Annotated in this window: 95 protein-coding genes (2 of these 95 running past the window's edge); 51 read left to right on the forward strand and 44 right to left on the reverse strand. The window is 71.9% G+C overall.

Annotated features, from left to right (window positions below; genetic code table 11):
- The 3 genes from ACF073_RS05610 to ACF073_RS05620 form a co-directional block, all read right to left on the reverse strand.
- Window positions 1–159, reverse strand: the start of a protein-coding gene (locus ACF073_RS05610) for a tyrosine-type recombinase/integrase (RefSeq protein ID WP_392067059.1). The gene continues 681 nt to the left of window position 1, outside the view; only the first 159 of its 840 coding nucleotides appear in the window; it begins with the start codon at window positions 157–159; the stop codon falls past the left edge of the window.
- Entirely contained in the window at window positions 160–531 is a 372-nt protein-coding gene (locus tag ACF073_RS05615) for a site-specific integrase (RefSeq protein WP_392067060.1), read from the reverse strand.
- A gap of 566 nt (window positions 532–1,097) precedes the next feature.
- Entirely contained in the window at window positions 1,098–2,789 is a 1,692-nt protein-coding gene (locus tag ACF073_RS05620; protein ID WP_392067061.1) for a DUF6119 family protein, read from the reverse strand.
- 215 nt (window positions 2,790–3,004) lie between these two features.
- Between ACF073_RS05620 and ACF073_RS05625 the strand changes: the two genes are divergently transcribed.
- The 7 genes from ACF073_RS05625 (at window position 3,005) to ACF073_RS05655 (ending at window position 14,576) form a co-directional block, all read left to right on the forward strand.
- A complete protein-coding gene (locus ACF073_RS05625; protein ID WP_392067062.1) occupies window positions 3,005–4,738 on the forward strand; it encodes an N-6 DNA methylase in 1,734 nt (577 codons plus the stop codon).
- A complete protein-coding gene (locus ACF073_RS05630; protein WP_392067063.1) occupies window positions 4,735–6,765 on the forward strand; it encodes an N-6 DNA methylase in 2,031 nt (676 codons plus the stop codon). Before ACF073_RS05625 ends, ACF073_RS05630 begins: the two co-directional genes overlap by 4 nt.
- Complete coding sequence (locus ACF073_RS05635) at window positions 6,762–8,030, forward strand: hypothetical protein (RefSeq protein WP_392067064.1); 1,269 nt, start codon at window positions 6,762–6,764, stop codon at window positions 8,028–8,030. Before ACF073_RS05630 ends, ACF073_RS05635 begins: the two co-directional genes overlap by 4 nt.
- Before the next feature lie 11 nt (window positions 8,031–8,041).
- Complete coding sequence (locus ACF073_RS05640) at window positions 8,042–11,263, forward strand: type I restriction endonuclease subunit R (RefSeq protein WP_392067065.1); 3,222 nt, start codon at window positions 8,042–8,044, stop codon at window positions 11,261–11,263.
- Window positions 11,264–11,339: 76 nt separating this feature from the next.
- Window positions 11,340–12,980, forward strand: coding sequence for a protein kinase (locus tag ACF073_RS05645; protein ID WP_392067066.1), 1,641 nt, complete (start codon window positions 11,340–11,342; stop codon window positions 12,978–12,980).
- Window positions 12,981–13,257: 277 nt separating this feature from the next.
- Window positions 13,258–13,911 (forward strand): hypothetical protein, encoded by a 654-nt coding sequence (locus ACF073_RS05650; RefSeq protein WP_392067067.1) that lies wholly within the window; start codon window positions 13,258–13,260, stop codon window positions 13,909–13,911.
- A gap of 83 nt (window positions 13,912–13,994) precedes the next feature.
- Window positions 13,995–14,576: a hypothetical protein gene (locus ACF073_RS05655; protein WP_392067068.1), complete on the forward strand. Its 582-nt coding sequence runs from the start codon at window positions 13,995–13,997 to the stop codon at window positions 14,574–14,576.
- A 709-nt stretch (window positions 14,577–15,285) separates the two neighbouring features.
- Here ACF073_RS05655 and ACF073_RS05660 read toward each other — a convergent pair.
- Window positions 15,286–16,815 carry a helix-turn-helix domain-containing protein gene (locus ACF073_RS05660; protein WP_392067069.1) on the reverse strand — a complete coding sequence of 510 codons (1,530 nt, stop codon included), beginning with the start codon at window positions 16,813–16,815 and terminating at the stop codon, window positions 15,286–15,288.
- Between the two features lie 232 nt (window positions 16,816–17,047).
- Here ACF073_RS05660 and ACF073_RS05665 point away from each other — a divergent pair, with 232 nt between their 5' ends.
- Complete coding sequence (locus tag ACF073_RS05665) at window positions 17,048–17,668, forward strand: hypothetical protein (RefSeq protein WP_392067070.1); 621 nt, start codon at window positions 17,048–17,050, stop codon at window positions 17,666–17,668.
- A 127-nt stretch (window positions 17,669–17,795) separates the two neighbouring features.
- On the opposite strand, the gene ACF073_RS05670 is transcribed toward ACF073_RS05665, so the two are convergent.
- On the reverse strand, window positions 17,796–18,530 hold the full coding sequence (locus tag ACF073_RS05670; protein ID WP_392067071.1) for a dienelactone hydrolase family protein: 735 nt from the start codon (window positions 18,528–18,530) through the stop codon (window positions 17,796–17,798).
- Window positions 18,531–19,091: 561 nt separating this feature from the next.
- Between ACF073_RS05670 and acnA the strand changes: the two genes are divergently transcribed.
- Window positions 19,092–21,806 (forward strand): aconitate hydratase AcnA, encoded by a 2,715-nt coding sequence (gene acnA, locus ACF073_RS05675; RefSeq protein ID WP_392067072.1) that lies wholly within the window; start codon window positions 19,092–19,094, stop codon window positions 21,804–21,806.
- Between the two features lie 66 nt (window positions 21,807–21,872).
- Here acnA and ACF073_RS05680 read toward each other — a convergent pair whose 3' ends face one another.
- The gene (locus ACF073_RS05680; protein WP_392067073.1) at window positions 21,873–24,590 is read right to left on the reverse strand and encodes a SpoIIE family protein phosphatase; all 2,718 of its coding nucleotides are present in this window, start codon (window positions 24,588–24,590) and stop codon (window positions 21,873–21,875) included.
- A gap of 628 nt (window positions 24,591–25,218) precedes the next feature.
- Between ACF073_RS05680 and ACF073_RS05685 the strand changes: the two genes are divergently transcribed.
- Complete coding sequence (locus ACF073_RS05685) at window positions 25,219–28,485, forward strand: GH92 family glycosyl hydrolase (RefSeq protein WP_392067074.1); 3,267 nt, start codon at window positions 25,219–25,221, stop codon at window positions 28,483–28,485.
- A 472-nt stretch (window positions 28,486–28,957) separates the two neighbouring features.
- Here ACF073_RS05685 and ACF073_RS05690 read toward each other — a convergent pair whose 3' ends face one another.
- Both ACF073_RS05690 and ACF073_RS05695 read right to left on the reverse strand, forming a co-directional pair.
- Window positions 28,958–29,833 carry an alpha/beta hydrolase gene (locus ACF073_RS05690; protein WP_392067701.1) on the reverse strand — a complete coding sequence of 292 codons (876 nt, stop codon included), beginning with the start codon at window positions 29,831–29,833 and terminating at the stop codon, window positions 28,958–28,960.
- A gap of 417 nt (window positions 29,834–30,250) precedes the next feature.
- Window positions 30,251–34,054: a GH92 family glycosyl hydrolase gene (locus ACF073_RS05695; protein WP_392067075.1), complete on the reverse strand. Its 3,804-nt coding sequence runs from the start codon at window positions 34,052–34,054 to the stop codon at window positions 30,251–30,253.
- Window positions 34,055–34,393: 339 nt separating this feature from the next.
- Here ACF073_RS05695 and ngcE point away from each other — a divergent pair, with 339 nt between their 5' ends.
- The 10 genes from ngcE (at window position 34,394) to ACF073_RS05745 (ending at window position 47,946) form a co-directional block, all read left to right on the forward strand.
- On the forward strand, window positions 34,394–35,839 hold the full coding sequence (gene ngcE / locus ACF073_RS05700; protein ID WP_392067076.1) for an N-acetylglucosamine/diacetylchitobiose ABC transporter substrate-binding protein: 1,446 nt from the start codon (window positions 34,394–34,396) through the stop codon (window positions 35,837–35,839).
- Window positions 35,840–35,868: 29 nt separating this feature from the next.
- A complete protein-coding gene (locus ACF073_RS05705) occupies window positions 35,869–36,795 on the forward strand; it encodes a carbohydrate ABC transporter permease (protein WP_392067703.1) in 927 nt (308 codons plus the stop codon).
- A gap of 4 nt (window positions 36,796–36,799) precedes the next feature.
- Window positions 36,800–37,726, forward strand: a complete 927-nt coding sequence (locus tag ACF073_RS05710; RefSeq protein WP_392067077.1) for a carbohydrate ABC transporter permease — start codon at window positions 36,800–36,802, stop codon at window positions 37,724–37,726.
- Window positions 37,727–37,974: 248 nt separating this feature from the next.
- On the forward strand, window positions 37,975–39,174 hold the full coding sequence (locus tag ACF073_RS05715) for an ROK family transcriptional regulator (protein ID WP_392067078.1): 1,200 nt from the start codon (window positions 37,975–37,977) through the stop codon (window positions 39,172–39,174).
- A gap of 133 nt (window positions 39,175–39,307) precedes the next feature.
- Window positions 39,308–40,411 (forward strand): substrate-binding domain-containing protein, encoded by a 1,104-nt coding sequence (locus ACF073_RS05720; RefSeq protein WP_392067704.1) that lies wholly within the window; start codon window positions 39,308–39,310, stop codon window positions 40,409–40,411.
- 179 nt (window positions 40,412–40,590) lie between these two features.
- Window positions 40,591–41,379, forward strand: coding sequence for an ATP-binding cassette domain-containing protein (locus ACF073_RS05725; protein ID WP_392067079.1), 789 nt, complete (start codon window positions 40,591–40,593; stop codon window positions 41,377–41,379).
- Complete coding sequence (locus ACF073_RS05730) at window positions 41,376–42,668, forward strand: sugar ABC transporter permease (protein ID WP_392067080.1); 1,293 nt, start codon at window positions 41,376–41,378, stop codon at window positions 42,666–42,668. The genes ACF073_RS05725 and ACF073_RS05730 overlap by 4 nt, the downstream gene beginning before the upstream one ends.
- Before the next feature lie 142 nt (window positions 42,669–42,810).
- The gene (dxs, locus tag ACF073_RS05735) at window positions 42,811–44,727 is read left to right on the forward strand and encodes a 1-deoxy-D-xylulose-5-phosphate synthase (protein ID WP_392067081.1); all 1,917 of its coding nucleotides are present in this window, start codon (window positions 42,811–42,813) and stop codon (window positions 44,725–44,727) included.
- Window positions 44,728–44,880: 153 nt separating this feature from the next.
- On the forward strand, window positions 44,881–46,404 hold the full coding sequence (locus ACF073_RS05740; RefSeq protein WP_392067082.1) for an amino acid permease: 1,524 nt from the start codon (window positions 44,881–44,883) through the stop codon (window positions 46,402–46,404).
- 87 nt (window positions 46,405–46,491) lie between these two features.
- On the forward strand, window positions 46,492–47,946 hold the full coding sequence (locus ACF073_RS05745) for a glycosyltransferase family 39 protein (RefSeq protein ID WP_392067083.1): 1,455 nt from the start codon (window positions 46,492–46,494) through the stop codon (window positions 47,944–47,946).
- An 18-nt stretch (window positions 47,947–47,964) separates the two neighbouring features.
- Here ACF073_RS05745 and ACF073_RS05750 read toward each other — a convergent pair whose 3' ends face one another.
- Window positions 47,965–48,366: an NTP pyrophosphohydrolase gene (locus ACF073_RS05750; RefSeq protein WP_392067084.1), complete on the reverse strand. Its 402-nt coding sequence runs from the start codon at window positions 48,364–48,366 to the stop codon at window positions 47,965–47,967.
- 73 nt (window positions 48,367–48,439) lie between these two features.
- Here ACF073_RS05750 and ACF073_RS05755 point away from each other — a divergent pair, with 73 nt between their 5' ends.
- The gene (locus ACF073_RS05755) at window positions 48,440–49,456 is read left to right on the forward strand and encodes a hypothetical protein (RefSeq protein ID WP_392067085.1); all 1,017 of its coding nucleotides are present in this window, start codon (window positions 48,440–48,442) and stop codon (window positions 49,454–49,456) included.
- A 50-nt stretch (window positions 49,457–49,506) separates the two neighbouring features.
- Here the strand turns inward: ACF073_RS05755 and ACF073_RS05760 are convergent, their stop codons facing one another.
- From ACF073_RS05760 to ACF073_RS05780, 5 genes are all read right to left on the reverse strand, one after another.
- Entirely contained in the window at window positions 49,507–51,636 is a 2,130-nt protein-coding gene (locus ACF073_RS05760) for a 3-hydroxyacyl-CoA dehydrogenase NAD-binding domain-containing protein (RefSeq protein WP_392067086.1), read from the reverse strand.
- The gene (locus tag ACF073_RS05765; RefSeq protein WP_392067087.1) at window positions 51,633–52,850 is read right to left on the reverse strand and encodes a thiolase family protein; all 1,218 of its coding nucleotides are present in this window, start codon (window positions 52,848–52,850) and stop codon (window positions 51,633–51,635) included. The genes ACF073_RS05760 and ACF073_RS05765 overlap by 4 nt, the downstream gene beginning before the upstream one ends.
- An 875-nt stretch (window positions 52,851–53,725) precedes the next feature.
- Window positions 53,726–55,021 (reverse strand): HRDC domain-containing protein, encoded by a 1,296-nt coding sequence (locus tag ACF073_RS05770; protein ID WP_392067088.1) that lies wholly within the window; start codon window positions 55,019–55,021, stop codon window positions 53,726–53,728.
- A 147-nt stretch (window positions 55,022–55,168) separates the two neighbouring features.
- Window positions 55,169–55,828, reverse strand: a complete 660-nt coding sequence (locus ACF073_RS05775; RefSeq protein ID WP_161290719.1) for a response regulator transcription factor — start codon at window positions 55,826–55,828, stop codon at window positions 55,169–55,171.
- A 283-nt stretch (window positions 55,829–56,111) separates the two neighbouring features.
- On the reverse strand, window positions 56,112–56,789 hold the full coding sequence (locus ACF073_RS05780; RefSeq protein WP_392067089.1) for a DUF3000 domain-containing protein: 678 nt from the start codon (window positions 56,787–56,789) through the stop codon (window positions 56,112–56,114).
- 103 nt (window positions 56,790–56,892) lie between these two features.
- On the opposite strand from ACF073_RS05780, the gene hemE reads away from it, so the two are divergent.
- A complete protein-coding gene (gene hemE, locus ACF073_RS05785) occupies window positions 56,893–57,951 on the forward strand; it encodes a uroporphyrinogen decarboxylase (protein ID WP_392067090.1) in 1,059 nt (352 codons plus the stop codon).
- Window position 57,952: 1 nt separating this feature from the next.
- Here the strand turns inward: hemE and ACF073_RS05790 are convergent, their stop codons facing one another.
- Window positions 57,953–58,771: a rhomboid family intramembrane serine protease gene (locus ACF073_RS05790; protein ID WP_392067091.1), complete on the reverse strand. Its 819-nt coding sequence runs from the start codon at window positions 58,769–58,771 to the stop codon at window positions 57,953–57,955.
- A gap of 92 nt (window positions 58,772–58,863) precedes the next feature.
- Between ACF073_RS05790 and ACF073_RS05795 the strand changes: the two genes are divergently transcribed.
- The gene (locus tag ACF073_RS05795; protein ID WP_392067092.1) at window positions 58,864–59,136 is read left to right on the forward strand and encodes a hypothetical protein; all 273 of its coding nucleotides are present in this window, start codon (window positions 58,864–58,866) and stop codon (window positions 59,134–59,136) included.
- 95 nt (window positions 59,137–59,231) lie between these two features.
- On the opposite strand, the gene ACF073_RS05800 is transcribed toward ACF073_RS05795, so the two are convergent.
- Window positions 59,232–60,641 (reverse strand): FAD-dependent oxidoreductase, encoded by a 1,410-nt coding sequence (locus ACF073_RS05800; protein ID WP_392067093.1) that lies wholly within the window; start codon window positions 60,639–60,641, stop codon window positions 59,232–59,234.
- Window positions 60,642–60,668: 27 nt separating this feature from the next.
- Complete coding sequence (locus tag ACF073_RS05805) at window positions 60,669–61,637, reverse strand: DUF4349 domain-containing protein (protein ID WP_392067094.1); 969 nt, start codon at window positions 61,635–61,637, stop codon at window positions 60,669–60,671.
- 158 nt (window positions 61,638–61,795) lie between these two features.
- Between ACF073_RS05805 and hemG the strand changes: the two genes are divergently transcribed.
- Together hemG and hemQ are read left to right on the forward strand one after the other, a co-directional pair.
- The gene (gene hemG, locus ACF073_RS05810) at window positions 61,796–63,250 is read left to right on the forward strand and encodes a protoporphyrinogen oxidase (RefSeq protein ID WP_392067095.1); all 1,455 of its coding nucleotides are present in this window, start codon (window positions 61,796–61,798) and stop codon (window positions 63,248–63,250) included.
- Between the two features lie 5 nt (window positions 63,251–63,255).
- Window positions 63,256–63,987, forward strand: coding sequence for a hydrogen peroxide-dependent heme synthase (gene hemQ / locus ACF073_RS05815; protein ID WP_392067096.1), 732 nt, complete (start codon window positions 63,256–63,258; stop codon window positions 63,985–63,987).
- A gap of 46 nt (window positions 63,988–64,033) precedes the next feature.
- Here the strand turns inward: hemQ and ACF073_RS05820 are convergent, their stop codons facing one another.
- From ACF073_RS05820 to ACF073_RS05845, 6 genes are all read right to left on the reverse strand, one after another.
- A complete protein-coding gene (locus ACF073_RS05820) occupies window positions 64,034–65,695 on the reverse strand; it encodes an alpha/beta hydrolase (protein WP_392067097.1) in 1,662 nt (553 codons plus the stop codon).
- 180 nt (window positions 65,696–65,875) lie between these two features.
- A complete protein-coding gene (locus tag ACF073_RS05825) occupies window positions 65,876–66,655 on the reverse strand; it encodes a TIGR04222 domain-containing membrane protein (protein WP_392067098.1) in 780 nt (259 codons plus the stop codon).
- A 110-nt stretch (window positions 66,656–66,765) separates the two neighbouring features.
- The gene (locus ACF073_RS05830) at window positions 66,766–67,536 is read right to left on the reverse strand and encodes a DUF4142 domain-containing protein (RefSeq protein ID WP_392067099.1); all 771 of its coding nucleotides are present in this window, start codon (window positions 67,534–67,536) and stop codon (window positions 66,766–66,768) included.
- A gap of 619 nt (window positions 67,537–68,155) precedes the next feature.
- Complete coding sequence (locus tag ACF073_RS05835; protein ID WP_392067100.1) at window positions 68,156–69,520, reverse strand: DUF692 domain-containing protein; 1,365 nt, start codon at window positions 69,518–69,520, stop codon at window positions 68,156–68,158.
- Window positions 69,521–69,628: 108 nt separating this feature from the next.
- The gene (locus ACF073_RS05840) at window positions 69,629–70,237 is read right to left on the reverse strand and encodes a TIGR03086 family metal-binding protein (RefSeq protein WP_392067101.1); all 609 of its coding nucleotides are present in this window, start codon (window positions 70,235–70,237) and stop codon (window positions 69,629–69,631) included.
- Window positions 70,238–70,328: 91 nt separating this feature from the next.
- Window positions 70,329–70,967, reverse strand: a complete 639-nt coding sequence (locus tag ACF073_RS05845; protein ID WP_392067102.1) for a TetR/AcrR family transcriptional regulator — start codon at window positions 70,965–70,967, stop codon at window positions 70,329–70,331.
- Window positions 70,968–71,946: 979 nt separating this feature from the next.
- Here ACF073_RS05845 and ACF073_RS05850 point away from each other — a divergent pair.
- The 9 genes from ACF073_RS05850 to ACF073_RS05890 all read left to right on the forward strand — a co-directional run bounded on the left by ACF073_RS05850 (window position 71,947) and on the right by ACF073_RS05890 (window position 77,990).
- Window positions 71,947–72,585 carry an HAD family hydrolase gene (locus ACF073_RS05850; RefSeq protein ID WP_392067103.1) on the forward strand — a complete coding sequence of 213 codons (639 nt, stop codon included), beginning with the start codon at window positions 71,947–71,949 and terminating at the stop codon, window positions 72,583–72,585.
- A 104-nt stretch (window positions 72,586–72,689) separates the two neighbouring features.
- The gene (locus ACF073_RS05855) at window positions 72,690–73,877 is read left to right on the forward strand and encodes a helix-turn-helix domain-containing protein (protein WP_392067104.1); all 1,188 of its coding nucleotides are present in this window, start codon (window positions 72,690–72,692) and stop codon (window positions 73,875–73,877) included.
- A gap of 385 nt (window positions 73,878–74,262) precedes the next feature.
- Entirely contained in the window at window positions 74,263–74,472 is a 210-nt protein-coding gene (locus ACF073_RS05860; RefSeq protein WP_392067105.1) for a hypothetical protein, read from the forward strand.
- Complete coding sequence (locus ACF073_RS05865) at window positions 74,469–74,969, forward strand: DUF6415 family natural product biosynthesis protein (protein WP_392067106.1); 501 nt, start codon at window positions 74,469–74,471, stop codon at window positions 74,967–74,969. Before ACF073_RS05860 ends, ACF073_RS05865 begins: the two co-directional genes overlap by 4 nt.
- A gap of 190 nt (window positions 74,970–75,159) precedes the next feature.
- Complete coding sequence (locus tag ACF073_RS05870; RefSeq protein ID WP_392067107.1) at window positions 75,160–75,309, forward strand: hypothetical protein; 150 nt, start codon at window positions 75,160–75,162, stop codon at window positions 75,307–75,309.
- A 244-nt stretch (window positions 75,310–75,553) separates the two neighbouring features.
- Window positions 75,554–75,847 carry a putative ATP-grasp-modified RiPP gene (gene tgmA / locus ACF073_RS05875; RefSeq protein ID WP_392067108.1) on the forward strand — a complete coding sequence of 98 codons (294 nt, stop codon included), beginning with the start codon at window positions 75,554–75,556 and terminating at the stop codon, window positions 75,845–75,847.
- Window positions 75,848–75,852: 5 nt separating this feature from the next.
- Window positions 75,853–76,188 carry an MvdC/MvdD family ATP grasp protein gene (locus ACF073_RS05880; RefSeq protein WP_392067109.1) on the forward strand — a complete coding sequence of 112 codons (336 nt, stop codon included), beginning with the start codon at window positions 75,853–75,855 and terminating at the stop codon, window positions 76,186–76,188.
- 21 nt (window positions 76,189–76,209) lie between these two features.
- Window positions 76,210–76,818 carry a hypothetical protein gene (locus ACF073_RS05885; RefSeq protein WP_392067110.1) on the forward strand — a complete coding sequence of 203 codons (609 nt, stop codon included), beginning with the start codon at window positions 76,210–76,212 and terminating at the stop codon, window positions 76,816–76,818.
- Window positions 76,815–77,990, forward strand: a complete 1,176-nt coding sequence (locus ACF073_RS05890; protein ID WP_392067111.1) for a methyltransferase domain-containing protein — start codon at window positions 76,815–76,817, stop codon at window positions 77,988–77,990. Before ACF073_RS05885 ends, ACF073_RS05890 begins: the two co-directional genes overlap by 4 nt.
- A gap of 71 nt (window positions 77,991–78,061) precedes the next feature.
- On the opposite strand, the gene ACF073_RS05895 is transcribed toward ACF073_RS05890, so the two are convergent.
- Both ACF073_RS05895 and ACF073_RS05900 read right to left on the reverse strand, forming a co-directional pair.
- Entirely contained in the window at window positions 78,062–78,265 is a 204-nt protein-coding gene (locus ACF073_RS05895) for a helix-turn-helix transcriptional regulator (protein ID WP_392067112.1), read from the reverse strand.
- Window positions 78,266–78,493: 228 nt separating this feature from the next.
- On the reverse strand, window positions 78,494–79,234 hold the full coding sequence (locus ACF073_RS05900; protein WP_392067113.1) for a peptidyl-tRNA hydrolase: 741 nt from the start codon (window positions 79,232–79,234) through the stop codon (window positions 78,494–78,496).
- Window positions 79,235–79,365: 131 nt separating this feature from the next.
- On the opposite strand from ACF073_RS05900, the gene ACF073_RS05905 reads away from it, so the two are divergent.
- The gene (locus tag ACF073_RS05905) at window positions 79,366–79,803 is read left to right on the forward strand and encodes a DUF6086 family protein (RefSeq protein WP_392067114.1); all 438 of its coding nucleotides are present in this window, start codon (window positions 79,366–79,368) and stop codon (window positions 79,801–79,803) included.
- Between the two features lie 45 nt (window positions 79,804–79,848).
- Here the strand turns inward: ACF073_RS05905 and ACF073_RS05910 are convergent, their stop codons facing one another.
- The 7 genes from ACF073_RS05910 to zapE form a co-directional block, all read right to left on the reverse strand.
- Window positions 79,849–80,031 carry a hypothetical protein gene (locus ACF073_RS05910; protein WP_392067115.1) on the reverse strand — a complete coding sequence of 61 codons (183 nt, stop codon included), beginning with the start codon at window positions 80,029–80,031 and terminating at the stop codon, window positions 79,849–79,851.
- A gap of 45 nt (window positions 80,032–80,076) precedes the next feature.
- Window positions 80,077–80,913, reverse strand: a complete 837-nt coding sequence (locus tag ACF073_RS05915) for a polysaccharide deacetylase family protein (RefSeq protein ID WP_392067116.1) — start codon at window positions 80,911–80,913, stop codon at window positions 80,077–80,079.
- A gap of 413 nt (window positions 80,914–81,326) precedes the next feature.
- Window positions 81,327–82,508: an SPFH domain-containing protein gene (locus ACF073_RS05920; RefSeq protein WP_392067117.1), complete on the reverse strand. Its 1,182-nt coding sequence runs from the start codon at window positions 82,506–82,508 to the stop codon at window positions 81,327–81,329.
- A gap of 104 nt (window positions 82,509–82,612) precedes the next feature.
- On the reverse strand, window positions 82,613–84,100 hold the full coding sequence (locus tag ACF073_RS05925) for a SulP family inorganic anion transporter (protein WP_392067118.1): 1,488 nt from the start codon (window positions 84,098–84,100) through the stop codon (window positions 82,613–82,615).
- Window positions 84,101–84,108: 8 nt separating this feature from the next.
- The gene (locus tag ACF073_RS05930) at window positions 84,109–84,687 is read right to left on the reverse strand and encodes a carbonic anhydrase (RefSeq protein ID WP_392067119.1); all 579 of its coding nucleotides are present in this window, start codon (window positions 84,685–84,687) and stop codon (window positions 84,109–84,111) included.
- Between the two features lie 86 nt (window positions 84,688–84,773).
- Window positions 84,774–85,166, reverse strand: coding sequence for a hypothetical protein (locus tag ACF073_RS05935; RefSeq protein WP_392067120.1), 393 nt, complete (start codon window positions 85,164–85,166; stop codon window positions 84,774–84,776).
- A 206-nt stretch (window positions 85,167–85,372) separates the two neighbouring features.
- Window positions 85,373–86,476, reverse strand: a complete 1,104-nt coding sequence (gene zapE, locus ACF073_RS05940) for a cell division protein ZapE (RefSeq protein WP_392067121.1) — start codon at window positions 86,474–86,476, stop codon at window positions 85,373–85,375.
- Between the two features lie 36 nt (window positions 86,477–86,512).
- On the opposite strand from zapE, the gene ACF073_RS05945 reads away from it, so the two are divergent.
- The 5 genes from ACF073_RS05945 (at window position 86,513) to ACF073_RS05965 (ending at window position 91,624) form a co-directional block, all read left to right on the forward strand.
- A complete protein-coding gene (locus tag ACF073_RS05945) occupies window positions 86,513–87,484 on the forward strand; it encodes a pyrimidine reductase family protein (protein WP_392067122.1) in 972 nt (323 codons plus the stop codon).
- A gap of 129 nt (window positions 87,485–87,613) precedes the next feature.
- Entirely contained in the window at window positions 87,614–88,087 is a 474-nt protein-coding gene (locus ACF073_RS05950; RefSeq protein ID WP_392067123.1) for an indole-3-glycerol phosphate synthase, read from the forward strand.
- 152 nt (window positions 88,088–88,239) lie between these two features.
- The gene (gene murC / locus ACF073_RS05955; RefSeq protein WP_392067124.1) at window positions 88,240–89,634 is read left to right on the forward strand and encodes a UDP-N-acetylmuramate--L-alanine ligase; all 1,395 of its coding nucleotides are present in this window, start codon (window positions 88,240–88,242) and stop codon (window positions 89,632–89,634) included.
- Between the two features lie 17 nt (window positions 89,635–89,651).
- Window positions 89,652–90,059: a peptide-methionine (R)-S-oxide reductase MsrB gene (gene msrB / locus ACF073_RS05960; RefSeq protein ID WP_392067125.1), complete on the forward strand. Its 408-nt coding sequence runs from the start codon at window positions 89,652–89,654 to the stop codon at window positions 90,057–90,059.
- 257 nt (window positions 90,060–90,316) lie between these two features.
- Window positions 90,317–91,624 carry a PP2C family protein-serine/threonine phosphatase gene (locus ACF073_RS05965; protein WP_392067126.1) on the forward strand — a complete coding sequence of 436 codons (1,308 nt, stop codon included), beginning with the start codon at window positions 90,317–90,319 and terminating at the stop codon, window positions 91,622–91,624.
- Between the two features lie 10 nt (window positions 91,625–91,634).
- On the opposite strand, the gene ACF073_RS05970 is transcribed toward ACF073_RS05965, so the two are convergent.
- From ACF073_RS05970 to ACF073_RS05980, 3 genes are read right to left on the reverse strand one after another with little or no spacing between them, the layout of a single operon-like run.
- Window positions 91,635–95,441 carry a CHAT domain-containing protein gene (locus ACF073_RS05970; RefSeq protein WP_392067127.1) on the reverse strand — a complete coding sequence of 1,269 codons (3,807 nt, stop codon included), beginning with the start codon at window positions 95,439–95,441 and terminating at the stop codon, window positions 91,635–91,637.
- A gap of 51 nt (window positions 95,442–95,492) precedes the next feature.
- Window positions 95,493–96,371, reverse strand: coding sequence for a hypothetical protein (locus tag ACF073_RS05975; protein WP_392067128.1), 879 nt, complete (start codon window positions 96,369–96,371; stop codon window positions 95,493–95,495).
- 12 nt (window positions 96,372–96,383) lie between these two features.
- Window positions 96,384–96,782: a hypothetical protein gene (locus ACF073_RS05980; protein ID WP_392067129.1), complete on the reverse strand. Its 399-nt coding sequence runs from the start codon at window positions 96,780–96,782 to the stop codon at window positions 96,384–96,386.
- 257 nt (window positions 96,783–97,039) lie between these two features.
- Between ACF073_RS05980 and ACF073_RS05985 the strand changes: the two genes are divergently transcribed.
- Genes ACF073_RS05985 through ACF073_RS05995 form a run of 3 tightly spaced genes read left to right on the forward strand, consistent with a single transcriptional unit; the run spans window position 97,040 to window position 99,485 of the window.
- Window positions 97,040–98,170: an ABC transporter ATP-binding protein gene (locus tag ACF073_RS05985; RefSeq protein ID WP_392067130.1), complete on the forward strand. Its 1,131-nt coding sequence runs from the start codon at window positions 97,040–97,042 to the stop codon at window positions 98,168–98,170.
- Window positions 98,167–98,820 carry an ABC transporter permease gene (locus ACF073_RS05990; RefSeq protein WP_392067131.1) on the forward strand — a complete coding sequence of 218 codons (654 nt, stop codon included), beginning with the start codon at window positions 98,167–98,169 and terminating at the stop codon, window positions 98,818–98,820. The genes ACF073_RS05985 and ACF073_RS05990 overlap by 4 nt, the downstream gene beginning before the upstream one ends.
- Window positions 98,817–99,485, forward strand: a complete 669-nt coding sequence (locus tag ACF073_RS05995; protein ID WP_392067132.1) for an ABC transporter permease — start codon at window positions 98,817–98,819, stop codon at window positions 99,483–99,485. The genes ACF073_RS05990 and ACF073_RS05995 overlap by 4 nt, the downstream gene beginning before the upstream one ends.
- Before the next feature lie 3 nt (window positions 99,486–99,488).
- Here ACF073_RS05995 and ACF073_RS06000 read toward each other — a convergent pair whose 3' ends face one another.
- From ACF073_RS06000 to ACF073_RS06015, 4 genes are read right to left on the reverse strand one after another with little or no spacing between them, the layout of a single operon-like run.
- Window positions 99,489–100,091: an ATP/GTP-binding protein gene (locus ACF073_RS06000; RefSeq protein ID WP_392067133.1), complete on the reverse strand. Its 603-nt coding sequence runs from the start codon at window positions 100,089–100,091 to the stop codon at window positions 99,489–99,491.
- Complete coding sequence (locus tag ACF073_RS06005; RefSeq protein ID WP_392067134.1) at window positions 100,078–100,488, reverse strand: DUF742 domain-containing protein; 411 nt, start codon at window positions 100,486–100,488, stop codon at window positions 100,078–100,080. Before ACF073_RS06005 ends, ACF073_RS06000 begins: the two co-directional genes overlap by 14 nt.
- 16 nt (window positions 100,489–100,504) lie before the next feature.
- A complete protein-coding gene (locus ACF073_RS06010) occupies window positions 100,505–100,981 on the reverse strand; it encodes a roadblock/LC7 domain-containing protein (RefSeq protein ID WP_392067135.1) in 477 nt (158 codons plus the stop codon).
- A complete protein-coding gene (locus tag ACF073_RS06015) occupies window positions 100,978–103,557 on the reverse strand; it encodes an ATP-binding protein (RefSeq protein ID WP_392067136.1) in 2,580 nt (859 codons plus the stop codon). Before ACF073_RS06015 ends, ACF073_RS06010 begins: the two co-directional genes overlap by 4 nt.
- 311 nt (window positions 103,558–103,868) lie before the next feature.
- On the opposite strand from ACF073_RS06015, the gene ACF073_RS06020 reads away from it, so the two are divergent.
- Window positions 103,869–104,828, forward strand: coding sequence for an ABC transporter substrate-binding protein (locus tag ACF073_RS06020; RefSeq protein ID WP_392067137.1), 960 nt, complete (start codon window positions 103,869–103,871; stop codon window positions 104,826–104,828).
- Between the two features lie 22 nt (window positions 104,829–104,850).
- Window positions 104,851–106,611: an aromatic amino acid lyase gene (locus ACF073_RS06025; RefSeq protein ID WP_392067138.1), complete on the forward strand. Its 1,761-nt coding sequence runs from the start codon at window positions 104,851–104,853 to the stop codon at window positions 106,609–106,611.
- A gap of 88 nt (window positions 106,612–106,699) precedes the next feature.
- Here ACF073_RS06025 and ACF073_RS06030 read toward each other — a convergent pair whose 3' ends face one another.
- Window positions 106,700–107,155, reverse strand: coding sequence for a tellurite resistance TerB family protein (locus ACF073_RS06030; protein WP_392067139.1), 456 nt, complete (start codon window positions 107,153–107,155; stop codon window positions 106,700–106,702).
- Between the two features lie 178 nt (window positions 107,156–107,333).
- Here ACF073_RS06030 and ACF073_RS06035 point away from each other — a divergent pair, with 178 nt between their 5' ends.
- The 3 genes from ACF073_RS06035 to tatA are packed head-to-tail and all read left to right on the forward strand — an operon-like array spanning window position 107,334 to window position 110,532.
- Window positions 107,334–107,702 (forward strand): ArsR/SmtB family transcription factor, encoded by a 369-nt coding sequence (locus ACF073_RS06035; protein WP_392067140.1) that lies wholly within the window; start codon window positions 107,334–107,336, stop codon window positions 107,700–107,702.
- Window positions 107,692–110,250, forward strand: a complete 2,559-nt coding sequence (locus tag ACF073_RS06040; protein ID WP_392067141.1) for an HAD-IC family P-type ATPase — start codon at window positions 107,692–107,694, stop codon at window positions 110,248–110,250. The genes ACF073_RS06035 and ACF073_RS06040 overlap by 11 nt, the downstream gene beginning before the upstream one ends.
- 54 nt (window positions 110,251–110,304) lie before the next feature.
- On the forward strand, window positions 110,305–110,532 hold the full coding sequence (gene tatA / locus ACF073_RS06045) for a Sec-independent protein translocase subunit TatA (RefSeq protein ID WP_392067142.1): 228 nt from the start codon (window positions 110,305–110,307) through the stop codon (window positions 110,530–110,532).
- Between the two features lie 4 nt (window positions 110,533–110,536).
- Here the strand turns inward: tatA and ACF073_RS06050 are convergent, their stop codons facing one another.
- From ACF073_RS06050 to ACF073_RS06060, 3 genes are all read right to left on the reverse strand, one after another.
- The gene (locus ACF073_RS06050; RefSeq protein ID WP_392067143.1) at window positions 110,537–110,677 is read right to left on the reverse strand and encodes a hypothetical protein; all 141 of its coding nucleotides are present in this window, start codon (window positions 110,675–110,677) and stop codon (window positions 110,537–110,539) included.
- Between the two features lie 82 nt (window positions 110,678–110,759).
- On the reverse strand, window positions 110,760–111,212 hold the full coding sequence (locus ACF073_RS06055) for a DUF6114 domain-containing protein (RefSeq protein WP_392067144.1): 453 nt from the start codon (window positions 111,210–111,212) through the stop codon (window positions 110,760–110,762).
- Window positions 111,213–111,217: 5 nt separating this feature from the next.
- On the reverse strand, window positions 111,218–111,916 hold the full coding sequence (locus ACF073_RS06060) for a DUF6230 family protein (protein ID WP_392067145.1): 699 nt from the start codon (window positions 111,914–111,916) through the stop codon (window positions 111,218–111,220).
- Window positions 111,917–112,561: 645 nt separating this feature from the next.
- Between ACF073_RS06060 and ACF073_RS06065 the strand changes: the two genes are divergently transcribed.
- Window positions 112,562–113,212 (forward strand): Tat pathway signal sequence domain protein, encoded by a 651-nt coding sequence (locus ACF073_RS06065; RefSeq protein ID WP_392067146.1) that lies wholly within the window; start codon window positions 112,562–112,564, stop codon window positions 113,210–113,212.
- A gap of 43 nt (window positions 113,213–113,255) precedes the next feature.
- Here ACF073_RS06065 and ACF073_RS06070 read toward each other — a convergent pair whose 3' ends face one another.
- Window positions 113,256–114,212, reverse strand: a complete 957-nt coding sequence (locus ACF073_RS06070) for a lytic polysaccharide monooxygenase (protein ID WP_392067147.1) — start codon at window positions 114,210–114,212, stop codon at window positions 113,256–113,258.
- A gap of 430 nt (window positions 114,213–114,642) precedes the next feature.
- On the opposite strand from ACF073_RS06070, the gene ACF073_RS06075 reads away from it, so the two are divergent.
- Window positions 114,643–115,308, forward strand: a complete 666-nt coding sequence (locus ACF073_RS06075; protein ID WP_392067148.1) for a ScbR family autoregulator-binding transcription factor — start codon at window positions 114,643–114,645, stop codon at window positions 115,306–115,308.
- A 5-nt stretch (window positions 115,309–115,313) separates the two neighbouring features.
- On the forward strand, window positions 115,314–115,343 hold the 5' portion of the coding sequence (locus ACF073_RS06080) for a damage-control phosphatase ARMT1 family protein (protein ID WP_392067149.1). 1,170 nt of this gene lie beyond the right edge of the window; the window shows 30 of its 1,200 coding nt (coding positions 1–30); its start codon is at window positions 115,314–115,316; its stop codon lies off the right edge, out of view.

The raw sequence follows: 115,343 nt of genomic DNA on the forward strand, positions 1-115,343 counted from the left end.
GCGTTCGTCCCGGGCCGGATCCATCGGGTTGCGATGGGCGTGAGCCCGCTGGCCGCGACGTGCTCGGTCCAAAGGGAACGGGTTGAGGACCGGCCCGGTACCGATGTCGCGGTGGAAGTCGTAGAAACCCCGCAGCACCGTCTCGCTGTGCGCTCGCACCTACGGTGCGTACGGCTTGCCACCTGCGGCCCACCCGCCCGCTTCGCTCGGGCGTCGCCAGTGCGGACGCCTCGGCTGCCCGGCGACCTGAAGCCAACGGGAGAAGTCCCTCGCCTCGATCCGGCTTGCTCGATCCCACGGCACCTCGACAGCCCAGAGGAAGCGGAACCAGCGCAGCATGTCCATCCCATAGGAACGGGCCGTCGCCGCCGAACGACCGGCTCCCTGCAGGTCCCGTAGGAAGGCGCGAGCCCCCTCGACCGGTTCTCCGGACGGATCGATGAGCCGGTAGGGCTCCCAAGGATCATCCATGGCCACCAGTTCCCCAACCAGGGGGATGGACAGGGCCGCCAGGTCACGAGACGTCTCCATGGCCGACTCAACGACGCACCCTTCACAAGGTCACTGACCTGCGGAAACTCCGCCTTCAGTTCAGTCAACAGGTCGCTGTCCGAGCCCTTCTTGAACTCGATCACCACCGGGCTGCCGTTCTCGTCCAACCCCAAAGTGTCGATCCGCCCTCGGTGCCACGGCCCGGTCGGGTACTCGGACGCGAGGAAGCGGATGCCAAGCATGGCCTCCATGCTGGCCTCAATCCGGCGCTGCAGCTCGACCTCCAACGCCACCGTCGAACCGTGTAGCTCGACATCCCGGCCGGCGGCGTCGAGCCGGAACAGCTTCAGGTCGCTCACCAGCGTCCCCCTCCGTGATCACTACAGGAGAAGCAATCGAAACCGGCCTGCAGGTATTCCAGTGGATACCCGCGCGATATGCCGCGTCGGGGTCCTCTGGCCTCTCGCTGTTCTCGGCCAACGTGGACGGCTCGGGGTCGTTCGGTGTGAAATTGATCAGCAGCGTGGGGCTTGTCTGACTTGGCCTGGCGCCGGACGGCGTCAGGGCGGAAGTGGAGGGGGCGTCCCTCCCGGGGCGTCGTGTGCTCAGCGTCGGACTGCGACGACCTCGACCTCTGCGTTCATCGCGCGCAAGCGACGTGCCGACTGGAGGAGGGAGACCTGCGCGAAGGCGAAGAGGGAGTCGACGGTGATCTCCTTTCCGTCCTTGAGGAGGATGGCGAGCACGACCTTCAGCGTGCCGAAGTCGCTCAGGAGGCGGTGGTCGGGAGTACGGTCCGCAACCTGTTTCAGGAAGGCGCTGCGGATGGCTTCGTCGCTGCGCAGGGTTTCGACGGCGGTGACCGCCTGGGCGAAGAGGTGGTTCAGCGGTGCGGTGCCGTCGCTGCTGGTGGCCTTCTTGACGCAGATCAGCTGGTTGTCCGGGCCGAGGACGTCGCAGACTTCCAGTCCGCCACCGTTGAACTTGTCCGTGACGATGTTCTTCTTGTCGAAGAGGAGGTAGCCCTCCTGGCCTGCTGCCTGCTTGTTGTACCAGTCCTCATCGTGAGAGTCCCGCCCCTTGGCGTTTGGTACTCCCTTCGGCCAGGCGGGCAGTTGGACACTGGACGGCTTGCCCAGTAGCTCCCGGAGCTCTTCCTCCAACGTCTCGAGGAATCCAGCTCCCACCTCGTACCACTTGCCGTGGCCGTAGAAGTACCGCGCCGTTCCCACGGGGACGTCCGCGATGAGCCACTCCTTGCCGGTGGTCGCGGCGCTGGCCGGCGTTTTCAGGTCGTCGTCGCTGAACATGACGACTCGTACCTGGGCGAGCGCCTTGAGGCACTCGCCCTCGGTCTTGTCCGAGACGAACTCGAGGAGGACAGGAAGGGCCAGGTCGGTGACGTCGATGCTGCGGCTACCAGAGCTGATCCGGAACGCCTGGGCGGAGCCGAAGCCCTCCTGACAGCTCTCCGGAACTCCCAGCGTGAGCCGCGGGTGACTCGGGTCGGCGAGCATGCCCTCGAGAACTGCCTGAGCATCTACAGCCTTGCGGCTGCGGTTGTCCAGCGTGCGGAGCCGATCGACGAAGCCCAGTTCGGGCAGCGGATCCGGGCGCGAGCAGACCTCCTCTATCGCACGCAGGTCGCTGAGGAATTCCTCGGGGGTAGTGGCCAGCGGCAGCTTGATGGTCGACTCGGAACACTCGACTCGAACATGCTTGGAGGTACCGGAGGGCAGTGAAGTCAACGGGATGCCGCTGACCGTTCCACAGATGCGGCGGACGACCGCGCCGAACCGGTCGAGCCCGAAGCCGTCGATACGCTCCCCCCTGGCGACGGAGTACTCGTCGACACGCCCTCGTCCGTCCATGATCTGGTTGCGCACCTTGATGATGCCGTCCTCGTCGAGGCAGCGGGTGGCGAACTCCAGGCCGAACTCATCATCACGGTAGTACGGGTCCAGCATGTGCTGGCCGACCCCGTAACTCAGGGCGTACAGGCCGCGCTCGGTGCGCATGAGCACCAGGCCCGCAGCGGAGTGATTCCGCTCGTTGACCTCCAGGCCGGTGATCCGCTCGACGGCCGGGCACCAGTCGGCGCGGTCTCGGGGGATTCCCCCGTTCACCAGCAGGCCTGTGACGCCCTCCCAGGCGAACTCGCGGACCTGGTAACCGGGTCTGTCGAGATAGTGGGGGCGCACAAGAGTGCGGAGTTCCACCTCGCCACCGTTGGGAACAGCGAGCCGGTGCAACGTGGACTTTCGGGTGCCGGTACTGCTCTTCTCCTTGGCGGCCACGTCATGCTCCTTTGAGTCGAGGTGCCGGAGGTCAGTGCCGCGGGATCGTTCTCCTCGATCCGCGTGACTTCGTGCTCACGCTCGGTTCTCCTCCGGTGGGGTGTGCTGTGTGCGGCGGAGTCCTGGGGGCGTGACACCCAGTGAACAGGAGCTAGTTAACGCCGTCAACTGAATGTAACTTGGATACCCGGGCGCGAACGGTGTACGGTCGCGTCATGACCGGAGGAAACGAGGCGCCTGATGCCACGGCGACCGCTGCGGAGATCGCACGGTTGGCGGGCGTGACGCGTGCTGCGGTGTCCAACTGGCGCAGGCGTCGTTCGGACTTCCCCGCGCCCGTAGGCGGCACCCCGGCGAGTCCCCTGTTCTCGCTCGCCGAGGTACGGCAGTGGCTGGACGGGCAGCGCGACGGGCGAGAGGTCAGCGGGGAGGTCCGGCTCTGGCAGGCTCTGCGCGGTGCCTACGGCGAGGAAATGGCCGGGGCGCTGGCTGCTCTCGGGGAATATCTCCGGGGCGATGCGGAAGACCTCGCCGACCAGGCCGCCCGAGAGGCGGTGGACGGGCTGGTCGCCGATCGGACGCCCGCCGAGGTGATGGATGCTCTGGTCGCCCGACTGCTGGAGTCCACCGCGCGCGCCGCGTTGGACGGGGCCTCGACATTGCGACTGGCTCGCGCGGTCCGAGAATTCGCTGGTGAGATCTCAGGCACCGTCTTTGACCCTGCGTGCGGCATCGGCTCGCTCCTCGTTGCGGTGGGCGGCGGTGCGGTCCAGAGCAGGCTGGGGCAGGACACGCAGGCGGATGCGGCACGCGTAGCCCAGGTGCGTGCGGCCTTGGCCGCCGCTGGGACAGCGGTGCCGGTTCAGGTGGTGGCAGGCGACTCGCTGCGGGCCGACGCGTTCCCTGACCTCCGCGCAGACCTGGTCGTGTGCGAGCCGCCAACCGCCGTGGCCGACTGGGGCCGCGAGCAGTTGCTTGTTGATCCGCGCTGGGAGGCGGGCGTGCCCTCGCGTGGGGAGAGCGAACTCGCCTGGCTTCAGCATTGCTACCACCACACGGCACCCGGCGGGCGAGCCGTGGTGGTTCTGCCGGCGTCGGTCGCCCATCGCCGCTCCGGTCGCAGGATCCGGGCGGAGTTGGTGCGTCGTGGCTGCGTCGCCGCGGTGGTGGCTCTCCCGCCGGGCCTCGCTGCCAGCCATGCCCTCCCGCTACACCTGTGGTTGCTGAGCCGTCCTTCCGCCCCTGGGCGGGTAATGGGGACTGTACGCATGGTGGATCTCAGCGCCAACAGCCCGGACGGACCGTGGGAGCCGCAGCCGCACCAGGAGGCGGAGGTGCCGCTGATCGATCTGCTGGACAGCGAGGTGGACCTCACGCCCGGCCGCTACGTACGCGAGCCGGAGCCCGACTACGTGGTGGAGTACGCAAAGGTGCGTGAGGATCTGGACACGCGCCTGCGCCGCCTTCGGGCGCTGCTTCCCGAGCTGCCACCACGTGGCCGGGCCGACGCTCTGGACGACGGCGTCCCGGTGGCGGTGAGCGACCTGCTGGCCGCCGGCCTGGTCAGCCTGGACGGTGACGAGCTCATCTCCGTCAGCGACCAGTTGGACCCCGACTACGTGCGTGGATTCGCCAGCAGCGCGGCGAACGTCCGTCGTAGCACGTCCTCCTCGGGTACGTTCCGAGCGGACCTGCAGGCGGCGCGCCTACCCCGCATGGACGTTGAGCGACAGCGCCGCTACGGCGACGCCTTCCGCTCGTTGGGTGCGTTCGAGCGCGAACTCGCCGAACTCACCAGCATAGGCGACCGGGCTGCGCGGCTCGCTCGCGACGGCCTCACCGGCGGCGCACTCGATCCGCCGCCGGCTCGTAACGACGGCAACGCTGAACACCAAGGCATGACGAACGACGGAGACGCCGCAGTGGGGCGAGAGGACAGGACGCTTTGAGCAAGAACCAGGAACTGGCCGACTTCATCTGGTCGGTGGCCGATCTGCTGCGCGGTGACTACAAGCGTTCCGAGTACGGAAAGGTCATCCTGCCGCTGACGGTGCTGCGCCGACTGGACTGTGTCATGGCCCCGACCCGCCAGGCGGTGTGGGACCGGGCGGCCTCCTACACGGGTGAGAACAAGGATGGGCTGCTGCTGGCAGCGTCCAAGCTCAAGTTCTACAACCTGTCCGAGCAGACCTTCGACACGATCAGCAGTGACGCGGCCAACGTGGCGAAGAACCTCAAGGACTACATCCGGGGATTCTCCTCCGAGGCCACCGAGATCATCAACCGCTACGAATTCCACCTCCAGATCGACCGACTGGACAACGCCGACCTGCTCTACCAGGTGGTGCGGAAGTTCGCCGGCCTGGACCTGAGCTTCGAGGCCGTGGACAACCACGACATGGGCTACGTCTTCGAGGAGCTGATCCGCAAGTTCGCCGATGCCTCCAACGAGACCGCCGGTGAGCACTTCACTCCGCGCGAGGTCATCGAGCTGATGGTCGAGCTGCTGCTCGCCCCGGACGACGACCGGCTGAACGGAGAGGGCCAGGTCGTCAAGATCCTCGACCCGGCCTGCGGCACCGGCGGCATGCTCTCGGCGGCCGAAGAGCACATCCGCAAGCTGAACCCGCGCGTGCGCGTCAACCTGTTTGGACAGGAGCTGAATGCCGAGTCGTACGCGATCTGCCGCTCCGACATGCTTCTGAAGGGCCACACGGCCAAGAACATCCGTTTCGGCAACTCCTTCAGCCAGGACGGCCACGACGGCGAGACCTTCAACTACATGCTCGCCAACCCGCCTTTCGGTGTGGAGTGGAAGAAGGTCGAGAAGGTCGTACGCCAGGAGCACGAGGACCGCGGTTACGACGGCCGCTTCGGAGCTGGCCTGCCTCGGATCAACGACGGCTCGCTGCTGTTCCTGCAGCACATGATGAGCAAGATGCAGCCGCTCAAGAAGGACGACGCGGGCGACGAGGTCGGCGGCACCCGCCTGGCCATCGTCTTCAACGGCTCCCCGCTGTTCAGCGGCGGCGCGGGGTCGGGCGAATCGGAGATCCGCCGGTGGATCATCGAGCACGACTACCTGGAGGCGATCGTCGCCCTCCCGGACCAGCTCTTCTACAACACGGGCATCTCGACGTACTTCTGGATCGTCACCAACCGCAAGCCCGCCGACCGCAAGGGCCGTGTGATCCTGCTCGATGCCCGCGACCAGTGGTCCAAGATGCGCAAGTCTCTCGGTGAGAAGCGCAAGGAAATCACACGGGCGCAGATCGGAAATATCTGTGCGATCTACCGCGATGCGCTGAGCATCGCCAGCGACGAAGCCCATCCGGATCACGGGCGGGTGAAGGTCTTCGCCAACCGAGATTTCGGCTATCAGCGCATCACCGTGGACCGGCCGCTCAAGCTCCGCTTCGAGCTGACCGATGACGGCCTTGCTCAGCTCGGCGCGTCTGCCGCAGTGAAGAAGGCGGTCGGGGGCGAGGCAGTGGTCGAGCTGTTGCTGGCCGCGCTCAAGCCGCTGCTCGGGTCGCAGTGGTCGACCAAGGCTGAGGCGTGGGACGCCCTGCGCACGGCGATGGTGGCCGGCGGCGTGCTGTGGCCCTCCGTTGCGCCGTTCCAAAAGGCCCTGCGTGATGCCGTGGGAGTGACCGACCCGGATGGCGAGGTTCAGCTCGCCAAGGGCAAGCCCGAGCCTGACCCCGACCTGCGCGACAACGAGAACGTCCCGCTGAGCGAGGACATCGACGAGTACTTCGCTCGTGAGGTATTTCCCCACGTTCCGGACGCCTGGATCGCCGAGACCCGCAATCCGAGGACCAAGGAGGTGGAGCGATTCAAGCTGGGGTACGAGATCCCCTTCACCCGCCACTTCTACGTCTACACGCCGCCGAGGCCGCTCACGGAGATCGACGCGGAGCTGAAGTCGCTGGAGGCAGAGATTCAAGTGCTGCTGAGTGAGGTGGCGCGGTGATCAACCCAGCCGGAATCAAGATTCGATACGTACTGCGGCCTCGCGAGGTAACTGATCGCACGCATCTGCAGGTCCTGTCGGTATATCGAGACTTTGGTGTCATTCCGAAGAGTTCGCGGGGTGACAACAATAATAAGACGCCGCTCGATCTCTCCAGGTATCAGGAAGTGCGCCCAGGGGATCTTGTCATCAATAAGATGAAAGCCTGGCAGGGGTCCCTGGGTGTTTCTCGGCATCATGGGATCGTGAGTCCGGACTACCTTGTCTGCTCAATTGATCGATCCGTGCATCCAGGATTCTTGCATCATTTGCTCAGGTCAGGACCCCTCATTTCGGAGTTTGGGCGTCGTTCCAAAGGGATTAGGCCCGCACAATGGCGCCTGTACTGGGAAGATTTGGCCGAAATTTCCATCCCGCTTCCTCCTGTGGGCGACCAGCGTCGCATTGCCGAGTTTCTTGATACCGAGACGGCTCGGATCGACCGACTGGTGTCGGTGCGCGAGAAGCAAACTGAAGCCCTTGCCGAGCGTTACATGACGGCTGTGTCTGAGATGGTCACGCCCGGTATCTCGCGCGACGGTGAACGCAGTCAGCTGTGGCCGTGGCTACCCCTTGCCGTGCCCACTGTGCGCCTTGGCTACCTTGCCCGGGTGCAGACTGGCGTGACTGTTCATGGGGCGCGCGAAGGGACCGGTGAAGACGTTGAGCATCCGTACCTGCGTGTGGCTAATGTGCAAGGTGAGCAGATCGATCTCGACGAAGTGAAGACGATCATCGTCCCTGCCTCCATGGCTCGCCGATCTTCCCTGCGCGATGGTGATGTCGTCATGACGGAGGCAAACGGAAATCCGGACAATCTAGGTCGTGGGGCTGTATGGCGTGACCAGATTCCCGGAATGATTCACCAGAATCACATCTTTGCGATCCGGGCGAGTCGCGGCAGGCTTCTACCCGAATATCTCGCCGCATTGCTCGCCTCGAAGCATGGACGGTACTATTTCCGATATACGGCATCTCAAGTCGGAATTGCGACGACAAGCGCATCAAAGGTGCTGGATTTTCCTATTCCGATCGCCAGCCGTGAGCAGCAGGACGCTGTCGTGCGGGACTACGTGGCCATGCGAGATTCCGCAAGCCGGGTTAAGGGAGTCTTGGAGCGCCAACTCCTCCTCCTCGCCGAACGTCGCCGAGCGCTGATCGCTGCTGCCGTTACCGGCCAGCTCGATGTCACCACCGCCCGCCCCACGCACGACCGCGACCTCTGAGGGGGAATCAGATGAACGACGCCCGCGTGTACACCGAGAAAGCATTCGAGAACGCTGTGGAAGCGGCGCTGTTGTGCAGCGGCTGGCAGCGCGGGCTGTCGAACACCTACAACCCCACGCTCGGCGTTGACACCTCCGAGCTGGCCGCGTTCCTCGGTGCGTCGCAGAACGACGCGTGGCTGGCGCTCCAGGCCGCCTACGGCGAGGATGAAGATCAGGCCATCGGCCGGTTCGCCAAGCGGGTGGCGCGGGAGATCGACTCCCGCGGCCTGCTGGACGTACTGCGTCGAGGCGTGAATGACCGGAACGTGAAGATCCAGCTTGCGTACTTCCGTCCCGCGCACACTCTCGCCGCCGACGCTTTGGCCGAGTACGACGCCAACCGGCTCACCTTCGTGCGCCAGTTCCACTACTCCGCGGCGCGTCCGGCCGACAGCCTCGACATGGCGTTCCTCCTCAACGGACTGCCGGTCGCCTCGGTGGAGTTGAAGAACGGGCTGACTGGCCAGACCGTCGAGGACGCCAAGCGGCAGTACCGACGCGACCGTGACCCGAAGGAACTGTTCTTCGCCAAGCGCAGCCTGGTCCATTTCGCGGTCGATCCGACGCTGGCTTTCCTGACGACCCGCCTTGCCGGCGACCCTACCCGTTTCCTCCCCTTCAACACTGGCTCCGGTGGACCCGGCCAGATGGGGGGCGCGGGCAACGTCCCGGCCTCGACCGATGGGAAGTATCCCACCTCGTACCTCTTCGACGAGGTATGGGCTCGGGACAACTGGCTGGAGCTGTTGCAGCGGTTCCTACACGTGGAGGACGCTGCTGCGAAGGCCGGGCGAGCGCCGTCGCACAAGCCGGGCAGCGCGCACACGCAGCCGTTGATCTTCCCGCGGTTCCACCAGTGGGACGCGGTGCGCAAGCTCATCGCGCACGCGGCCCGCCACGGGGCGGGGGAGAACTACCTGATCCAGCACTCCGCCGGCTCGGGCAAGTCCAACACCATCGCCTGGCTCGCGCACCACCTGTCCAGCCTGCACACCTCCCACGACCTTGGGCAGATCGCACCCGCCGCCCTTGCCTCCGGGCTGGGGCCGAACAAGCTGGTCTTCGACAAGGTCATCGTCATCACCGACCGGCGGGTACTGGACAAGCAGCTCCAGGACACCATCTACCAGTTCGACCACAAGGCCGGCGTGGTCGTGCGGATCGATGAGAACTCCCAGCAGCTCGCGGACGCGCTGACCGGGCCGACGGCCCGGATCGTGATCACCACAGTGCAGAAGTTCCCCTTCGTCCTGGACAAGGTCGCGGGGCTGGGAACTCAGCGCTACGCGGTGATCATCGACGAGGCGCACTCTTCGCAGGGCGGGGAAAGCGCGGCGGCACTGAAGAAGGCGCTGGGACGTCTCGGCTCGGATGCGGTCGACGAGGATGGCGACCCACTAACGGCCGCGGCCCTGGCGCGCGGCAAGCAGCCGAACCTGTCCTTCTTCGCGTTCACGGCCACCCCCAAGGCGAAGACGATCGACCTCTTCGGCAACCCTTACGCCAATCCCGGCTCGGGGGAGCAGGAGAAGGGGCCGTTCCACATCTACTCGATGAGGCAGGCCATCGAGGAGGGCTTCATCCTCGACGTGCTAGGCAACTACATCACCTACGCCACGTACTTCAAGCTCCAGGAGGCTGCCGCCGAGGAGGCGGAGCAGCAGGTGGACCCACGCAAGGCCCGCTCGCGGCTGGTGAGGGCCGCGCTGATGTCGGAGGCGTCGATGGCCTCCCGCGCGAAGATCATCGTCGACCATTTCCGGTCGCACTCCAGCCAGCGTCTCGGCGGGCGGGCCAAGGCGATGGTGGTCACCTCCGGCCGTGACCACGCCGTACGGCTCTACCAGGCTATGCGGGCCTACATCGACCAGCGAGGGTTCACCGACTGCGGCACCTTGGTCGCGTTCTCCGGGGCCCTGACCCTCGATGGGATCGAGTACACCGAGGCCAAGCTCAACGGCTTCCCCGAACGCGAACTGCCGGCACGTTTCGGCTACACCCGCGCGGACGACCCGAACCCGCCGTCCGTCCCCAAGCCCGAGCACCGCATCCTCGTCGTCGCCGAGAAGTACCAGACCGGCTTCGACCAGCCGCTGCTGACCACCATGTACGTGGACAAGATCTTGGTGAAGCTGGCCGCGGTGCAGACCCTTTCCCGGCTCAACCGCACCCACCGCCTTAAGACCACCGAGGACCTGTTCATCCTCGACTTCGCGAACCGGCCCGAGGACATCGAGCAGGCTTTCCAGCAGTACTACGAGGCGTCGGTGAGTGAGCCCACCGACCCCAACCTGCTGTTCGACCGCGAACGCGAGGTGATGGCCTACCAGCTCCTGGTGGAAGCCGAGATGGATGCCTTCGTGACCGCGTACTTCGCAGCCTTCCAAGGCGGCTCGGCCACCGACACCGCCATCATGAAGGCGCACGCCCGGCTCTACGGCTACCTGCAGCCCGCCCTGGACCGCTTCAACGCCCTCAACGCCACCGAACCCGAAACTGCCTCTGAGTTCCGCCGCGCCCTGGAGTCCTACACCAAGGCGTACGGATGGCTCTCCCACGTCATCGGATTCGAGAACCTCGAACTGGAACGGCTCTACCAGTACGGACGCTTCCTGCTGCGCCGCCTGCCCGCGCCCGCCCGCAGCGCCGGCGCCGACATAGGGACGGCCGCCCCGAGTCACATGCGCATCGCTCAGACGGGCACCCCGGAGCTGCGCCTGGAGGCGGCGGGCGCGCAGATACTGGCTGGCCTGGTACCTGAGGCGGCCGGAGCGGTGGCCGAGGCTGAGGAGATGTCGCTGGCCGAGGTGATCCAGTCCGTCAACGAGGAGTACGGGACCGGGCTGTCCACCACCGACCAGATTCTGCTCGGCCAGCTCGTGGTAGCCGTCAGCGAGGACCCGGAACTCCGGGCCATCGCCCTGCACCAGGACCAGGATGTTTTCGGCGGGGAACTGGAGAAGGACCTCGACCGGATCGTCATCGACCAGGCGGCGTCCAACGACGCCCTGATGGTCCGCTACTTCGACGACGCCGACGTCAACCGCCTGTTCAAGCAGGTCGCGACCCAACAGGCGTACCAGCTCATCCGGCGCCCGGTCCGACGTGAAGCCGAGCGCCGGGCCACCGAGCAGCGGGCTGCCGAACTCAAGTCCACCGGAAGCCGTCGGGCGGAGCCACCGACCGCCTAGCCTGTGTCTGACAGTACGTTACCTACCGGGCCAGGCGGGGTGGTTGCCGCTCCGTCCATGCAGAGAGGCACCTCGCATGGTGCACGGCACGCCAACCTCCGACGCCGGGGAACCGGCCCGCATCATCGCGGGCCGGTACCGGCTGCATACACCCATCGGCGCCGGCGGCATGGGCGAGGTCTGGCAGGCGTACGACGAACGCTTGGATCGCCGGGTGGCCGTGAAGATGATGCTGGCCGAAAGCCCGGTTCCGCCCGGATTCCAGGGCGCGGCCTTCGAGGAGACCCTGCAGACCCGCCGTGCCCGCTTCCTGCGCGAGGTCCAGATCACCGCCGGCATCGAACACCTCGGTGTTCCCGCTGTCTACGACACGGGCACTGACGAGGCAAGCGGACGGCTGTTCGTCGTCATGCAGCTCCTGCAGGGCCGCGAGCTGCAGACTTTCATCGACGAAATCGACTACGAAAGCGAAGAGGTCCCTGTCTCCTGGGCCGCGGCCGTCGGCGCCCAGATCGCCTCAGTTCTCGACACCGTGCATCACCACGACGTCGTCCACCGCGACATCAAGCCCTCCAACCTGATGATCTCCCCCGGAGGTGTAGTCAAGGTCCTCGACTTCGGCGTCGCCGCCCTGCGCGGAGTCGGCACCCTGCCCCGGCTCACCCAGGTCGGCATGACCGTGGGAACCCCGCCCTACATGTCACCCGAGCAGAGTCTGGCCAATGCCGTAGGCCCCGCCGCCGATGTCTACGCTCTCGCTTGCGTGCTCCACGAACTCCTCACCGGAAAGCCGCCGTTCGCTCCCGACGACAGCCGCTCCCACATGTGGCACCACGTCCACACCCCGCCCCCTCCCATCCGCGCCGTGCGCCCGGATGTGCCGGCCGACATCGAGAAACTGCTGTTGGCGATGCTCACTAAGGAATCCGAGCAGCGTATGGGCGCGATGGAGGTCTACGACGTCCTCCTGCCCTTCATTCATGCCACCACCAGCGCCCTTGCTGAGACCGACGACGGTGTCCTCGACCCCCGGCTGCCGTTCCTACGCCCCTTCGGCGGTCGGGCGCGTGGCACCGGCGTAGCCACTTCTCACAGACCCACCGTGGTGGTTCCCTCGCCACTCGCAGTCCCGCAGGCGGCGGTGCAGTCAGACACCGCCGCACTGACCGAACCGGAGGCGGACGCGATTTCGGACCGGGCAGCTCGGCTGGCTCAGGAGGGCCAGTTCACCCAGGCCGCAGACGCTCTGGACGAGGCAATCACGAGGGCCACCGATCCGGAGCTCAGGGAAGGCATGCAGTTCAGCCTCGCCCAAGTGAAGTTCCTGGCCGGAAGCCACCGCGAGGCCCTCGCGCTGTTCGAGCCACTCGCCCACGAATACACCAACCGCTACGGCGACGAGGACGAGCAAGCACAGCTGTGCTGGTACTACGCCGCGCAATGCCGGATGGAACTTGGTGAAGCGAGCGCCGCCATCCGGGCCTTCGACCACGTCGCAGAGATCACGCCTGCTCCCGACGACGAGGACGCCGTCAACCGCCACCTGGATACCCTCGCACGACTCATGAGTCTGTATGCAGCGGCGGAAAACCTCCCCCAGGCACTGGAGGTCGGTGACCGCCTCCGGTCGGAAACCTCCCATCTACGGGGGTACGACTGGCCGGGGCTGGCGCAGATTGACGCCTATCTCCGCCGCCTTCGCCAGGACCTGGGCTAATCGATGAGCTCAATTCCATCGGTCGAGGGAGCCTTATCAGTTCAGACTGGGACAGGGCCATCGTGCACTCGTCGTGGTTGAACTGGGCATTCGCCAAGGAGAGTTACGCCGTAGCCCGCCTCCTGTTCAGGGAGCGGCACTCACCCCTGAAGTGCGCCCGGGCAGTCCCGGCCGCTGATCCCGTACACCACGATGCGGGACACCATCGGGCCGAGCTGGTCAGAGCCCCCCAAAAAATGCCCTTCGTGCCTATCTGCGGGCCGTCATGCTGGAGGACATGCACCCTCGCGACAAAGAGATATGGCGGGCGATCGATCGGGGCGACCGGGAGATCGACTGGGAGGCGTGGTTCGGCCACCCGGAGGGGGCCGACTATCTCTCCGCGGCCGGACACGAGGTTACTGCCCGGGCGGTGGCCGGCCTGACGTCGTTCTTCGACAGCCGCTGGCTGCCGAAGGCCGTGACCCCCTCGCCCGCGGCAAGCCGGGCCAGAGACACTTTCGTCGGACTGGGCCGCTCCTCCCCAGTGCTTCAGTTCTTCAACGGCGCCGACAAGGGGGCGTGGGTTGAGGCGGTCCGGTGGTGGGCTGCGTACGCCTACTTGGAGAATGCCGAGGTACCTGGCTTTGCCTCCATTCGCCGGGACGCCCGCCGTGACGTCACCCTGTCCCGATTCCTGCACACCCAGACACAGGCCCGCCTTGCGCTCATGGGCGCGGCCCGCGGACTCTCGGTCGAGCTGGAGCCAGCGAAGGCCAGCGGGGCCCCGGCGACATCCGGATTGGACCGCTCTTCATCGAGGTCGTCACCTTCGCAGAGGATCAGAGGCTCCAGGACTACGAGAGGTTCCGCGAGAGTTGCCGCATCCACCTCTTCACCCTGGATAGGGGGCGTGAGATCTACTGGGAAGGTGATCTCCCCGAACTCCTGAACGGCATCGACTTCGAGGCGTGGAAGAAGCGCACCGAAGAAGCCGCCGACGAGTGCATGGCCTCGGGGACCGCAGGTGACGTCGTGACCAGTTCAGGGCGACGGCTGACCGTCCGCTCTGGGAAGGCTCCTCTCGGCACCAGCCTGGCCGGGGACGCGCTGGAAAGCGACCAGGGCAAGCGACTCCTGGGCAAGGTGCGGGGTAAGGGTGCCAAGACGGAGGGAGCCGGCACCGCGTGGATCTGGGTGGAGGACCACAGCGGCCTCTTCCACTTCCCTACGCCCTTCGCCGACATGACGCTCGCTGCGAAGACCGACGCGCTCGCGGACCTGCTTGGACCCGTTCTGAAGGAGTACACCCATGTCGCTGGAATCGTCGTCTCGAACGCAGCCCACCGACGCCTGCCCCTCCCGCCGGACGAGGACGCGCCGCGTCGCGCCGGACAGGGCTTTCAGCGCGGACTGCCTCTCGACAGGGTCCGCGAGACCATCGTGATCCCCCGGAAAATCCTCTTGCCCGAGCAGACGAGTCTGATCGCCCGCGTGTGCGATGCCGAGTCAGCCTCGCTCAACTGGGCTCTGGCGAAGCTCGGCGTCCCCGGGGGTGTGTCATCCCTGTTGTCAGCTCCTCCGGACCCTCGTCCGGCCCCCCTCTGGACACCGTGAGGCCGACTTCCGGCGTGGGGAGCCTCAGGAGGACCGAGAAGGGGAGGGCTGCAGGCCCCGCCAACAATTTGATCCAGATGAGCCGCTCACCGTGGGCCGCTCCAGTAACCGGGCCTGGGAGGCACTGCGCAACTCCTGGCCCGGCAAACCAGCTCGTTCCTACTCGTGCATGCGGGGCGCCGTGTGTCGCTGCGGGCACCGCCACGGGGCAGCGCCGCCAGTAGCCAGATTGTTCGCCAGCAAGGCCCGTAGGGGCAAAGCGCTCGAGACGGGACATCGCGACGCTGGATGAGTGTCTACTCGCCCCATCACGCCGGGACGGCTGCACCGATGTACGGCCGAGCCGCACGGATTGCCGCGGCCAACGCATACAGGTGCGGATCGAACATGGCCCGATACTCCGTGGGCGGCGAATGCATCGACACGAACCGCACTTGCGGGTTGCCGACGGGGACGTGGGACGCCACCGTCACCGCCGCTCCTCGGACGTTGCGAGGCCACTCCGACGACAACTCTCCGTGAAGAATGACGGATGCTCAGCCATCTCTGACGTGTCGTCAACGATTCAAGATCATCTTGCACGTGTGTTGCACAAGGCGCTGACAAACAACAGTGATCAATGGAGGTTCGTGAAGGTGAGTATCCGCAGGTCAGCTGGCATATTTAGGTGTCGTGCCCCTTGCCTTCAAGGGGCACGACACCGCGCCGTTCAGATGTCCCGGAAGATCTCGATCTGCGCCCCGATCGAGTTCAGGCGCTCGGCGAGGTCCTCGTACCCGCGGTTGATGACGTAGACGTTGCGCAGCACCGACGTACCCTCGGCCGCCATCATCGCCAGCAGGACGACCACGGCGGGCCGCAGCGCCGGCGGGCACATCATCTCGGCGGCACGCCAGCGGGTCGGGCCCTCGACCAGCACCCGGTGCGGGTCCAGGAGCTGCAGGCGCCCGCCCAGGCGGTTGAGGTCGGTCAGGTAGATCGCGCGGTTGTCGTAGACCCAGTCGTGGATCAGGGTCTGGCCCTGCGCGACCGCGGCGATGGCCGCGAAGAACGGGACGTTGTCGATGTTCAGGCCGGGGAACGGCATGGGGTGGATCTTGTCGATCGGCGCCTCCAGCTTGGAGGGCCGGACCGTGAGGTCCACCAGCCGCGTACGGCCGTTGTCCGCGCTGTACTCGGCGCTGCGGTCGTGGTCGAGGCCCATCTCCTCCAGGACCGCCAGCTCGATCTCCAGGAACTCGATCGGCACCCGGCGCACCGTCAGCTCGGACTCGGTGACCACGGCGGCGGCCAGCAGGCTCATCGCCTCGACCGGGTCCTCGGAGGGGGAGTAGTCGACGTCGACGTCGATGTTCGGCACGCCGTGCACGGTGAGCGTGGTGGTGCCGATGCCCTCCACCCGCACGCCCAGCGTCTCCAGGAAGAAGCACAGGTCCTGGACCATGTAGTTGGAGGAGGCGTTGCGGATGACCGTCACGCCGTCGTACCGGGCGGCGGCCAGCAGCGCGTTCTCGGTCACCGTGTCGCCGCGCTCGGTCAGCACGATCGGCCGGTCGGGGCGGACCGAGCGGTCCACCTGGGCGTGGTACTGGCCCTCGGTGGCCGCGATGTCCAGGCCGAACCGGCGCAGCGCGATCATGTGCGGCTCGATGGTCCGGGTGCCCAGGTCGCAGCCGCCGGCGTAGGGCAGCTTGAAGTGGTCCATGCGGTGCAGCAGCGGGCCGAAGAACATGATGATCGAGCGGGTGCGGACGGCCGCGTCCGCGTCGATCGCCGCCATCTCCAGCTCGGCGGGCGGGACGAGTTCCAGGTCCACGCCGTCATTGATCCAGCGGGTGCGCACGCCGATGGAGTTGAGCACCTCCAGGAGGCGGTACACCTCCTCGATCCGGGCCACCCGGCGCAGCACGGTGCGTCCCTTGTTCAGCAGCGAGGCGCAGAGCAGGGCCACACAGGCGTTCTTGCTCGTCTTCACGTCGATGGCGCCGGACAGGCGGCGACCGCCGACCACGCGCAGATGCATCGGACCCGCGTAGCCCAGCGACACGATCTCGCTGTCCAGGGCTTCACCGATTCGGGCGATCATCTCAAGGCTGATGTTCTGGTTGCCGCGCTCGATGCGGTTGACCGCGCTCTGGCTGGTGCCGAGCGCCTCCGCGAGCTGCGCCTGAGTCCAGCCCCGGTGTTGCCGGGCGTCACGGATGAGCTTGCCGATGCGTACGAGGTAGTCGTCTGACATGAGGTTGAGGCTATCTCAGATATGAGATGGCGCTCGTCAGGGGGTCCATTCGGGTGACATCGATGACGGCCCGTCAACGCCGGTTGGCGGAACGCGTGCTGTGCGACCCGAAAGATCCGGCCAAAACGACTTATGTCGCACGACGTCCCGCCCTGCGGCTGGGGAGGGGCCGCTCCGCGCCGCGGAACCCCGGCCCGTGCACGCCCCTCTCCTCCTTCGAAAGGGGACACCCATGACTATCCGGACCATCGCGATGCGGCACCTGCCCGCGGTCGCCGTACTCGCCCTGTGCTGCTCGCTCGCCTCTTGCGGCACCCGGCACGCGGACACGCCGACGGCCGGGGCGGCCGCCCGGGGACCGTCCGCGGCGGACGGGACGACGGACGACCAGGAACTCCCCGACACCACCACGGACGACGGTGAGACCCTCCCCGACACCACCACCGACGACGGCGAGACCCTCCCCGACACCACCACCGACGACGGCGAGACCCTCCCCGACACCACCACCGACGACGGCCGGACCTACCCGGACACCACCAGTGACGACCCCGGGGACGCCGGTGCCCGCCGCTGGTTCCCCATGCGCCGTGAGTTCCGCGCGTATCTGGTGGCGGACGGCCGTGCCGGGGATGCCGCCGCCGCGCCGCATGTGACGAGCGTCCGGATCAGCACCCCCGCCGGCGGCGGACCCGTCGACTCCGTCGTCCGGGTCGACTACGGCGTGGGGGAGCAGGACGCCGCGGACCGCACCGCCGAAGCGTTCGCCCGCTGGCGGACCTCGGTGTACGGCGATCACGGCCGTGTGGAGGTGCTGGGCCCGGCCAAGACCACCGCCGAGCGGGACTGGTAGGAACGGCGAGGGGCTGCTCGCCGGCCATCCAGCGTTCGGTGGCCGGGCGGGCCGACGGGTCGGTCATGCCGACATCGGTGCGGCCCGCCCAGCCGTCTGCCTCAGGTTCCGAGTCCGAGCCGGAGCTTCAGTTGCCGGCCAGTGTGCGGTCGAGGAGGGGGAGCAGGCGGTCCCAGTGGCGCCGCAGTCCGGCGGGGTCGAAGGCGTCGGTGTCGGACATGGTGAACCCGTGGACGGTGCCGGGGTAGATCTCGGAGGTGTAGCCGGCACCCGCGGCGTCCAGGGCCCGGTTGAGCTCGCCCAGGGCCTCGGGCGTCAGATCGCTCTCGGCATGGCCGAAGTGGACCTCGGCGGTGAGGCCGGCGAGAGCATCGGGCCCGTCCGCGCCCACGGGACCGTGGAACGCGGCGACGGCGGCCACCTGTCCGGGGCGGGCCGCGGCGGTGCGCACCGCCAGCAGGCCGCCGATGCAGTAGCCGGTCACCGCGACTGGTCCGGCGGCGACCTCGGGCTGGGCGGTGAGGAACGTGAGGTAGGCGTCGGCGTCGCTCAGGACACGTTCGGCGGTGTGCGCCTCGATCAACGGCATCAGCCGGGCCATGAGTTCGGGCCGGACCTCTTCCCCGATGTGCTCGGGAAGGCCGATCACCGGTGCCGGGCCGTGCCGGTAGAAGAGGTTCGGGACGAGCACGTAGTACCCGTGCCCGGCCAACTCGCGGGCCATCTCCCGCAGCACCGGCCGGATGCCGAAACCGTCCGCATGCATCAGCACCCCTGGATGCCGCTTGACCTGGTCGGGGAAGGCGACGAAGGCGTCGGCCAGGCCGTCCGCGGTGGAAATCTGGAGTGTCTTGGTGGGCATGGATTCTCCTGTCGTGGCTGATGTGCGGAGCCTGTGATCAACACGACGGAGGCGGAGCCCGCGCAGCGGCGCAAGGTCCTCGTTCGAACAGCGGGCCCGTTCCGGCCCGCAGGGCGCTCAGGAGAGCACCGGGTCACCAATCCGTGCGTGGCGCAATGCCGTCCCGGTATTCATAGCCGCACAGCATACGGCGCTGCCGCTGTCGTACGGCGTCCGCGTACGACAGCTCGACGCGGCCCCGCGGGATCCACCCCGGCCGGTTCAGCCGCCGGCGCCCCAGCGCGTTCGGCCCGTCCGGCCGGGTTCACCGAGGCGGAAGGCCGGAGGACCGGGTGTGATGGGTGAACGCCTCGATGGGATGAGAGCGGTCGGGCGGGGTTGGGCATGACCAAGCCGCGCCCATGTACTAGAGTTATCTCGACATCGAGATATCTGCTCAGGCGCACCGTAGCCGCCCGCCCAGTAAGGCATACCTAACTTAGCCTGACCTTACTGGTTAGGCCAACCCGGCGTGGCGGCACGATTGACGGTGGTAGGCGCACATCAATGAAGGAGACTGTCGTGTCGGCGAACAGCTTCGACGCCCGCAGCACGCTGCAGGTGGGCGACGAGTCGTACGAGATCTTCCGGCTGGACAAGGTGGAGGGCTCGGCCCGGCTGCCGTACAGCCTCAAGGTCCTGCTGGAGAACCTGCTCCGCACGGAGGACGGCGCGAACATCACCGCCGACCACATCCGTGCCCTCGGCGGCTGGGACTCCCAGTCCCAGCCCTCCCAGGAGATCCAGTTCACGCCGGCCCGCGTGATCATGCAGGACTTCACCGGCGTTCCCTGCGTCGTGGACCTCGCCACGATGCGTGAGGCCGTGAAGGAGCTGGGCGGCGACCCGGCCAAGATCAACCCGCTGGCGCCGGCCGAGCTGGTCATCGACCACTCCGTCATCGCCGACAAGTTCGGCACGAACGACGCCTTCAAGGTGAACGTCGAGCTGGAGTACGGCCGCAACAAGGAGCGCTACCAGTTCCTGCGCTGGGGCCAGACCGCCTTCGACGAGTTCAAGGTCGTCCCGCCGGGCACCGGCATCGTCCACCAGGTCAACATCGAGAAGCTGGCCCGCGTCGTCATGGTCCGGGACGGCAAGGCCTACCCCGACACCCTGGTCGGCACCGACTCGCACACCACGATGGTCAACGGCCTGGGCGTCCTGGGCTGGGGCGTCGGCGGCATCGAGGCCGAGGCCGCGATGCTCGGCCAGCCGGTCTCGATGCTCATCCCGCGCGTCGTCGGCTTCAAGCTGACCGGCGAGCTCAAGCCCGGCACCACCGCCACCGACCTCGTGCTGACCATCACCGAGATGCTCCGCAAGCACGGCGTCGTCGGCAAGTTCGTCGAGTTCTACGGCGAGGGTGTGGCGGCCACGAGCCTCGCCAACCGCGCCACCATCGGCAACATGTCGCCGGAGTTCGGCTCCACCGCCGCGATCTTCCCGATCGACGACGAGACCCTGAACTACCTGCGCCTGACCGGCCGCTCCGACCAGCAGGTCGCCCTCGTCGAGGCGTACGCCAAGGAGCAGGGCCTCTGGCTGGACCCGAAGGCCGAGCCGGACTTCTCCGAGAAGCTGGAGCTGGACCTCTCCACGGTCGTCCCCTCCATCGCCGGCCCGAAGCGCCCGCAGGACCGTATCGTCCTCGCCAACGCCGCCGAGCAGTTCAAGAGCGACGTGCGCAACTACGTCGCCGACGACGACGAGGCGGGCAAGGAGTCCTTCCCGGCCTCCGACGCCCCGGCCGCCAGCAACGGTGTCCCGACCAACCCGGTCACCGTCACCGCCCCCGACGGCACGACGTACGAGATCGACCACGGCGCGGTCACCGTCGCGGCCATCACGTCCTGCACCAACACCTCGAACCCGTACGTCATGGTCGCCGCCGCCCTGGTGGCCAAGAAGGCGGTCGAGAAGGGCCTGACCCGCAAGCCGTGGGTCAAGACCACCCTCGCGCCGGGTTCCAAGGTCGTCACCGACTACTTCGACAAGTCGGGCCTCACCCCGTACCTGGACAAGGTCGGCTTCAACCTCGTCGGCTACGGCTGCACCACCTGCATCGGCAACTCCGGCCCGCTGCCGGAGGAGGTCTCCAAGGCCGTCAACGACCACGACCTCGCGGTCACCTCGGTCCTGTCCGGCAACCGGAACTTCGAGGGCCGGATCAACCCCGACGTCAAGATGAACTACCTGGCGTCCCCGCCGCTGGTCGTCGCCTACGCCCTCGCGGGCTCCATGAAGGTGGACATCACCCGCGACGCCCTGGGCACCGACCAGGACGGCAACCCGGTCTACCTGAAGGACATCTGGCCCTCCGAGGCCGAGGTGAACGACGTCGTCGCCAACTCCATCGGCGAGGACATGTTCAACAAGTCCTACCAGGACGTCTTCGCCGGCGACGCCCAGTGGCAGTCGCTGCCGATCCCGACCGGCAACACCTTCGAGTGGGACACCGAGTCGACCTACGTCCGCAAGCCCCCGTACTTCGAGGGCATGCAGATGGAGCCGGCCCCGGTCACCGACATCGCCGGTGCCCGCGTCCTCGCCAAGCTGGGCGACTCGGTCACCACCGACCACATCTCCCCGGCCGGCGCCATCAAGGCCGACACCCCGGCCGGCAAGTACCTCACCGAGCACGGTGTGGAGCGTCGTGACTTCAACTCCTACGGCTCCCGCCGAGGCAACCACGAGGTCATGATCCGCGGCACGTTCGCCAACATCCGCCTGCGCAACCAGATCGCGCCGGGCACCGAGGGCGGCTACACCCGCGACTTCACCCAGGACGGCGGTCCGGTGTCGTTCATCTACGACGCCTCCCGCAACTACATCGAGCAGGGCACCCCGCTGGCCATCCTGGCCGGCAAGGAGTACGGCTCCGGCTCGTCCCGCGACTGGGCCGCCAAGGGCACCGCGCTGCTCGGCGTCAAGGCCGTCATCGCCGAGTCGTACGAGCGCATCCACCGCTCGAACCTCATCGGCATGGGCGTCCTCCCGCTCCAGTTCCCGGAGGGCCAGAACGCCGAGTCCCTCGGCCTGACCGGCGAGGAGACCTTCTCCTTCACCGGCGTCGAGGAGCTGAACAACGGCACCACGCCGCGCACGGTCAAGGTCACCACCGACACCGGTGTCGAGTTCGACGCGGTCGTCCGCATCGACACCCCCGGTGAGGCCGACTACTACCGCAACGGCGGCATCATGCAGTACGTGCTGCGCAACCTGATCCGCAAGTAAGCGACTGCGGCAGGCGCCTCAGGGCCGCGTCCCCGGTACCGGGGACGCGGCCCTTCGCCGTACCCGTCAGTCGTCGCCGAACAATGACAGGTCCGGCACCGCCGGCACCGCCGGCACCGCCGGCACGGTCAGCTCCGCCCAGATCACCTTGCCCTCGTCCGTGTACCGGGTGCCCCAGCGCTCGGCCAGCTGGGAGACCAGGAACAGACCGCGGCCGCCCTCGTCGGTGGTCGCGGCGTAGCGAAGATGCGGTGCGGTGGAGCTGCCGTCGGCCACCTCGCAGGTCAGCGTGCGGTCATGGATCAGCCGTACATGGACCGGATCGGAGCCGTAGCGGATGGCGTTGGTGATCAGTTCGCTCAGCACCAGTTCCATCCCGAAGCCCAGCTCGGACAGGCCCCACTCGTCCAGCTTGGCGGAGACGGCGCCGCGCATCCGGGACACCTCCGCCGGATCGCGCGGCACGTCCCAGTCGGCGATCCGGTCGGCCGGCAGCGCCCGGGTGCGGGCGACGAGCAGCGCCACGTCGTCGCCGGGACGCTCGGGCAGCATGTCGTTCAGCACCGCCACACAGCTCGCCTCCGGTGACCGGCCCGGGTGCCCGGCCAGGGCCCGGCGCAACAGCTCAAGACCCTCGTCCAGGTCCCGGGAGCGGTCCTCGACCAGCCCGTCGGTGTACAGGACGAGCTGGCTGCCCTCGGCCAGCTCCAGCTCGGCCGTCTGGAACGGCATGCCGCCAAGGCCAAGCGGCGGCCCGGTCGGCAGGTCGGGGAAGGTGACGCTCCCGTCGGGGGCGACCAGCGCGGGCGCCAGATGGCCGGCGCGGGCCATGACGCAGCGGCGCGTGACCGGGTCGTAGATCGCGTACAGGCAGGTCGCGCCCAGGATCTCGCCGGCCCGCTCCGGGCAGGCCTCGTCCTGGTCGATGCGGCCGACCAGGTCGTCCAGATGCTGGAGCAGCTCGTCGGGCGGCAGGTCGAGCGTGGAGAAGTTGTGCACCGCGGTCCGCAGCCGGCCCATCGTCGCGGCGGCGTGCAGTCCGTGCCCCACCACGTCTCCCACCACCAGCGCCACCCGGCTGCCCGGCAGCGGGATCACGTCGAACCAGTCGCCGCTCACCCCCGACTGCGCGGGCAGATACCGGTAGCCGACCTCCAGGGCGCTCTGCTCGGGCAGCGCCCGGGGCAGCAGGCTGCGCTGCAGGGTGACCGCGACGGCGTGCTCGCGGGCGTACCTGCGGGCGTTGTCGATGCTGACCGCGGCACGGGCCACCAGCTCCTCCGCCAGCGACAGCTCCTCCGCGTCGAAGGGCTCCCGCTTGGAGCGCCAGAAGTTGGCCATGCCCAGCACCACGCCCCGGGCCCGGATCGGAGCGGTGATCAGCGAGTGGATGCCGTACTCCAGGATCTGCCGGGCCCGCTGCGGGTCCTGTGCGCGCCAGTCCTCGTCCCCGGTCAGGTCGACCAGCTCGGAGCGGCCTTCGCCGTAGACGCGCGCCTGCGGGGTGGAGGGCACGAAGTCGATCAGCCGGCCCTGCTCGTAGAGGGGGTGGTCGTCCCGGATGCCGCTCACGGCGACCCGGCGCATGTCCCGCGCGGTGCGGCCCGGCTCCTCCCCGTGCAGGACGGCGTCGGCGACGTCGACGGTGACGAAGTCGGCGAAGCGGGGCACGGCCACCTGGGTCAGCTCCTCGGCCGTGCTGACCACGTCCAGCGTGCTGCCGACGCTCAGACCCGCGTCGTAGAGCAGCTCAAGGCGCTCCCTGGCGGCCTCGGCCCGGCCGGACACCGCCTGCAGCTCGGTGGAGTCGCGGAGCGTCACGACGGTGCCCAGGGGGCCTCCCGGGGTGTCCGTGGGCCGCTGGTTGACCGCCAGCAGCCGGCCCTGGGCCAGGAGCACCTCGTCGCTGGCCTCGCGCCCGGAGTCGAGAAGCTCCACCGTGGCGGGGTCGAGCCCCGGCAGCTCCCGCACCGTGCGGCCCTCGGCGTCGAAGGGCAGCTCCAGCAGGCGCCGGGCCTCGTCGTTGGCGAGCAGCAGCCGGCCGTCCGACCCGATGATGAGCACGCCCTCCCGCACCGAGTGCAGGACCGCGTCGTGATGCTCGTACATACGGGTCATCTCGTCCGGGGCCAGGCTGTGGGTCTGCCGCCGCAGCCGCCTGCCCACCAGGGCCGTGCCGCCGGTCGCCACGACGAGCGCGCCGCCCCCGGCGGCCAGGATGATCGGCAGCTGCCGGTTGAGGGCGCTAGTGACGTTCTTGACCTTCATCCCGGCGGAGACGAGGCCGACCACCTTGCCGCGGGCGTCGTCGATGGGCACGGTGGCCTGCACCTCGCGGCCCAGCGGACCGTGCACGCTCTCGGTGTAGACCTTCCCGGCCAGCGACGGCCCGATGTTGCCGACGAACCGCTCGCCGATCCTGGCGGGCATCGGGTGGGTGTAGCGGATGCCCTGGGTGTTCATGACCACGATGAAGTCGACGCCCGCCGTCTTGCGCCCGGCCTCGGTCAGCGGCTGGAGGACCTTGGACGGGTCGGGCAGGCTCAGCGCCTTGAGGATGCCCGGGGCGTGGGAGAAGGTCTCCGCGACCGCGATGGACCGGCGCCTGGCCTCGGCCGTCGTGTCCCGCCTCGACTGCAGGACGAGGGCGAGGACGGCGCAGAGAACGAGCAGTACCACCAGCGCCACCTGGAGCAGCAGAACCTGTCCGGCAACGCTTCGTGGACTCTTGCCGATCACAGTGCGCCATGCGAGGCGCCTGAATCGGGCGTATCCGTCCGACATGCGGTATTTGTAGCACTGCTGATTTGCGGGTGGCTATGGTCCGTCCACGAGATGGACATAACACGCTCGTCCGTCGACCCCCGGAGACGGCCGGGCCGGTCGCGGCGGCCCGGCGGGGCGCGGGCCCGGCGGGCGGGGGAGTGGGAGCGCTCCCATGGGCGACCTCATCGCGTGGTGCCGGGCGGTCGGCCGGGACGGTGCGGCGTCGTCGGTACCCTGCCGGGGGGCGGCGTCGTCCGTACGCCGCCGGGGGCGGCGGCGAGAGGGTCAACGCCCCGCCCCGGCCGGCCGGTCGGGGCGCTCTGGGCGGACCCGGTGGCCGTGCGCACCGGGTCCGCGAGCCGGACAGGTGAGGGGGGTGGGCACCTGTCCGGAGGGGATGGCCTGGGACTGCGTGGCTTGTACGGCACCCCGGGCGCGCGACATCGTTGTCAGGTGGTCTGTACATGACTCTACCGCCTCAACGGACAACGATGTCAACCCACTTGGCTAGCCCAAGCGGGTGATCCCGGCGCGCGCCGTCCGGGGCGTACGCGGTCTTCCGTGGTACGGGTGGCGCACGCTACTGTCCCTGCGGCTTGTGCGACCCGTGGTGCGCGACCCGTCCGTTTGGAGGAAGGGCCGCGTCATGCGCTTCAGACCCACGTCCCTGCTGCTCGCCGCGCTCCTCGCGACCGGCGGCACCGCAACCCCCGCCCTCGCGGCGAGCACCGCACCCCCCGGTCTCGTCACGGACCCGACCCCGTACGTCGATCCGCTGATCGGCACCGCGAACGGCGGCGACACCTTCCCGGGCGCCGTCGTGCCGTTCGGCATGCTCTCCTGGAGCCCGGAGAACACCCGCGGCGACGCGACGAGAACCGCCGCCCCGGGCGGCTACCACCACGACGCCACCCGGATCCGCGGCTTCAGCCTCACCCACATGTCCGGCACCGGCTGCGCGGGCGGCAGCGGCGACATCCCGTTCTTCCCGTACGCCGGCGCGGTCACCTCCTCCCCGGCGAGCGACACCAAGGACGCCGTCTACGCCTCCGACTTCCGCCACGCCGACGAGCGTGCCGAGCCCGGCCACTACCGGGTCAGCCTGGCCTCCGGTGTCACCGCCGACCTCACCGCCACCGCGCGCACCGGCTCGGCCCGCTTCACCTACCCGGCGGACAAGCCCGCGTCCCTGCTGGTGCGCACTGCCAACTCCGAGGTGGGTTCGGCCGATTCGACGGTCACCATCGACCCGGACACCCGGACGGTCTCCGGCTCGGTCACCTCCGGGAACTTCTGCGGCTACCTCGACCCCGAGGGGCAGCGCGCCTACTACACCCTCTACTTCACCGCCCGCTTCGACCGCGCCTTCAAGACCACCGGCACCTGGCACGACGACACGCTGACCCCCGGGTCCCGGGAGGCGTCCGGCGGCACCGGAGGCTTCGCGCAGGGCGGTCGGCCGGTCGCCGGGAAGGGCGCCGGCGGGTACGTGGAGTTCGCGCCCGGCGAGGGCCCGGTGACCGCCGAGGTCGGCATCTCCTACGTCAGCCGGGCCGCCGCAGCGGCCAACCTGGCCGCCGAGAACCCGCGGGGCCGGTCCTTCGACGCGGTCCGGGAGGCGGCCCGGCGGGCCTGGCGGGAGCGGCTGGGGGCGGTCCGGGTCGGCGGCGGCACGGACGCCGAGCGCACCACCTTCTACACCGCGCTCTACCACGCGCTGCTGCATCCGAACGTCATCAGCGACGCCGACCGCCGCTACCGCGGCAGCGACGGCCAGGTGCACACCGTCGCCAGGGGCCACCAGGCCCAGTACGGCACCTTCTCCGGCTGGGACGTCTACCGCGACCAGGTGCAGCTGCTGACGCTGCTCAGCCCGCGCACGGGCTCGGACATCGCCCAGTCCCTGTACGCGCTCGCCCGGCAGAACGGCGGCGTCTGGGACCGCTGGCTGCACGGCGCGAGCGGCACCCACGTCATGAACGGCGATCCCTCGGCGACCGCCCTCGCCGGCATCCGCGCCTTCGGCGGCACGGACTTCGACCTCGACGGCGCCCTGACGTCCCTGGTCCGGGCGGCGACCGTGCCGACTGCGCAGGACCTGTCACCGGCCGGCAAGCCGGTGCTGTCGGCGGGGCAGCGGCCCTCCCTCGACAAGTACCTCAAGCTGCACTACATGCCGTCCGTCTCCAACGCCTGGGGCGGTGCCGCCGAGACCCTGGAGATGTCCACCGCGGACTTCGCGCTCTCCCAGCTCGCCCGCGCGGCGGGGAAGAAGGACACGGCGGCCGCCTTCGCCCGCCGCGCCCAGTGGTGGCAGAACAACTTCGACATCGCGGCCGACCCGGGCGGCGGCTACCCCGCCAACCGCAAGGCCGACGGCAGCTGGGTCACCGGCTTCACCCCGGACACCGGCAACGGGTTCGTCGAGGGCACGGCCGCCCAGTACACCTGGATGGTCCCGCACAACCCGGCGGGCCTGTTCGCCGCGCTCGGCGGCCGGGACGAGGCGCTCGCCCGGCTGGACGGCTTCTTCCACGACGCCGACGGCGGCTGGGCCTTCAGCGGCAAGGGCGGCACCAAGTCCGAGCTGGACAACGAGCCGTCGATCAACGTCCCCTACCTGTACGACTACGCGGGCGCCCCCTACCGGACGCAGGAGACCGTCCGCGCGGCGATGCGGCAGCTGTGGTCCGCCGGGCCGGGCGGCATCCCGGGCAACGACGACCTCGGCGCGATGTCCGCCTGGTACGTCTTCTCCGCCCTCGGCATGTATCCGCAGGTGCCCTCCCGCGCCGAACTGGTCCTGGCCTCCCCGCTGTTCGAGCGGATCGAGATCGACCGGCCGCAGGGCAACGACATCTCCGTCCACGCGGCCGGAGCGGCGGCCGACGCGCCGTACGTGCGGTCCCTGAAGGTGGACGGCCGCACGAGCGACCGCCCCTGGCTGCCGGCGTCCTTCGTCCGGGACGGCGGCCGGCTCGACTACAGCCTGTCCGCCACCCCGGACCGCGACTGGGGAGCGGGCAGCCCGCCGCCGTCCTTCCGCGAGGGCGAGCAGCCGTACCAGATCGGCGTCGGGCCCACCGCGGCCACCCTCGCGCCCGGGGAGAGCACGAAGATCGGTGTCCGCGCGCTGGCGCTGAGCGGCACAGGGCCCGAGGTGCGCTTCCGGGTGGAGACCCCGGCCGGGGTGACGGCCACGCCCGCCGCCGGCACCGTCACCGACGGAACCCAGCAGATCACCCTCGCGGCGGCGCCGGACGCCGCGCAGGGCTTCGCCGACGTCAAGGTCACGGTGACCTCGGGCGACTCCTCGTACGCGCAGCCGGTGGCGCTCACCGTGGCCGCCCCGGGCACCCTGCTCGCCGCCTACAACAGCACGGGCGTCTCCGACGACGAGGGCGACCACGACGAGGCCGACTACGACGGCGGCGGCTGGAGCTACTCCCGCCAGGCCCTCGCGGCGGCCGGCCTCGCCCCGGGCGGGCGGGGCACGGTCGGCGGCCTCGCCTTCACCTGGCCCGCCTCGCCGGCCGGCCGCCCGGACAACGCCGCGGCGGCCGGCCAGCGCGTCGACCTGGCCGCCGCGGCGCATGAGGTGTCCTTCCTCGGCAGCGCGGTCAACGGCAACCGGCAGAACCGGGCGACCGTCACCTACACCGACGGCACGACCGACACCGTCGACCTGTCCTTCACCGACTGGACCGTCGGCGGCGGGGGCGGCACCGTGCAGTACGGCAACGCGGTCGTCGCCAAGGCCGCGTACCGCAATGTCGCGGGCGCCGGCAAGGACCCGGTGGCGACGTACGTCTTCGCCACGAAGCCGTTCGAGGCGCCGGCCGGCCGGGCGATCCGCAGCGTGCGGCTCCCGGACGACGCCGGCCTGCATGTGTTCACCCTCGCGGTGGGCTGAGCGCCCGGGCGCACGAGGCCGCCCCCCGTTCGCGGGGGCGGCCTCTTCCGCCTGGCGGCACCGGCCGGCCGGTCGCGCCCTTCGCACGGGGCACCGGCGAGGCGGCCGGCACGGTGTCGCTGCGGGCGGACGGGTGATGCCGGCCGGCTCCGGCCTCGCCGCAGCGCAGGGCTGCCGGTCCGGTCCGTCCCGCTTCAGCCCGTCGGTGCGGGAACGGCCCCGGGGTGACGCGGCGCGGACCCCGGGGAGACGTCCTCCTCGACGGGTCCGCGCACTCCTCCCACGGAGCACCGGCGTGCTCGCCCTCCGGTACCGGGCCGAAGACACCGGGCCGGCCGCCGGCCGGGATCACCGGCGCTCCGGCGACCCCGGGCTCGCGCCCGTCGTGCGGGACGGCCCCGCCCAGGGCGCGCGGCTCCGCGCCCCTCTCCGGCGCCGCAGCCCCGTCCGGAAGAGCGGAGGCGGCCCGGTCTCAGGTGCCCTGACGGCGTCTGGGCGGTGCCGCCTCCCGGGCCAGCAGGCACTCCTCCAGGAAGGCCAGGGCCCGCAGATGGTAGGTGCGCGCGGCCCAGCCGAGGCTGATGTTGTGTCCGGCGTCGGGCTGCCGGTCCACGACCACACGCGGTGCGGCGAGCGGTGCCAGCAGCGAGCCCAGCGCCTCCTCGTCGGTGCGCCACCACTGCTCGTCCTCCGCGAAGGTGAACCGGACCGGTACCCGCACCCGGGCCGCAAGCTCCGGATACGTCCCGGGCCACAGCAGCGACTCTCCGGCCTCCACGGCGGGCACCGGGGCGACCAGCCGCTGCCCCAGCCGGAAGGCCACCGGCGGATACAGCCGCAGCGCCCCCCAGTGCCGGCGCCAGGCACCGGGCCGGCCGGCCCCGGGCAACTGGTCGGGCTCGACGGCGAAGGCGCTGCCCAGGCCGGAGATGTCGAGACCGATCAGCCGGGCCGGCCAGTCCTTCTCCGCGGCGGCGGAGAGCGCGAGCCGGCCCCCCGCCGAGTGCGCGAGCAGGAAGAACCCGGCGCCGACCGGCTGCCGTCCGGCGAAGTCGGCGAGGGCCGAGCGCAGGGTCGCGGTCTGCCCGGCCAGGTCCTGGCCCTCCGGCAGCGCGGCGGCCGAGTCGCCGTAGCCCGGGCGGTCGGGGGCGAGCACGGTGTAGCCGAGGCGGCTGCCCAGGTCCAGCAGCGACATCCCGGGCCGCGCCCGGCTGTCGAAGTACCCGGCACGCATACCGCTGCCGTGCAGGGCGACCACCACGGCCCGGGGCACCCGCCCGGCCGCGGGCTCGGCCACCAGGCCCGAAAGGCGGACTCCGGCCCCGCCGTCCAGCGTGACGTTCCGCACCCCTGGCCCGTGCGGTGCGGCGGACTCCGGCTCGGTGGGCGTGGGTACGTCCGGCTCGATGAGCCCGGGAGACGTTACGGCGTGCACCGGGGGTACCTCCTGTCGGTGGGCCGCGGTGAGGCGCGGTGACGACGTGTGCGGTGGAGCGGATCGGTCGCGGTACGGCGGTCGTCGGTCGTCTTCGGCCTTCCGCGGGGGCGCCGTACACACCCGCCGTACGAAAGCTGTCCTACCAAGCTGTCCACCGGAGTCCCGTCCGCGCAAACGGCCGTCAGATCCACTCGGCCGTACGGAGGATGCGGCCCGGGGGACGGCCCCGCTGGAGGAGGGCCGGGCCCGCGCGGCGCGCAAGCGCCGGCGGCCCGCACCCGGACTCCGGGTGCGGGCCGCCGACGCCGCCTTGCGGTCCGTACGCCGTCAGGCCAGCAGTTCCACCTCCGCCAGGGTCGCCGCACCGTCCAGGACCAGGCGGTACCTGGTGTACGTGCCCGGCGCCGCGATGCTGAAGGCGCGGGTCTGGCGGTCCCAGGCGAACGTCTCGCCGGAGCGGTGGTCCAGGGTCTGCCAGGCCGTGCCGTCGGCGGAGCCCTGGAGGGCCCAGCCGGTGGGTGCCTTCGTGTGGTCGGCGCCCGAGGTCAGCGTGTACTGCACGGGCTTCACCGCGCCCTCGGCCGGCAGGTCGGCCGAGGTCACCGTCGCGCTCGTCGCCGAGGTGTCGTCGAAGAGCGCGCCGTCCCCCTTCAGGACGTCCGAGCGGGGCGCCGGCACCTTGTCGTCACGGGTGACGGAGACCGGCGCCGCGTCCTTGCCCGAGCCCCACGCCGACGGCTCGGCGCCCATGAAGAAGTCCAGCACCCCGCCCTTGGCGAGCAGCGAATGGGGCAGCGACGTCGACGTCCAGGGGCGGCCGTTGAACATGACGCCCTGCACATAGACGTTCTTGGCGCTGTTCCCCGGCGCCCGCACCACCAGGTCCCGGCCGTTCTCCAGGTGCACGGTCACCTTCTTGAACAGCGGTGAACCGATGGAGTATTCGCCGCTGCCCATGACCAGCGGGTAGAAGCCGAGCGCGGAGAAGAGGTACCAGGCCGACTGCTCGCCGTTGTCCTCGTCGCCGTGGTAGCCCTGCCCGATGTCGCTGCCGGTGTAGAGCCGGGAGAGCGCCTCGCGGACGTACGCCTGCGCCTTCCAGGGCTCGCCCGCCGCGTCGTACATGTAGATGACGTGGTGCGCGACCTGGTTGGAGTGGCCGTACATGCCCATCCGGACGTCCCGCGCCTCGGTCATCTCGTGGATGACGCCGCCGTAGGAGCCGACGTAGTCCGGGGAAGCGGTCTCCGGGGTGGCGAAGTAGGTGTCGAGCTTGTCGGCCAGGCCCTGCCGGCCGCCGTACAGGTTGGCCAGGCCCCGGCTGTCCTGCGGGGCGGTGAAGGCGTAGCCCCAGCCGTTGGTCTCCGTGTAGTCATAGCCCCACACGCGCGGGTCGTACGACGCGGACGGCACGCGCCAGTCGCCCTTGGCGTCCCGGCCCTGGAAGAAGCCGGCCTTGGTGTCGAACAACTTCACATAGTCCCGGGCCCGGTTGAGGAAGTACGCCGACTCCTCCCGGTAGCGCTTCTCGCCCGTCTTCTTGTAGAGGGCCTCGCCCATCTTGGCGATGCCGTAGTCGTTGACGTAGCCCTCCATCGCCCACGACAGGCCCTCGTGGGTGTCGGTGCCGGTGTAGCCGAGGAACGGCGAGGTGGCCATGCCCTTGCGGCCCACGCCCGACATCGGCGGGACGACGGTCGCGTTCTTCACGGCCGCGTCGTACGCCGCCTTCGCGTCGAACCGCACGCCCTTGACGTAGGCGTCGGCGAACGCCACGTCCGAGGAGGTGCCGGTCATCAGGTCGGCGTAGCCGGGAGAGGACCAGCGGGAGGTCCAGCCGCCGTCCTTGTACTGCTGCACGAACCCGTCGACCATCTCGCCCGCCTGGGAGGGCGTGAGGAAGGAGTACGCCGGCCAGGTGGTCCGGTAGGTGTCCCAGAAGCCGTTGTTGACGTACACCTTGCCGTCGACGATCTTCGCCCCGGTGTGCGTCGGGGTGTCCGGGCCGGGCATCGGGGAGAACGGCGAGGCGTACCGGTCCTTCCCGCCGGCCTTCTCGAAGCCGGAGTTGGGGTACAGGTACAGCCGGTACAGGCCGGAGTAGAGCGTGGTCAGCTGGTCCGGGGTGGCTCCCTCCACCTCGACCTTGCCGAGCAGCCCGTCCCAGCTGTGCCGGGCGCGCGCCTTGACCGTGTCGAAGGAGGTGCCGTCCGGGATCTCCTGGCGCAGGTTGTCCCGCGCCTGGTCCACGCTGATCAGCGAGGTCGCGAGCCGCAGGGTCACGGTGCGGTCGGCGCCCGCGTCGAAGCGCAGATAGCCCTTCACCCCGCTCGAACCGCCGTCGGTGACCGGCTTGTCGAAGACGCCGTACACGAACAGCCGGGTGGCCCCCGTGGACAGGCCCGACTTCACGTCCGAGAAGCCGGTGACGGTCCCGTGCTCCTTGTCGAGCGTCAGACCGGCCTGCTCGGTGACGTTGTCGAAGAGCACGCTCGCGTCGTCACCGGGGTAGGTGAAGCGCAGGGCCGCCGCATGGTCGGTCGGGGCCATCTCGGCCTTGAGGCCGTTCTCGAACCGCACCCCGTAGTAGTAGGGCCGCGCGGTCTCGTTCTCGTGCCGGAAGGGCAGCTCCCGGGACCCGGGGGCGCTCGGCGGGGTGCCGGCCGCGACCGAGGGCATCACCTGGAAGGTCTGCCGGTCGCCCATCCAGGGGCTCGGCTCATGACTCGCGCTGAACGCCTGGATCGTCGGCAGGTTGTCCGCGTTGTTCGCACGTGCGTACTCGTACAGCCAGCTCAGCGAGGACGCGTTGGTGACCGGCGTCCAGAAGTTGAAGCCGTGCGGCACCGCCGTCGCCGGGAAGTCGTTGCCGCGCGAGAAGCTGCCGCTGGAGTTGGTGCCGCGGGTGGTCACCGCGTAGTCCGACAGATGCGCCTTCGGCTTCTCGGGCGCCACCTGCTTCAGGGACACGTCGTCGAGCCAGCCGCGGAACTTCGCCGGGCCGTCGGGGGAGTCGTAGGCCACCAGGATCCGGTCGACGGTCTTGCCGGCCGCGACCGAGCCGATCCGCGCGGCCACGCTGTTCCACTGGTTGGCGTACAGCGCCTTGGAAGCGCCCTGGCCGCGCGGGGAGAGCGGGAAGCCGTGCTCGTCCAGCGCGCCGAGGCCGCTCAGCGAGGTGCCGTCGGTGAAGGCCAGGTCGACGGAGACGTAGGTGGCGTCGTAGTCGCGGTCGCCGTCGGCCATCGAGGGAAAGACGCGGTACGACAGCCGGGTGTCCCGGCCGACCCGCACATCGACGTCGAAGACCTTGTTGAACGAGTACGCCCGGCCGGCCGCGGTGTGCCGGCCGGCGTAGCGCAGCGCACGCTTTCCGGTGAACCCGGCGCGCGCCTTGGCGGTCGGCGAGCCGCTCGGGCCCTTGTCGACCAGGGTCAGCATGTCCTGCGGCACCGGGCCGCCCCCGCCGCCGGTGGAGAACTGCACATCGGCGAGCTGCAGGATGTCCGGGGCGCCGTTGTTCCTCGTCACCTCCAGCCGGAAGTGCTGGTACTCGGCCGGTTCGGTGAGGTCGAACGACTTCGTCTGGAAACGCTCGGCGAACCTCTCGCCGGAGCGGGCGTCGAGCGTCTTCCAGTCCTGGCCGTCGGCGGAGCCCTTGAGGACCCAGTCCGCGGGGTCGCGCTCGCCGAAGTCGTTGGCCGAGGTGAGCGCGTACGTCGCTATTCTGATCGGCTTGTCCAGGTCGAACTCCACCCAGCCGGCGGGCTGGAAGGTCAGCCACTTGGTGCCGGGCTCGCCGTCGACGAGGTTCTCCTTGACCTCGCCGGCGCCCGCGTTCTCGGCGCTCGCCCGGACCTCGGTGACATGGTCGGTGACATTGCCCGGGATTCCGGTGCTGTAGCCGCCGTCGACGCCGGAGGCGCGCTTGCCGCCGTCCGGCCCGGTGTCGACGGTGTTCAGCCAGTCCGGCGCCGGCTCGCCCGCCTCGAACGAGGATGCGAACTCCCGGTCGGCCGCCGGAGCCTTGGCGGGCAGCGCGACCGCCGCGCCCTGCCCGCCGACCGCCATGACGAAGGCGGCCGTGAGGACGACCGCCGGACCCCATCTGTGCCGAGTTCTCCGGTGCATCTACGGATTCCCCTCCTGCGACCGGATGGACAACGTTGTCGGAATCGGTGCGCAGGAACAGTAGGTCGTCAAGTGGCGACTGATGTCAAGGGTGTTGAGTGCGCCATTCAGGGGCTTGTGTCGCGGAATTTTCCGGCGAAGCGCGTACAGGCCGCTCATATTTCCGAGAGGTCTCAACTCGGAAAAGACCCACCGGGAACCTTGCATTCGATCTTGCTCCGTCGGCGTGAAGTGGACTATACCTGTCGGCGTTTCCCGCATGACCCTGCACTACCCGACAGCGGTGCCGGGGAGGATCCGGTTCACCGCCTGAGTCCTGGAGAAGGCGAGGACTTGAGCATGGGATCCACAGCGCACCACGGTGGGGACGGCGTCGGCCGCCGCGATCTGATCAAGCGTTCGGCCGCGCTCGGCCTGGTGGCCGCCCCCGGCATGGGCCTGCTGTCCGCCTGCGCGAGCAGCGGCGGCGACGGGCAGGACAAGGCCAAGGCCGGCAAGAAGACCGGGAAGAACCCGCTCGGCGTCAACGAGAGCGCCGGCATGGAGTTCGTCCTCTTCGACGGCGGCTTCGGCAAGGAGTACGCCGAGGACGCGGTGAAGATCTACCAGAAGGACTTCCCCAAGGCGAAGGTGAAGTTCGCGGCCACCCAGAAGATCCAGTCCACCCTCCAGCCCCGCTTCAACCAGGGCAACCCGCCGGACCTCATCGACAACTCCGGCGCCGAGCAGATGGACATGGGTGTCCTCGTCGGCAAGAACCAGCTGGCCGACCTCACCCCGCTGCTGGACGCCCCGTCCTACGACGACCCGGCCAAGAAGGTCCGCGACACGCTGCGCCCCGGCATCGTGGAGATGGGCCAGTTCGACGGCAAGCCGGTCTGGATCCTGTACTACGCCTACACGGTCTACGGCGTCTGGTACTCGCAGAAGGCCCTGGACTCGCTGGACGCTACGTACCCCGAGACCTGGGACGAGATGCTCGCGGTCTGCGCGAAGGCCAAGAAGAAGGGCATCGCGGGCTGGACGTACGCGGGCAAGTACCCGTACTACATTCCCTTCTCGCTGTACCCGATGATCGGCAAGGTCGGCGGCCGCGAGGTGCTCGACGCCATCGACAACCTGGAGCCGAACGCCTGGAAGCACCCGGCGGTCAAGGCCTGTTTCGAGGCCTACTACGAGCTGTACAAGAAGGGCTACGTCCTGCGGGGCACCCCGGGCCTCGACCACATCCAGTCGCAGACGGCCTGGGCCAAGGGCAAGGCGCTGTTCATCCCGAACGGCTCCTGGGTGGAGAACGAGTCGGCCAACGTCATCCCCGCCGACTTCAACCTCGCGGTCTCCGCGCCCACCGGGCTCGACAGCTCCGACAAGCTGCCCTTCGGAACCATCTGGGCCTCCGGCGGTGAGCCCTTCATCGTCCCGGCCAAGGCGGCCAACGCCGAGGGCGGCATGGAGCAGCTGCGCGTCATGCTCTCCGAGGCGTCCTCGAAGAACTTCACCGCCAAGGTGAAGTCGCTGACCGCGTACAACGGCGGCACCTCCGGCATCAGCCTCACCCCGGGTCTGAAGTCGGGCGTGGCGGCGCTGACCAAGGCCGGGTCGAACGTGGTGAACCCGCGGCTGCAGGACTGGTACGTGCAGTTGCAGAAGGAGAAGATCGGGGTGGCCGGCCTCGGCGAGATGATGGCCGGCCGGCTCACCCCGGCCGAGGCCATCAAGAAGATCCAGGGCTTCGCCGACGAGGCGGCCAAGGACACCTCGATCAAGCACTACAAGCACCAGTAACCAGCACCCCCGACAGCACCGGAGTGACGATGCAGCACGGCAAGTACCGGTTCATCGTGGGGTTTCTGGCAGTGCCCCTTGGACTGTACGCGCTCTTCGTGGTCTGGCCGTTCATCCAGTCCATCTATTACTCGTTCACGGACTGGACCGGCCTCAGCCCCGAATTCAAGATGGTCGGCTTCGACAACTACAAGAGGATGTTCCACGACGACATCTTCTGGAAGTCGCTTCAGCACAGTCTGCTGTTCGCTCTGGTGCTGCCGGTGGTGACGATCAGCCTGGCGCTGTTCTTCTCGTTCATGATCAATGTGGGCGGTCGCCGGCGGAGGGGCGGCCCCGTGATCTCGGGTGTCCGGGGCTCCTCCTTCTACAAGATCGTCTATTTCTTCCCGCAGGTCCTGTCCATCGCGATCGTCGCGCTGCTGTTCGCCTTCGCGTACAACCCGGACAGCGGCGCGATCAACTCGGTGCTGCGCGGTGTCGGCCTCGACAGCGTCCAGCCGCTGTGGCTCGGTGATCCGAGTCTCGCGCTGTGGTGTGTGATGGCGGTCCTGGTGTGGTCCTCGGTCGGCTTCTTCGTGGTGCTGTTCTCCGCGGGCATGGCCTCGATCCCGGCCGAGATGTACGAGGCGGCCCTGCTGGACGGCGCCGGCCGCGCCACCACCTTCTTCCGCATCACCCTGCCGCTGCTGTGGGACACCGTGCAGTCCGGCTGGGTCTACATGGGCATCCTCGCGCTCGGCGCCGAGTCGTTCGCGGTCGTACAGATCATGACGACCGGACCGGGCGGCCCCGACTACTCGACCACCGTGATGGTCCTGTACGTGTACCAGAAGGCGTTCCGGGACGGTCAGGCCGCCTACGCCACCACCATCGGCGTCGCCCTGCTCGTCGTCACGCTCGCCTTCTCGGCGGTCGTGATGCGGCTGGGCCGTCGCGAGCGGCTGGAGTTCTGAAGCGATGAAGACGACCGAGACCCCCGCCCCGCTGCCGGCCGAGTCCGGCGCGAGCATCTCCAAGGCGGATGTGCCGCCCCCGGGGCGGCCCTCAGGGAAGAAGAGGGAGGGCGCCGTCCTCAACGTCTTCTCCCACGGCCTGCTGATCGTCTGGGCGATCATGGTGGTCATGCCGCTGCTGTGGGCGGTGATGACGTCCTTCAAGGACGACAGCGCCATCTTCGGCTCGCCCTGGTCGCTGCCGCACAGCCTGCATTTCGACAACTGGTCGCGGGCCTGGACCCAGGCCAACATGAGCGACTACTTCCTGAACACCGTCCTGGTGGTCGGCGGCTCGCTCATCGGCACCCTGGTGCTCGGCTCGATGGCCGCGTACGTGCTGGCCCGCTTCGACTTCCCGGGCAACCGCTTCATCTACTACCTGTTCGTCGGCGGCATGAGCTTCCCGATCATGCTGGCGCTGGTCCCGCTGTTCTACGTCGTGAACAACATGGGGCTGCTGAACACGATCCACGGCCTGATCCTCGTCTACATCGCCTATTCGCTGCCGTTCACCGTCTTCTTCCTCACGGCGTTCTTCCGCACCCTGCCCACCTCGGTGGCGGAGGCGGCCTTCGTGGACGGCGCTTCGCACACGCGTACGTTCTTCCAGATCATGCTGCCCATGGCCAAGCCGGGCCTGATCAGCGTGGGCATCTTCAACTTCCTGGGCCAGTGGAACCAGTACATGCTGCCCACGGTGCTGAACACCGATCCCGACAAGCGCGTCCTGACCCAGGGCCTGGTCCAGCTGGCGGTCAGCCAGGGGTACAAGGGCGACTGGTCCGGGCTGTTCGCGGGCCTGGTCATGGCGATGCTGCCGGTGCTCGCGGCGTACATCCTCTTCCAGCGGCAGGTCGTGCAGGGGCTGACCGCGGGGGCGCTGAAGTAGGGCCGGCACCCGGCGGGGCCCGCCCCGCGCGCGGCCGGACGCGCACCCTCGGACGCACACCCTCCCTGGGCAACGGGAGGGTGTGCGTCCGTGTGCCGGCGTGTGCCCGGGGTGTGTCTCGGTGTGTCGAGGCTCCCGGAAACGGTTCAACCTCTTGACGTGAGTCACCCCGAACGGCTCAGCTTAGAGTTCACTAGTTGGACATACACGGGGCCTCGCCGAAGCGGCCCCGCGCTCAGGAGGTCGTCGTGGAGACTCCAGGGTCGCAGTCATCACTGCACCGGGCCAACCTGGAGCGGGTCGTCCGGGCCGTGCGCCTGGCCGGGTCCCTCACGCAAGCGGAGATCGCGCGGACGACCGGTCTGTCCGCCGCGACCGTCTCCAACATCGTGCGGGAGCTGAAGGACGGCGGAACCGTCGAGGTCACGCCCACATCGGCGGGCGGGCGGCGGGCCCGCAGCGTCAGCCTGAGCGGGGACGCCGGCATCGTGATCGGCATCGACTTCGGGCACACCCATCTGCGGGTCGCGATCGGGAACCTCGCCCATCAGGTGCTGGCCGAGGAGGCGGAGCCGCTGGACGTCGACGCCTCCGCCGACCAGGGCTTCGACCGGGCCGAACAGCTGGTCGACCGGCTGATCGCGGCGACCGGTGTGGACCGGACCAAGGTGGCGGGCGTGGGCCTCGGCGTACCGGGCCCGATCGACTTCGAGTCCGGGACCCTGGGGTCGACCGCGATCCTGCCCGGCTGGGGCGGCACCAAGCCGGCCGAGGAGCTGCGCGGCCGGCTCGGGGTGCCCGTGCACGTGGACAACGACGCCAACCTCGGCGCCCTCGGCGAGCTGGTCTGGGGCGGCGGCAAGGGCGTGCGCGACCTGGCGTACATCAAGGTGGCGAGCGGTGTCGGCGCAGGTCTGGTGATCGACGGCAAGATCTACCGCGGCCCCGGCGGCACGGCAGGAGAGATCGGGCACATCACCCTCGACGAATCCGGTCCGGTCTGCCGCTGCGGCAACCGCGGCTGCCTGGAGACGTTCGCCGCGGCGCGCTATGTGCTCCCGCTGCTCCAGCCCAGCCACGGCCCCGAGCTGACCATGGAGGACGTCGTACGGCTGGCCAGGGACGGGGACCCCGGCTGCCGCCGGGTGATCGCCGACGTCGGCCGCCACATCGGCAGCGGAGTGGCCAATCTCTGCAATCTGCTGAACCCGAGCCGGGTGGTCCTCGGCGGTGATCTCGCCGAGGCCGGCGAGCTGGTGCTGGGGCCGATCAGGGAGTCCGTCGGGCGCTACGCCATCCCCAGTGCGGCACGCCAACTGTCCGTCCTTCCGGGGGCACTTGGCGGACGTGCGGAGGTGCTCGGGGCGCTCGCCCTCGCCCTCAGCGAGATGGGCGATTCGACCCTTTTGGAAGGTGCGTCGCCCGTGGCGGCACCTGCCTTCACTTAGAGAACGGATGGCACCGTTGCCATCTCGTTAAGGATTTACTTCTTGACGTCGCACGTGTGGCCGAGTTGACTTCCAGCCACCTCGGCCGCAACGACGCGGCCTCGTCAGGGAGGTTTCCCAAGTGAACGCACGTATGCGTCGTGCCGCCGTTGCCGTTGCCGCCGGAGCGATGGCCGTCTCGCTCGCCGCCTGTGGCAGCGCCAAGGAGTCCAAGGGTTCGAGCGACCCCTCCGGCTCCGGCGCGAAGAAGGGCGACGACATCACGGTCGGCCTGCTCCTTCCGGAGAACCAGACCGCTCGTTACGAGAAGTTCGACAAGCCCATCATCGAGAAGCAGGTCAAGGACCTGACGAACGGCAAGGGCAAGGTCGTCTACGCGAACGCCAAGCAGGACGCCACCACGCAGAACCAGCAGGTCGACACGATGGTGACCAACAAGGTCGACGTGCTGATCGTGGACGCGGTGGACTCCAAGGCCATCGCCAGCTCCGTCAAGAAGGCCAAGGACGCCGGCATCCCGGTCGTCGCCTACGACCGCCTGGCCGAGGGCCCGATCGACGCCTACACCTCCTTCGACAACGAGGCGGTCGGCCACACCCAGGGCCAGGCCCTCCTGAAGGCGCTGGGCGCCAAGGCCAAGCCCTCCGCCAAGATCGTCATGATGAACGGCGCGATCACCGACCCGAACGCCGCCTTCTTCAAGAAGGGCGCGCTGGCGGAGCTCAAGGGCAAGGTCGACATCGCCAAGTCGTACGACACCAAGGAGTGGAAGCCGGAGAACGCCAACGCCAACATGGAGGGCGCCATCTCCGCCCTCGGCAAGAAGAACATCGTGGGCGTCTACTCCGCCAACGACGGCATGGCCGGCGGTATCATCACCGCGCTCAAGGCCGCGGGCATCAACGTCCCGGTGACCGGCCAGGACGCCGAGCTCGCCGGTGTGCAGCGCATCGTCACGGGCGACCAGTACATGAGCGTGTACAAGTCCTACCCGCAGGAGGCCGCCGTGGCCGCCAAGATGGCCGTCGCGCTCGGCAAGGGCGAGAAGCTCGACTCCATCGCCACGAGCAAGGTCGACAGCCCGACCGCGAAGCAGGTCCCGTCGGTCATCGTCCCGGTCGTCTCGCTGACCAAGGACAACATCAAGGAGACCGTCATCAAGGACGGCTTCTACACGATCAACGACATCTGCACCGACAAGTACAAGTCGGCCTGCGACAAGATCGGCCTCAAGTAGGCAGCCGCACGTCCCTTACCGTACGCGGGAGTTCGCCAGAGAATTCCTGAGGGACGTGCGCGGTACAAGCTCCTCCGGCGCCCCGCATCCACCAGCCCCGCAAAGCTAGGGCGGGGCGCCGGACGGACCCTCTTTCCCCACTTCTGCACAACCTCCCGCCGGGTCAGGCGGCGAAGGAGATGGTTCACGTGTCCGCTACGCCCGTGCTGGCGTTGCGCGGGGTCTCCAAGCGGTTCGGTGCCGTCCAGGCGCTCACCGACGTAGAGCTTGAGGTCCACGCCGGTGAAGTGGTCGCCCTGGTGGGCGACAACGGCGCCGGAAAGTCCACGCTGGTCAAGACGATCGCCGGCGTGCATCCCATCGATGAGGGTGTCATCGAGTGGGACGGCAAGGCCGTACAGATCAGCAAGCCGCACGACGCCCAGAACCTGGGCATCGCGACCGTCTACCAGGACCTCGCGCTGTGCGACAACATCGACGTCGTCGGCAACCTCTACCTGGGCCGGGAGCTGCGCAAGCGCGGCATCCTGGACGAGGTGGAGATGGAGCGCCGCTCCCGTGAGCTGCTCACCACGCTGTCGATCCGCATCCCCAGCGTGCGCATCCCGATCGCCTCGCTCTCCGGCGGTCAGCGCCAGACCGTGGCCATCGCCCGCTCCATGCTCGGCGAGCCCAAGCTGGTCATCCTCGACGAGCCCACCGCGGCCCTCGGTGTCGAGCAGACCGCGCAGGTCCTCGACCTCGTGGAGCGGCTGCGCGAGCGTGGCCACGCCGTGATCCTCATCAGCCACAACATGGCCGATGTGAAGGCCGTGGCGGACAAGGTCGCCGTGCTGCGCCTGGGGCGCAACAACGGCGTGTTCGAGGTCAAGTCCACCTCGCAGGAAGAGATCATCTCCGCCATCACCGGTGCCACGGACAACGCCGTGACCCGTCGTGCGGCGCGCAACGGGGAGGCTCAGAAGTGAGCATCGACAAGACCTCCGCCCCTGCCGAACCGCAGACCGCGGAGAACCCGGAGGCCGCCGCCGGCGCGGACGTGGCCGTCGACCCCCGGCTGCTCGTGCGCGAGCAGGGCTTCGCCGGCTACATCGGCGAGTTCAAGCGCAAGATCCGCGCCGGTGACCTCGGCTCCATCCCGGTCGTCGTCGGCCTGATCGTCATCTGGGCGATCTTCGCGAGCCTGAACTCCAACTTCCTCACCGCGGGCAACCTGTCCGACATCTCCGTGGCCATGGTCGGCACGGGCATGATCGCCGTCGGTATCGTCTTCGTCCTGCTGCTCGGCGAGATCGACCTGTCGGTCGGCTCGGTCAGCGGTGTGGCGGGCGCCACCTTCGCCGTCCTCAACATCACGCACGGCATGGCCGAGTGGCTGGCGCTGATCCTCGCCATCCTCACCGGCGCCGCGGCGGGCGCGATCCACGGCTTCTTCTTCGCCCGGGTCGGTGTCCCGGCCTTCGCCGTCACCCTGGCGGGTCTGCTGTTCTGGAACGGCTTCATGCTCCAGATCCTCGGCAGCAACGGCACGATCAACCTGGACGACAGCGGTCTGGTCGCCAAGCTGAGCGGCTACTACTTCAGTGATGTGGCGGCCGCCTACGGCCTCGCCGTCGTCGCCGTCGTGGTCTTCTTCCTCACCGCGTTCTTCGACAACCGCCGCCGTGAGGCCGCGGGCGTCCCGTCCCGTCCGCTGAGCGAGATCATCGTCCGCACGGTGCTCCTCGCCGTGGTGGCCTTCGCCGCCGCCGCCGTCTTCAACCAGTACAAGGGCCTGCCGCTGGCCGTGGTGCTGTTCCTGGCCGTCCTGGTGATCACGGACTTCGTGCTGCGCCGCACGTCGTACGGCCGCAAGATCTTCGCGCTCGGCGGCAGCATCGAGGCGTCCCGCCGGGCCGGCATCAACGTCGCGGCGGTCCGGATCTCGGTCTACGCGATCTCCGGCACCTTCGCCGCCATCGGCGGTCTGTTCATCGCCTCCAAGATCACCTCGGCCAACCAGGGCGCCGGCGGCGGTGACCTGCTGATGAACGCGATCGCGGCGGCCGTGATCGGCGGCACGTCCCTCTTCGGCGGCCGCGGCCGGACCTGGAACGCGCTCCTGGGCGTGCTGGTGATCGTCTCGATCCAGTACGGCCTCGCCCTGCAGGGCATCGCCTCCCCGGTCCAGTACATGATCACCGGCGGCGTCCTGCTGGCCACCGTCGTCATCGACGCGGTGACCCGCAAGACCCAGAAGTCGGCCGGGCGGGCGTAGCACCCGGCAAACCCCCAGTGCCCGGCGCCTTCGAGGCGCCGGGCACTTCCGTGTCCCCCACCCGGACACCGGAAGCGGAGCCGGAACATTAGACTCGACAGGCCCGGCAACGCTCGATCAGCTCTACTGCAAGGAGGCACGGGTGCCGCTGCTGACCCGCATCAGGGGACCGCGCGATCTGGACCGGCTCAGCCTGGAGGAGCTGGACCTGCTGGCCGAGGAGATCCGGACCTTCCTCGTCGACGCGGTCTCCAAGACAGGCGGCCACCTCGGCCCGAACCTCGGTGTGGTGGAGCTGACCATCGCCCTGCACCGCGTCTTCGAGTCGCCCAAGGACAAGGTGCTCTGGGACACCGGCCACCAGTCCTACGTGCACAAGCTGCTGACCGGCCGGCGGGACTTCTCCCGGCTGAAGATGAAGGGCGGCCTGTCGGGCTACCCGGCGCAGGCCGAGTCCGAGCACGACGTCATCGAGAACAGCCACGCGTCCACCGTGCTCGGCTGGGCCGACGGCATCGCCAAGGCGAACGAGCTGAAGAAGCGGGACAGCCACGTCGTCGCCGTCATCGGTGACGGCGCGCTGACCGGCGGCATGGCCTGGGAGGCGCTGAACAACATCGCCGAGGCCAAGGACCGTCCGCTCGTCATCGTCGTGAACGACAACGAGCGCTCCTACGCCCCGACCATCGGCGGCCTCGCCAACCATCTGGCGACCCTGCGCACGACCGACGGCTACGAGCGCTTCCTCGCCAGGACGAAGGACATCCTCGACCGTACCCCGGTGGTCGGCAAGCCGCTGTACGAGACGCTGCACGGTGCCAAGAAGGGCCTGAAGGACTTCATCGCCCCGCAGGGCATGTTCGAGGACCTGGGCCTGAAGTACGTCGGCCCGATCGACGGCCACGACATCGAGGCCCTGGAGTCGGCGCTGGCCCGGGCCAAGCGGTTCGGCGGGCCGGTCATCGTGCACTGCCTGACCGAGAAGGGCCGCGGCTACCAGCCCGCCCTCCAGGACGAGGCCGACCGGTTCCACGCCGTCGGCAAGATCCACCCGGACACCGGGCTGCCGATCGCCTCCTCCGGCGCCGACTGGACCTCCGTCTTCGGCGAGGAGATGGTGCGGCTCGGCGAGGAGCGCGAGGACATCGTCGCGATCACCGCGGCCATGCTCCAGCCGGTCGGCCTGGACAAGTTCGCCAAGCGCTTCCCCGAACGGGTGTACGACGTCGGGATCGCCGAGCAGCACGCCGCCGTCTCGGCCGCCGGCCTCGCGCACGGCGGGGTGCACCCGGTCTTCGCCGTCTACGCGACCTTCCTCAACCGCGCCTTCGACCAGGTCCTCATGGACGTCGCCCTGCACAAGTGCGGGGTGACCTTCGTGCTGGACCGGGCGGGCGTCACCGGCACCGACGGCGCCTCGCACAACGGCATGTGGGACATGTCGATCCTCCAGGTCGTGCCGGGGCTGCGGCTGGCCGCGCCGCGCGACGCCGACCAGGTGCGGGCCCAGCTGCGCGAGGCCGTCGCCGTCGAGGACGCGCCGACCGTGGTGCGCTTCTCCAAGGGCGCCGTCGGCCCCGCCGTACCCGCCGTGGGCCGGGTCGGCGGCATGGACGTGCTGCGCGAGCCCGGCACCGACCGCCCGGACGTGCTGCTGGTCTCCGTGGGCGCGCTCGCCCCGATGTGCCTGGAGATCGCCGGCCTGCTCGACAAGCAGGGCATCTCCACCACCGTCGTCGACCCGCGCTGGGTCAAGCCCGTCGACGAGGCCATGGCCCCGCTCGCCGAGCGGCACCGGGTCGTCGTCACCGTCGAGGACAACAGCCGCGTCGGCGGCGTCGGCTCCGCCGTCGCCCAGGCCCTCAGGGACGCGGGCGTGGACGTGCCGCTGCGCGACTTCGGCATCCCGCCGCGCTTCCTCGACCACGCCTCCCGCGCCGAGGTGCTCACCGAGATCGGGCTGACGGCCCCGGACATCGCCCGCCAGGTCACCGGGCTCGTCGCCCGGCTCGACGGGACGGCGACCGCGGTGGACTCCGTGGAGCCCGCGCGCGACTAGTAAGCGCCTCGACGGGCCGGTTCCGCCCCACCTCCCGGTGGCGGAACCGGCCCGTTTGCGTGAACCTGCCTGTGCCGGGGGTAATCCGCATCGCCGGCCCTCTCGATCATGTGGAGCCGTACCCGGGGACACACCAGCGTGGGAGGTAGGCACGTGAGCAGCACGCTCTTCCGCACGAAGAAGGTCGAGCAGTCCATCCAGGACACCGAGGAGCCGGAGCACGCGCTCAGGCGCTCCCTGTCCGCGCTGGATCTGACCGTCTTCGGCGTGGGTGTCATCATCGGCACCGGCATCTTCGTGCTCACCGGCGCCGTGGCCAGGGACACCGCCGGCCCGGCGGTGTCGCTGTCCTTCGTCGTCGCCGGCGTCGTGTGCGCCCTGGCCGCGCTGTGCTACGCGGAATTCGCCTCCACCGTCCCGGTGGCCGGCTCCGCGTACACCTTCTCGTACGCCTCGATCGGCGAGCTGGCCGCCTGGACCATCGGCTGGGACCTGGTCCTGGAGTTCGCGCTGGGTACGGCGGTGGTCGCCGTCGGCTGGTCGGGCTACTTCCGGTCGTTCCTCGCCAACAACATCGGCTGGCACATCCCGGCGCAGCTCGGCGGACGCGACGGCGCCGGCGGCTTCGGGTTCGACATCTGCGCCGCCGTCCTGGTCCTCGTGCTCACCAGCATCCTCGTCCTCGGCATGAAGCTGTCCGCGCGGGTCACCCAGGTGGTCGTGGCGATCAAGCTGATCGTCGTGCTCATCGTGATCATCGCCGGCGCCTTCATCGTCAACTCCGCGAACTACGACCCCTTCGTCCCGCCGTCCGAGCCCACGCCGAGCGGCAGCAGCCTCAAGGCGCCCCTGATCCAGCTGATGTTCGGCTGGGCGCCGTCCAACTTCGGCGTGCTGGGCGTCTTCACCGGCGCCTCGATCGTGTTCTTCGCCTTCATCGGCTTCGACGTGGTCGCCACGGCCGCCGAGGAGACCCGCAACCCGCAGCGCGACATGCCCCGCGGCATCATCGGTTCGCTCTTCATCTGCACGGTGCTGTACGTGGCGGTGTCCATCGTCGTCACCGGCATGCAGAAGTACCGGAAACTGTCGGTCGAGGCCCCGCTCGCCGAGGCGTTCAAGAGCACCGGACATCCCTGGTACGCGGGCCTGATCAGCTTCGGCGCCACGATCGGCCTGATCACGGTCTGCATGATCCTTCTCCTCGGCCAGACCCGCGTCTTCTTCGCGATGAGCCGTGACGGGCTGCTGCCGCGGTTCTTCTCCCGGACCCACCCGCGCTTCCGGACGCCGTACCGGCCGACCATCCTGCTCGGTGTGATCATCGCGATCGTATCGGGTTTCACCAGCCTCCGGACGCTCGGCGAACTGGTCAACATCGGCACGCTGTTCGCCTTCATCGTCGTCGCGATCAGTGTGATCATCCTGCGCAGGACCCGCCCGGACCTGCACCGCGCCTTCCGCACCCCCTGGGTCCCGGTCATCCCGATCGTGTCGGTCTGCGCCTCGCTGTGGCTGATGCTCAACCTGCCCGCCGAGACCTGGATCCGGTTCGCCATCTGGATGGCCATCGGCTTCGTCGTGTACTTCCTCTACGGCCGCTCGCACAGCCGCCTCGCCCCGCGTGAGGAGACCACGCCCGACACGGCCCGGCCGCCGGGGGGCACCGCCGGGTAGCCGCCGCCGGGCGGTCCCGCACACTCCCGCTCCGGCCCCGTATGTCCCGCTTCGGCTGGGGCCGCGGGGCCGGATAGCGTGCTGCCCATGCTCCTCGCCGCCCCGCTCGCCCCCGCACGGACCGCGGTCACCCGGACGGCGTACTGGGCGCGGCTGCTGCCCCCGCTGGCGGCCCTGGCCTGCGCCACCCGGATCCCCTCCTTCGTCCGGCCGCTGTGGAACCCGGACGAGGGCTTCCTCGCCGTACAAGCGCGGCTGCTCGCCCAGGGCGGCCGGCTCTACGACACGGTGGTGGACCGCAAGCCACCGCTGCTGCCCTGGCTGTACCAGGCCGCGTTCGCGCTCTGCGGCTCCGATTCGCTGACCCCGCTGCGGGTGCTCGCCGTCCTCGCCCAGCTGCTCACCGCCGCCCTGCTGGCCTCCCTGGCCCGCCGCCGCTGGGGCGACCGGGCCGGCCGCACCGCCGGGGTGCTGTATCTGCTGGTCTCGGTCGGACTCAACCCCGAGGACGCGCAGGCCGCCACCTTCGAGGTGTTCATGCTGCCCGCCACGGCCGCCGCCCTGTGGTGCGCGGACCGCGGGCGCTGGGGCGCGGCCGGGGCCGCCGTCGCCGCCGCGTTCCTGACCAAGCAGACCGGCGGCGCGGTGCTGCTGCCGGTGGCCTGGCTGCTGCACCAGCGGGGCGGGCCGCGCGCGGGCCCGGCGCGGCTCGCGGCCGGATTCGCCGTGCCCGTGCTCGGCGCCGCCCTCGCGACGGACCCGGGCGGCTTCCTGTTCTGGACGGTGACCGGCTCCGCCTCCTACGCCTCCGTCACCGGCTCCGAACTCCATGTCCTGGCCCGTGCGCTGACCAACACCGCGATCCTCGCGGCGGCTTCGGCCGGCCTGCTCCCGCCGGTCGTACGGGCCCTGCGCACCGCCCGCACCGCCAGCACGGGCGCGGCCGACCTGTGGCTGTGGCTGGCCGCCTCGGCCGGCGCGGTCAGCCTCGGCTGCCACTTCTTCGGCCACTACTACCTGCAACTCACCCCGCCGCTCGCCCTGCTGGCCACCGCCGCGCTGCACGTCCTGCCCCGGCACCGGCACCGGACCGCCGTCCTCACCTCGGCCTGCTGCTGCGCCCTCTTCGTCAGCTGGGGCCTGCTCGCCCCGCGCCCCGGCCTGGCGCACGCCGAGCGTCTCGCGGCGGCCCTCGCGCACCGCACGGCACCGGGCGACCGGGTCCTCGTCTGGGGCATACACCCGGAGACGTACTGGCTGGCCCGCCGCACCCCCGCCACCCGCTACCTCACCGCCGGCCTGCTCACCAACTACAGCGGCGGCCGGGACGGCCCGCAGGTCGGCGAGAAGTACGCCGTCGCCGGCGCCTGGCCGGTGTTCCGGCGGGAGATGGCCGTCCACGCCCCCGTCCTGGTCGTCGACGACTCCCGGGGCGAGCCGTACGCCCCCGACCGCCTCCCCACGCTGAGCCGCCTGCTCGCGGCGGACTACACGGAGGCGGGCCGGGTGGACGGGGCGGTGCTGTACGCGAGGACGCCGTGACCCCGGGGCGGGCGCGGTTCAGCCCAGGACGGCGCGCGGCCCGGCCACCTCGGCGCCCAGCTCCGTCACCCGGCGCCGCAGCTCGCGGTCGGCGGTCACCACGAGGCGGGCCCGGCCGGTGCTCTCGGCGGTCAGCTCCACGATCCGGTCGTCCCCGCTGCCCGGTGCCGACTCCACGCGCACGCCCGGCACGGACGCCACGCCCCGGGCCGCGCCCTCGACCACGAGCACGATCTCCACGGGGCCCGGACGCCCCGGCAGGCCCTCGCCCGCCAGCCGGTCCCGCAGCCGCTCGGCCGCCCCCCTGCGGTCGCGCCACCAGCCGTCGGGCCGCGAGCCGACGACGTTCGCGCCGTCCACGACGACCAGGAGCGGGACGGGGGAGCCGGGGCTGTCCGGCGGGCCGCTGGGGGCGTTCATGCGGCAAGGGTCCCACGGACCCGGGCCGGGGGGCGGGCCCCGGGGCCGGGAGCGGGCGGCTTAAAGTGAACCGGTGAACGGCGACTGGCTTCTCCGCGGCCGAGACGGCCGGCTCAGTGTCTACCAGCTGTCGGGCGACGCCGTCCTGTGCCGGGCCGAACGCGGGCCTGGCGGCCCCTGGTCCGCCCCGCGCAAGGTGGGCGGCGAGCAGCGACTGCACCGTGTCCTGGCCGTGGGCCAGGGCGCCGACGGCTATGCCCACCTGGCCTCCTGGCGGCCCACCGTCAAGGGCGAGTCCGGGCTCGTGCACTCCACGCAGTTCCGCCCGCACCTGGCCGCCCTCGACTGGCACCCGATCGGCCACCCCGACAGGAAGGGCGACCGCACCGGCACGCCCGCGGTCGCGGTGGACGCACGGGGCCGCGCCCATGTCTTCGTCCTGAACGGCGGCGGCGGGGTGAGCATGATCATGCAGAAGGAGAAGGGCGGCTGGGACCCCTGGCGGGACCTGAAGGGCCGTGAGGTACGGGACGGACTGGCCGCGGTCACCGGCGAGTCCGGCCGGGTCGAGCTGTACGCGGCGGCACCGCAGGGCCTGCTGTACTGGCGCCAGGAGGAACAGGCCGCCCAGCCCGTGCTCCAGGAGGCCCAGCAGGCATCGGTCCGGCCGGGCACCCTCTGCGCCCTGCCCACCTCGGCGGACAGCACGACCCTCTTCTACACCGACACCTCCGGCGGGCTGTGCGCCTGGCGTCCGGGCACCGAGCCGGTCGCCGTGCTGCCGGCGGCGGGCCCGGGACCGGTGTCGGCGGTCCGCTGCGACCTGGACGGCTACGACTGCACGCTGCTGATGCAGCGTACGGAGAGCCGCCGGGTCGCCTTCGCCGCGTATCCGACCGAGCAGGAGTCGGCGGGCGCCTGGTGGACCGAGTCGGGCCCCGAACTCCCGCTGGACGCGCTGGTGTCCCTGGCGACGGACGAGAGCGGGCGGGTGGTGGCGGCGTCGTCGTCACCGTCCACCGGCAGGCTCCTGCTGACCCGGCGCAAGGACGAGCCGGGGCTGGCCCTGGAAGCCTGGCAGGAGGTCTGACACGGGAAGGGCCCCCGCGGTCGCGGGGGCCCTCCGTGCGTCACCGGGTGTTACGCGGGCACGCTAGCCACGCCGGGAGCCAGGAACTTCTTGCCGTTCACGCGCTCCGAGACGCCCTCGCGGTCCAGGTACGGCGTGATGCCGCCCAGGTGGAAGGGCCAGCCGGCGCCCGTGATCAGGCACAGGTCGATGTCCTGGGCCTCGGCGACGACGCCCTCGTCGAGCATGAGCCCGATCTCCTGCGCCACCGCGTCGAGCACCCGGGCCCGCACCTGCTCCTCGGTCAGCACGACGTCGCCCTGCTTCAGCAGCGCGGCGACCTCCGGGTCGAGCTCCGGCTTGCCGCTGTCGTAGACGTAGAAGCCGCGCTTGCCCGCCTTGACGACGGCGGCGAGGTTCGGGGAGACCGTGAAGCGGTCCGGGAAGGCCCGGTTGAGGGTCTCCGAGACGTGCAGGCCGATCGCGGGGCCGACCAGCTCCAGCAGGACGAGCGGGGACATCGGCAGGCCGAGCGGCTCGATCGCCTTCTCCGCCGTCTCGACCGGGGTGCCCTCGTCGATGACGTTCTGGATCTCGCCCATGAAGCGGGTCAGGATGCGGTTCACGACGAACGCCGGGGCGTCCTTGGTGAGGACCGCGGTCTTCTTCAGCTTCTTGGCGACGGCGAACGCGGTCGCGAGCGAGGCGTCGTCCGTCTGCTCGCCGCGGACGATCTCCAGCAGCGGCAGGATCGCGACCGGGTTGAAGAAGTGGAAGCCGACGACCCGCTCGGGGTGCTTGAGCTTCGACGCCATCTCCGTCACGGACAGCGAGGAGGTGTTGGTGGCGAAGATCGCGTGCGCCGGGGCGACCGCCTCGACCTCCGCGAACACCTGCTGCTTGACACCGATCTCCTCGAACACGGCCTCGATGACGAAGTCCGCGTCGGAGAAGCCCGCCGCCTTGTCCAGCACACCGGTGACCAGCGCCTTGAGGCGGTTGGCCTTGTCCTGGTTGATACGGCCCTTGCCGAGCAGCTTGTCGATCTCGGTGTGGACGTAGCCCACACCCTTGTCGACGCGCTCCTGGTCGATGTCGGTCAGCACGACCGGCACCTCCAGGCGGCGCAGGAAGAGCAGCGCGAGCTGGCTGGCCATCAGACCGGCGCCGACGACACCGACCTTGGTGACCGGGCGGGCCAGGTTCTTGTCCGGGGCGCCGGCGGGACGCTTGCCGCGCTTCTGGACGAGGTTGAACGCGTAGATGCCGGAGCGCAGTTCGCCGCCCATGATGAGGTCGGCGAGGGCCTGGTCCTCGGCGTCGAAGCCCTGCTGGAGGTCACCGTCCTTGGCGGCGGCGATGATGTCCAGGGCGCGGTAGGCGGCCGGGGCGGCGCCGTGCACCTTGGAGTCCGCGATGAAACGGCCCTTGGCGACGGCCTGGTCCCAGGCCTCGCCGCGGTCGACCGCCGGGCGCTCGACGGTGATGTCGCCCTTGAGGACCTGAGCCGTCCAGATCAGCGACTGCTCCAGGAAGTCGGCACCCTCGAAGAGGGCGTCGGCGATGCCAAGGTCGAAGACCTGGCGGCCCTTGAGCTGCTTGTTCTGGTTCAGCGAGTTCTCGATGATGACCGAGACGGCCTTGTCGGCGCCGATCAGGTTCGGCAGCAGGGCGCAGCCGCCCCAGCCGGGGACCAGGCCGAGGAAGACCTCGGGCAGCGAGAACGCCGGGATCGCCTTGGAGACGGTCCGGTAGGAGCAGTGCAGGCCGACCTCGACGCCGCCGCCCATCGCCGCGCCGTTGTAGTACGCGAAGGTCGGGACCGCGAGGCCCGCGAGGCGCTTGAAGACCTCGTGGCCGCCCTTGCCGATGGCGAGCGCGTGCTCGTGCTCCTTCAGCAGCTCGACGCCCTTGAGGTCGGCGCCGACCGCGAAGATGAACGGCTTGCCGGTGATGCCGGCACCGACGATCGAGCCCTCGGCGGCCTCCTTCTCGACCTGGTCGAGAGCGGTGTTGAGGTTCGCGAGCGAGGCCGGGCCGAAGGTGGTCGGCTTGGTGTGGTCCAGGCCGTTGTCCAGCGTGACGAGCGCGAAGCGCCCGGCGCCGTACGGCAGGTCGAGGTGGCGTACGTGCGCCGACGTCACGACCTCGTCGGGGAACAGCTCGGATGCCTGCTGCAGAAGCTCGGCGGTGGTGCTCACTTGTCCCCCTCGAAGTGCGGGTTCTCCCAGATGACCGTCGCGCCCATGCCGAAGCCGACGCACATGGTGGTCAGGCCGTAGCGGACCTGCGGCTGCTCCTCGAACTGGCGGGCCAGCTGCGTCATCAGCCGGACGCCGGAGGAGGCCAGCGGGTGGCCGAAGGCGATGGCGCCGCCGTACTGGTTGACGCGCGTGTCGTCGTCCGCGATGCCGTAGTGCTCAAGGAAGGCCAGGACCTGGACGGCGAAGGCCTCGTTGATCTCGAAGAGACCGATGTCGGAGATGGACAGACCCGCCTTGGCGAGGGCCTTCTCCGTGGCCGGGATCGGGCCGTAGCCCATGACCTCCGGCTCGACACCCGCGAAGGCGTACGAGACGAGGCGCATCCTGACCGGCAGGTCGTTCTCGCGGGCGAAGTCCTCGCTCGCGATGATCGAGGCGGTGGCGCCGTCGTTCAGACCGGCCGCGTTGCCCGCGGTGACCCGGCCGTGGACGCGGAACGGCGTCTTCAGACCGGCCAGGTTCTCCAGGGTCGTACCCGGGCGCATCGGCTCGTCGGCCGTGACCAGGCCCCAGCCGGTCTCACCGACCTCCGCGTTGGTGTTGCGCACCGAGATCGGCACCAGGTCCTGCTGGATCTTGCCGTCGGCGTACGCCTTGGCGGCCTTCTCCTGCGAGCGCACCGCGTACTCGTCGGCGCGCTGCTTGGTGATCGTCGGGTAGCGGTCGTGCAGGTTCTCGGCGGTCATGCCCATGAACAGGGCGGACTCGTCGACCAGCTTCTCGCTGACGAAGCGCGGGTTCGGGTCCACGCCCTCGCCCATCGGGTGGCGGCCCATGTGCTCGACACCACCGGCGATGACGGCGTCGTACGCGCCGAAGGCGATCGAACCGGCGGTGGTCGTCACGGCGGTCAGCGCGCCGGCGCACATGCGGTCGATGGAGTAGCCGGGCACGGACTGCGGCAGGCCCGCGAGGATGCCCGCCGTGCGGCCGAGCGTGAGCCCCTGGTCGCCGATCTGCGTGGTCGCGGCGATGGCGACCTCGTCGATCCGCTTCGGGTCGAGACCGGGGTTGCGACGCAGCAGCTCCCGGATCGCCTTCACGACGAGGTCGTCGGCGCGGGTCTCGTGGTAGATGCCCTTCGGGCCCGCCTTGCCGAACGGGGTGCGGACGCCGTCAACAAAGACGACGTCCCTGACGGTACGAGGCACGATGGCTCTCCTCCAGACGCGGGGGTGGCACTGCTGCGCTGCGCTGAGCGCGCGCTCAGGACACATGCTACTTACGAGTAACGTGACTGCCCAGTCCCCTCGGCTGGAGCGGTGAACGTCACACCCCGGCAGACGCGCCGGGCCCCCGTGGCATCGGCATGGACGCCGCCTGCGCCCGGGGGGAAGCGCGGGGCGCGCGGCCCCTCCGTTTCCCCGGCGGTGCCCGGCCGGGAGGGCCCCGCGCGCGTCGGCCGCCGGGGTTCGGCGAAGGGGGGTACGGCGGCCTGGCCGCCCGCCGCCCGTGCGCCGGCGGCCGGTTCCGGGCCGCCCGGCCGGGCGGCCCGGCCTTCGGCGGGTGTCCGGCGCCGGGTCGGCGCGCGCGTCCGCCCCCAGCTCGGGGAGCGGTCGACGGCAGCCGTCCCCCGGACGCCCGCGTGCCCGGACGGTGAGGTGGACAGCCGGCCGGCGTGCCGCCGTTCCGGCTCGTTCGGTGCCGTCGCGGTCGGGCCCTGCCCGGGAGGCCGCTGTCCGGCAGGGGCTTGAGCTGCCCCGCCGGACGGTGGACAGCCGGCCGGCGTGCCGGCGTTCCGGCTCGTTCGGTGCCGTTTCCGTGGGGCCCCGCCCGGGAGGCCGCCGTGCGACAGGCGCTTGAGCTGCCCGGTGGCCGGAGTGACCGCTTCCGCCGCCCGCTCCGCCCCGTACCGTCCCCGGATCTTGGCGCGATCTCGACGTACCCGGTCCGGGTCCGCGGACCCGCGGGGCGCACGGTCGCTCCGCGCGGGGGCCGTTCCCGGACGAGCCGCCGCCGCGCGAGCAAGGCGATCGATGCCGGCGAGAGCGCCGCGACCGCAGGACGGGGGCGCGGCCGGCGGCGGCTAGGCCTCCTTGGCCTTGGCCGCCAGCGCGTCGGCCAGTACCGGCGTGACCAGTTCGATCTGCCACGGCCGCGCGCCGTACCCGGCCAGCGCGACCTCCACGGACCCGGCGTCCGCCGCCTTCGGCGGCTCCCAGCACAGCCGCCGCACGGTGTCCGGGGAGATCAGGTTCTCCTGGGGCATGACCAGCCGCTCGGCGAGCGCCGACACCCCCGCCCGGGCGGCGGACAGCCGCGCCGCGGCGGCCGGGTCCTTGTCGGCCCAGGCCCGCGGCGGCGGCGGACCGGTCACCTGCTGCCCCGGCTGCGGCAGCGCGGTGTCCGGCAGGGCCTTGGCCCGGTCCACCGCGGTCTGCCACTGCTCCAGCTGCCGCCGGCCCATCCGGTGCCCGAAGCCGTTCAGCGCGGCGAGGGCGTGCACATTGGCCGGCAGGGCGAGCGCGGCCTCCACGATGGCCGCGTCGCTCAGCACCTTGCCCGGCGACACGTCCCGGCGCTGCGCGATCCGGTCCCGCGTCTCCCACAGCTCCCGTACGACACCGAGCTGCCGGCGCCTGCGCACCTTGTGCATCCCGGACGTACGGCGCCAGGGGTCCTTGCGCGGCTCGGCGGGCGGCGCCGTGGCGATCGCGTCGAACTCCTGGAGCGCCCACTCCAGCTTGCCCTGCCGGTCCAGCTCCTTCTCCAGGGCGTCACGGAGATCGACGAGCAGCTCGACGTCGAGCGCGGCGTAGCGCAGCCACGGCTCGGGCAGCGGGCGGGTCGACCAGTCGACGGCGGAGTGGCCCTTCTCCAGGACGTAGCCGAGGACGCTCTCGACCATGGCGCCGAGGCCGACCCGGGGGAACCCGGCGAGCCGGCCGGCCAGCTCGGTGTCGAAGAGGCGGCTCGGGACCATGCCTATCTCGCGCAGGCAGGGCAGGTCCTGGGTGGCCGCGTGCAGGACCCACTCGACGCCGGACAGCGCCTCGCCGAGACCGGACAGGTCGGGGCAGGCGACGGGGTCGATCAGCGCGCTGCCGGCGCCCTCGCGGCGCAGCTGCACCAGGTAGGCGCGCTGGCCGTAGCGGTAGCCGGAGGCGCGCTCGGCGTCGACGGCGACCGGGCCCGAGCCGGCCGCGAACGCGGCGGTCACCCGGGCGAGGGCCGCCTCGTCGGTGATCACGGGCGGAATGCCCTCGCGGGGTTCGAGCAAAGGAGTCGGCGCCCCCGTCACAGAAGATCCGGCGTCGTCCGGAGGAGTGCCTCCGGTGGTGCGCAGGGAGCTGTCTGCTGCGGTGTCTTGGGCGTCGGTCACCTGTCAAGGGTATCCGTGTGTGGAGAGCACCCGTCGACGGAACGTTCCGTCGACGGGCACGGGAGGGGCGTAAACCAGTCAATGCGGGGCACGGCCCGGTCCACCGTGCTGAACGCGGGATTCCGCCGAAGGGGGTATCCGGTGGGCTCAGTGGATGATCCCGGTGCGCAGGGCGACGGCCACCATCCCGGCCCGGTCGCCGGTGCCCAGCTTGCGGGCGATCCGGGCGAGGTGGCTCTTGACGGTGAGGGCGGACAGGCCCATGGAGACGCCGATCGCCTTGTTCGACTGGCCCTCCGCGACCAGCCGCAGCACCTCCACCTCGCGTCCGGAGAGCTCCCGGTAGCCGCCCGGGTGGCTCGGGGCACCCGGGGGGCGGCGGTGCATACGGGCGGCGGCGCCGAGGGGAGCGGCACCGGGCCGGGAGGGGAGCCCGATGTTGGTGCGGGTGCCGGTGACGACGTACCCCTTGACCCCGCCGGCCAGGGCGTTGCGTACCGCGCCGATGTCGTCGGCGGCGGAGAGCGCGAGTCCGTTGGGCCAGCCCGCGGCACGGGTCTCGGACAGCAGGGTGAGGCCGGAGCCGTCGGGGAGGTGGACGTCGGCGACGCAGATGTCGCGGGGGTTGCCGATGCGGGGACGAGCCTCCGCGATGGACGAGGCTTCGATGACATCGCGCACGCCGAGCGCCCACAGATGGCGGGTGACGGTGGAGCGGACGCGCGGGTCGGCCACGACCACCATGGCGGTCGGCTTGTTCGGGCGGTAGGCGACCAGGCTTGCGGGTTGCTCAAGGAGAACGGACACCAGGCCTCCTGGGTGGGGGACGGGGCCGGCTTGTGTGGGGGAAGCCGGGACGAACCGTGCTTTCAAGGTCACAGTCGTCTTCGGCAGCAAACTCGTCCGCCTTTAGAGAATGATCACGATCTAGTGAGTAACAATCTGTGCAATTCGGACACGCGATCGATCATCCGAAGATCGAATCGGTCCGAGCGGATGCGATTCGAGTGCGCAAAGTGGCCGTATCGACAAAGAGATGGTCAACAAGGCGTTTCGCCGTGGCCGTCCGGCAGGACGTTCGCGTGGTCGGTCAGCGCGACTGCGGATCCCGGCGCTGCGGCAGCGTCACCACCGACGCGTCGCCGGGACCGGCCGGCGGCAGGCCCGCGACCTGTGCCAGCAGATCGCACCAGGAGGCCAGGTGGGCGGAGGTGTCCGGCACCCCGCCGAGCCCCTCGCGCGGCGTCCAGGACGCCCGGATCTCGATCTGCGAGGCGGCGGGGCGTTCGGCGAGACCGCCGAAGTAGTGCGAGGCGGCGCGCGTGATCGTGCCGCTCGGCTCGCCGTAGCCGAGACCGCGCGCCTGCAGCGCCCCGGTCAGCCACGACCAGCACACCTCGGGCAGCAGCGGATCGGCCGCCATCTCCGGCTCCAGCTCCGCGCGCACCAGCGTCACCAGACGGAACGTGCCCCGCCAGGCCTCGTGCCCGGCCGGGTCGTGCAGCAGCACCAGCCGCCCGTCGGCCAGCTCCTGCTCGCCGTCGACCACCACCGCCTCCAGCGCGTAGGCGTACGGGGCGAGCCGCTGCGGCGCGGGCGTCGGCTCCACCTCGACCTGGGGCCGCAGCCGGCTGCTGCGCAGGGCCTCGACCGCGGCGCGGAATGCCGGCGGACCCGAGGCACTGGAGTGCCGGTCCGCTTCTTCGGTGTCCTTCACGTCGCCCGTTCCATCAGCGCTGTCCGACATTCGTCCGTGAGCCGCAGCCATGCGGGGAAGAGTAAGGGGAGCGGGCCCTTTGTGCAGGGCAAGACACCCTTCTACGACGTACGCGGCTGCCGGGGCCGGTGCGGTGGCATGCGAAACTTGCCCCGTGACCGCCCATGAGAGCAAGCAGCCGACAGCGACGTACGACAGCGCCTTCCTCAAGGCGTGCAGGCGTGAACCGGTGCCGCACACCCCCGTGTGGTTCATGCGGCAGGCCGGCCGCTCGCTCCCCGAGTACCGCAAGGTGCGCGAGGGCATCGCCATGCTGGACTCCTGCATGCGGCCCGAGCTGGTCACCGAGATCACGCTCCAGCCGGTGCGCCGGCACGACGTGGACGCGGCGATCTACTTCAGCGACATCGTCGTCCCGCTGAAGGCCATCGGCATCGACCTCGACATCAAGCCCGGTGTCGGCCCGGTCGTCGAGCAGCCCGTCCGCACCCGCGCCGACCTGGCCAGGCTGCGCGACCTGAGCCCCGAGGACGTGCCCTACGTCACCGAGGCGATCGGCCTGCTCACCCGCGAGCTGGGCGCCACCCCGCTGATCGGTTTCGCGGGAGCGCCTTTCACCCTCGCGAGCTACCTGGTCGAGGGCGGTCCGTCCCGCACGTACGAGAACGCCAAGGCGATGATGTACGGCGACCCCCAGCTCTGGGCCGACCTGCTGGACCGCCTCGCCGACATCACGGCCGCCTTCCTCAAGGTGCAGATCGAGGCCGGCGCGAGCGCCGTCCAGCTCTTCGACTCCTGGGCCGGCGCGCTGGCCCCGGCCGACTACCGGCACTCCGTCATGCCCGCCTCCGCCAAGGTCTTCGACGCGGTCGCCGGCTACGGCGTGCCGCGCATCCACTTCGGCGTCGGCACCGGCGAGCTGCTCGGGCTCATGGGCGAGGCCGGCGCGGACGTCGTCGGCGTCGACTGGCGCGTCCCCCTCGACGAGGCCACGCGCCGCGTCGGCCCCGGCAAGGCGCTCCAGGGCAACCTGGACCCGACCGTCCTGTTCACCGACAAGGACACCGTCGCGGCCAAGGCCCGCGAGGTGCTCGACGCCGCCGCGGGGCTGGAGGGGCACATCTTCAACCTCGGCCACGGCGTCATGCCGAACACCGACCCGGACGCGCTGACCCGGCTCGTGGAGTACGTCCACACCGCAACCGCGCACTGACTCACCAGCCGGTACGGGGCCGCGCCCGCCTGCCGAACAGCAGGCCGGGCGGCTCCGGCGGGGCAGGGGTGCCGGGCTTGAGCGGCCAGGCGAGCAGCACGCCCGCCAGGAAGCCGACCACATGCGCGGCGTACGCCACCGTGCCGGCCCCGGACATCCCGTGCCCGGACGAGTACACGGCCTGGAGCACGAACCAGAAGCCCAGCACCAGCCAGGCGGGCAGCCGCAGCGGCAGGAAGACCAGGAACGGCACCAGGACCCACACCCTGGCCTTCGGCCACAGCACGATGTAGGCGCCCAGGACCCCGGCGATCGCGCCGGACGCGCCGATCAGCGGGTCGGCGGAGTCGGCGTTGAGCAGCGCGAAGCCGTAGCCGGCCGCGTAGCCGCAGACGACGTAGAAGAGGAAGTAGCGGATGTGCCCCATCCGGTCCTCGACGTTGTTGCCGAAGATCAGCAGGAAGAGCATGTTGCCCAGCAGGTGCAGCCAGCCGCCGTGCAGGAACATCGCGGTGAGGACCGACAGCGCCGGCGACTTGTCGTAGCCGGGCGGCCCCACGACGCAGCCCGGCCCGCCCGGGCCCGTGCCGACGGCCCCGGTCGGCACCAGGCGGGGCAGCTGGTGGTGGATCAGCTCGCGGGGGACGGCCGCGTACTGGTCCATGAAGGCCTGCAGATGGCACAGCCGCGCCAGCTCGCTCCCGCCGGCGGCGGCCGTGCCGGGCATGGTGATGAACACCAGCACATTGGCGGCGATGAGCGCGTACGTCACCCAGGGGGTGCGGCGCACCGGGTTCACGTCATGGACGGGGATGACCACACAGGAGTAGTGCCCGCGCGGCGGCGGGTGAATCGGTGAACGCCGCCGGGCACGGGTGCGTATCCCTCCGCAACCGATGTGAGGAACAGGCGATGACGAACACTCCGCAGATTTCGGCGATGCACGCTCTGCCCGACGGCGAGGCCGAGCTGTCCCTGGTGGTCAGACTCCCTTGGGAGGATGTCGCACGGCTCGGCCAGGAGGCGGGGCGGCTCGCCTCGCAGATGCAGCGGCCGGTGACGCTGGACGAGGCGGTGAGCCACCGCCTGCGGTCCGCCCGCCCGGCCCCGGCGGGCCACGCCAGGCAGGACACCGCGGCGGCCCCGGCCGTCTCGGCACTGCCGCGGATCAGCGGTACGGCCTAGCCGCGAGGCGGGGAGCGGGCCCGCTCCGGGGCCGGCCGCGCGGTTCCCGCGGCCGGCCCGGGGCGTCCCGCACGGCGCCCTTCCCGCGGCCCCCCTCAGGCCGGGCGGCTCGCCCGCACCCGTGCCGACGCCTTTCTCGCCGCCACCAGGACCGGGTCCCACACCGGTGAGAACGGCGGGGCGTAGCCCAGGTCGAGGGCCGTCATCTGCTCCACCGTCAGCTGCGCGGTCAGCGCCACCGCCGCGATGTCGACCCGCTTCGCCGCCCCCTCCCTGCCGACGATCTGCACGCCCAGCAGCCGGCCCGTACGGGACTCGGCGAGCATCTTGACCGTCATGGGGGCGGCGCCCGGGTAGTAGCCGGCGCGGCTGGTCGACTCGATCGTCACCGCCTCGAAGCGCAGCCCCACCCGGCGGGCGTCCTTCTCGCGCAGACCGGTGCGGCCGATCTCCAGATCGCAGACCTTGCTCACCGCCGTACCGACCACTCCCGGGAAGGTGGCGTAGCCGCCGCCCACGTTGGTGCCGATGACCTGGCCGTGCTTGTTGGCGTGGGTGCCCAGCGGGACGTACTGCTCCTGCCCGGAGACCAGGTTCAGCACCTCCACGCAGTCGCCGCCCGCCCAGATGTTCTCGTGGCCGCGCACCCGCATCGCGAGGTCGGTGAGCAGACCGCCGCGGGTGCCGAGGGGGAGGCCCGCCGCCCGGGCCAGGGCCGTCTCGGGGCGCACGCCGATCCCGAGGACCACCAGGTCGGCGGGGTACTCGGCGTCCCGCGTCGCCACCGCCCGCACCCGGCCGTCCCCGCCGGTACGCAGCCCGGTGACCTCGGCGTCGTTCACCATGGTGATGCCGAGGCCCTCCATGGCCCGGTGCACGAGCAGGCCCATGTCCGGATCCAGCGTCGACATGGGCTCCTTGCCGCGGTTGACGACCGTCACCTCGAAGCCCCGGTTGATCAGCGCCTCGGCCATCTCGACGCCGATGTACCCGGCCCCCACCACCACCGCGCGCCGGCCGCGCGTGCGGGCCAGGGTGTCGAGCAGGGCCTGGCCGTCGCCGAGGGTCTGCACGCCGTGCACACCCGGGGCGTCCATGCCGGGCAGGTCGGGGCGGACCGGGCGGGCGCCGGTGGCGATGACGAGCTTGTCGTACGGCGTCCAGGACTCGGCGCCGGAACCGGCGTCACGCGCGCGTACCCGCTGCCCGGCCACGTCGATCTCCACGACCTCGGTCCGCAGCCGCAGATCGATCCCGCGCGCCCGGTGCTCGTCCGGCGTACGGGCGATCAGCCGGTCCCGCTCCGGGACCTCGCCGCCCACCCAGTACGGGATGCCGCACGCCGAGAAGGAGGTGAAGCGGCCGCGCTCGAAGGCCACGATCTCCAGCTCGCCGGCGTCCTTGTGCCGCCGTGCCTGCGACGCCGCGGACATGCCCGCGGCGTCGCCGCCGATCACGACCAGCCGTTCCCTGCCGCCGCCGCCCCGATCACCGCTGATGCTCATGGGAGCACGCTACGGGGAGCGGGCACTTCAGTCCTGGCCGCCCTCGCCGGAGGGGTCCGGCACCGGGCGGGCCGCCGGCGGCGGGCCGGGCGCGGCCATGGCGGGCGCTGACCGCGCGCGGCGCGGCAGCCGGGGGCGTACGACCCGCAGCCACAGCAGCACCAGCAGCACGGCGAGGGCCGCGAACGGCAGGACGGCGGCCAGCGCCAGGGCGGTCCAGCGCAGCACGGCCGCGAACGCGTGCCAGCCGCCCGCCAGCGCGTCCGTGAAGCCCGGCGTGCCCTGCGCCTGCCGCGCCGGGGTGCCGGACAGCGACAGGGTGATGGTGGCCAGTCCCGTACGGTCCTTCAGGGACGCCTGCCGGGCCAGCAGCGCCTCCAGGTCGGCCTGACGGCTGCTCAGCTCGCCCTCCAGGGCGACGACGTCGCTCAGCTTGGCCGCCTTGCCCATCAGCGCGCGGATCCGGTCCACGCTGGCCCGCTGCGACCTGATCCGGCTGTCGACGTCCACGACCTGGTCGGTGACGTCGACCGCCTTGGCCGTGCGCGCGATCAGCCGGCCCGTGCCCTGAAGGCCGGCGAGGACCTCGTCGTAGCGCTCGGTGGGCACGCGCAGCACGACCTTGGTGTGCTCATGGCCGTCCTCGTCCCGCCCGGTGGTCTCCCGGCCGACGTAGCCGCCCGCGTCCTCGGCGGTCGCCCGGGCCTTCGCCAGCGCCTTGGGCACGTTCTCGACCTCGACGGTGAGGGAGGCGGTGCGGATGATCGCGTCCGGGGCGAGCCGGGGGGCCGCGCGGGTGGGCTTTGGCAGGTCGGCGGCGCCGCCCGGGGCGGAGTCCCGTCCGGCGCCGGCGGCGACGTCGGAGTTCGCGGCGGACTTCGCCGAGCCGCCGTCCGAGTCGTCGGCCCCGCTGCCGCAGCCGGCGAGCGCGAGACAGGCGGCGAGCAGGACACCGGCCAGCGGCCGGCGGCGGTGTGCGGAGTGCGGTGCGCGCATGGACGGTACCCCCCGAGGGCTGTGGGCCGGGACGTTCCTGGGACGGCGGGGCGGGCCGAAACGTTGGACCGCGCCGGTCCCGAAGCGGTCACGGTCCGGACTCGGCCCGGACAACGGGCCCAGGCGGGAGTGTCGGTGGGGTCTGAGAGAGTGGGCGCATGAGCACAACGGACAGGGGCCCCGGGCACGTCGTCGTCATCGGGGCCGGCATCGCCGGGCTGGCCGCCGCGCACCGGCTGCTGGGGCGCGGCGCGCGCGTGACGGTGCTGGAGGCCGGCGACAGGGTCGGCGGCAAGCTGCTGCCCGGCGAGATCGCCGGCGTGCGCGTCGACCTGGGCGCCGAGTCCCTGCTCGCCCGCCGCCCCGAGGCGGTCGCCCTGGCCCGCGAGACGGGGCTCGGCGAGCAGCTCCAGCCGCCGGCCACCGCCGGCGCCTCGATCTGGACCCGCGGCGCCCTGCGGCCCATGCCCAAGGGCCATGTGATGGGCGTGCCCGGCACCGCCGCCGCGCTCGCCGGCGTCCTGTCCGCCGAGGGCCTGGCCCGCATCGAGCGCGACGCCGACCTGCCCCGCACCGAGATCGGCGACGACACGGCCGTGGGGGAGTACGTGGCGGCCCGGCTCGGCCGCGAGGTCGTCGACCGGCTGGTCGAACCCCTGCTCGGCGGGGTGTACGCGGGCGACGCGTACCGCATCTCGATGCGCTCGGCCGTCCCGCAGCTCTTCCAGGCCGCCCAGGCCCACGCCTCCCTGACGGAGGGCGTCCGGGAGATCCAGGCGAAGGCCGCGGCGAACCAGCAGACCGGGCCCGTCTTCGCGGGCATCGCAGGCGGCGTCGGGCGGCTGCCCCTCGCGGTCGCCGCGTCGGTGCGCGCGCGGGGCGGCGAGATCCTGACCGGCACGCCCGCGCGTGCCCTGCGCCGGGCGGAGGGCGGCGGCTGGCTGATCACCGCGGGCGAGCGGGTGCTGCGCGCCGACGCCGTGATCGTCGCCGTACCCGCCCCGGCCGCCGCCGCCCTGCTGCGCGAGGAGTCCCCGCAGGCCGCCGCCGACCTGGCCGCCGTCGAGTACGCCTCGATGGCGCTGGTCACCCTCGCCTACCGGCGGGCCGGCCTGACCCTGCCCGAGGGCAGCGGCTTCCTCGTCCCGCCCGTGGACGGCCGCACCATCAAGGCGTCCACCTTCGCCTCGCAGAAGTGGGGCTGGATCGCCGAACAGGACCCGGACGTGGTCGTGCTGCGCACCTCCGTGGGCCGCTACGGCGAGACGGAGGTGCTCGGCCGGGACGACGCCGACCTGGTGGAGATCTCCCGGCACGACCTGCGGGAGGCCACCGGCCTCGACGCCGTGCCGCTGGAGACCCGGGTCACCCGCTGGACCGACGGCCTGCCCCAGTACCCGGTCGGGCACCACGCGCGCGTGGCCCGTGTCCGCGAGCGGATCGCCGCGCTCCCGGGGCTCGCGGTGTGCGGCGCTCAGTACGACGGCGTCGGCGTCCCGGCCTGCATCGCGAGCGCGTACGCGGCCGTCGACCAGCTGGGCGGTGACCTGGCCGGCGTCCGGCGGCTGACGGCCGACCCGGTGCAGAGCCTGCACGGCGGAGCGGGAGAATAGGGACCATGAGTGACGACGCGCCCACCACCGAGTCCGGCAGGATCCCGAACAAGGGCAAGCTGGCCAAGGACCTCAACGAGGTCATCCGCTACACCCTCTGGTCGGTCTTCAAGCTGAAGGACGTGCTCCCGCAGGACCGCGCGGGATACGCCGACGAGGTCCAGGAGCTGTTCGACCAGCTCGCCGCCAAGGACGTGACGGTCCGCGGCACCTACGACGTCTCCGGCCTGCGCGCCGACGCCGACCTCATGATCTGGTGGCACGCCGAGACCAGCGACCAGCTCCAGGAGGCCTACAACCTCTTCCGCCGCACGAAGCTGGGCCGCGCGCTCACGCCCGTGTGGTCGAACATGGCGCTGCACCGCCCGGCCGAGTTCAACCGCTCGCACATCCCGGCGTTCCTCGCCGACGAGACGCCCCGCAACTACATCAGCGTCTACCCGTTCGTGCGCTCCTACGACTGGTACCTGCTGCCCGACGAGGACCGGCGCCGGATGCTCGCCGACCACGGCAAGATGGCGCGCGGCTACCCGGACGTGCGGGCCAACACGGTCGCCTCGTTCTCGCTCGGCGACTACGAGTGGGTCCTGGCCTTCGAGGCCGACGAGCTGTACCGCATCGTCGACCTCATGCGCCACCTGCGTGCCTCCGAGGCCCGGATGCACGTCCGCGAAGAGGTCCCGTTCTACACGGGCCGCCGCAAGGACATCGCGGAACTGGTGGCGGGCCTGGCCTGAGGCCCCCGCGGGGGCGACGGCCGGCCGCGGCAGGACGGCAGGCCGCCTAGTGCCGGCCGGCCTTGCCCTTCAGGGCGTCCCGCTGGGTCTTCCCGACGGCCCGGCGGCCGTCGGCGACCGGCTCCGGGTGCGGCGCGCAGGACGCGTGCCGCGCCGGGAGGCGGCCTTCCAGCAGATACGCGTACAGGTGCCCGTTGACGCACTTGTTGGGGCCGCCCGCGATGCCGTGCGTGCCCGCGTCCCGCTCGGTCACCAGCACCGAGCCGGCCAGCCGCCGGTTCATCTCCAGCGCGCCCGGGTACGGCGCCGCGGCGTCCCGCTCGGCCGCCAGGATCAGCACCGGCGGCAGCTCGCCCGGCCCGGTCCGCACGTCCAGCGGGCGCTGCCGGGGCGCCGGCCAGTAGGCGCACGGCAGGTTCATCCACGCGTTGTCCCAGGTCTCGAACGGCGCCACCCGGGCCAGGCGCGTGTTGTCGCGGTCCCACACCTTCCAGTCCGTCGGCCAGGACGCGTCGTTGCACTCCACCGCCGAGTACACCGCGCTGCCGTTCTCCGCCTCGGCGGCCGACCCCGGGTCCGGCGCGGCCAGCCGGACCAGCGGCCGGGGGTCGCCGTGCAGATACGCCGAGAGGGCCTCGGCCCGGCTCGGCCAGAAGTCGTCGTAGTACCCCGCCGACAGGAACGTGCTCTGCAGCTGGCCGGGGCCGACCTTGCCGCCCGCCGCCTTCTTGGCCAGCCGGTCGCGCGCGGTCTCGTAGCTGCGCTGCACCTTCGCCGGCGTGGCACCGAGCCGGTACACGTCGTCGTGCCGGGCGATCCAGTCCCGGAAGTCCGCCCAGCGGTCCTCGAACGCCGCCGACTGGTCCAGGTTGCTGCGGTACCAGATCCGCTCCGGGGCCGGGTTCACCGGCGAGTCCAGCACCATGCGCCGCACGTGCGAGGGGAAGAGCGAGGCGTACAGCGCGCCGAAGTAGGTGCCGTACGACGCCCCCAGGTAGGTCAGCCGGTCCTCGTCCAGGGCCGCCCGCAGGACGTCCAGGTCCCGGGCGTTGTTGAGCGAGGTGTAGAACCCGAGCTTGCTCCCGGACCGCTCGGCGCAGCCGCGCGCGTACGCCTTCGCCCGGGCGACGCGCTGGCGCTTGTACGCGTCCGAGGGGTGCGCCGGGGACGCGGTGGGTCCCTTGAAGAAGTGCTTCGGGTCCACGCAGGACAGCGGTGCCGAACGGCCCACCCCGCGCGGGGCGTAGCCGATCAGGTCGTAGGCGGCGGCGACCTGCTTCCACTCCGCCAACGTGCCGACCAGCGGGAAGTACATGCCGGAGGCGCCGGGGCCGCCCGGGTTGTAGACCAGGACGCCCTGCCGGGGGACCTTCCGCTTGCTGTTGCGCGGGTCCTTCTGGGTGGCGCGGGCACGGCTGACGGTCAGTCTGATCTGCCGGCCGCCGGGGTGCGCGTAGTCCAGCGGGACGGACACCGTGCCGCACCGCACACCGGCCGGCGCCTGCGGCACCTCGGCCCTGGAGCACGGGCCGAAGTCGATACCGGCCGCCCGGGCGCGGGCCACGGCCACCGCCGTGCCGCGCAGTTCGGCCGCGCCCGAGGCCGCCGGGCTGCCCGGGGCGGCGGGTGTGCCGCCCGCCGCCGGGGCCGCGGCCAGGGTGGTCAGCAGCAAGGAACCGGCGGCCGAGTAGAGGGCGGCAGCTTTCATCGCGTATCCCTTCGGTGCGCGCCGGCGATGGCATGGCTGCCATGGCCCGGCAACATCAGAAGGGATATTTCGTACGACTGTCGGGGAAGGCAAGCACCATTCGGCGGGTGTCGGCGTCAATGCCCCCTATGCCCCGCCCCCTGTGCCCCGCCGCGCGCCCTGTGCGCCCGGGGAGCCGCCTCATTCCCACCGGGGCTGGTCGCGGTGGGTGAGGGCGGCCCGCAGCTCCGGCTCGCCGATGGCGCGGACGCCGCGCACGGCGACGGAGGTGAGGAACGACCGCTCGTCACCGCCCGGCCGCCCGGCCAGCGCGCTCAGCAGCCGCTGCCCGGCCGGGGAGGCCCAGCGCGAATACGGATGCACCTCGAACCGGGCGATGGCCAGGCAGCTCAGGGACAGGGTGAGGGGCAGCGCGAACCACAGGCCCACCAGCAGGCGCGGAGTGCCGGTCTGGACGGGCAGCAGCAGGGCCGTCACACCCAGCGCCAGCACGGCCAGGGCGGCCAGCCGCACCTGGCGGACGGCGGCTCCCACGCTCGCCCCCGTGCCCTCGGGCACCGCGAGCCCCGCGCGCACCAGCCCGTCGGCCAGCCGGCCCACGGCCTCGGCGCCCGCGGCCCGCGCCCGCACCGGCGCGATCCGCGACTGCCCCTCGGGCCCTATGGCCCCTATGACGGACTCCTCCATCTCGTCGCGCCCGCGCGGGTCCACGACCGTGGCCCAGCCGGTGTGCGCGAGCAGCAGCCGCCGCTGGCGGGCCATGGAGACCAGGGTCACATCGGCTACCCGCGCGGGGCCGCCGGAGAGGAAGGCCGCCTCGTACAGCGTCAGATCGCGCTCCCGGGCGTGCGGCGCGTCATGCGCGTCCGCAGCCGCGGCGCGTACGGCCGACAGGCACAGCCGGGCACAGGCGGTGCCGGCGAAAGCCCAGGCCAGGAGCAGGAGAAGGACCCAGAACATGACGCGTTTGTATGCCAGATGACGGGGCGAACGCCATGCCCTGTTCACGATCCGGACGGAGTGTTGCCGGTACGTGACGTTCCGTTTCCTGTGCTGGTCAGCGGCCGTCGTCAGGGGCTGACGGTCGCCGGCGGCGGGCCGGTGGCGGCCGGCGGCAGCGCGTAGGTCTCGCCCGGGGACGGGACGACCGGTACGGCGGCGTCCGGGTCGACCTCCGGGGGCGTCGGCACCGGGGACGCGGATGCCGCCAGATCCCTGGCCAGCGCGGAGAAGTCGACGTACCCCGTCGCCTCCAGGATCTTGATGTGGTCGAGGACGGTCGCGTTGGCGTCGTCGGCGAGATCGCGGACCAGGGAGTTCTGGGTGCCGGCCCGGACCTGGGCGACCAGGGAGAACACCCGGCCGTGCGCGAGCCGCAGGATCCCGGCGAACTGCCGGTCGAAGTCCTGGCCCTCGGCCGCCCTCAGTGTGGCGAGCCACTGCTTCTGCTGCGCGTTCGGCTCGTTGGGCAGGGTCACGCCGAGCTGGGTGGCTACGGTCCGGACATGGGCGTCCAGGGAGGTGTGGCCGTCGATCAGATGCTGCCCGGCGGTGCGGACGGCCGGCGTGGTGCCCTTTCGCTGCGCAAGCTCGCCCGCGGGCAGCTCCCAGAGTCCGGCGAGCCGGACCTTGGTGACGAAGTCCCGGTCCTGCGCGGACAGCGGGCCGTACGGTGTCGTCACCGTCCGTGTGCTCAACAGGCTCGCGCTCGCCGGGTCCTGCCGGCCGGCGTAGGACCAGAGCGGCACGAGCAGCGCGACGACCGTCGCCGCGAGCGCGATGACGATGAGCCCGGTGCCGCTGAATATGCCTCGGCCGGTGATGGGGGGACGGGGTCGCATGGTGCCTCCTGCACCGCACTCCGGGGGTGCTCGGGGGTGGGTGCGGGGTTGGCATATTACTGGGGGAAGGGGGACGGCTTTCGCGGGGCGGGGGTCGGGGTGGGTCCGGGCGTGGGTGTGGGTGGGGGCGTGGGTGTGGGTGGGGGTGCCTGGGCTGGTGCGGGTGGGTGGGCGGTGGGCGGTCGGTGGGCGGTCGCGCAGTTCCCCGCGCCCCTGGGTGCCGGCGGTGCGGCGGTGGAGTGGCTGTGCGGTCGGTGGCCGGGTGCGGGCCGGTGGTGGTCTGGTCGCGCGGTTCTCCGCGCCCGTGGGGACCGCGCCCCAGGGTGCAGGCGGTGCAGGCGGTGCAGTGGGTGTGCGGTCGGTGGCCGGGTGCGGGCCGGTGGTGGTCCGGCCGCGCAGTTCTGCGCGCCCCACGGGCCTTGCCAGTGAGGCTTTGCCCGTGGGCCGCGCCCCTGGGGGCTATGCCTGTGGGGCCGTGCCCGTGGGACCGCGCCGCAGGGGGCCGTGCCCATGGGTTCCGTGCCGCCCCGCCCCCGTCGCCGGAGCGGCACGGTGGGCGCGGTGGCAGCCCCGCCGGTGCGGGCGGATGCTCCCGTCGGCCGCGCGGCTCAGGGGTAGTTCAGCCCCGGCGGCGCAGCACCCCCCGGGCCACCCGCCCCAGGACCCCCTGTCTCCGGGGAGCCGGGCCCGCGCGGTCCAGCCACCACTCCCGCAGCTCCCGCCGCGCCCCCTCGTCCCCCGGCCGCCCCAGCTTCAGCAGATGCCCGGCGAAGTCCAGCGCGTCCCGCCGGTACCCCCCGCTCATCGGCCGCTGCCGCGCGTACTCCAGGAACGCCTCCCGGTACCCCGCCCCGAGAATCACCGGCAGTTCGGGTGCCAGCTTCGCCACCACGCCCGCCCGCTTCGCCGCGAGCGCCCGCGCCTGCACCCCCATCCGCACCCGGTCGAACCCCTCCGGCACCGGTGTCCCCGCCACCAGGGACGACAGCACGGCCGCCTGGGCCACCCCGACCCGCTCCCGCATCCCGGCCACGGGCCGCACCAGCACACCGACGCCCCCGGCGCCGGTGCCGTCGGCGCCCCCGGCTCCCCTTCTCTCCTCCGTCCCCTCCGGCTCCTCCGCCCCGCCCGTCCCCTTCGGCTCCTCCCGCGCGCGGTCGCGCCCGGTCGCCACCGCCTTGCGGATCGCCTCCAGCTCCCCCTCCAGTTCCGCCGGTTCGGGGAAGTCCTCGTCCCGCTCCAGGAGCACCCCCGGCGGCTCGGCGCGGGCGGCGAGAGCGGTCAGGATGTCGAGGACCGGGCGCGGCACGGGGTGCGCGTGGCTGTCGTGCCAGACCCCGTCGCGCTCGTAGCCGCCCGCGACATGGACGTAGGCGATCGCCTCCACCGGCAGCGCGGCCAGCGCCTCGACCGGGTCCTCGCCCCGGTTGACGTGGTTGGTGTGCAGATTGGCCACGTCGACCAGCAGGCGCACACCGGTCCGCTCGACCAGTTCGGACAGGAACTGCCCCTCGGTCAGCTCCTCGCCCGGCCAGGAGAACAGCGCGGCGATGTTCTCCAAGGCCAGCGGCACCGGCAGCGCGTCCTGGGCGATACGGACGTTCTCGCACAGCACGTCCAGGGCGTCCCGGGTGCGCGGCACGGGCAGCAGATGGCCGGCCTCCAGCCGCGGGGACGCGGTGAGCGGGCCGCCCGCCCGGACGAAGGCGATGTGCTCGGTGACGAGCGGGGAGCCGAGGGCCTCCGCCCGCTCGGCGAGCGCCGTCAGCCGCCCCGCGTCGGGACGGTCCGCGCCGCCGAGGCCGAGGGAGACGCCGTGCGGGATCACCGTCACCCCGCGCTCGCGCAGCCGTAGCAGCGACTCCGGCAGATGGCCGGGGCAGACGTTCTCCGCCACGGCCTCCACCCAGTCGATGCCCGGCATCCGCTCCACGGCGTCCGCGATCTCCGGCCGCCAGCCGATTCCGGTCCCCAGTCGCCGCATGCTGCTTCCCCCTGCTCGGCCTGTCCCCGTGCGTCGAGTGACGGGGATATGGCCCCGGCGGACTCCGTCGAACCCCCTCCCTGTCGCGTTCAGAGCAACATTTGAGGTTCAGCCCCGGGCCGGCCACCGCTCCGGCGCACGGCCCAGCAGCCGCAGCGCCTCCTCCAGCGGGCCCGATCCCGAGGGCACCTCCAGCACCGGGGCGAAGGCGAAGCCCGGGCCCCGCCGGGCGGGGTCGGCCGGTACGTTCCGGGCCACGGCGAGCGCGGCGAGCCGGACGTGCTCGGGGAGGTCCACGGCGACGCCGAGGGCGGCGGCGACGTCCCAGGCGTGCACCACGTAGTCCACGAAGTGGAAGGAGACCGCCCGGCCGCCCGGGAAGTCCCCGCCCAGCTCCGGCAGTGTGAACGCGCGCTCCGTCGCGCCCGGTTCGGCGAAGGCTGCGAGGACCGCGGCGGCGGCCGACCGGTGCGTCCGGGCGGGCTCGCTCATGTCCTCGGGCTCCCGCCAGTGCCGCGGCTCCCGGCCCGCCCCGCGCGCCGCGGCGGCGAAGCCGACGTGCTGCGCGGTCATGTGCGCGACCAGCCGGCGCAGGGTCCAGCCCGCGCACGGGGTGTCCCGCGCCCAGTCGTCGGGCGTGGCCAGGTCCACCACCCGTACGGCCTCCCGGACGGCGATCCGGTCGAGTGCCACGAAGTCCGCTCCAGTCAGGGTCATGGCCCGAATATAAAACAAAGCGAACGGTCGTGCTGTTTGTTTTCGCGGCGGCCCCCGATCCGCGCCGGCCCGCTCCGAACCGGCGCGCGGGTCAGGGGAATTGGGGCAGGGGGACGCCGTCGGCCGCCGCGCCGCGCAGCCGGTCCGCGATCCCCGTACGGGCTCTGCCGTACGGGGTCTCCTCGCCGTGCAGGACCGACAGGGCGTTCGCCGTCTCCAGCAACGCGACCAGCTCGAAGGCGAGTTGCGGGACGTCCGTGCCGGCGCGCAGCTCACCCGCCGCACGGGCCTCGTCGATGGTGTGCTCGACATGGGCCGACCAGTCGCGCTGCGCACGGACCACGGCATCGTGCACGGGCCCGGTGCGCGCGTCGAACTCGGCCATGGCGCCGTAGAAGAAGCAGCCGCCCGGGAACACCCGCACGCGCGAGTACTCCAGCCACAGCTCGCACAGCCGCCACACCCGGGCGACACCGGCCGGAGTCCGTGCCGCCGGCCGGACCACCCGGTCGGCGAAGATCCGCCCCGCCTCCCGCACGGTGGCCAGCTGGAGTTCCTGCTTGGAGCCGAAGAGCGCGAACACCCCGCTCTTGCTCAGCTCCAGCTCGGTGGCGAGGCGGCCGACGGTGAGCGCCTCCAGGCCCTCGACCGAGGCGATGTCCACCGTGCGCCGCAGCACCAGCCCGCGGGTGCGGTTCCCCCGCTCGACCCGCCCGTCGACCCGTGTCATCCGGCGTTCTCCTCTAGCGCAGCGCGGGGTGGTCGGCGACGACCGTGCAGGACCCCGGCGCGGTCGTGCGTGCGGCTGGGTCCTCGATCATCCGTGAGCCCGGTCGCAGGACCCGGCCGTGGTCCTGGCGCTGGTGGCCGCCTCCGCGTTGTTGAAGAGCCCAGTCCACATCCGACCATACCGTCGCCGCCGAGGAGCAACTGGATGACCTCTTGAAGACATTCCGGCGGACCGCGTCCCCGCCGCCGGAACCTGTCGTCCTGGCGTGAACGCGATCTGGGCGGTGGTGGCGAAGCGGGCGACGCGAAGCCCGCCACGAGCCCACCGCGGTACTTGCGACTGCCACGCGCCGAAGCGGTCATCGCCGGCCCGGTCGCCCTCTTCGCCGACGGCACGGCCCTCCTGGCCCTCCGGTTCGCTCGCCCGCACCGAGACCTCGACACCATGCACACGGCGCGAGACGCGCTGGCCGCGCGGGCAGCGCGTCCCGGCACCTCGCCGGCCGCAGGACCACCCGGCAGCCGGGGCGAGCCAGGTAAGACCGTCGTCGGACCCCGCCCACCAGGACGGTCCGGCCCGCCCGGGAAAGACGGCGTGAACGGCCCGAAGGGGAAGGGCGGCAGCAGCACAAGGGGTGCCGGTGGCGCGGCAGGCTCGCCCGGTGTCTGTGTGACGGGTGCCCCGGTGCGGCTGGGCCCCGTCGGCCCAGCCGGACCGTCCGGACTGCCAGGACGTGCCGGTCGGAACGGTGACCTGCCGGGACGGCGACCTGCCGGGACGGCTCAGACCTCCAGCAGCCCCGCACCCCGCGGCTCGACCCGACCCGCCGCCGGTACGCCTGACACTCGGGCCAGGCCCCTCCGCCGCGTAACGCGGCGGAGGGCCTTTGACCCGTACGAGGGCGATCAGCGCGCTTTCGCCTCCGCCGTCCGCCTTGCTCACCGCTGAGTCCAACGACTGGGGACCGTAGGCTGCCAGAGTGATTGACACCGTTGTACTCGACGTCGGCGAGACCATCACCCGAGACGACCGCTACTGGGCCTCGTGGGCGGACTGGCTCGGCGTCTCCCGCCACACCCTTTCAGCTCTCGTCGGCGCCGTCGTAGCCCAAGGCCTGGACAACGCCGAAGCCGTCAGACTCCTCCGCCCGGGCATCGACCTCAAGGCCACTTACCGGCTCCGGGAGGCCGCTGGCCAAGGCGAGCACCTGGACGAGAGCGATCTTTACGAGGACGTGCGCCCGGCCCTCGGAGCACTGCGAGAGGCGGGCGTGCGAGTGGTCGTCGCGGGCAACCAGACTGTCCGTACCGGGGAGCTGCTGCGCGCGCTCCATCTGCCCGCCGACCTCGTCGTGACGTCGGGGGAGTGGGGCGTCTCGAAGCCTCAGCCCGAGTTCTTCCAGCGAGTCATCGAGGTGGCCCAGGCACCGGCCGACCGGACGCTGTACGTCGGCGATCACCCCGCGAACGACTCGATCCCCGCTAAGGCGGCCGGGCTGCGGACTGCGCACCTGAAGCGTGGTCCTTGGGGGAACCTCTGGGCGGACGCCCCCGAGACCATCGAGGCGGCGGACTGGCGGATCGACGGACTCATGGACCTGGTCAGCATCGTTCGGTGACAACACCGCAGCGCACCCGCCCAGTGAGCGGGGCCGCTTTAGGCACACGCGGCGTCTCACGCGAGTACCGTTCGGATCGGAGTGGATGCCCGAGCGGAGACAGTATGCCCGCAGTCACTGACGGGGGAGTAGGCCGGAGAATCGCCTACTACCGGAGCGTCGTCCGGCCGAAGATGACCCAGCAGGAACTGGCCAATGCCGCCTGCGTCGCCCTCGGCACCATCCGAAAGATCGAGCGCGGCGAGCGTGGCGTCACCAACGACACCCTGCAAGCCATCGCCGACGCACTCGGGGTCGACCCGGCACGCCTACGACATGACCGCGGCCCCGCCCACTCGCAGGCCAGGGATGCCCTCCCGGCACTTTCGGCCGCGATCGCCGCCTACGACTGCCCCGATGACGGACCAGTGCGGCCGCTCGCCGCCCTGCGAACCGCCGTCTCCACGGCGGCGCAGTGGAGGCTCGGCGCCCAGTACACCCGCATCGTCCGCGATCTTCCCGACCTGCTGACCGAGCTGACCCGTGCACTGCACACGGCACCGGCTGATGGACGCGCAGAGCTGGCCGAGCTGCTGGTGAGCGCCTGCCGTTCCGCCGATGCGGCGGCCTACAAGCTGGGCGCGCACGACCTGTCTGCCCGCCTGGTTGAGCTGATGCGGTGGGCCGCGGCCGAAGCCGAGGATCCGCTGCTGGTCGCCTCGGTCGCCTACGTTCGAACCGAGACGTTCTTTGCGGCCCGTGCTCACGCCGCAGGCCTGCGCGCTCTGCGCATGGCCATCGACGCGGCCCCTGCACCGTCCACTGCGGCGGCGCGGGCAGCTCTCGGGGCGCTCCACATGAGGGCCGCCGTCATTGCCGGCCGAGCCGGGGACGCCGACGGGGCATCGGAACACCTCCGCGAGGCCGGCGAACTTGCCGAGCAGGTTGAGGAGAACGTCTACCACGGCACGGCGTTCGGCCCGGACTCTGTGCGCATTCACCGGGTGTCCGTGGCGGTCAGCCTCGGCGGAGATCACGTCAGCGACGCCCTGGACGTTTCCCACGAGTGGAAGCCACCGACGAGTATTCCGGAGGAGCGGCGGTCGGGCTTCTACATCGAGCTGGCTCGTGCCCAGCTGTGGTCGGGGATGGCCGACGGCGCGTTCGAGTCGCTGAAGGTCGCCCGCAAGATCGCACCCCAGCACACCCGCGATCACCCTTGGGTCCGCGAGGACGCCTCCACTTTGCGGCGCCTGCGCCGCGCCGACTCGGAGACCCTGACGTCCTTCGCGGAATGGTGCTCGGCCACCTGAGAACCCTCTGATTCCAAGTACCCCTCACTGGGGTACTTGTGACACGCCCTCAGCGCAACCATCTGTGACACGCGCAGAACGCACAGATGGGAACCCGGGTGCAGGAAGCACGTTTGGTCGCTCCGGCAGTCGTAGATCGTCGGGTAAGCATCGTTCGCCTGCATGGCGAGGCGTGCTTCGACTGCGGAGCCGTGAACAGGCCCCTGCGCGTGGTGGGCGAAGCCGTCGTCCGTGGTGCCACCCGCGTCTGGCAGATCCGTAGCTGCGGCTGCCAACGCGGAGCGCCACCAACGGACCAGCCCGCGGAAAACGGCACACAGGCCCCGGCGACCGCAGGCACGGTCCCGGGAGTGGCCAACGCTCAAAACAGCGAGGGAGCGTCGACATGATGAACCGTACCGCCCCGAACCGGGCCCGTACACGGGCACCTGCGATGACGATCAGGGTCTACACGGTCACGAGAGAAGGCATCGTCACCCCGCCGCAGGCGACGGTGATCGTGCCCCGCGACTACGTGCCCACGCCCGAGCAGATGAACACGCAGCTCCCGCCGTGCGCCTGCCCGTGGCATCGCCAGACGGGGGACGCCCGATGACGCGGACGCCACTGACCCCCGCTGTGACCAATCCGGTCGACACCGACACGATGCGCGGCACCATCGCTCTGCTCCTGCCGCAGGAGGCTGTGCAGCCGCCCGCCGGCGCGGAGCTGGCCACCACTACTGCGAAGCTCCGCGGGCACATGGAGCTGATGATTTCCGAGGTCACGGAGATCTCAGCCCGCCTGCCGGAGGATGACATCCCCCGGTACTGCGCGCTCGCCTGTATCGGCGAGGCACGCGGCAAGCTCAGCGCCGCGCCCGCCCTCGGCCCGTACGGCGAGCTGTCGTACGCGAGGAAGATGGCCCGCACACTCACCGCGCTGTGCGACCACTACGAAGCGCTCACCGGACAGGGCATGTGCGTCGCCTGCGACCGGCCGCTACGCGCCACGGACGAGACGATCACCTACTCGTCGCTCTACGACTCCGCCGGCACGGCGACGAGTCGCATCCACGCCGGGTGCGCCCAGCGGCCGCGGCCCGCTCTCTGAACGATGCCCCCACGCCCCGTCCGGCAGCCCCGGTGGCCGCATGGGCCAGGGCTCCCTCAAGCCCCCGCTGCGCCGTGGAACGGAAGCCGTGATGCAGCGGGTGACGTCCGCCCTGCCGTGGTCCCGGAAGGACACGGCGGGCGGACACCTCGAAGGGGAACCTCGCGGCGGCCGCAGACGGAGGCGCGAGGTGACAACGAACGCCTACGACGGCCCGGATGGCATTCCCCACTGGCAGCGAATGCCGGTGCCACCGCCGTTCATGTTCGGCTGCGGGGCCTGCGTGCAGCTGATGACCAGGCTCGCCAGGAAGATCCGCGTGGATGAGGTCTGCTTCTAGCAGGTCGCCGTGTCCCGGCACGTCGTTGACGCTCACATCGAGGACGTGCCGCCGCCGCACACCCGCGGGTGCGACCGGTGCCTCAAGTACAAGCACCGGCCGAGCGACTTCCGTGCCTGGGCCGAACACCGGGCCCGAGACCTCTCCCTCCCCGAGTCGGTCGCCCGGCTGCTCCAGGCCGGCGCCCACCACGATCTCCGCCCTGCGAACGGGCGGTGTCCATCACTGAATCAAGGAGTGCAACATGATCGTCGCCGACGTGCGGGAAGCGTTCCCGCTCGCGCCCGAGGGCGGACGGATCCCCTACAGCTCGGCTCCGCCCTCGATTGCCGGCTCTCGGCCGTGGGCGCTGCGCTTCGCCCGCACGCCCGACGCCACGCAGGCCACCGTCCTGCCGCCCGCCGTGTACGACGACGAGCAGCAGATGTCCGTCGGCATGTACGACGGCCCCCTGCCGTACATGCAGACGCACAAGCCGACCGTCCCGGACGGCAGCGTGAAGAACCCGCCGGCCCTCGACGAGGGCCCGAAGGACTGATCCCGATGCCCGCCGTTCTCGTGATCGCGGCCCGTGACGACTGGCCCACCGACCGGGTCGTCAAGGCGCTCACCGACGGCGGTGCCGAGGTGTTCCGCATGGACACCAGCGAGTTCCCGCTGGACCTCACCCTCGCCGGGCGCATCGACGCCCGGCGAGGGTGGTCCGGCGGCCTCGCCACCGCGCACCGCGCCGTCGACCTCGCCGACATCAGCGCCGTCTACTACCGTGCCCCGAACGCCTTCGTCTTCCCGCCCACCATGTCGGGGCCCGAGCGGCAGTTCGCCGCCGCCCAGGCCCGTTCCGGCCTGGGCGGCATCATCACCGCGCTCGACTGCTGATGGGTAAGCCACCCGTCCGCCATGTCCCGCGCCGAGTACAAACCCCTCCAGCTCGCCACCGCCCGGGCCTGCGGGCTCACGATCCCGCCCACCCTCATCTCCAACAACGCCGACGCCGTCCGCGCCTTCGTCGGAGACGTCGGCGGCCGCGTCATCTGCAAGCCGGTCGCCAGCCCCGTACTGATCGAGGACGACCAGCTCAAGACCGTGTACACCCGTCGGCTGACCGAAGGCGACCTCGACGACCTGCGGGGCATCGAAACCACCGCCCACCTGTTCCAGGGCTGGATCGACAAGGAGTACGAGGTACGGCTCACGGCTGTCGGGCACCAGCTGCTCGCCGCCGAGATCCACGCGGGAAGCGACGCAGCCCACACGGACTGGCGCAGCGACTACGCCTCCCTCACCTACCGGGTTGGCGAAGTCCCTGATGCCGTCGCGGCCGGGGTGCGAAGCTACATGGACCGGCTCCGTCTGCGCTTCGCCGCCATGGACTTCGTCGTCAGCCCCGATGGCGTCTGGACGTTCCTGGAGGCCAACCCCTGCGGGCAGTGGGACTGGATCGAACATGCCACCGGCCTGCCCATCGCCCAGACCATCGCCGACGAACTCCAGGGAGTCATCGAATGAGCGTCACGGCCCACGACGTGGCCCGCCCGTACCTGGCCAACCTCGCCCAAGACCTCACCGACCTCGGCGCGATCCGCAGCAAGCCGTGGGCGGAGGCCTTCACCACCGTCCCGCGTCACCTGTTCGTCCCCTCCTGGTACGAGCAGGAGACCGACGACCGCGGCATCGCGGTGTGGCGGCAGCGTCACGCCGGTGATGGAGAAGACCTGGCAGCCGTCTACCGGGACGTCACCCTCGTCACATCCCTGGACCCGGAGACGGCCGAGCAGGTCGCGCCGGACGCGTGGACCGGCATCCCTACGTCGTCCAGCACGCTGCCCAGCCTCATGGCCGGCATGCTGGAGGACCTGGGCGTCAGCGACGGCCACCGCGTCCTGGAGATCGGCACCGGGACCGGCTACAACGCCGCCCTGCTGTGCGCCAGGCTGGGTAGCACCGCCGTGCACTCCGTGGACGTCGACGAGGGCCTCGTGGACACCGCTCGGGCTCGGCTCCGCGACGCTGGCTACAGCCCGCAGCTCAGGGCGGCCGACGGGACGCTGGGGTACCCCGAAGATCGCACCTTCGATCGGATCATCGCCACCTGCTCCGTGCCGACCATCCCTGGCGCCTGGATCCAGCAACTGCGCCCCGGCGGCATCATCGTTGCCGATGTGGCGCTGGGGATCGAAGGGGGCCTGGTACGGCTCTCCTGCGGCGCTGAGGGCCTGGCCCGCGGCTTCTTCACCACCAACGGCGGCCGCTTCATGCCCGCGCGCAGCGACGCGCTCACCTACCCGGCTCAGACTCGGCCGGAGCGAGCGCCGAGGATGGGAAGCCGCCCGACCCGGCTCACGGCGAAACAGATCCGCACCCACTATCCGCTGCGCCTGGTCTTGGCCTTCGCCCTACCCGAAGCCGAACTCGTCTATCACAGCGACGAGGAAGGACTCGCGCTGCAACTCCAGTGCCCGGACGGCTCGTGGGCCCGTGTCCCGCTCGCCGGGGACAACGAAGGCGTGGTGACGTTCGGCGGCAACGACGCCGTGTGGCGGCGGGCTGAGGAAGCCTGGCAGTGGTGGAACCATGTCGGCTGCCCGGCACAGGACCGTTTCGGCTACGCCCGGGATTCCGACGGCACCGGGTACGCCTGGCACCTGCCCAGCGGTGCCCGCTGGGCCTTGGCCGGCTGACCGCCTAGACCGGCCCCGCTCGTCTGCTCCCCCCCCCCGTGGCGGATGGGCGGGGCCTCTTGCTGCTCGGATCAGTCTGTGAGGTCGGAGAGTGGGGTGCCGAGGATTGCGGCGATCTTCAGTAGGTCGCTGTAGCGGGCGTCGACCTCCCCGGACTCGATGCGCTGGAGATGGCGTCGGCTGATGCCGGTGGCCTCGGCGAGGCTCTCCTGAGTGTGATGGGCGCGGGCACGTAAGTCACCGATGCGTTCGCCCAGCTCACGACGCCGCTTCATGATCCACTCAGGTACGTCGCGACGGCACTCGTCATAGTTGGACGATTCACACGGGGTGTGTTTCATGTGGCATAGGAATATGCCAGACGCACCCTTCTGAATCCCGGGTTCCGGTAGCAGGCTGCTGCTCGTACCACCCCGCCCCGCCGCGCCCACAGGTCCGGAAGCCTCCCCGTGCGGCGGGGCTAAATTGTGCGCCTCTGTGCAAAGTTCCCCACAGCGGTCAGCTCAGGACGTCGGCGGGGTACTGAGTCGCCCGATGCGGTCTACCCCCTCGACTGCAAGAGTCAGCCCGGGCGCGATCTCGGTGAAGCCCGCGTCGCGTACGAGAGGCAGGCCGCTCGCGGTCAGCCGGGACCAGTCGGCCCGGGCGGCCGTGCGGACGGCGAGGGGGTGTCCGGCGTCCCGCCAGGCCGCGCGCTCCTCCTCGGACAGGGCCCACCAGGCCAGCTGGGCGCCGTGGCCGGCCTGGGCCATCGCCTTGCCGGCCGACATCTTCAGGTCCGGGCTGAGCCAGAGCACGGGCTCGGCGGGGCCGGCCGGCAGGGGTGGCTCGGGGTCGTCCAGCTCGGTGCCCGACACCTGGAGCTTCGCCAGGTCCTTGGGCCAGCCGTCCAGCGGGATCGGCGGGAAGACCCGGACCTCGGCGGACTTGCCGGTCACCGTGATCCCGGGCAGCGTCTCGGCACGCCGCCACTCGGCGCCCCGGGCCCGCCGGACGACCTTGCGGATCCGGGCGTCCTCCCAGTTCCGCACCGCCTCGGCCCACTCCCCGTCGCCGTGCGCGCGCTCGTCGCCGAGCAGGACGAGGACGGCACGGGCGGCCGTCTCCAGCGCGTCGGTACGGGCGGGCGGGTCGCCGCGCTCGATGCGTACGACGAGCGGCAGCACGAACTGCGGGGCCTCGTCGCGGGGGGTGGGCTCGACCTGGAAGGGGCTGTCACCGGAGGGTGCGGGAACGTGGTTCACGAAAGCCCACCCTACGAAGCCCCGGGCAGGCCGATCAACGCGCGGGTCCCGCGCGGAGAATTCCGGACGCGCCGGGGAGCCGCCGGCCTACGCTGATGCCGCTTGATCGACTGAAGGGGCGGGGAGAGGCGATGAGCCAGTACTTCGATATCGGTGACGAGACGCTGTGGAACCCGTCCAACGGGGCCGCGCGGCTCTTCCTGCGGCAGGTGGAGGTCTTCGAGGCCGAGCTGGAACTGCCGTCCGGTCTCGGGCCGATGCGGAACGACGAGTGCACGATCGATCCGGCCGTGTTCGCGGTCTTCGCGCACACCCTGCTCGCCCGGCACCGGCGGACCGGCCACGCCGTCGTCCTGGCCCTCTCCGAAGGCTTCGTCGGCACCGTACTGGTCCTCGCCCAGCGGGCCGGGGTCGCCATCGACTGGGCCCGCCTTGAGGCCGACCCCGACGGACCCCTCTCGGACGTGCAGGTCTCGCCCGCCGGGGTGTCCGGGCCGGGCGCCGGGGGACCGTGGGCGGCCTCGCTGCGCGCCCTGGCGGACCGGCTGAGCCGGGGCATGCCCCGCTGACGCGGACGGGACACCGCCCGGCGCCGCGCGCTCACCGCCCGCCGGTCACCCCGAGCAGGCGGTGCGCTGCGCTTCTTGCCACTCGCACACGGGGCACAGCGTGCTGCCCCTGTACGACTCCGGGTACTCGGTCGGCTCCCGGCACAGCACGCACTCCGCGTACGGCGGTCCGTCGGCCTGCGCCGGCTCGGCCGTCCCGGCGATCGTGCGGTGGTCCTCGTCGTTCATGCCTCCAGCGTAGGACGGCCGGTGCGGCCCGCCGGCCCGCGTCCGCTAGCGGTGGCCGGCGGTCTCGCCGATCAGTTCGGAGACCTTGACGAACCGGTAGCCGCGCTTGCGCAGTTCCGGTACGACCGTGCGCACGACCCGCTCGGTGGTCGGCGCGGCGCTGCGGGTGCAGTGCATGATCACGACCGACCCGGGTGCGACCCCGTCGAGCACCTGCCGGGTCACCGCGTCGGCGTCCGTGGCGAACGCGTCTCCGCTCACCACGTCCCACTGCACCGCGGTCACCCCGAGCCCGCTGAGCGCGCGCAGCGTGTCCTTGTCGTAGCAGCCGCCGGGGAAGCGGAAGTACGGCATCGGGTTCGGTACGCCCGCCTTGCGCAGGGAGGTGTACGCCCGCTGGACGTCCGCCCGCATCCCGTCGGCGGCGACGGTCGGCAGGCCGTAGCAGTCCTTGGTGAACGCGTAGTGGCTCCAGGAGTGGTTGGCCACCTCGAACTGGGGGTCATGGCCCAGATCGCGGGCCTCGGCCGGGTACTGGTCGGCCCATCGGCCGGTCATGAACACGGTCGCCGGCACCTTCAGCTCGCGCAGGGCGCCGATCAGACCCGGATTGTCGAAGTGCTCGCCGGAGGCCGCGCGGGGCCCCTCGTCGGCGGTCATGTCGGCGTCGAAGGTGAGCGCGACCGCCTTGCCCAGGGTGCGCGGTCCGTGCTCGAAGACGGGGGTCAGCCCGCCGGGGCCCGGGGCCATGACAGGGGGGCGCGTGGCGGACGGGGATGCGGATGTGGCCGGACGGTGGCCGGTGGTGCCCGTGGTGCCGCAGGCGGAGAGTGCGGCACCCAGGACACAGGCGGCGGCGGTACGGCGTGCTAGTGAGTTCACGTCATGAAAGTAGGAGGATAAATACGATTATCTGATTATTAGGGAGGCCGACATGCCGGTACGGTCACCCGCGCGGCGGGTTGCCGAATCGGATGCGGTCCCCTTGGGGCGGGGTGGATCCCCTGGGCCGGGGTGTGGGTCCCCAGGCGGGGCGCGGGTCCTCTGGTCGGGTGCTGGTTCCCTGAGGCGGGGGGCGGGTCCCCTGGCGGGGTGCGGGGCCCGTGGCCGGGGGAGTTGGTTCCCTGGTCGGGGTGCGGGGCGGGTCCTCTGGTCGGGTACCGGTCCCGTGAGGCGGGGTGCAGGTCCGCCCGCGCAGGTGCCGGTCCACCGGGCGGGGCGGGCTTGCCCTGGTGGGGATGCGATGCGATCGCCCTGGTCGGGGCGGGTCCCATGGGCGCAGAGCCGTCCGTCCGCTAGGCGGGGTGCTGTCCGCCGTCGGTGGGCGGCCCGCCGTCGGTGTGCGGGGCGGGCTGCCGGTCGGGCGCGAGGCGGTGCGACTGCTCGCCTCGCTGACCGCTCGGCTCGGTGAGCGGCGGTTGTCCGTTGCCCGGTCCGTCCGGCTCGGTGAGCGGGGGCTGTCCGTTGCCCGGCCCGCTCGGCTCGGTGGGCGGGGGCTGTCCGCTGCCCGGTCCGTCCGGCTCGGTGAGCGGGGGCTGACCGCCGCCCGGTCCGTCCGGCTCGGTGAGCGGGGGCCGCTCGCTCTCCCGCCCGTTCAGCTCGGTGAGCGGCGGCTGTCCGCCTCCTCGCCCCTCCGGCTCGGCGGGCCGCGGCTGCCCGGCGCTCTGCCCCGGCTGCCCCGGCTGTCCCGCCTGCCGGTCCGGCTCGGGGAGGGCCGGCTGCGCGCCCCGCTCCAGGAAGTGCAGCAGCTCCACCGGGATGGGCAGGACGAGGGTGGAGTTCTTCTCCGCCGCCACCGCCATCACGGTCTGCAGCAGCCGCAGCTGGAGCGCGGCCGGTGTCCCGGACATCTGCTGGGCGGCCTCGGCGAGTTTCTTGGACGCCTGCAGCTCGGCGTCGGCGTTGATGATCCTGGCCCGGCGCTCACGGTCCGCCTCGGCCTGCCGGGCCATGGACCGCTTCATCGTGTCCGGCAGGGACACGTCCTTGATCTCGACCCGGTCGACCTGGATGCCCCAGCCCACGGCAGGGCTGTCCAGCATCAGCTCCAGGCCCTCGTTGAGCTTCTCGCGGTTGGAGAGCAGGTCGTCCAGATCGCTCTTGCCGATGATCGAGCGCAGAGAGGTCTGGGCCATCTGCGACACCGCGAACTTGTAGTCCTCGACCTTGATCAGGGCGCTCGTCGCCTCGACCACGCGGAAGTAGACCACCGCGTCCACGCGGACGGTGACGTTGTCGCGGGTGATGCCCTCCTGGGCCGGGACCGGCATCGTCACGATCTGCATGTTGACCTTCTGCAGCCGGTCCACGAAGGGGATGATCAGGGTCAGGCCCGGCGTCCGGACCTCCCCCGCCACCCGGCCGAGCCGGAACAGCACACCGCGTTCGTACTGCTTGACGACCCGCGCGGCCGCCGCCAGGTAGACCACGCCGGCGGAGCCCACCGCGGCCAGGGCCACCAGCAGGTCTTCGACCATGGTGACCTCCTCGCCAGAGGTCGGTTATGTCTGCTGTTGCCACGATAGGCCCGTAAGGCCGGGATGCCGAACGATCGGGCGTCCCGGCCCCACGGGCCGGGCGCTCACGCCGTGGTGTGCAGCTTCACCGGTTCGGTGCCCGCCGCGCTGTGCCGGGCGGCCCAGTTCTCCAGGGCCGTACGGCAGGCGTGGTCCAGGTGGTGCAGCCCGGACAGGTCGAGCCGGACCGGGCGGTCCTGGGGCAGTGACTCCAGGCTGTCCAGGATCTTCGGCAGGCGCAGGAAGGTCGCGTTGCCCGCCAGATACGCCTCCACCGGGCCCGCGCCCTTGTCGAAGACCTCCAGCTTGACGTGCGAGGCCTCCCAGGCGGTCTTCACCACCGCCAGCGCGAGGCCGATGAGCACGCCCTCGAACATGCTGACCGCCACGATGGAGACGGCCGTGACGGCGAGGACCAGGGCCTCCCCGCGGTGCTCCCGCCAGAGCACGGCCAGCGCCCGGACCGGGACCAGCTTGGCGCCCGCGTGGATCAGGATGCCCGCGAGGGCCGGGATCGGGATGTACGCGAGCACGTCGGGCAGCAGCGCCGCGAAGAGCAGCAGCCACACGCCGTGCAGCACCCGGGACGCCTTCGTACGGGCGCCGGCCTGGACGTTGGCCGCGCTGCGCACGATCACCGCGGTCATCGGCAGGGCGCCGAGCAGCCCGCACACCGTGTTGCCGGCGCCCTGGGCGACGAGTTCCCGGTTGTACTGGGTGCGCGGCCCGGAGTGCAGCCGGTCCACGGCCGCCGCGCTGAACAGTGACTCGGCGGACGCGATCAGGGTGAAGGCGACGACCGTGCCCAGCAGCCCGATGCCGGCCAGCTCGCCGAAGCCGCTCAGCGGCGGTGGCTGGACGGAGTCGAGCAGCCCCTTCACCTCCACCGTGGCCACCGGCAGGCTCAGGGTGAGCGCGGCCAGCGTGGCGAGCCCGACCGCGGCGAGCGGACCGGGCACCGCCCGCACCTTCGCCGGGGCGAGCTTCCACAGCAGCAGCACCGCGATCGTGCCCGCGCACACCGCGAGCGAGGCCAGGGCGTCGGTGTCGCCGAACGCGTCCAGGAACGCGCCGGGCAGCCCGGCGATCTTGCCGAGACCGGAGTCGGGAGCCTTCGCCGACAGGGCCGGATACAGCTGGCCGGCGATGATCACCAGACCGATTCCGGCCAGCATGCCCTCGACGACGGAGACGGAGATGGCCCGGAAGTAGCGCCCGAGGCGCAACAGGCCCATGCCCACCTGGAGCACCCCGCTGGCGAGCACGATCACGCCGAGCACCGGAAGACCGAACTCCTTGACCGCCTCGAAGACGAGCACGGTCATGCCGGCGGCGGGCCCCGACACCTGCAGGCTGCTGCCGCGCATCAGCCCGGTGACGAGGCCGCCCACGATGCCGGTGATCAGGCCGAGTTCGGCCGGCACCCCGGAGGCGACGGCCACGCCGACGCACAGCGGCAGCGCGACCAGGAAGACGACGAGCGAGGCGGCGAAGTCCTCCTTGAGGTGAGGGAATCGGGTGGTACGGGATATTCGGGTGTCGTTGCTGGTCATCGGCGCGCTCACAGGGACTCGAAGGTGTCGGTCTGCGGGCGGTGCGTCCGTACGGCGCCGGTGTGCACCTCGTAGTACCAGGCGTGCAGGTCCAGCTGACCCGCCGCCAGCTTGCGCTCGACGCAGGGGTACGAGCGCAGCCGTAGCAGCTGGGTCAGGGCATGGCCCTGCACGCCCTCGGCGACCTCCGGGTCCTCGGCCGCGCCGGCCGGGCGCGGGGTGGCGTGCGCCAGCCAGTCGCGCACGGCCGGTACGGCGGTGAGGTCGTCACCGCGCACCAGGGCGCCGACGGCGCCGCAGTGCGAGTGGCCGCAGACCACGATGTCGCGGACACCGAGGACCTCCACGGCGTACTCGATGGTGGCGGCCTCGCTCGTGGGGTGCTCGGAGGCGTACGGTGGAACGATGTTGCCCGCGGTGCGCAGCTCGAAGAGCTCGCCGGGACGGGCGCCCGTGATCAGGGCCGGGACGACCCGGGAATCGGAGCAGGTGATGAACAGGACCTGCGGAGACTGGCCTTCGGCCAGCTTGGCGAACTCCTCAGGGCGCTGTCCGAACGTACGGGCGTTGTCGATGAGGGGCTGCATGTATGTGAGTTCCTCCTGGCGCGCATGCCTTGCGCGTCGGGCTTGAACGACGGTCTGTGGGGGGAGCGGGCACCGCGGCCCGGCACTCAGCAGCGGAAGACCTGCAGGGCTGCCGGGGTGCGGGTTCTGGAGACTCCGGGGGTGCTGCCGGGCGCCGCGCCGACGGGTTCCGAAGGGGCGGCTCCGGCCGTCCGGCCGGATATGAGCGCGTGTTCCTGGGTCCCGTGGGAGGCCGGGCCGCGATGGCGGTCGCGCAGGTGCGGGACGCTCACGGGTTCGCCCGGGCGGCCGGGGGCACGGACCGAGTCCGCCCCGTCGCGCGCCACGGGTGCGGAGGTGATCCCGGCGTCGGCCTTGGCCAGCGCATGACCGAAAGTATGCGCGGATGCGAAGGTTCCCGTGGGGGTGAAGAGCTGGAGCGCGAGCAGTGTCACGCCGAGGAGGGCGAGTACGGTCCGGGCCGCTGTGCCTCGGAACATGAGCCCCCCTCCGCCGCGTTCACGTTCCTTGTCCAGACCAAAGGTTGGTCAATGGATGGTCAAGAAACACGTTAACCCTGCAAAGTCCTTTGCAGGGTTAACTGCGCGTTACGCGCGCAAGAGAGCGTGAAAAGTGCGGGTGGCGTGGCGCGAACCCGCCCTTGACGCGCGATGGATCGATCGAATGAAGGGCGGGGGAGGGGCGGTCAGGCGCCGACCAGTCCCTTCGCGTCCCGCGCCAGGGCCGTGAGCCGGGATATCGCCCGGAAGTACTTCTTGCGGTACCCGCCGCCCAGCATCTCCTCGCTGAACAGCCTGTCGAACGGCAGGCCCGAGGCGAGCACGGGTATCTCGCGGTCGTAGAGCCGGTCCGCGAGGACCACCAGGCGCAGCGCCGTCGACTGGTCGGGCACGGGCTGCACCCCGGTCAGGCACACCGCCCGCACCTCGTCGGTCAGCGCGCCGTACCGGCTCGGGTGCACCTTGGCCAGGTGCTCCAGCAGATGCGGGAAGTCGTCGAGGGAGGCGCCCTCGGTGGCGAACGCCGTCTTCATGACCTCCTCGTCGGAGAAGGGCAGGGGGGCCTCGGGCAGACCGCGGTGGCGGTAGTCCTCGCCGTCGATGCGCAGGGCGCGGAAGTGGGCGGAGAGGCCCTGGATCTCCCGCAGGAAGTCGGCGGCGGCGAACCGCCCCTCGCCCAGCTTGCCGGGCAGCGTGTTGGAGGTGGCGGCGAGTGCCACGCCCGCCTCGACCAGCTTGCCGAGCAGCGTCGACACGAGGACCGTGTCACCGGGGTCGTCCAGCTCGAACTCGTCGATGCACAGCAGGCTGTGCCCGGACAGGGTCCGCACCGTCTGCTGGAAGCCGAGCGCGCCGACCAGGTTGGTCAGCTCCACGAAGGTGCCGAACGCCTTGCGGGAGGGCTCGGCCGGGGCCGCGTGCCAGAGGGAGGCGAGCAGATGGGTCTTGCCGACGCCGTAGCCGCCGTCCAGGTACACCCCGCGCGGGCCGGCCGGTGTCTTGGCCGCCTTGGCCTTGCCGAAGCCGAAGAGGCCGCGCCTGCCGGCACCGGTGGCGTGCGCCGGGCCGAGCCCGGCGGCGAAGCCTTCCAGGACCCCGACGGCCTCGGTCTGGCTGGGCTGCTTGGGGTCCGGGAGGTACGTGGCGAAGCGCACCGAGTCGAAGCGCGGTGGCGGCACCATCTCGGCGACCAGCCGGTCCGCCGGGACACGCGGCTCACGCGCGCACAGGGAGAGGGGGCCCGCGTCCGGCAGCGGGCTGGATCCGGGGGCGGCGGTGGAGAACGACACAGTTATTCACTCTAAGCGCCGTGTCACACTGCACGGATGCGACGCCTCTTCCCTGTGACCGAAGGAACAGCAGCCCAGGCCCCCCGCGGCAGCACGGAGACCGCCGGCCCGGGGGCGTACGGGGAGGGACCGGACACAGCGGGCGCGGACGCCGCGGGCGCCACCCCGGCGGCCGCCGGTGCCGGGGTGCCGGCCGACGGGGCCGACGGGGCTCCCGGGGCCGGCCGTACGGCCCGCGCCGCCGCGGGCGGGCCCGTCGGGGCCGCCGCGGCCGTGGACCGCGAGTGGAGCCTCGCCGAGCTGGCCGCCGCCTACGCCTACCCGGAGTCCGCGCCGGGCGCCCCGCGGCCGTGGCTGCGGGCCAACATGGTCTCCTCGCTCGACGGCGCCGCCCAGCACGAGGGCCGCTCGCAGCCCCTCTCCAGCGCCGCCGACATGCGGGTCTTCGGCACCCTGCGGGCGCTCGCCGACGTCGTCGTGGTCGGCGCGGAAACGGTACGGCAGGAGGCGTACCGCCCCGCACGCGCGCGTGCCGAGTTCGCCGCGGCCCGCGCCGCCGCCGGACAGGCCCCGGCCCCGGCCGTCGCGATCGTCACCGCGAGCCTTGAGCTGGACTTCTCGCTGCCGCTGTTCACCTCGCCCGTGGTGCCGACGCTGATCCTGACCGGCGCCGCCGCACCCGCCGACCGGGTCGCCGCCGCCGAGCGGGCCGGCGCCCGGGTGGTGGTCGCCGGTACGGGCGCCGGTGTGGATCCCGCGCGCGCGGTGCGGGCCCTCGCCGGGCTCGGCCACACCCGGCTGCTCACCGAGGGCGGTCCCCGGCTGCTCGGCCAGCTGATCGAGGCGGAGGTGCTGGACGAGCTGTGCCTGACCCTCTCGCCGACGCTCACCGCGGGGGACGCGCAGCGCATCGCCGGGGGTCCCGCGGTCGCGGTCCCGCGCAGGTTCGAACTGGTGTCCCTGCTGGAGGAGAGCGGATTTCTCTTCGGCCGCTACCGCCGGCCCTGACATCAGCGGAATCTGTCGTTCCACTTAGCCTTCGGCAGGCAGAATTGGTCCGGCAGTACCCGTGCGATCACGGGGAAGGATGGTTTCCGCAGGGGCCCGGCCGGGCCCTCTAAGGAGAAGAGGCGCCTGGTGTTCACTAGCGTTCTGATGATCGAGAAGGCCCTGACGTCCGCCGACGTGGAGTTCGTCACCACCTTGCACGGGGACGAGCCCGTCACCTTCTACGTACTGCTCCAGCCCCGCGGCGACCAGGCGGACCGGCTGCTGCGGGCCATCGACGACATCGCGCTCGGCGAACTCGACGAGGCGGTCCGCGAGCGGGAGACCCCGGAGGGCCAGGAGGCGCTGAGCGTCGGACGGCGGGCCCTGGACGTCTCGCTCCAGGCCCTGCGCTCGACGGGGAGCACGGCCGCGGGACAGCTGGTCGAGGACCACCCGCTGGACGCGTTGAAGGGCCTGGTGTCCGAGGTCGACGCCGACGAGGTGATCGTGCTCACCGATCCGCACTACGTGGAGGAGTTCTTCCACCGGGACTGGGCCTCGCGGGCCCGGCACAAGGTGGGGGTGCCGGTGCTCAAGCTGTTCTCGCACAGCGAGGCGTAGGGGGGCGGGGTGCGCCGGCGGGTCTGTGCGGGTGCGTCGTGGCCGCTCGCGCGGCCCCGGTCCGGCCCGCCACCCCCTCGCTGCGAGGAGCCCGGCGCCTCAGCGCATAGGCTAGGCATGCTCTAGCCCGTACCGTCTCTGGGGAGAAACGCATGGCACCCGGCCTTCCTGCCGCCATGGACCGACCGCACTTCATCGGCATCGGCGGCGCCGGGATGTCGGGGATCGCGAAGATCCTCGCGCAGCGCGGTGCCCGGGTGGCCGGCAGCGACGCCAAGGACTCCGCAACCGCCGAGGCGCTGCGGGCGCTGGGCGCGACCGTGCACCTCGGGCACGCGGCGGAGCACCTCGCCGACGACGCGAGCTGTGTCGTCGTCTCGTCGGCGATCCGCGAGGACAACCCGGAGCTGGCCCGCGCCGCCGAGCTGGGGATCCCGGTGGTGCACCGCTCCGACGCGCTGGCCGCGCTGATGACGGGCCTGCGCCCGATCGCCGTGGCCGGCACCCACGGCAAGACCACCACCACCTCCATGCTGGCGGTCTCCCTGTCCGAGCTGGGCCTGCACCCCTCCTACGCCATCGGCGGCGACCTGGACGCGCCCGGCTCCAACGCGCTGCACGGCGAGGGCGACATCTTCGTCGCCGAGGCGGACGAGTCGGACCGCAGCTTCCACAAGTACGCCCCCGAGGTCGCCATCGTCCTCAACGTCGAGCTGGACCACCACGCCAACTACGCCTCCATGGACGAGATCTACGCGTCCTTCGAGACGTTCGTGGACCGGGTCACCGACGGCGGCACCCTCGTCGTCTCCGCCGACCACGAGGGCGCCCGGGAACTGACCCGGCGCGTGCGGGCGGCGGGCCGGGTGCGCGTGGTCACCTACGGCGAGGCCCAGGACGCCGACGTACGCGTCCCGTCGATCGTCCCGCAGGGCCTGAAGAGCAGGGTCACCGCGGTGCTGGACGGACAGGAGCTGAGCTTCGAGGTGTCCGTGCCCGGCCGGCACTACGCCCTCAACGCGGTCGCCGCGCTCGCCGCCGGTGCCGCCCTCGGCGTCCCGGCCGCGCGGCTGGCTCCCGCGCTCGCCGCCTACACCGGCGTCAAGCGGCGCCTCCAGCTCAAGGGCGAGGCGGCCGGCGTCCAGGTGATCGACTCCTACGCCCACCACCCGACCGAGATGACCGCCGACCTGGAGGCCATGCGCGGCGCCGCCGGTGACGCCCGGATCCTCGTCGTCTTCCAGCCGCACCTCTTCTCCCGCACCCAGGAGCTGGGCAAGGAGATGGGGCAGGCGCTGGCCCTCGCCGACGCCTCCGCCGTCCTGGACATCTACCCGGCCCGCGAGGACCCGATCCCCGGCGTGACCAGCGAGCTGATCATCGAGGCCGCGCGCGCGGCAGGCGCCGACGTGACCACCGTGCACGACAAGGCGGAGATCCCGGAGGTGATCGCGGGAATGACGAAGCCCGGTGATCTCGTTCTCACCATGGGCGCGGGCGATGTGACCGACCTGGGCCCGCTGATCCTGGACCGCCTGTCGCAGTGAAGAGGGGCTGAGAGCTCATGTCGTACGACGTCGAGAAGCCGGACGAGCAGTGGCGCGCGGAGCTGAACCCGGCCGAGTACGCCGTGCTGCGCCAGGCCGCCACCGAGCCGGCCTTCACCGGTGAGTACACGGACACCAAGACCAAGGGCGTCTACTCCTGCCGTGCCTGTGGCGCCGAACTGTTCACCTCCGACACGAAGTTCGAGTCGCACTGCGGCTGGCCGTCCTTCTTCGACCCGAAGGACACCGACGCGGTGGAGCTGATCGAGGACCGCTCCCACGGCATGGTCCGCACCGAGGTGCGCTGCGCCCGCTGCGGCTCCCACCTGGGGCACGTCTTCGCGGGCGAGGGCTACGCGACCCCGACCGACCAGCGGTACTGCATCAACTCCATCTCGCTGCGGCTGGCCCCCGAGGAGGGCTGAGCCGGTCACGGCCCGCGCGGCCGGCTCCTTCCCCGAACAGCGGCCGGCTCCTTCCCCGAACAGCTGAGCCCGGTCCGAGCAGTCCGGCGCGGGCCGCTCCCGCCCGGTTCCCGGCCCAGGCCGGCACCGGGGGCCGGGCCCCCGCCGGGGTTCCGCACCGCCGGGCGCGCGGTGATCCGCTCCTGCCCGGGGTGGCCGGGACCGGTGGGGCAGCCGGGGCTGATGCCCGGTTCGCCCCGGTTTGAGATTCTGTGAGGGTGTTGGGTGTAGCGCGGTGGATCCAGTCCCGGCGCAAGCCCCTGCCCCTCGACGGCGGCGGCCCCGGTGCGGGCGGGCGCGGCTCCGGCGGCCCCGAGCGGGCCGCGGAGGCCGCCGCGCGGCTGAGCGTGCTGCGCCAGGCCCTGGCCGGGATCGGCACGACCCTCGAAGCGGACACCACCTGCACCGAGCTGACCAGGGCCGCCGTACGGCTGGCCGGCGGAGCCGCCGCCGTGCTGCGCCGCACCGGGGACACCGTCTCCGGGTACGACGCGATCACCGGGGACGCCGCCCTGCTGCCCGACGCCCGGTGGGCCGCCGCCGCGGCCCGTGAGCTGGGCGTACCGGCCGTCGACGCGGCCCCCGACCCCTGGCTGGAGTACGTCGGCCGCGGCGGCGCCGGAGCCGCCCTGTGCGCCGCGCTGACCACCGGGGACGACCGGTACGGCGTCCTGGTGTGGGCGCGCTCCGGCGAACCGCTGGGCGAGGTGGAGACCGAACAGCTCGCCCTGCTCGCCGAGCGCGCCGCCTCCCATCTCCGGCACGCCGAGGTGTACGAGCAGGTCAGCCGTACCGCCGGCGATCTGCAGCGGGCCCTGCTCGCCGAGCCGGGCCGGCCGCACCCCAACCTGGACGTCGCCGTCCGCTATCTGCCGGCCGGCTCGCGCACCCTGGTCGGCGGCGACTGGTGCGAGACCGTCCGGCTGCACTTCGGCCGCACCCTGCTGGTCGTCGGCGACGTCATGGGGCACGGCCTGGAATCCGCCGTCGACATGAGCGCCTACCGCTCCTCGCTGCGCTACATCGCCGCCGCCGACCTCCCCCCGCACCGGGTGCTGCGGCAGATGGACGACATCGCCTCCGGGGAGGACGAGCGCAGGCCCGCCACCTGCCTGCTCGCCCGTGTCGACCCCGGCCGGGGCCAGATCACGCTGGCCAGCGCCGGCCATCTGCCGCCCGTGCTGATCGGCCTGGACGGCGCCGCCAGGCTGCTGGCCGTGCCGGTCGGGCCACCGCTGGGCACCGGACTCGGCGGCTACGAGTCGGCCACCCACCGGGTGGCGCCCGGCGAGACCCTCGTGCTGTTCACCGACGGGCTCGTGGAGCACCGCGGCGAGGACATCGACCACTCCCTGGCGCGGCTCGCCGCCCTGCGCTTCACCGCAGCGGACGCCGTCGAAGCCGTCCTGGACAGCATCGTCGACCGCCTGGACGCCCGGCACGCGGAGGACGACGTGGCCATCCTCGCGGCCCGGCCGCACACCCGGCAGGGGACGCCGCCGCAGGAGGGGCCGGTGATCCGCTGAACCGGCGGGCTCAGGCACCGGCGTGCACCAGCGCGCCCCACGTCCACGGGCGCCGCGGGTCGGCCGCGCGCAGTGCGCGGACCGTGTCGTGCAGGGCCAGCGCGGCGGGCAGCGGGGCGGGATCCGGCAGGGCCGGCGCCAGGGCGCGGTGGAACGCGGCGGCGGCCTCGGCGGCGAAGGCGTCCCCGACCTCCCAGAGCGTGGCCACCGACTGGGTGTAGCCCGCCAGCTGGAAGACCGAGGCGAGATGGATGACCTCGTCGGCGAGCGCCGGGGACGTGCTGCCGCGAGCCGTCCCGCAGGCCGACAGATACGCCAGCTCGGCCGAGTCCAGGTGCAGTTCGGCCAGCTCGCCGACGTACAGGTCGCCGTCCGCGAGCAGCAGCCGGCCCGCCCGCACGTCCTCGGGATCGCTGTCGGCGTGGCAGGCGAAGTGGACCACGGCCGCGTCCGGCAGCGCCTCGCGCACCGCCGTCCTGGTGGCGGCCGGCCCGATCAGCCGCTCGCCGCCGCTCGCCGCGACCGCCGCCCCGGCCTCGGCCACGGTCCGGGCCAGCGGCGCCTGCCCCGGCGTCTGGGGCAGCGCCACCGCGAGCACCCCGCGCCGGCCCGCCGCCGTACGCCGGCCGGCCCGGCTGAACAGCAGCGCGCGCAGCGTCGGCGTGTACGAGGAGGCCACCCGGTCCAGGACGCACGCGCCCGCGGGCGCGTCCGGGCCGTGGTGCCCGGCCGCGTGCAGCGGGAAGGCGTTGAGCACCCCGGACGGCGCCCACCACAGCCGGGGCCAGGGCGTGCCGGGCGGGGGCGGTCCGGTGAACCCCAGCGCGTCCAGGACCGGTTCGGCCAGCACGTCCCACAGCCAGGCCAGGGTGCCGGTGAAGACCGCCCGCGCCCCTGCGGACAGCGGGCCGCGGGGTCCGGCCGCGAGCGTGCCGACGGCCAGCCGGAAGGATTCGGCCTGGGCGGCGAGGTCGGCGGCGCCCAGTCGGGGCAGCGGCACCGGCAGCAGCCCGTCGGGGCCCAGCACCAGCGCGTCGCAGCGGCGCGGATGGACGTTGACGCTCACCACCGGGCCCTCGGCGGCGGCGGGGCGCAGATCGTCGAGGCCGAGCGGCAGCGGGGTGAGGAACCGCTGGAAGCCCGGACGCCGCTGCAGCTCGGTGATGACGCGGGCGGCGTCCTCGCCCGCGGCGCGCTGCGCGGCGGTCTCCTCCGGAGTGGGCCAGCGGCCGGGCTCCCCGCCGCGGCGCAGCGCGCGCAGCCGGTCGAGCGCGGACCGCAGCCGGCGGTGCAGGGCGGCGTCGGCGCCGTGCAGCGCGGCCAGTTCACGGCGGGCGTTGAGCGCGGTGGACAGCAGATGGGCCCGGCCGTCCTCCAGGGTCTCCAGCGCCTCCTGCGCGTCGTGCCGGTCCATCGCCTGGGCGGCGCCGTCCGAGGCGAGGCGGGTGAACAGGCTGGGCGAGCGCCCCGCGGCGAGCGGCGCGGCCTCCAGCAGGCGCCCGCGCTGGACGCGGTGCTGCGCGGTGGAGGACCACCGTTGCAGCAGCAGCGTGGTGGGCCAGTCCGGTCCGGCACCGGCGGTCAGCTCCCGGGCGAGCGCCTCGGCCTCGGTGTAGTCGGCCTCCTCCGACCACAGCCCGTGCCGGGTGAACAGGTGCAGGGCAAGCGTCCTGCGGGTCTCGTCGTACTCCGGGGTGTCCGGCGTCAGCAGGGCCAGCCTGCGGCGGGCGCCGCTGACGCCGTCCTCAAGGGCCTGGACGTGTGCGAACGGCGAGTCGTCGGCGAAGGCCAGCGCCGCGTGCCCGGCGAACAGGTCGGAGCTGAGGCCCAGGTCCTCGATCCGCCCCGGCATCTCCTCGTACATCTCGCGCAGCAGCGGCAGTGTCTCGTGCATCCGCTCCAGGCGGGCCGCGGTGTCCCCCGGGGCGTGCATGGCCCGCATGAGGACCAGGGTGGCGCGGCCGGTGCGCAGCAGGCGGTGTTCGCGGGAGTCCGGCGGCGCGAGGGCGAGCAGCCGGTCGTACACGCCGAGGATCTCGTCCAGGGCGCCGTCGTCGACCGGGGCCGCCGGTGCGGGGTCCGGGGCCTCGTGCCGCAGCATCTCGGTGAGGGCCTGTGCGCGTGCCGCCTCGGGCATCCTGGCGAGGCGGGTCAGCTCCAGCTCCACGGCGCGGCCCACGATGTCGTCCAGGGACGACCGGGTGGGGTGGCCGAGGACCAGCTTGCCGAAGTCCATCATCGCCTGGCCGGTCCCGCCGCCGCGCTGCGCGCCCATGCCGAGCAGGTTCAGTACGGCGGCGAGGGGGTGGTTGCCGTCCTCCCCGGACATCGCCGCGTGCACGATGCTGTCGATGGCGTCCGCGTCGGCCTGCCGCTCGGGCGTGAGGCCGGTCCTGGCGGGCGGCCCGGACCGGTCGAGGACCTCCGCGCGCAGCCGCGCCGCGGCCTCGCCGATCAGCTCCGGGTCGCCGCCGAAGACCGGGTCGGCCGCGGCGAGCAGGCCGACCGCCTCCTGGGGGCGCCCGGCGGCCATCAGGTTGACGGTCAGCCGCATCCGGACGTCGTCCCGTTCGGGGTGGCCCGCCGGGGTCAGTTCGAGCAGCCGGCGCAACGCCTCGGCGGCGTCCGCCGCGAGTTCGGCCGCGCGGGCCCGGTCGGCCCGGCCCATGCCGATCAGCGCGGCACGGGCCAGCCGGTCCAGATGGGTGCGGACCGCCGCCCGGTCCTCGGGCGGCGTCAGGTCCAGGGCCCGGCGGAGCGCGGTGACGGCCTCCTCCCGCACCTCGGGCGGCGTCTCCTCGTCCCGCTCGGCGTCCACGGCGTGCAGGGTGAGGACGTAGCCGAGGTCGGAGTACATCCGCGCCGCGTTGCTGTCGTCCGGGCCGGCGCCACGGGTGGCCGTCCGCAGCAGCGCGATCACCTCGGGCAGCAGGGCAGGGTCCTCGGCCCGGGCCGCGCTGGCCAGCAGCGCGTGGGCGAGGCCGCCCGCGCAGCGGGGGTGGTTGTGGTGCCGCGGGGGAGTGGCGGCCAGGGCGGTACGGAACACGGCGACGGCTTCGGTGAGCCGGTCCGGGGTGCCGGGGCCGGTGCGGTGGTGCGGGTCCGGCGCGGATGTCGTGTGATCGGGGCTCGCCGGGGCGGACGCGCCGTGCCCCGTGCCGTCGTGGCCGGGGCCGCCGTCGAGCGCCAGCAGGGCGTAGCCGAGGTTGCAGCCGGCCACCCCGCGGTCGGGGCCCTGGGGCGCCAGGTGCGGCAGTGCCCCGCGGGTCAGTTCGGCGCACGCCTCCAGCGCCTCCGGCCAGGCCGTGCCGATGCCCAGCTCCAGCAGCAGACAGCCGAGGTTGACCAGGGACGCCGCGTGCTCCTGGACGGCGGCGGCGGGATCCGCCGGCCGGCCGCTGCCCAGCAGCTCGTCGAGCCCGGCGCGCAGCGGCGGCGGCAGCACGTCCGGGGTGTCCGGCAGATGGCAGTGGAAGGGGCCGAGCAGCAGCAGGGCCGTCCGGGCGTCGCCCTCGCCCTCGCCCGACGCGCGGCGCCCGTCGGCGCGCAGCAGCAGGGCCACGCCGAGCGTGTACGCCACCTCCCGGTCCACGGCAGGGCCGCCGGCCGCCGCGCCGGTCACCAGATGACCGAGCAGCGCCTCGGTCTCGGCGAGCGCCTCCTCCGTCTGCAGCAGCGAGGCGCCCTCCGGCCCGCCGAACCGGTCCAGGCGCCCGCGGACCGCGCGCAGCAACCCCTCACGAGCGGCCAGCCGGTCCGCGTCCGCCCCTCCGTCGCCGTCCGTGCGCCCCCGTCCCGGTGTGCTGTCCGTCGTCATGGTCCGTACCCCCTGTCCACGCGGGGGGCATGCCCCGCGCGTTCCGTAACGTCATCGGCGCCGTGCGCCCGCTCCCTTACGGAACCGTTCGGTGACCGTGCGGCCGAGGCTCGCCCGCACGGGGCGGGTCTCCTCGTCGAACCGCTCGAACAGCTCCGGCAGGTGGACGTCCACGGCGGACTCCACCAACTCCGCGTACTCCTCGGCGCGTTCCCGCCCGCGCCGCCAGGCGACAAGGCCGGCGCCCGCCCCGGCCACGGCGGCCGGCCACCACACCGCGCCCAGCAGCCCGTACAGCACCGCCCAGCCGCCGAGCCGCGTCGCCTCGTCCAGCCGCTGCCGTGACTCGGCCAGCGGCAGCCGGGTGGTGTCCGGCAGCAGCAGCCACAACCGGGGCCAGACATCGGCGAGTTCGACCCGGTAGTGCAGCCGGATCCGGACCGCGGGGGCGCGCAGCCGGTCCCCGGTCCAGGTGGCGCACTCCGGCCGGACGAGGGCCACCGCGTTCCGCTCGGCCTCCCGCTCGGCCCGCGCGCCGGTGTCCCGGGTGGCCGCGCAGACCTCGTCACGGCTGTCCCAGGCACGCCGTCTGCGCTCGGTCAGCCGGCGGGCCAGCGGACGGAGGGGGCGTGGCCAACTGCCCGTCAGCGCACGCTCGTACGGTCCCGCGAGCGCGTCCGCGAGCAGCGCGGCGGCGAAGGACGCGGCCAGCACGCCGAGCAGCAGCACCGCGGTCCGCGTGGAGCCCGGTCCGCCGCCGGTCAGCACCCGCAGGCGGTGCCGCAGCGGCTCCGGGTCCGCCCAGTGCCGCTGCCCCAGGGTGAGTCCGGTGGCCGCGACCGCGGTGAACACCAGTCCCGGCAGCACCAGCGCCGCGGCCCAGCGCTCGGCGAGCTTGCGGCCGACGTCCGTGACGAGCCCCGTGAGCACCGCCGCCCCCGCTCAGCTCTCGGCGTCGAAACGCAGGGCCAGGTCGAACACCTCGCACACCGGAAGCTCCTGGTCGGGGCGGCGCCGCTCGCGCCGGGCGCAGACATCGCGCGGGCAGACATGCGCCCCGGGCACGGTGTGCGGCCGGTCGTCGGTGACACGGGTCGGCCGGGAGGAGCGGGAGTCCGTCCCGGTCCGCTCCTCGACCTCGTCCTCGTCCGGGGCCGCGTCGAGCAGCCCGAGTGCGCCGAGGTGCGCCTCGACCGGCTCGCCGGCCCGGGCCGCCCGTACGGCCTGTTCGACGAGCCGGCGGCCGGCCGCGCCGACCGGTCCCTGGTGCAGACGGCGCAGCAGGGGCAACTGGCGGCACAGCAGCGCCAGTTGGTGATCATGGTGCTCGAGTAACGGCATGGCGCCCATGCTAGGCGGCGGCCCCGGAGGCGATCCCCCCTTCCGGGGCACCCGGTGGCCGCGGCGCCGCGCGACCCGCGGGACACAGCCGTACCGAAGCGGCGGATCCACCGCGAGCGGTTCAGCGTCGCGGGGCGGCCCGCCAGGTGTGAAGGCCCCGCGATGAACGCGCTCCCGCCAAAGAATTGAAACAGTTGCGGTCTAGACTCTCCCCGCATCAGCCCAGGATCGGTCGGCCCCGAAGGGTACGCGGCGTTTTGATACGGATAGATTCAGTCACGAAGCGGTACCCGGACGGCACGGTCGCGGTCGACCGGCTGTCCTTGGACATACCGGACCGCGCGATCACCGTCCTTGTCGGGCCCTCAGGTTGCGGCAAGACGACGACCCTGCGGATGATCAACCGGATGGTGGAGCCGAGCGAGGGCGGCATCCTCCTGGACGGCCAGGACATCCGGCAGCAGCCGGTCAACACCCTGCGCCGGTCGATGGGGTACGTCATCCAGAACGCCGGGCTCTTCCAGCACCGCACCATCCTGGACAACATCGCCACCGTGCCCCGCCTGCTCGGCTGGACCAAGCAGAAGGCGCGCGCCCGGGCCGCCGAGCTGATGGAGCGGGTCGGCCTGGACGCGGCGCTCGCCAAGCGGTACCCGTACCAGCTCTCCGGCGGCCAGCAGCAGCGCGTCGGCGTGGCCCGCGCCCTCGCCGCCGACCCGCCGGTGCTGCTGATGGACGAGCCGTTCTCCGCCGTCGACCCCGTCGTCCGCAAGGGACTCCAGGACGAACTCCTGCGCATCCAGGACGAACTGGGCAAGACCATCGTCTTCGTCACGCACGACATCGACGAGGCGATCAAACTGGGCACGAAGGTCGCCGTGCTGCGCGAAGGCGGCAGGCTCGCCCAGTTCGCGCCGCCCGCCGAACTGCTCAGCGCGCCGGCCGACGCCTTCGTGGAGGACTTCCTCGGCGCCGACCGCGGCATCCGCCGGCTCTCCTTCTTCCCGTCCGCCGGCCTCGAACTGCGGACCGCGCCCATCGTCCCGCTCGACGCCGACGCCGACCGGATCGCCACCCTCGCGACGGAGCCCTACCTCCTCGTCACCGACCTCGACGGCAGGCCGCTCGGCTGGAGCGAGCCGGACCGGCTCACCGCGGGCGGCATCGATCCCGACGCGCTCCTCGACCACGGGCGGCCGTTCGTGCCCGGCACCGACTCGCTGCGCACCGCGCTCGACGGCGCCGTGCTCTCGCCGACCGGATGGGCGGTCGCGGCGGACGGCGAGGGACGCGCGGTCGGCGTCGTCTCCCAGCAGGTCATCGGGGAGGCGATCCGCGCCGCCCACAGCCGGGTGGCGCGACAGGCCGAGGTGAAGGCCGGGCGATGAACGGCTTCTTCGACCTCCCCAGCGACCTCCAGCACAGCTACCTCGGACTCGTGGGGCTCCATCTGCGCGAGGCCCTGCTGCCGGTGCTGGCCGGACTCCTCGCCTCGCTGCCGGTGGCCCAGCTGTGCGTGCGGTTCCGCTGGATCTACCCGCCCGTCCTCGGCATCACCACCGTGCTCTACGCCATCCCGTCGCTGGCCTTCTTCGTCGTCCTCATCGACTACTTCGGCCAGAGCGAGACGACCGTGATGATCCCGCTCGCCCTCTACAGCCTGGTGGTGCTGGTCCCGGCGATCGTGGACGGCGTCCGCTCGGTGCCGCCGGAGACCCTGGCCGCCGCCCAGGCGATGGGCTTCGGAGCCGTACGCCGGTACTTCCAGGTCCAGTTGCCCATCGCCGTACCCGCCATCATCGCCGGCCTGCGGGTGGCGACCGTGTCCAGCATCTCCCTGGTCAGCGTCGGCATGCTCATCGGCAACCAGGGCGCCCTCGGCAACATGCTGTACGACGCCCAGACCTACCACCGCCCCGCCCTCGCCGTGAACTCGGTGCTGACCATCGCGGTGCTGGGCATCCTCGCCGACGCCGCGCTGGTCCTCGTCCGCTTCCTGCTCACCCCCTGGATGCCGCGCAAGGGGGCCGTCCGGTGAACGTCCTCGGCTTCGCGCACGCCTTCTTCAGCGACAGCGCCCACTGGCACGGGTACGACGGCATCCCCACCCGGTTCGCCGAGCACCTCAGGTACTCGCTGGAAGCCCTCCTGATCGCCGCCGCGATCGGACTGCCCGTCGGCCTGCTCACCGGCCACTACGGCCGCGGCGGCAACGCCCTCGCGCTGATCGCCACCGCGGGCCGGGCGCTGCCCAGCTTCGGCCTGCTGATCCTGATGTTCATCTGGATCGGCTTCGGCCTGCTGCCGGTGATGATCCCGCTGGTGGTGCTCGCCGTCCCGCCGATCCTCGTCACCACCTACGAGGCGGTCCGCTCCGTCGACCCCTCCCCGGTGGACGCGGCCCGGGGCATGGGGATGACCGAGTCGCGCGTGCTGTTCCAGGTGGAGATGCCGGTGGCGCTCCCGCTGATCCTGAGCGGCCTGCGCACGGCGGCCATCCAGATCGTCTCCACCGCCACCATCGCCGCCTACGTCAGCCTCGGCGGCCTCGGCCGGTACATCATCGACGGCCTCTACCAGAAGGACTACGAGAAGGTCGTCGGCGGCGCCGGCCTGGTCGCCGGGCTGGCCCTCGCGACCCTCGCCGTGTTCTGGGCGGCGTCCCGGCTCGCCGTGTCCCCGGGAGTACGCCGGGGCACCTGAGGGCTACCGCTCGGTGCGGGCCAGCGCCAGTTCGAGTACGACGAGCAGCGCGTCCCGCACCGAGCCCCGTTCCCGGGCGTCGAACACCAGGACCGGCACACCGGCGGAGACGTCCAGCGCCCAGCGGACCTCGTCCAGCGAGTGCTCCACCGTCCCGTCGAAGGCGTTCACCGCCACCGCGAACGGGATGCCCTTGTGCTCGAAGTAGTCGACGGCCGCGTAGCAGTCGTCGAGGCGGCGGGTGTCGACGATGACGAGCCCGCCGACCGCGCCCTCCACGATGTCGTCCCACATGAACCCGAACCGCTCCTGTCCGGGCGTGCCGAACAGGTACAGCTTCAGCGTCGGGTCGATGGTGATGCAGCCGAAGTCCATGGCGACGGTCGTCGTGGTCTTGCGCGGGGTGTGCGTGAGGTCGTCCACGCCGGCCGCGACCTCCGTGATCGACGCCTCCGTGGTCAGCGGCTCGATCTCCGAGATCGCGCCGACGGCGGTGGTCTTGCCCACCCCGAAGCCGCCCGCGATCACCATCTTCACCGGCAGCGGCGGCCGTACCGCCCCCGGCGCGGCCGGGCCCCGGGCCGGAAGCGGTTCAGTCGGTGTCACTCGGTACCCCTCGGGAGTCGGGGATGGCCCGCAGGCCATCGATAACCCTGCGCAGGACGGACGCGTCGTGGGTGGCCTCGGCGTCCGGCACGTACACCGCGAGCCGGCCCTCCCCGCGCAGGTCCTCCGCCAGGACGCGGACCACGTTGAGATGCAGCCGCAGCCGGGCCGCGAGTTCCGCGAGGGACTGCGGCAGCCGGCAGGCGGCGACGATGTCGTGCTGTTCGAAGGAGAGCCGGCCGAGCGCGTCGAGACCGTCGGCGGTGGCCACCACCTGGGTCTCCACGGGCAGCGCCGGGCCGGCGGCGGCGTCCGCCACCCGGCCGGCGGTGACCAGGTACGGCCGCACGGCGGAGGCGGGGCCGACCGGGGCCGGGGGCGGGGTGCCGTCCGCCATGGCAGCGTTCTCCTCCTCAGCCGGCCGCCGCCGCGCCCACGCTGTTCTTCAGCTCCAGCACGAGCTGCGGGCTGAGGGCGGCACCGGCGCGGTTGGCGAACAGCGTCATCTCGTAGGCGATGTTGCCGAGTTTGGCCTCCTTGCCGGTGACGACGCCCAGCACGGCGCCGCTGCCGATCGCGGAGACGATGACGTGTCCGCCCTCCAGGTCGATGATGACCTTGTTCAGGCCGCCGAGGCCGTAGTTGCCCGAGGCGCCGGCGGCCAGGCTGGTGATGCCGGACACGATCGCCGCGAGCCGCTCGGAGTCGGCGTGCTCGCGCAGCTGCGACACCGCGATGAGCAGACCGTCGGAGGACACGGCGATGGCGTCGACGACACCGGCCGTCTCGGTCGCGAAGCGGTTCAGCAGCCAGGTGAAGTCGGCCGCGGCTGCCTGCAGGTCGGCCGGCGTGGTGCCGCCCGACGCGTGGTCACCTGTCGGTGTGCTCACTGCTCGGCTCCTTCCGGGGGGTGGTTCGGGGGGTGCGGAGAACGGGTCGGTGGTGTGGGGGCGCTGTGCGCGGGGGGCTCCGGGCGGGGGCGCGGTTCGGGGGAGGTGCCGGCGGGGCGGGTGAAGCCGCCCGTGTCGCCCTCCCGCCGGGCGCGCGCCACCGCCTCCTCGAACTCCTCCAGCTCGCTGCGCACGGCCTCGGCGTCCAGCGTCCGGGCGGTCCGCGCCATGCCCGGCGCGGGACCGGCGGTGCTTCGCAGCGTGGCCCCGCGCACCCGGCGGCGCAGCGGGCGCCCGGCGGACGACTCGGCGGGGGCGGCGAGCCCGACGGGCCCGTCGGGCTCGCCGCCCGGGTCGCGCCCTGCGGCAGCGGCCGGGTCCGGGTCCCCGGCCGCCGGGGCGGGCGGGCGGGGAGCGTGGCGGGGGATGCGGCGGGGGAGGGAGCCGCCGTGCTCCGCGCCTGCGGGCCCGTCCGCGCTCGTGCCGTCGGCCGGCGCCTTCTCGTGGGCGGTGTCCGGCGTCCCGGCCGGCGGCAGCGCGCCCCGCGCCGGGACCGGACCCGACACCCCGGCAGCGGCGGCCGGACCGGCCGCAGGCGCCCGCCCCGGCGCCCCCGCGCCCGGCGGCAGCAGCAGCGAGGCCGGCAGGGTCACCTCCGCCGTCACACCGCCGCCCGGCGTCCGGGTCAGCTCGACACCGGTCTCCCAGCGACGCGCCAGCGCGCCCACCACGAACAGGCCCAGCACCTTCGTCGGCACCAGGTCGAGGCGCTCCCGGCGGATCAGCCGGGCGTTCTCCTCGGCGAGCCGCTCGGCGCTCATACCGAGGCCGTGGTCGGTGACCACCACGTACGCGTCCCCGCCGCCGGAGCGGACGGTGACCTCCACGGGGCTGCCCTCGGGCGAGAACGACACGGCGTTCTCCAGGAGTTCGGCGATCATCAGCGTGAGGTCGCCGATGACGTCCGGCGCGACCATGGCGTCCGACGCGGCGTACAGCCGTACCCGCTGATAGCCCTCGATCTGCCCGAGCGCGGCCCGTACGACGTTCGACAGCGCCGTCGGCCCCCCGTCCAGCACGGTCTCGCGGATGCCGGCCAGCAGCATCAGGCTGTCGGCGTTGCGGCGCAGCCGTACGGCGATGTGGTCGATGGAGTAGAGCCGTTCCAGCAGCGCCGGATCGGTCTCGCCGCGTTCCACCGCGTCGATCAGCGCGAGTTGGCGGGTGGTGAGGTTGCTGACCCGGCGGCCCACGTTGCCGAACATCTCGGCGGTGTTGCGGCGGCTGAGCACCTGGCGCTCCAGCAGCGCCGCGGCGGAGGTCTGCACCCGGTTGAACGCCGTGGCCAGGTCGCCGATCTCGTCGCGGGCCGTGACCGGCATGTCCCGCAGCCGGGGCGGCCCGTCGTCCTCGGCGTCGTCGGCGGCGACCCGGGCCAGCTCGCGCCCGGCCACCTCGGCGACCTCGCGGGCGGCTCCGGTGAGCGCCTGCACGGGCCGGATCACCGAGCGGCGCACCAGCACCGCGAAGGCGATCCACAGCGCGAAGGCGATCAGCGCGCCGCTCAGCAGCAGGCCGGCCCGCCACCGGGCGGAGGCGGCGGCACCGTCGGCCCGGTCGGCGATCTCGCCGATCAGCCCGGTGGTGATCTTCAGCCGCGCCGCGGCCTGTTCGGGGTAGGCGGGGTAGTCCGCCAGCGCGTCCCGCACCGCCTGCCGGATCTCGTCGCGGCCGTCCGGCTGCGGGCGGCCCATGCCGACCTGGAGTTCGGCGTACGCGTCGGCGATCTCGCGCTGCGCGTCCGTGTGCTCGATCCCTTCGAGCCGCGCGGCCTGCGCCTCGGTGGCGAACCGGCCGAAGCGGGCGGCCTGGTCGGCGTAGAGGTCGTGGGCGCCGACCGCGCTGGTGAACTCGATCAGCGCGTTGGTGTCGCCCGTGGTGGCGGCGAACACGTTGGTCTCGAAGGCGCCGTGCGCGGCGTCCGCGCGCAGCAGGGAGTCCAGCAGGCCGCCGGTGAAGGTGGCGGCGAGGTCGGCGTCGCGGTCCAGCCCGAGTCCGTCGATCAGGCCCTGGGCGGCGCCCGCGTAGGCCGGGTCGATGTTGTCGGCCGGCAGATACGCCTGCTCCACCGAGGTGCGCAGACTGGTGAGGCCCTCGACCCCGCGCAGCGCCCGCGCCTCGCTCTGCGGCAGCTGCCCGCCGAAGGCCGTACGCACCTTCGCCACCTGCGAGTCGACCGCCTGCTGCGCCGCGCGGTAGGCGGTCGTGGACGGCCGCGCGTCCCCTGCCTCGTAGCGCGTCGACAGCAGGATGGCCTGCTGGTGCTCGGCCTCCACCCGGTCCACCAGCCGCGCCACCTGGGTGCTGTCCCGCACCAGCCGGGCCGCGGCGGACGCGCTGGACGCCTGCTGCGCCAGATCGGTGAAGAGATAGGCCAGCAGGCCCGTGATGACCGCGAGGGGGATGCCGACGAGCAGGTTGAGCTTGCGCCGGAACGGCCAGCGGTCGGCGAAGCCCCCCGCACCGCCCCGCGCGGGGGCGTGCCGGTCGGGCGCGTCCACCTGGTTCGTGGACACCGGGCCTCCTTCATGGGTGTCTCGTCCGGGGGAGCCGTCGCCCCGGACCTGAGGGCGTGGCCGCCCTCCGCACCGGCAGCGCCGTCGCCTCCGGAACGCCTGCGTCACGACACCGGAGCGGGCCCCGCGCACCGCCGTGGTCGATGCCAACTGGCCCGAGACTAAGGCCTTCCGGGGACTCGATCGGCTCGCCTTTCATCAAGAATTCGTTACAAAGTGACCCCGCTCTGTGCACATCTGACGACAGATCGAGGCCAATCGGTGATCTATGGCACTTGACTGACCGAGAACCGGCTGGATTGGATCGTCGGGTGAATTCAAAGACCCACATCAGCAGGTCCATCCGGGGGAACCGAGGCGCGGCGGCGGTCGCCCTCGCGGCGGCAACGGCTCTGCTGGCGGGCTGTTCCTCCGACGACGGCAAGTCCGACAACCCCCTCGCCGAAGGGAAGTCGAGCGGCGACAGCGTTGTCGTCGGGTCCAACAACTTCCCCGAGAGCACCCTGCTCGCGGACATCTACGGCGAGGCGCTCAAGGCCAAGGGGATCAAGGTCACCTACAGGCCGAACATCGGCAGTCGCGAGACCACCTACGGGCTGATCAAGAACGGCTCCATATCGGTCCTTCCCGAGTACAACGGCTCACTGCTGGCCTACCTCGACCAGAAGACCGCCCCGAAGAGCCTCGCGGACACCACGGCCGCCATCAACGCCAAGCTGGACTCCAAGCTCACGCTGCTGGACCCGGCGCCGGCACAGGACAAGGACTCGGTGACGGTCAACGCGGCCACCGCGAAGAAGTACCACCTCACCGAGAAGTCCACCATCGCGGACCTGAAGGACATCGCCCAGGACCTGGTCATCGGCGCCTCGCCGGAGTTCCAGACCCGGCAGCAGGGCCTGGTGGGCCTGAAGTCCGTCTACGGCCTGGAGTTCAAGTCCTTCAAGGCGCTGGACGCCGGCGGCCCGCTCACGCTCGCGGCGCTGAAGAAGGACGCCGTGCAGGTCGCGGACATCTTCACCACGGACGCGAACATCACCAAGGAGAAGTTCGTCGTCCTGCGGGACCCGAAGAACCTCTTCGGCTTCGCGAACGTCCAGCCGCTCGCCTACAAGGGCGCACTGTCCAAGGAGGGGGTGAGCGCGCTCAACGCGGTCTCCGCGAAGCTCGACACCAAGACCCTGCTGGACCTGGACACCCAGGTGCAGGCAGAGAACAAGGACCCGCTGGACGTCGCCAAGACCTGGCTGAAGTCCGCGGGTCTCGCCTGACGCAGCACCGCACGGAACGACCGTGGACGTGCCGACGCGGGTGCCCCCGAAGCCGGGGGACACCCGCGTCCCGCTCGACGGCGGCGGGCTCACGCTGCCCGCCCTGATCCGGCTCGCCGACGCCACGGCCGTACCCGCCGTCGACCCCGGGGCCCTGGACCGGGTCCGACGGGCCCGCGAGACGGCCGACCGGCTCGCCGCCACGGGCCGCTGGTACGGGCGCGGCACCGGCGTCGGCGCGCACCGCTCCGTCGCCGTCGACCCGGCCGAGGAGACCGCCCACGGTCTGCGTCTGCTGCGCAGCCACGCGGGCGGCGGCGGCCCGCTGCTGCCGGCCCGCCAGGTCCGCGCGATGCTCGCCGTCCGCGCCAATCAGCTGCTCGCTGCCGGCTCCGGCATCCACCCGTCCTTCGTCACCGCCCTCGCCGACGCCCTCCGCCTCGGCGTCCACCCGGCGGTCAACCAGTACGGCGGTGTGGGCACCGGCGACCTGACGGCCCTGGCCCAGACCGGCCTGACCCTGCTCGGCGAACGGCCCTGGCTGACGAGCGGCGATTCGCCGGCGCACCAGTCCTGGCCGACGGGGGATGCCCGGGGCGACCGGCGCCGGCCGGTGGCGGGGGATCCTCCGGGCGAGCGGCCGGCCCCCGGAGCGGGCGCACAGGCCGGTGCCGCTCCCCTCGGTGTCGGTGGCGGCAGCGGGGCGGAGCAGGCAGGGGCGTCGGCACCGGCGCCGGCCGCGGTCGCACCGGTGGCCGGAGAACTCCAAGGGCGATCGCCCGGTGCCGTCGGTGCCGACGAGCGGTCCGGTGGGGAGCTGCCCGTCCCGGTCACCCTCCGGGCCGGGGACGCCCTCGCGCTGCTCAGCAGCAACGCCCTGGCCCTCGCACAGGCCGCGCTGGCCGGGCACGGGACCGAACTGCTTCTGCGGGCCACCCACGCCGTCGCCGCGCTGTCCCTCGCCGCTGCCTCGGGATCGCCGGAGGCGTACGCCGCTCCGGTGCACTCCCTGCGCCCCTACCCGGGGCCGGCCCGCGCCGCCGGCGAAGTGCGGCGGCTCCTCGGTCTGCCCGACCGCCCGACGGCGCTCGCACCGGACGGGCTCACGCCCGGGGGCCGCCGGATCCAGGACCCGTACGGCTTCCGGGCGTTCCCGCAGGTGCACGGCGCCGCCCTGGACGCCTCGGCCGCGCTGCGCCGGATCGTCGAGGTCGAGATCAACTGCCCGTCCGAGAATCCGGTCCTGACCCCCGACGGCCACCTCTACCACCACGGCGGCTTCTTCGCCGCACCCCTCGCCCTGGCCCTTGACGGACTGAACCTCGCCCTGCTGAAGACCGCGCAGCTCTCCGCCGCGCGCCTGACCGCGCTGAGCCGCCCCGACCTCACCGGCCTGCCCGCCTTCCTCGCCACCGGCCCGGCGGGCAGTTCCGGCACGATGATCCTGGAGTACACCGCCAACTCCGCGCTGGCCGAGCTGCGCGCCGGCGCCGCCGCGCCGGCGTCGGCCGGGCACGCCGTTCTCTCCCACGGCCTGGAGGAGGCCGCAGGCTTCGCCGGGCAGGCGGCCCGCCAGACCGAACGGGCCGGCGCCGCCTACGCCACCGTCCTCGCCTGCGAACTCGTCGCCGCCGTGCGGGCGTTGCGCCTCCATCCGGCAGCGCCCCCGCTCGCCGCCTTCACCCTCGCCGCCGCCGCGCTCCCGCCGGGCCTGGCGGACCGCCCGCTGACCGACGACATCGAGACGGCGAGCCGGCTGCTGCCCCGGCTCGCGGAGTTGTGAGCCCGGTGCGCCCTCGTCGGCCCGGTGCGGACGAGGGCACGGCCGAGGCCGTCGAGCCTGCCCTCATCCACGCGCGCTCACCGGACGCTCAGAGGTCGAACTCGTGCGGCGGCAGGTCCAGCGCGTAGCACGCCTCGCGCACCACGGCCTGCTCGTCCTTGTCGAAGTCGCCGTCCGCGCCGCCGATGACGACGCCGATCTGGATCACGGCCCGCGCCTCGGCCGGCTTCTTCTTCGCCTTGGCGATCTCCTGCAGCACGCTCACCTTGCCGAAGGCGAAATCGGTCGTCAGCTTGTTCAGGTTCTCCTCGAAACGGCGGCGCAGGTCGTCCGCCGGGAAGTTCTGCAACACCTCGTTCGTGGCGATGAGCTGCGCCACCCGCTGCCGCTCCGACGGATCCACCGTGCCGTCGGCGGCGGCCACGAGCGCGCACATCGCCATGCTCGCATCCCGGAACGCACCGCTCTTCAGGTCGTTCTTCTTCGCCACCAGCTGGGTCTGCATCTGCGACGCCGACTCCTTGACGCGGTCCCACAGGGCCATGTCCACTCCTCGATATCGGCCGACCGGCGCCCCTCGGCACCGGCGGCTATTTCTACAGCAACGTAGAAACTAACGGGGCGGCCGGGAAGTTCCGGAGATCTAGACTGTGTCCGCCGACACGGCAGACACGGCAGACATGCGCGGAACACGGCGGCGACGCGGCGGGAGGAAGGCGACAGTGGCGACAGCGCCCGGTACCGGCTACCAGGACCCCTCCGCGGAGGTGCTCGCCGCGGCGGCCGCCGCCTTCGGGCTGCTCGCCGCGCCCGCCCGGCTGCACATCGTCTGGGCACTGGCCCAGGGCGAGAGCGATGTGACCGGGCTCGCCGAGCGGGTGGGCGGCGCGCTGCCCGCCGTCAGCCAGCACCTGACCAAGCTCAAACTCGCCGGACTCGTCCGCTCCCGCCGCGAGGGCCGCCGCCAGGTGTACTACGTCGACACCGCCGAACAGGCCGCCGTCGTCGACGTCGTACGCCTCCTCGTCGGGCGGCTCGCCGAACGGGAGGCGCCCAAAGCCGTACCGGCCCGCAGGCTCCGTGGCCTCTGAACCGCCGACCGGCACCCTGCTCCAGGAGCTGCGACGGCTGGACACCGGTCCGCGCGGACTCACCGAGGCCGAGGCGGCCGTCCGGCTCGCCGCCGTCGGCGAGAACACCCTGCCTCTCCACCGCACGCCCTCCTGGCCGCTGCGCTGGGTGCGCGGCCTGCGCGATCCCTTCACCGCCGTCCTGCTCACCCTCGGCCTGGTCTCGGCGTGCGTCGCCTCCTGGGGCACCGCCACCGTCATCCTCACGCTGGTCTCGGTCGGCTGTGTGCTGCGCGCGGCCGGCGAACGCCGGGCCGACGGCGCCCTGGCGGCCCTGCGCGACCTGGTCGCCGGCACCGCCACCGTGCTGCGCCGCGCCGACGACACCGGCCCGCCGTGCGCCCGCGAGGTCCCGGTGACCGACCTCGTGCCCGGCGATGTCGTCCGGCTCGGCCCGGGGGACCTCGTCCCGGCCGACGTACGACTGCTGCGCGCCCGCGGACTGACCGTGCGCCAGGCCGCGCTCACCGGCGAGTCGGCGCCCGTGCCCAAGGCCGCCGCCGACCTGCCGGACCCGCGGGCGGAACCGGGGTCCGCGCTCTGCTTCCAGGGCAGCGCGGTCGTCGCGGGCAGCGCCACGGCGGTCGTCGTGGCGACCGGGGCGCGCACCCGCTTCGCCGCCGCCGGGCGGGCGCCGGACCGCCGCGAGCCGAGCGCCTTCGACCGCTCCGTGCGCGGCATCGCCTGGGTGCTGGTCCGGTTCATGCTGCTCACCCCGCCGCTGGTCCTCATGCTGGGCGCCGCACTGCGCGGCCGGGGCCTGGAGACCCTGCCGTTCGCCGTCGCGGTGGCCGTCGGGCTCACCCCGGAGATGCTCCCGGTCGTCGTCACCACCTGCCTGGCCCGCGCCGCATCCCTGCTGGCCCGCACCCACGGGGTCGTCGTACGCCGGCTGCCCGCGCTGCACGACCTCGGCGCGATCGACGTGCTGTGCGTGGACAAGACCGGCACCCTCACCCAGGACCGCCCCGTCCTCGCCCGCTCGCTCGGACCCGACGGCCGCGACGACCCGGAGCCGCTGCACCGGGCGGCCGCCATCGCCTGGTGGACCCTCCAGCTCGCCGAACTGCCCGCCCCCGACGCCCTCGACGAGGCCCTGCTGGCGGCCTCCGGCGGACCGGGGGCGGCCGGCGCGGAACACGACGGCGTCGCCGCGCTGCCCGTCGACCCCGGTCGGCGCCTCGCCACCGTCGTCGTCGCGGGCCGGCCCGGGCACCACCTCCTGCTCACCAAGGGCGCCCCCGAGGACGTCCTGGACCGCTGCGACCTGCCGCCCGCCGAACGGCGGCGGCTGCTCGGCCTCGCCGCGCGCGAGGCGGCGGCCGGACAGCGCGTGCTCGCCGTCGCCGACGCGGAACGGCCCGCCCGCACCCGCCCCTACGCCGCCGCCGACGAGCGCGGCCTCACCTTCCGCGGCCTCGTCACCTTCCGCGAGGAACTCGCCCCCGGTGCCGCCGCGTCGCTCCGGGCCCTCACCGCCCGCGGCGTCACCGTGCACGTCCTCACCGGCGACCATCCGGGCACCGCCGCCCGCGCCTGCCGCGACCTGGGACTGGCCCCCGGCGAGGTACGGCTCGCCGCGGACGGCGCCGGCACCGGCCCCGTCCCGGCCGGGGCCACCACGGTCGTCGCCCGCTGCACCCCCGAGGACAAGGCGCGGATCGTCACCGGGCTGCGCGCGGCCGGGCACACCGTCGGCTTCCTCGGTGACGGCGTCAACGACGTGCCCGCCCTGCTCGCCGCCGACGTCGGCCTTGCACCCCTCGGCGCCGTGGCCGTGGCCCGGGAGAGCGCCGACGTGGTGCTCGCCGAGAAGGACCTCACCGCGATCGGACACGCCGTCACCGCCGGGCGGTACAGCAGCGCCAACATCGCCTCCTACCTCCGGGTCACGCTCTCCTCCAACCTCGGCAACGTCCTCGCCATGCTCGCCGCCGGAGCGCTGCTGCCGTTCCTGCCGATGCTCCCGGTCCAGGTGCTCGTGCAGAACCTGTGTTCCGACGCCGCCCAGCTGGCCTTCGCCCACGACCGCCCCGACGCCCGGGCGCTGCGCCGGCCGACCGTGCTGCGGCCCCCCTCCTTCCTGCGCCTCATCACCGGCTTCGGGCTGCTCAACGCCCTCGCCGACCTCGCCACCTTCGACATACTCGCCTTCGCCCCGCACGGCGTGGACGGCCTGGGCGGCCCGGACGGCCAGGCCGTGTTCCACTCCGCCTGGTTCACCGAGAACCTGCTGACCCAGGCCCTGGTCATGCTCCTGCTGCGCGGCGGCCGCCGGCCGGCGGCGGGCGGGCGCCCCGGACCGGTCGGCCGGGCGGCGGCCGTGCTCGCCGCCGTCGGCCTCGTGCTGCCGGCGAGCCCGCCGGGTGCCGCGCTCGGTATGACCGCGCTGCCCGCCGCCTGCTATCCGCCGCTCGCCGCGGTGTTCGCCCTCTACGGCCTCGCCCTCACCGCCGTGAGAATGCGCCGCGAGCGACGCCCGGTGCAGGCAGAGCCACTCGGGTTGTAAAGTTGCGCAACATAGCAAGTGTCGCTGCAAGGTGAGACAGGAAAGGGGGCGGTCATGCTCCGCAACGGACTTGAGCCCTGGCATCTGCTGATCGTCGCGATCGTGTTCCTCGTGCTGTTCGGTTCCCGCAAGCTCCCCGACACCGCCCGTGCGCTGGGCAAGTCCATGCGCATCCTCAAGAGCGAGGCCAAGGCGATGAAGGACGAGAACGGCCGTCAGGGCTCCGCCGGCGGGCCGGCCGCCGAACCGGCGGCTCAGGAGCCATCGGCGACCACCGGCTGAGCGGTCAGCCGCCGTCCCCGCCGCCCTTCTCCTCGGAGAAGTCCCCGTCCCCGCCGCCCTCCTCCTCGAAGAAGTCCCCGGACTCGTCGCTCGCCGCCTCACCCGCACGGCGCCCGTGCGCCGTCCGGCTGGTCGATGAACGCATGGCCAGGGCAAAGGAGTTCCCCCGTCACCCGTTCGGGGGAACTCCTTTGCCCTGGCCGTCCCGCCGGAGGCGCCCGCGACCGTCAGGCCGCCCCTTCCGCCCCCTCGGACCTCAGCCCGCGTGCCGCCGCCCGCGCCCGCTTGCGGCGCTTGCGGCGGCTGACCCGCGGTTCCTGGTCCGGGAGCCAGCCGAAGGCGAGGCAGCTGCCCGTGACGCCGAGGAGCAGCCCGATGAAGAAGCCGCCCAGGTTGGAGGTGAGCCAGGTGCCGAGGGAGAGCAGGACGCCGGTGAGGGAGTAGAAGAGCCGCTGCGAGGGATTGAAGAGGATCAGCAGACCCAGCAGCACCATGAGGGCCGGCAGCAGATAGCCGGCCAGGCCCTGCATGCCGATGTGCAGCACGACCTTCAGCGAGGCCTTCTCGGTGAGCAGGATCTCGCCGCCGCCGAGCGCGAGCAGCAGCCCGCCCCAGAACGGCCGGCGGGCCCGCCATCCGCGGAAGGCGGGCCTCGGTCCCCGACGAGGACGGTCCGGCACGGCGATCAGCAGCCCTTGTCGCTGAAGCCGAGGTGCAGGCCCGGCAGCTTGAACACGCCGGCCGTGGTGGCGTAGTTCGTCTGCCGCAGATTGGCGATGCGCACGGTGTCGGCCTGCTGGCTGAAGACCCCGAGCGGGCCCTTCACGTTCGCCTTGTTCAGCGTGCTGGCGTCGTTGCCGATCTCGATGTTGTTGAACTCCGCGTCTCCGGACAGCACGGTGGAGTCGGTGGTCAGGTCGGTCGCCGACACCTTGGTCTTGCCGCCGCCCGCGGTGATCAGCAGGTTGGTGCCGCCGAGGTCGACGCTCTGGCACAGCTTGGTGAGCGTGGCGTTCTTGATGGCGGAGGTGACGATCAGCACCTGGCCGCCGGTGTCCCCGGCGTTCGGGCTGCCCTCCGCCATGTTGTCGAGTCCGCCGAACTGCTCGAACCCGGTGCCGTTCAGCTCCGTCGCGGTGACGGTGAACGGCATGCCGGAGATGGCGAACTGCACGCCCAGCGCGCCCTGCGCGGTGAGTACGGCGAGGGTGGCGGCGACCAGGGTGGCGGGTACCGCCATCACCGCGGCCCGGCGGGCCCGGACCCGCCCTCGCCGCTCGCCGCCCGCCGGGGGCGCGGCGGCGGACGGAGTCTCTGACGCGGTGTCGCTTCCCGAGTTCTCGGGGGTGTTGCCGGCGGACGGGACGTCCGGGGACGAGGCCATGTCTGCTCCCATGGGCATGGATCAATGCGGGTTGGGCTTCAGTGGCGCGGTGTCCTGGCGCGGACAGCGGCTGCCGCGCACGCCTCCTTGCGACTCCCGGCGGGGGCAAGGGCTCTCTCGTTACGCGGCAGTAGCCTTTTCCAGGAAGTTACCGCCGGTTACTTTGAAGGGTCAAGGGAGTTGTGGAAAAAGGGTGTCGGATGTGCGCGCACCGCGTTCGCGTGCCACAACTCGCCTTTACAGCCTTGACGCTGACGGTTAATCAGGTCTACAACTTCCCCTGTTTCCACGGATCCGTGGCGCCGGATCCGGCAGGCGGCACCAGCCGCGCCCAAGGCGCGGCGCCCGTCGCATCCATCGGCGCGGCACCCGTCGCGTTCCCGGCCCTGTCACGGCAACCGCTCCACCTCAGCGCGGCTCCGGCACGGTGGCTTCCCCCTTTTCCCGTGCTCGGCCGCCCTCTTGTCCGGCGCCGGCCGGAGGCCTTTCCCCCGAGGCCTTCGGCCGGTGCCCGGTGTGCCGCCGTCACGGGTCCGCCGTGTACGGAGAAGGCGCGACGGCCCCGTTGCGGCGGCACCATCGGCACCACCCTCCACCCCCCACCTCACCTCATCTGTCCCCCCACTCAGGAAGAGAGGCACTCGCATGCGTACGCGCTCGCTCCTCGCCCTCGCCGGCAGCGCCACCGCGCTCGCCCTCGTCTGGGCCACCCCCGCCTCCGCGGCCGGTACGGTGCTCACCACCGGCAGCACCGGCGGCACCGCCGTCGCCGTCGGCGACACCCTCACCGCGCCGCTGGCCACCGGCACCACCGCCAACTTCTACTCCAGCGCGACCGGCACCAGCGGCGTGAAGTGCACGGCGTCCCAGTTCACCGCCAAGGTCACCGGCAACCCGACCGCGCCCGGCACGGCCACCGAGTCCGTCACCGCGCACACCTTCAACAGCAGCACCTGCACCAGCAACGTCACCGGTGTCCTCGGGGTCAACGGCGTCACCATCAACAACCTGCCGTACTCCGCGACGATCACCTCGGGCGGCGTGCTCACCGTCTCGCCCCCGAGCGGTTCGGTCATCCAGGCCACCGTCCAGCTGCGCACCCTGCTGGGCACCGTGACCTGCGTGTACCAGGCGCCCAGCCTGACCGGAAAGGCCGACAACGCCGACAGCAGCATCAACTTCACCAACCAGCAGTTCACCAAGAGCTCCGGTTCGTCGCTGTGCTTCGCCAACGGCTACTTCACGGCGAAGTACGCGCCCGTCACCGACGCGGGCGTCCGGGTCTACGTGAACTGAGCGAGCGGACCGGCCGAGTGAACCGGCAGACCGGAAGGCTGGTTCAGCGTCGGCGTAGCCGCAGTACCAGGGCGGCGCCACCGGTGAGCAGCAGCACCGCGGTGGCGCCGCCCGCCAGCATGGGCGCCGAGGGTCCGGAGCCGCCGCGCGTGGCCTGCGCCACCGGAGCGGCGCTCGCGGCGGCCCCCCGCCCCGAGACGGGAGCCGGACTTCCGGAACCCTCCGGACGCCCTGTCCCCGCCGCCCCCGCTGTCCCCGCCGCCCCCGCCGTCCCTTCCGTCTTCGTCGTGCGTCGCGGGCGCGGCGCGGCCGGCACCGACGCCGCCCGCCGCGCGGACCGCCCCGCCCCCGCGGCCTTCCCGCCTTCCGGGAAGACCACGTCGGAACACGAGTAGTACGTGTCAGGCGTGCTGCTGTTCTGCCAGATCGTGTACAGCATCTGACGTCCCGTCCGGTCCGCCGGCAGCGTCGCGCTCAGGTGGTACGCGCCGTCGCGCAGCGGCGGGTCCGTGACCTCGGCGAAGGGCCGCTCCGGCAGGTCGGACCAGGTCAGCGGCCGGGCCGGGTCGTACCCCTGCTCGGTCAGGTACAGCCTGAACGTGCCGGTGTGCGCGATGGTCGACGCGTACGTCAGCGTCAGCCGGCCGCCCGCTGCCAGCCGGGTCGCCGGCCAGTCCCGCCGGGCCAGGTCGAGACCCCGGTAGGCCGGCAGGTTCCCGCTGCACAGCCTGCCGTCCGGGATGACCTGCCGGTCGCGGCCCGCCACCCCCGCCACCCGCAGGTTGTCCCAGGCCGTGAACGGGGCGCCGTTCGCCGCGATCGCGGCCCGGCAGGCCGCCGAGCGGGCAAAGCCGCCCTCCGGCGAGCAGGCGTAGACCCGGCTCACCGGATCGGTGGGGGCGCCGTGGGCCCGGGCAGGACCCGCCGCCCACGGCAGCAGCAGCAACGGTGCCGCCGCGGCGGCCACCCTGACGCCCAGGCGGGCGGTCATCCGAGTCATCCGGGCGTCTCCTCGGCGGGCGCGGGAACAGGGGGTACGGCATCCAGTACGGCACCGGAGTGCGCCCCGTTCAGCCGGAGCGGCGAACCGCGCTCCGGGGGGCGTGAAAGCACCGACCGGTTCAGCCGTTTTGCGCCTGCTCCCACAACTCGTTGAGGAACCGGTCGTCCGCCTCGTATCGTGGCGATCATGGGTGCGGTGCTCATCGCCCCGCACCTGCTGCGCAGCGGCCGCCGATGAAGGGGGCAATATTGTGATCTTCGCTGCTCACAAAGGGTGTTCATCGATGCCGACCCGGCAGGTGACACGTGTCGTACCCCCCATGTGGCATGCATCGGACTCCCGTGGCCGCCGGGTGAGTTATCGTATGCGAGGGGTCAAAAACAAACCGCATGTCCTGTTGGTTTTGAGGTGCGAGGAGGGGTCCAGGATGGCGAGGCAACTACGCGCTGAACAGACCCGGGCAACGATCATCACGGCCGCGGCCGACCTGTTCGACCGGTATGGCTATGAGTGCACGAGCTTGAGTGACATCGTCGAACACGCGAAGGTCACCAAGGGCGCCCTGTACTTCCACTTCGCCGCCAAGCAGGACCTGGCCCAGGCCATCCTCGAACTGCAGGCCAGGGCCACGCAGCAGCTCGTGGCCGAGGTGGAGGGCCGTGGCTGCACCTCGCTCGAAGCCCTGATGCGCACCACGTTCGGGCTCGCCCGGCTCGCCGTGGAGGACCCCGTGCCGCGCGCCGGACTCCGCCTGGCCACCGCGGACATCACCGTGCGTGCCCCGCTGCGGCATCCGTTCACCGAGTGGCAGGATTTCGCCACGCGGAAGTTCGGCGGTGCCGTCAGGGAAGCGGATGTGCACGGAGATCTGGACGCCGGCGCGGCGGCCCACTCCCTCGTCTGCTTCTTCATCGGCACCCGGGTCGCCGGCCGCTCGCTGGAGCCGGTCGCGCGGTTGCCGCGCAGAGTGGCCGAGATGTGGCACCTCATGATCCGCGGCCTCGTCCCGGTGCACCGCCGCCCCCGCTACGTCACCCTCGCCACGCAGCTGGAGCGGGAGAACCCGAGCCGGCTGATGCGCGCGATACCGTGACCGGCATGCCCGAACCCCCCTCCGCGCCCGTGCTC

The organism is Streptomyces sp. NPDC015171, assembly GCF_043079545.1.
Lineage (GTDB): Bacteria > Actinomycetota > Actinomycetes > Streptomycetales > Streptomycetaceae > Streptomyces.

Bases quoted from the DNA above. Each gene is read 5' to 3' on its own strand.
- ACF073_RS05615 (WP_392067060.1), bottom strand. From the start codon at position 531: ATGGAGACGTCTCGTGACCTGGCGGCCCTGTCCATCCCCCTGGTTGGG.
- ACF073_RS05625 (WP_392067062.1), top strand. From the start codon at position 3,005: ATGACCGGAGGAAACGAGGCGCCTGATGCCACGGCGACCGCTGCGGAG.
- ACF073_RS05640 (WP_392067065.1), top strand. From the start codon at position 8,042: ATGAACGACGCCCGCGTGTACACCGAGAAAGCATTCGAGAACGCTGTG.
- ACF073_RS05645 (WP_392067066.1), top strand. From the start codon at position 11,340: ATGGTGCACGGCACGCCAACCTCCGACGCCGGGGAACCGGCCCGCATC.
- ACF073_RS05650 (WP_392067067.1), top strand. From the start codon at position 13,258: ATGCACCCTCGCGACAAAGAGATATGGCGGGCGATCGATCGGGGCGAC.
- ACF073_RS05660 (WP_392067069.1), bottom strand. From the start codon at position 16,815: ATGTCAGACGACTACCTCGTACGCATCGGCAAGCTCATCCGTGACGCC.
- ACF073_RS05665 (WP_392067070.1), top strand. From the start codon at position 17,048: ATGACTATCCGGACCATCGCGATGCGGCACCTGCCCGCGGTCGCCGTA.
- ACF073_RS05670 (WP_392067071.1), bottom strand. From the start codon at position 18,530: ATGCCCACCAAGACACTCCAGATTTCCACCGCGGACGGCCTGGCCGAC.
- ACF073_RS05680 (WP_392067073.1), bottom strand. From the start codon at position 24,590: ATGTCGGACGGATACGCCCGATTCAGGCGCCTCGCATGGCGCACTGTG.
- ACF073_RS05685 (WP_392067074.1), top strand. From the start codon at position 25,219: ATGCGCTTCAGACCCACGTCCCTGCTGCTCGCCGCGCTCCTCGCGACC.
- ACF073_RS05695 (WP_392067075.1), bottom strand. From the start codon at position 34,054: ATGCACCGGAGAACTCGGCACAGATGGGGTCCGGCGGTCGTCCTCACG.
- ngcE (WP_392067076.1), top strand. From the start codon at position 34,394: ATGGGATCCACAGCGCACCACGGTGGGGACGGCGTCGGCCGCCGCGAT.
- ACF073_RS05705 (WP_392067703.1), top strand. From the start codon at position 35,869: ATGCAGCACGGCAAGTACCGGTTCATCGTGGGGTTTCTGGCAGTGCCC.
- ACF073_RS05710 (WP_392067077.1), top strand. From the start codon at position 36,800: ATGAAGACGACCGAGACCCCCGCCCCGCTGCCGGCCGAGTCCGGCGCG.
- ACF073_RS05720 (WP_392067704.1), top strand. From the start codon at position 39,308: ATGCGTCGTGCCGCCGTTGCCGTTGCCGCCGGAGCGATGGCCGTCTCG.
- ACF073_RS05725 (WP_392067079.1), top strand. From the start codon at position 40,591: ATGGTTCACGTGTCCGCTACGCCCGTGCTGGCGTTGCGCGGGGTCTCC.
- ACF073_RS05745 (WP_392067083.1), top strand. From the start codon at position 46,492: ATGCTCCTCGCCGCCCCGCTCGCCCCCGCACGGACCGCGGTCACCCGG.
- ACF073_RS05750 (WP_392067084.1), bottom strand. From the start codon at position 48,366: ATGAACGCCCCCAGCGGCCCGCCGGACAGCCCCGGCTCCCCCGTCCCG.
- ACF073_RS05780 (WP_392067089.1), bottom strand. From the start codon at position 56,789: ATGGCTGCGGCTCACGGACGAATGTCGGACAGCGCTGATGGAACGGGC.
- ACF073_RS05795 (WP_392067092.1), top strand. From the start codon at position 58,864: ATGACGAACACTCCGCAGATTTCGGCGATGCACGCTCTGCCCGACGGC.
- ACF073_RS05800 (WP_392067093.1), bottom strand. From the start codon at position 60,641: ATGAGCATCAGCGGTGATCGGGGCGGCGGCGGCAGGGAACGGCTGGTC.
- ACF073_RS05805 (WP_392067094.1), bottom strand. From the start codon at position 61,637: ATGCGCGCACCGCACTCCGCACACCGCCGCCGGCCGCTGGCCGGTGTC.
- hemG (WP_392067095.1), top strand. From the start codon at position 61,796: ATGAGCACAACGGACAGGGGCCCCGGGCACGTCGTCGTCATCGGGGCC.
- hemQ (WP_392067096.1), top strand. From the start codon at position 63,256: ATGAGTGACGACGCGCCCACCACCGAGTCCGGCAGGATCCCGAACAAG.
- ACF073_RS05820 (WP_392067097.1), bottom strand. From the start codon at position 65,695: ATGAAAGCTGCCGCCCTCTACTCGGCCGCCGGTTCCTTGCTGCTGACC.
- ACF073_RS05825 (WP_392067098.1), bottom strand. From the start codon at position 66,655: ATGTTCTGGGTCCTTCTCCTGCTCCTGGCCTGGGCTTTCGCCGGCACC.
- ACF073_RS05830 (WP_392067099.1), bottom strand. From the start codon at position 67,536: ATGCGACCCCGTCCCCCCATCACCGGCCGAGGCATATTCAGCGGCACC.
- ACF073_RS05835 (WP_392067100.1), bottom strand. From the start codon at position 69,520: ATGCGGCGACTGGGGACCGGAATCGGCTGGCGGCCGGAGATCGCGGAC.
- ACF073_RS05840 (WP_392067101.1), bottom strand. From the start codon at position 70,237: ATGACCCTGACTGGAGCGGACTTCGTGGCACTCGACCGGATCGCCGTC.
- ACF073_RS05845 (WP_392067102.1), bottom strand. From the start codon at position 70,967: ATGACACGGGTCGACGGGCGGGTCGAGCGGGGGAACCGCACCCGCGGG.
- ACF073_RS05855 (WP_392067104.1), top strand. From the start codon at position 72,690: ATGCCCGCAGTCACTGACGGGGGAGTAGGCCGGAGAATCGCCTACTAC.
- ACF073_RS05860 (WP_392067105.1), top strand. From the start codon at position 74,263: ATGATGAACCGTACCGCCCCGAACCGGGCCCGTACACGGGCACCTGCG.
- ACF073_RS05865 (WP_392067106.1), top strand. From the start codon at position 74,469: ATGACGCGGACGCCACTGACCCCCGCTGTGACCAATCCGGTCGACACC.
- tgmA (WP_392067108.1), top strand. From the start codon at position 75,554: ATGATCGTCGCCGACGTGCGGGAAGCGTTCCCGCTCGCGCCCGAGGGC.
- ACF073_RS05880 (WP_392067109.1), top strand. From the start codon at position 75,853: ATGCCCGCCGTTCTCGTGATCGCGGCCCGTGACGACTGGCCCACCGAC.
- ACF073_RS05885 (WP_392067110.1), top strand. From the start codon at position 76,210: ATGTCCCGCGCCGAGTACAAACCCCTCCAGCTCGCCACCGCCCGGGCC.
- ACF073_RS05890 (WP_392067111.1), top strand. From the start codon at position 76,815: ATGAGCGTCACGGCCCACGACGTGGCCCGCCCGTACCTGGCCAACCTC.
- ACF073_RS05895 (WP_392067112.1), bottom strand. From the start codon at position 78,265: ATGAAGCGGCGTCGTGAGCTGGGCGAACGCATCGGTGACTTACGTGCC.
- ACF073_RS05905 (WP_392067114.1), top strand. From the start codon at position 79,366: ATGAGCCAGTACTTCGATATCGGTGACGAGACGCTGTGGAACCCGTCC.
- ACF073_RS05910 (WP_392067115.1), bottom strand. From the start codon at position 80,031: ATGAACGACGAGGACCACCGCACGATCGCCGGGACGGCCGAGCCGGCG.
- ACF073_RS05920 (WP_392067117.1), bottom strand. From the start codon at position 82,508: ATGGTCGAAGACCTGCTGGTGGCCCTGGCCGCGGTGGGCTCCGCCGGC.
- ACF073_RS05925 (WP_392067118.1), bottom strand. From the start codon at position 84,100: ATGACCAGCAACGACACCCGAATATCCCGTACCACCCGATTCCCTCAC.
- ACF073_RS05930 (WP_392067119.1), bottom strand. From the start codon at position 84,687: ATGCAGCCCCTCATCGACAACGCCCGTACGTTCGGACAGCGCCCTGAG.
- ACF073_RS05935 (WP_392067120.1), bottom strand. From the start codon at position 85,166: ATGTTCCGAGGCACAGCGGCCCGGACCGTACTCGCCCTCCTCGGCGTG.
- ACF073_RS05945 (WP_392067122.1), top strand. From the start codon at position 86,513: ATGCGACGCCTCTTCCCTGTGACCGAAGGAACAGCAGCCCAGGCCCCC.
- murC (WP_392067124.1), top strand. From the start codon at position 88,240: ATGGCACCCGGCCTTCCTGCCGCCATGGACCGACCGCACTTCATCGGC.
- msrB (WP_392067125.1), top strand. From the start codon at position 89,652: ATGTCGTACGACGTCGAGAAGCCGGACGAGCAGTGGCGCGCGGAGCTG.
- ACF073_RS05970 (WP_392067127.1), bottom strand. From the start codon at position 95,441: ATGACGACGGACAGCACACCGGGACGGGGGCGCACGGACGGCGACGGA.
- ACF073_RS05980 (WP_392067129.1), bottom strand. From the start codon at position 96,782: ATGCCGTTACTCGAGCACCATGATCACCAACTGGCGCTGCTGTGCCGC.
- ACF073_RS05990 (WP_392067131.1), top strand. From the start codon at position 98,167: ATGAACGGCTTCTTCGACCTCCCCAGCGACCTCCAGCACAGCTACCTC.
- ACF073_RS06005 (WP_392067134.1), bottom strand. From the start codon at position 100,488: ATGGCGGACGGCACCCCGCCCCCGGCCCCGGTCGGCCCCGCCTCCGCC.
- ACF073_RS06030 (WP_392067139.1), bottom strand. From the start codon at position 107,155: ATGGCCCTGTGGGACCGCGTCAAGGAGTCGGCGTCGCAGATGCAGACC.
- tatA (WP_392067142.1), top strand. From the start codon at position 110,305: ATGCTCCGCAACGGACTTGAGCCCTGGCATCTGCTGATCGTCGCGATC.
- ACF073_RS06050 (WP_392067143.1), bottom strand. From the start codon at position 110,677: ATGCGTTCATCGACCAGCCGGACGGCGCACGGGCGCCGTGCGGGTGAG.
- ACF073_RS06060 (WP_392067145.1), bottom strand. From the start codon at position 111,916: ATGGCCTCGTCCCCGGACGTCCCGTCCGCCGGCAACACCCCCGAGAAC.
- ACF073_RS06065 (WP_392067146.1), top strand. From the start codon at position 112,562: ATGCGTACGCGCTCGCTCCTCGCCCTCGCCGGCAGCGCCACCGCGCTC.
- ACF073_RS06070 (WP_392067147.1), bottom strand. From the start codon at position 114,212: ATGACTCGGATGACCGCCCGCCTGGGCGTCAGGGTGGCCGCCGCGGCG.
- ACF073_RS06075 (WP_392067148.1), top strand. From the start codon at position 114,643: ATGGCGAGGCAACTACGCGCTGAACAGACCCGGGCAACGATCATCACG.